The organism is Sphaerisporangium sp. NPDC005288, assembly GCF_040607475.1.
Taxonomy (GTDB): domain Bacteria; phylum Actinomycetota; class Actinomycetes; order Streptosporangiales; family Streptosporangiaceae; genus Sphaerisporangium; species Sphaerisporangium rhizosphaerae.
In genome coordinates, this window is record NZ_JBEXGT010000005.1 from 230,687 (window position 1) to 322,674 (window position 91,988).

General features: G+C 71.1%; 67 protein-coding genes and 2 pseudogenes (1 of these 69 cut by a window edge). 20 read left to right on the plus strand and 49 right to left on the minus strand.

The features are described 5' to 3' along the window. Positions 1-1,452: the 3' portion of an NYN domain-containing protein gene (locus ABZU32_RS07555; protein WP_354918523.1), read on the plus strand. 1,176 nt of this gene lie to the left of the window's left edge; the window shows 1,452 of its 2,628 coding nt (coding positions 1,177-2,628); its start codon lies beyond the left edge, outside the window; the stop codon is at positions 1,450-1,452. A gap of 163 nt (positions 1,453-1,615) precedes the next feature. Here the strand turns inward: ABZU32_RS07555 and ABZU32_RS07560 are convergent, their stop codons facing one another. Together ABZU32_RS07560 and ABZU32_RS07565 are read right to left on the minus strand one after the other, a co-directional pair. Further along, positions 1,616-2,242: a response regulator gene (locus tag ABZU32_RS07560; RefSeq protein WP_354842478.1), complete on the minus strand. Its 627-nt coding sequence runs from the start codon at positions 2,240-2,242 to the stop codon at positions 1,616-1,618. After that, a complete protein-coding gene (locus ABZU32_RS07565; protein ID WP_354918526.1) occupies positions 2,242-6,429 on the minus strand; it encodes a HAMP domain-containing protein in 4,188 nt (1,395 codons plus the stop codon). Before ABZU32_RS07565 ends, ABZU32_RS07560 begins: the two co-directional genes overlap by 1 nt. Before the next feature lie 121 nt (positions 6,430-6,550). Between ABZU32_RS07565 and ABZU32_RS07570 the strand changes: the two genes are divergently transcribed. Further along, positions 6,551-8,107, plus strand: coding sequence for a SpoIIE family protein phosphatase (locus ABZU32_RS07570; protein ID WP_354918528.1), 1,557 nt, complete (start codon positions 6,551-6,553; stop codon positions 8,105-8,107). Positions 8,108-8,302: 195 nt separating this feature from the next. Here ABZU32_RS07570 and ABZU32_RS07575 read toward each other — a convergent pair whose 3' ends face one another. The 3 genes from ABZU32_RS07575 to ABZU32_RS07585 form a co-directional block, all read right to left on the minus strand. Further along, complete coding sequence (locus ABZU32_RS07575; protein ID WP_354918531.1) at positions 8,303-10,099, minus strand: prolyl oligopeptidase family serine peptidase; 1,797 nt, start codon at positions 10,097-10,099, stop codon at positions 8,303-8,305. Between the two features lie 89 nt (positions 10,100-10,188). Next, complete coding sequence (locus ABZU32_RS07580) at positions 10,189-11,052, minus strand: putative RNA methyltransferase (protein WP_354918534.1); 864 nt, start codon at positions 11,050-11,052, stop codon at positions 10,189-10,191. A gap of 178 nt (positions 11,053-11,230) precedes the next feature. Beyond that, positions 11,231-12,190: a TetR/AcrR family transcriptional regulator C-terminal domain-containing protein gene (locus ABZU32_RS07585; RefSeq protein WP_354918537.1), complete on the minus strand. Its 960-nt coding sequence runs from the start codon at positions 12,188-12,190 to the stop codon at positions 11,231-11,233. Positions 12,191-12,457: 267 nt separating this feature from the next. Between ABZU32_RS07585 and ABZU32_RS07590 the strand changes: the two genes are divergently transcribed. Next, positions 12,458-13,654: an FAD-dependent monooxygenase gene (locus tag ABZU32_RS07590; RefSeq protein WP_354842461.1), complete on the plus strand. Its 1,197-nt coding sequence runs from the start codon at positions 12,458-12,460 to the stop codon at positions 13,652-13,654. A gap of 22 nt (positions 13,655-13,676) precedes the next feature. On the opposite strand, the gene ABZU32_RS07595 is transcribed toward ABZU32_RS07590, so the two are convergent. The 3 genes from ABZU32_RS07595 to ABZU32_RS07605 form a co-directional block, all read right to left on the minus strand. Further along, a complete protein-coding gene (locus tag ABZU32_RS07595) occupies positions 13,677-15,779 on the minus strand; it encodes a 3-hydroxyacyl-CoA dehydrogenase NAD-binding domain-containing protein (protein WP_354918540.1) in 2,103 nt (700 codons plus the stop codon). Continuing rightward, positions 15,776-16,975 carry a thiolase family protein gene (locus tag ABZU32_RS07600; protein WP_354918543.1) on the minus strand — a complete coding sequence of 400 codons (1,200 nt, stop codon included), beginning with the start codon at positions 16,973-16,975 and terminating at the stop codon, positions 15,776-15,778. The genes ABZU32_RS07595 and ABZU32_RS07600 overlap by 4 nt, the downstream gene beginning before the upstream one ends. A gap of 88 nt (positions 16,976-17,063) precedes the next feature. Then, positions 17,064-17,678, minus strand: coding sequence for a TetR/AcrR family transcriptional regulator (locus ABZU32_RS07605; RefSeq protein WP_354918546.1), 615 nt, complete (start codon positions 17,676-17,678; stop codon positions 17,064-17,066). A 103-nt stretch (positions 17,679-17,781) separates the two neighbouring features. On the opposite strand from ABZU32_RS07605, the gene ABZU32_RS07610 reads away from it, so the two are divergent. Beyond that, on the plus strand, positions 17,782-18,417 hold the full coding sequence (locus tag ABZU32_RS07610) for an SDR family oxidoreductase (protein ID WP_354918549.1): 636 nt from the start codon (positions 17,782-17,784) through the stop codon (positions 18,415-18,417). Positions 18,418-18,518: 101 nt separating this feature from the next. On the opposite strand, the gene rho is transcribed toward ABZU32_RS07610, so the two are convergent. Further along, positions 18,519-19,706 (minus strand): transcription termination factor Rho, encoded by a 1,188-nt coding sequence (gene rho, locus ABZU32_RS07615; RefSeq protein ID WP_354918552.1) that lies wholly within the window; start codon positions 19,704-19,706, stop codon positions 18,519-18,521. Between the two features lie 873 nt (positions 19,707-20,579). Between rho and ABZU32_RS07620 the strand changes: the two genes are divergently transcribed. Both ABZU32_RS07620 and ABZU32_RS07625 read left to right on the plus strand, forming a co-directional pair. Further along, on the plus strand, positions 20,580-21,425 hold the full coding sequence (locus ABZU32_RS07620) for an MBL fold metallo-hydrolase (protein WP_354918555.1): 846 nt from the start codon (positions 20,580-20,582) through the stop codon (positions 21,423-21,425). Between the two features lie 122 nt (positions 21,426-21,547). Next, a complete protein-coding gene (locus tag ABZU32_RS07625; RefSeq protein WP_354918558.1) occupies positions 21,548-22,036 on the plus strand; it encodes an NUDIX hydrolase in 489 nt (162 codons plus the stop codon). A gap of 54 nt (positions 22,037-22,090) precedes the next feature. Here ABZU32_RS07625 and ABZU32_RS07630 read toward each other — a convergent pair whose 3' ends face one another. The 14 genes and pseudogenes from ABZU32_RS07630 to ABZU32_RS07695 all read right to left on the minus strand — a co-directional run bounded on the left by ABZU32_RS07630 (position 22,091) and on the right by ABZU32_RS07695 (position 39,171). Next, positions 22,091-24,391, minus strand: a complete 2,301-nt coding sequence (locus tag ABZU32_RS07630) for a cellulose binding domain-containing protein (protein WP_354918561.1) — start codon at positions 24,389-24,391, stop codon at positions 22,091-22,093. Positions 24,392-24,741: 350 nt separating this feature from the next. After that, positions 24,742-25,707, minus strand: coding sequence for a UDP-glucuronic acid decarboxylase family protein (locus ABZU32_RS07635; protein ID WP_354918564.1), 966 nt, complete (start codon positions 25,705-25,707; stop codon positions 24,742-24,744). Then, entirely contained in the window at positions 25,704-26,837 is a 1,134-nt protein-coding gene (locus ABZU32_RS07640; protein ID WP_354918567.1) for a glycosyltransferase family 9 protein, read from the minus strand. Before ABZU32_RS07640 ends, ABZU32_RS07635 begins: the two co-directional genes overlap by 4 nt. A 314-nt stretch (positions 26,838-27,151) precedes the next feature. Then, positions 27,152-27,832, minus strand: a complete 681-nt coding sequence (locus ABZU32_RS07645) for an SDR family oxidoreductase (RefSeq protein WP_354918570.1) — start codon at positions 27,830-27,832, stop codon at positions 27,152-27,154. Between the two features lie 179 nt (positions 27,833-28,011). Further along, a complete protein-coding gene (gene rfaE2, locus ABZU32_RS07650; protein WP_354918573.1) occupies positions 28,012-29,385 on the minus strand; it encodes a D-glycero-beta-D-manno-heptose 1-phosphate adenylyltransferase in 1,374 nt (457 codons plus the stop codon). 461 nt (positions 29,386-29,846) lie between these two features. After that, a pseudogene (locus tag ABZU32_RS07655) lies at positions 29,847-30,392 on the minus strand (SIS domain-containing protein); the annotation flags it as partial. A 5-nt stretch (positions 30,393-30,397) separates the two neighbouring features. Then, positions 30,398-31,621: a glycosyltransferase gene (locus ABZU32_RS07660; protein ID WP_354918576.1), complete on the minus strand. Its 1,224-nt coding sequence runs from the start codon at positions 31,619-31,621 to the stop codon at positions 30,398-30,400. Then, on the minus strand, positions 31,618-32,886 hold the full coding sequence (locus tag ABZU32_RS07665; RefSeq protein WP_354918579.1) for a glycosyltransferase family 9 protein: 1,269 nt from the start codon (positions 32,884-32,886) through the stop codon (positions 31,618-31,620). Before ABZU32_RS07665 ends, ABZU32_RS07660 begins: the two co-directional genes overlap by 4 nt. Further along, a complete protein-coding gene (locus tag ABZU32_RS07670) occupies positions 32,883-33,998 on the minus strand; it encodes a glycosyltransferase (protein WP_354918582.1) in 1,116 nt (371 codons plus the stop codon). Before ABZU32_RS07670 ends, ABZU32_RS07665 begins: the two co-directional genes overlap by 4 nt. Next, positions 33,995-35,707, minus strand: a complete 1,713-nt coding sequence (locus ABZU32_RS07675) for a carbamoyltransferase C-terminal domain-containing protein (RefSeq protein ID WP_354918585.1) — start codon at positions 35,705-35,707, stop codon at positions 33,995-33,997. Before ABZU32_RS07675 ends, ABZU32_RS07670 begins: the two co-directional genes overlap by 4 nt. A 538-nt stretch (positions 35,708-36,245) precedes the next feature. After that, entirely contained in the window at positions 36,246-36,932 is a 687-nt protein-coding gene (locus ABZU32_RS07680) for a hemerythrin domain-containing protein (protein ID WP_354918587.1), read from the minus strand. A gap of 243 nt (positions 36,933-37,175) precedes the next feature. Continuing rightward, positions 37,176-38,270 carry a hypothetical protein gene (locus tag ABZU32_RS07685; protein ID WP_354918590.1) on the minus strand — a complete coding sequence of 365 codons (1,095 nt, stop codon included), beginning with the start codon at positions 38,268-38,270 and terminating at the stop codon, positions 37,176-37,178. A gap of 89 nt (positions 38,271-38,359) precedes the next feature. Then, complete coding sequence (locus ABZU32_RS07690; RefSeq protein WP_354918593.1) at positions 38,360-38,668, minus strand: helix-turn-helix transcriptional regulator; 309 nt, start codon at positions 38,666-38,668, stop codon at positions 38,360-38,362. A 107-nt stretch (positions 38,669-38,775) separates the two neighbouring features. Next, entirely contained in the window at positions 38,776-39,171 is a 396-nt protein-coding gene (locus ABZU32_RS07695; RefSeq protein ID WP_354918595.1) for a hypothetical protein, read from the minus strand. Between the two features lie 430 nt (positions 39,172-39,601). On the opposite strand from ABZU32_RS07695, the gene ABZU32_RS07700 reads away from it, so the two are divergent. After that, positions 39,602-40,378: a phage Gp37/Gp68 family protein gene (locus ABZU32_RS07700; RefSeq protein ID WP_354918598.1), complete on the plus strand. Its 777-nt coding sequence runs from the start codon at positions 39,602-39,604 to the stop codon at positions 40,376-40,378. Here ABZU32_RS07700 and tcmP read toward each other — a convergent pair. From tcmP to ABZU32_RS07725, 5 genes are all read right to left on the minus strand, one after another. Next, positions 40,365-41,576: a three-Cys-motif partner protein TcmP gene (gene tcmP, locus ABZU32_RS07705; protein WP_354918601.1), complete on the minus strand. Its 1,212-nt coding sequence runs from the start codon at positions 41,574-41,576 to the stop codon at positions 40,365-40,367. The two genes, ABZU32_RS07700 and tcmP, sit on opposite strands and share 14 nt — an antisense overlap. 485 nt (positions 41,577-42,061) lie before the next feature. After that, positions 42,062-44,194 carry a DEAD/DEAH box helicase gene (locus ABZU32_RS07710; RefSeq protein WP_354918714.1) on the minus strand — a complete coding sequence of 711 codons (2,133 nt, stop codon included), beginning with the start codon at positions 44,192-44,194 and terminating at the stop codon, positions 42,062-42,064. A gap of 5 nt (positions 44,195-44,199) precedes the next feature. Then, a complete protein-coding gene (gene brxD / locus ABZU32_RS07715; RefSeq protein ID WP_354918604.1) occupies positions 44,200-45,546 on the minus strand; it encodes a BREX system ATP-binding protein BrxD in 1,347 nt (448 codons plus the stop codon). Next, positions 45,543-48,452 (minus strand): BREX-2 system phosphatase PglZ, encoded by a 2,910-nt coding sequence (gene pglZ, locus ABZU32_RS07720; RefSeq protein ID WP_354918607.1) that lies wholly within the window; start codon positions 48,450-48,452, stop codon positions 45,543-45,545. The genes brxD and pglZ overlap by 4 nt, the downstream gene beginning before the upstream one ends. Beyond that, positions 48,449-52,348 (minus strand): hypothetical protein, encoded by a 3,900-nt coding sequence (locus ABZU32_RS07725; protein ID WP_354918610.1) that lies wholly within the window; start codon positions 52,346-52,348, stop codon positions 48,449-48,451. Before ABZU32_RS07725 ends, pglZ begins: the two co-directional genes overlap by 4 nt. Before the next feature lie 175 nt (positions 52,349-52,523). On the opposite strand from ABZU32_RS07725, the gene ABZU32_RS07730 reads away from it, so the two are divergent. Then, complete coding sequence (locus ABZU32_RS07730) at positions 52,524-53,177, plus strand: RloB domain-containing protein (RefSeq protein WP_354918613.1); 654 nt, start codon at positions 52,524-52,526, stop codon at positions 53,175-53,177. 66 nt (positions 53,178-53,243) lie between these two features. After that, on the plus strand, positions 53,244-53,570 hold the full coding sequence (locus tag ABZU32_RS07735; RefSeq protein WP_354918616.1) for a cold shock domain-containing protein: 327 nt from the start codon (positions 53,244-53,246) through the stop codon (positions 53,568-53,570). A 16-nt stretch (positions 53,571-53,586) separates the two neighbouring features. Here the strand turns inward: ABZU32_RS07735 and ABZU32_RS07740 are convergent, their stop codons facing one another. Next, entirely contained in the window at positions 53,587-54,408 is an 822-nt protein-coding gene (locus ABZU32_RS07740) for an ATP-binding protein (protein ID WP_354918619.1), read from the minus strand. A gap of 1,209 nt (positions 54,409-55,617) precedes the next feature. Here ABZU32_RS07740 and ABZU32_RS07745 point away from each other — a divergent pair. Both ABZU32_RS07745 and ABZU32_RS07750 read left to right on the plus strand, forming a co-directional pair. After that, positions 55,618-56,439, plus strand: coding sequence for a helix-turn-helix transcriptional regulator (locus tag ABZU32_RS07745; protein ID WP_354918622.1), 822 nt, complete (start codon positions 55,618-55,620; stop codon positions 56,437-56,439). Beyond that, positions 56,430-56,642, plus strand: coding sequence for a DUF397 domain-containing protein (locus tag ABZU32_RS07750; RefSeq protein WP_354918625.1), 213 nt, complete (start codon positions 56,430-56,432; stop codon positions 56,640-56,642). Before ABZU32_RS07745 ends, ABZU32_RS07750 begins: the two co-directional genes overlap by 10 nt. 89 nt (positions 56,643-56,731) lie before the next feature. Here the strand turns inward: ABZU32_RS07750 and ABZU32_RS07755 are convergent, their stop codons facing one another. The 9 genes from ABZU32_RS07755 to ABZU32_RS07795 form a co-directional block, all read right to left on the minus strand. Then, positions 56,732-58,135 (minus strand): serine/threonine-protein kinase, encoded by a 1,404-nt coding sequence (locus ABZU32_RS07755; protein ID WP_354918628.1) that lies wholly within the window; start codon positions 58,133-58,135, stop codon positions 56,732-56,734. A gap of 173 nt (positions 58,136-58,308) precedes the next feature. Next, a complete protein-coding gene (locus ABZU32_RS07760; RefSeq protein WP_354918631.1) occupies positions 58,309-58,743 on the minus strand; it encodes an NUDIX domain-containing protein in 435 nt (144 codons plus the stop codon). 35 nt (positions 58,744-58,778) lie between these two features. Continuing rightward, positions 58,779-59,609, minus strand: coding sequence for a protein phosphatase 2C domain-containing protein (locus tag ABZU32_RS07765; RefSeq protein ID WP_354918634.1), 831 nt, complete (start codon positions 59,607-59,609; stop codon positions 58,779-58,781). Between the two features lie 7 nt (positions 59,610-59,616). After that, positions 59,617-60,579 carry a hypothetical protein gene (locus ABZU32_RS07770; protein ID WP_354918637.1) on the minus strand — a complete coding sequence of 321 codons (963 nt, stop codon included), beginning with the start codon at positions 60,577-60,579 and terminating at the stop codon, positions 59,617-59,619. A gap of 29 nt (positions 60,580-60,608) precedes the next feature. Next, a complete protein-coding gene (locus ABZU32_RS07775; RefSeq protein ID WP_354918640.1) occupies positions 60,609-61,364 on the minus strand; it encodes a TauD/TfdA family dioxygenase in 756 nt (251 codons plus the stop codon). A 111-nt stretch (positions 61,365-61,475) separates the two neighbouring features. Further along, positions 61,476-65,216, minus strand: coding sequence for a BREX-2 system adenine-specific DNA-methyltransferase PglX (pglX, locus tag ABZU32_RS07780; protein WP_354918643.1), 3,741 nt, complete (start codon positions 65,214-65,216; stop codon positions 61,476-61,478). Then, entirely contained in the window at positions 65,213-69,556 is a 4,344-nt protein-coding gene (gene pglW / locus ABZU32_RS07785) for a BREX system serine/threonine kinase PglW (RefSeq protein WP_354918646.1), read from the minus strand. Before pglW ends, pglX begins: the two co-directional genes overlap by 4 nt. Before the next feature lie 247 nt (positions 69,557-69,803). After that, positions 69,804-70,850 carry a hypothetical protein gene (locus ABZU32_RS07790; RefSeq protein WP_354918648.1) on the minus strand — a complete coding sequence of 349 codons (1,047 nt, stop codon included), beginning with the start codon at positions 70,848-70,850 and terminating at the stop codon, positions 69,804-69,806. Beyond that, entirely contained in the window at positions 70,840-71,826 is a 987-nt protein-coding gene (locus ABZU32_RS07795) for a transporter substrate-binding domain-containing protein (RefSeq protein WP_354918651.1), read from the minus strand. Before ABZU32_RS07795 ends, ABZU32_RS07790 begins: the two co-directional genes overlap by 11 nt. An 88-nt stretch (positions 71,827-71,914) precedes the next feature. Here ABZU32_RS07795 and ABZU32_RS07800 point away from each other — a divergent pair. Continuing rightward, positions 71,915-72,115 (plus strand): annotated as a pseudogene (locus tag ABZU32_RS07800) (DUF4184 family protein); the annotation flags it as partial. 257 nt (positions 72,116-72,372) lie between these two features. Here ABZU32_RS07800 and ABZU32_RS07805 read toward each other — a convergent pair. From ABZU32_RS07805 to ABZU32_RS07820, 4 genes are all read right to left on the minus strand, one after another. Next, complete coding sequence (locus ABZU32_RS07805) at positions 72,373-73,458, minus strand: cobalamin-dependent protein (RefSeq protein ID WP_354918654.1); 1,086 nt, start codon at positions 73,456-73,458, stop codon at positions 72,373-72,375. Continuing rightward, the gene (locus ABZU32_RS07810; RefSeq protein WP_354918657.1) at positions 73,455-75,452 is read right to left on the minus strand and encodes a SpoIIE family protein phosphatase; all 1,998 of its coding nucleotides are present in this window, start codon (positions 75,450-75,452) and stop codon (positions 73,455-73,457) included. The genes ABZU32_RS07805 and ABZU32_RS07810 overlap by 4 nt, the downstream gene beginning before the upstream one ends. Before the next feature lie 133 nt (positions 75,453-75,585). After that, on the minus strand, positions 75,586-75,864 hold the full coding sequence (locus ABZU32_RS07815) for a hypothetical protein (RefSeq protein ID WP_354918660.1): 279 nt from the start codon (positions 75,862-75,864) through the stop codon (positions 75,586-75,588). Positions 75,865-76,162: 298 nt separating this feature from the next. After that, the gene (locus ABZU32_RS07820; RefSeq protein WP_354918663.1) at positions 76,163-76,939 is read right to left on the minus strand and encodes a TetR/AcrR family transcriptional regulator; all 777 of its coding nucleotides are present in this window, start codon (positions 76,937-76,939) and stop codon (positions 76,163-76,165) included. 138 nt (positions 76,940-77,077) lie between these two features. Here ABZU32_RS07820 and ABZU32_RS07825 point away from each other — a divergent pair, with 138 nt between their 5' ends. Next, entirely contained in the window at positions 77,078-77,854 is a 777-nt protein-coding gene (locus tag ABZU32_RS07825; protein WP_354918666.1) for a DUF2306 domain-containing protein, read from the plus strand. A gap of 32 nt (positions 77,855-77,886) precedes the next feature. Here the strand turns inward: ABZU32_RS07825 and ABZU32_RS07830 are convergent, their stop codons facing one another. Then, positions 77,887-78,678, minus strand: a complete 792-nt coding sequence (locus tag ABZU32_RS07830) for a glycosyltransferase family 2 protein (protein ID WP_354918669.1) — start codon at positions 78,676-78,678, stop codon at positions 77,887-77,889. A 297-nt stretch (positions 78,679-78,975) separates the two neighbouring features. Here ABZU32_RS07830 and ABZU32_RS07835 point away from each other — a divergent pair, with 297 nt between their 5' ends. From ABZU32_RS07835 to ABZU32_RS07845, 3 genes are all read left to right on the plus strand, one after another. Next, positions 78,976-79,752 carry a CPBP family intramembrane glutamic endopeptidase gene (locus ABZU32_RS07835; RefSeq protein WP_354918672.1) on the plus strand — a complete coding sequence of 259 codons (777 nt, stop codon included), beginning with the start codon at positions 78,976-78,978 and terminating at the stop codon, positions 79,750-79,752. Positions 79,753-79,859: 107 nt separating this feature from the next. After that, positions 79,860-80,669, plus strand: a complete 810-nt coding sequence (locus ABZU32_RS07840; RefSeq protein ID WP_354918675.1) for a polysaccharide deacetylase family protein — start codon at positions 79,860-79,862, stop codon at positions 80,667-80,669. A gap of 117 nt (positions 80,670-80,786) precedes the next feature. Then, positions 80,787-81,488, plus strand: coding sequence for an HNH endonuclease family protein (locus ABZU32_RS07845; protein ID WP_354918678.1), 702 nt, complete (start codon positions 80,787-80,789; stop codon positions 81,486-81,488). A 111-nt stretch (positions 81,489-81,599) separates the two neighbouring features. Here ABZU32_RS07845 and ABZU32_RS07850 read toward each other — a convergent pair whose 3' ends face one another. After that, complete coding sequence (locus tag ABZU32_RS07850) at positions 81,600-81,908, minus strand: hypothetical protein (RefSeq protein ID WP_354918681.1); 309 nt, start codon at positions 81,906-81,908, stop codon at positions 81,600-81,602. A 354-nt stretch (positions 81,909-82,262) separates the two neighbouring features. Between ABZU32_RS07850 and ABZU32_RS07855 the strand changes: the two genes are divergently transcribed. Then, positions 82,263-84,491 carry a molybdopterin-dependent oxidoreductase gene (locus tag ABZU32_RS07855; protein WP_354918684.1) on the plus strand — a complete coding sequence of 743 codons (2,229 nt, stop codon included), beginning with the start codon at positions 82,263-82,265 and terminating at the stop codon, positions 84,489-84,491. On the opposite strand, the gene ABZU32_RS07860 is transcribed toward ABZU32_RS07855, so the two are convergent. Both ABZU32_RS07860 and ABZU32_RS07865 read right to left on the minus strand, forming a co-directional pair. Next, positions 84,428-85,594: a sensor histidine kinase gene (locus ABZU32_RS07860; RefSeq protein WP_354918687.1), complete on the minus strand. Its 1,167-nt coding sequence runs from the start codon at positions 85,592-85,594 to the stop codon at positions 84,428-84,430. The genes ABZU32_RS07855 and ABZU32_RS07860 overlap by 64 nt on opposite strands. Then, complete coding sequence (locus tag ABZU32_RS07865) at positions 85,591-86,448, minus strand: MEDS domain-containing protein (protein WP_354918690.1); 858 nt, start codon at positions 86,446-86,448, stop codon at positions 85,591-85,593. Before ABZU32_RS07865 ends, ABZU32_RS07860 begins: the two co-directional genes overlap by 4 nt. A 300-nt stretch (positions 86,449-86,748) precedes the next feature. Between ABZU32_RS07865 and ABZU32_RS07870 the strand changes: the two genes are divergently transcribed. Next, the gene (locus ABZU32_RS07870; protein WP_354918693.1) at positions 86,749-87,852 is read left to right on the plus strand and encodes an acyltransferase; all 1,104 of its coding nucleotides are present in this window, start codon (positions 86,749-86,751) and stop codon (positions 87,850-87,852) included. Here the strand turns inward: ABZU32_RS07870 and ABZU32_RS07875 are convergent. Next, positions 87,831-88,511, minus strand: coding sequence for a polysaccharide deacetylase family protein (locus ABZU32_RS07875; RefSeq protein WP_354853473.1), 681 nt, complete (start codon positions 88,509-88,511; stop codon positions 87,831-87,833). The genes ABZU32_RS07870 and ABZU32_RS07875 overlap by 22 nt on opposite strands. Positions 88,512-88,829: 318 nt before the next feature. Between ABZU32_RS07875 and ABZU32_RS07880 the strand changes: the two genes are divergently transcribed. Beyond that, the gene (locus ABZU32_RS07880) at positions 88,830-89,192 is read left to right on the plus strand and encodes a YciI family protein (RefSeq protein ID WP_354918696.1); all 363 of its coding nucleotides are present in this window, start codon (positions 88,830-88,832) and stop codon (positions 89,190-89,192) included. Between the two features lie 113 nt (positions 89,193-89,305). On the opposite strand, the gene ABZU32_RS07885 is transcribed toward ABZU32_RS07880, so the two are convergent. Together ABZU32_RS07885 and ABZU32_RS07890 are read right to left on the minus strand one after the other, a co-directional pair. Further along, positions 89,306-90,511 (minus strand): cytochrome P450, encoded by a 1,206-nt coding sequence (locus ABZU32_RS07885; protein WP_354918699.1) that lies wholly within the window; start codon positions 90,509-90,511, stop codon positions 89,306-89,308. 38 nt (positions 90,512-90,549) lie between these two features. After that, positions 90,550-91,038 carry a hypothetical protein gene (locus ABZU32_RS07890; RefSeq protein WP_354918702.1) on the minus strand — a complete coding sequence of 163 codons (489 nt, stop codon included), beginning with the start codon at positions 91,036-91,038 and terminating at the stop codon, positions 90,550-90,552. Positions 91,039-91,386: 348 nt separating this feature from the next. On the opposite strand from ABZU32_RS07890, the gene ABZU32_RS07895 reads away from it, so the two are divergent. Then, positions 91,387-91,988, plus strand: a 602-nt coding sequence (locus ABZU32_RS07895) for an endo-1,4-beta-xylanase (protein ID WP_354918705.1), incomplete at its 3' end; no start/stop codon positions are given.

The window sequence follows — 91,988 nt, forward strand, 5'->3', positions numbered from 1 at the left end:
CAGTGTCTGTCGTCCGGGCAGGGGTCCGGTGGTGACCATCCGCGCTCGTCGGTGGGGCCGGCGTCCCGTGGCGGCGACTACCAGGGCTCCTCGCCGGTGCCCGGGGCGCGCGGTGACTACCACCTGGCTTCGGGCGGGCAGGGTTCCGGCGACGACTACGCGAGCGCCGCCGGCGGGCAGGTCCCGTCCGGCCATCATCGCGGCTCCGCCGGGCACGGCTCCCTCGCTCCGGACTACCAGAGCACGCAGGGGTCCGGCGGCGACTACTCGTCCTCGCCGGCCGGGCAGGGGCGGCTCGGCTCCGACCACCACGCCTCCACCACCGAGCGGGGCCCGCGCGCCGCCGACCCCCAGGGGCCGCCCGCCGGTGCAGGCACGCTCGGCGCGAGGTCCGCCGGCTCCGGCTCGCTCGGCTCCGGCTCGCTCGGCCGGGAGGGCACCACGGCGGGCCAGGCGGGCGACTCCCACGGCCAGGGCTCGCGCCTGTCCGGTGGCCTGTCGTCCGGCGGCCTGACCTCGAGCGGTCCGGCGTCCGGCACGATGCCCTCCACTCCCGCGTCCGGCGACCTGTCGGCGGGCGGCGGGCTCACCATGGGCTTTCCCGCGATCACCGACCTGACACCCGCCCCCTCCGCCGGTTCCGGCGGCCCGGCCTCCGGTGGTGCGTCGCAGGGGCGGGCCGGCGTCGACTCCGGCCCGTGGTCCGGCTCAGGGCGTCCCGGAGAGCTCTCGTCCGGCGGGGGCGGCCTCGCCTCCGGCGGCTCCCGGTCCGGCGGTGCGGCCCAGGGGGGCCCGTCCGCCGCCGGCCTGGGCGGGACCACCTCCAGCGGTCTCCCGGTGCGCTCACCGGGCGCCGGTCCCCGCGCCGGCGGCGCTCACTCGACCGGTGCGCACGGCGGCGGCTCCCACGCCTCGGGCTCGCAGGGGCCGGCCTCGGCGCAGGCCGGCGCACAGCGCTCCTCGCAGCCCGCGCTCCCCGCCGCCTACTCCGGGTACGCCTCCGAGTCGCGCCCGTCATCCCACTCCGCGCCGTCCTCGGGCCCGCCGACCGGGCCGATGGCCGCGCCCGTCCCGCCGCAGCCCCCGGCCGTGCCGGGCCAGTACAGCATCGGCGGCTCCGGCGGCCCGGCCTACCCGGGGCCCCAGCTCGGCCCCTACACCGGCCCCCAGCCCGCTCCGGTGCCCGTCCAGAGCACGCCCGGCACCACCACGCTGGCCGACGCGGTGAAGGCCGCGCACAAGGAGGGCCACGACTTCGGCGAGTCCGTCGCCCGCGACGCCCCCGCCCTGTGGCTGGAGGCCGTGCTGGCCCGCAAGCCGCGCATGCCCTCCGACCTTGAGGCGCGGCTGCTCCAGGGGTCCTCGCTGCCCATCGACTTCCTGCTCCACGACGAGGTGCGCCACGCCCTGCGCCGGGGGTTCTGGGACGCGCTCGAACGCGCCCGCCGCTGACCCGGGCACGCTTCCTGCGACCAGAAGGGCCGCGCGGGCTCCTGGCCGGCGCGGCGGGCCGTGCCGGGGTCCCGATCCGGCGCCGTGGCTCCGCGGCCATGGCTCCGCGGCCTGCGACCGGCTCCGCGGCCTGCGACCGGCTCCGCGGCCGTGGCTCCGCGGCCTATGACAGGGCGTCGAAGCCCGCCCGCAGGTGCAGGATGCGCTCAGAGAGGTCCTTGACCGGGCCGGCCAGCGAGGTACTGCCGTTGGCCTGCGACACCTGCTCCTCGACCCGCGCCAGCTCGTCCTCCACGGCCGACAGCCGCCGCGACAGCTCGGGCAGCACCTCGGCGCCCACCCCGTCGGGCAGCTCGACGGTCAGCCGCTCGCGCAGCAGGGCCGCCTGCTCGGTGAGCCGGCGGTTCATGTTGTACAGCTCGACGAACACCGACACCTTGGCCCGCAGCACCCACGGGTCGAAGGGCTTGGTGAGGTAGTCGACGGCGCCCGCGGCGTACCCGCGGAAGGCGTAGTCGGGGGCGCTGTCGACCACGGTCAGGAAGATGATCGGGATGTTGCGGGTGCGCTCGCGCCGCTTGATGTGCGCGGCCGTCTCGAAGCCGTCCATGCCGGGCATGCGCACGTCGAGCAGGATGAGCGCGAACTCGATGCTGAGCAGGGCCTTCAGCGCCTCCTCGCCCGAGCGTGCGCGCACGGCGACCACGTCCAGGGAGCTGAGGATGGCCTCGAGCGCGATGAGGTTCTCCTCGCGGTCGTCGACCAGCAGGATCTTGGCTCTGTCCGGCATCAACCGCGACCTTCCCTGTTGTCACCCGAGGGCACCCGGCCGCCGCGCGTCAGCCAGCCCCGCAGGCGCTCGAGCAGCCGGTCGACGTCCACCGGCTTGGGCACGTAGTCGGACGCGCCCGAGGAGATGCTCTTCTCCCGGTCACCCTGCATCACCTTGGCGGTGAGCGCGATGATCGGCAGGTCGGAGAACTGCGGCATGCGGCGGATGGCGGAGGTGGTCGCCCAGCCGTCCATCTCGGGCATCATGATGTCCATCAGCACCAGGGCGACGTCCTCGTTGCGTTCGAGCTGTTCGATGCCCTCGCGGCCGTTCTCGGCGTACACGACGGTGGAGCCGTGCCGTTCGAGCACGCTCGTCAGTGCGAAGACGTTCCTGATGTCGTCGTCCACGATGAGGATCTTGGCGCCGTTCAGCGGGTCGTCGCCCTGCCAGACGCGGGCCTCGACGCTCTCGTTGAGCTGCGGGAGCCGCGTGTCCTCCTCGATCTCGGGCATGCGCGGCAGCTCGGAGGCCATGTCGATGCCGGGGCGGTCCTGCTGCTGGTGCTGGGACGGCGATATCGCCGCGCCTCCGTTACTGCCGTCGAGCGGACCGGCGTACCGGATGGGAAGGTGCAGCGTGAAGGTGCTGCCGTGCCCCGCCTCGCTCCTGGCGTGGATCTCGCCGCCGAGCAGGCGGGCGATCTCGCGGCAGATGGACAGGCCGAGGCCGGTGCCGCCGTACTTGCGGCTGGTGGTGCCGTCGGCCTGGCGGAACGCCTCGAAGATCATTTCGAGCTTCTCCGGCGCGATGCCGATGCCGGTGTCCACCACCGAGAACGACAGGATCTCGTCGTTGTCGCGCAGAGTGCGGTCGATGTACGGCACGCCGTCGTCCGCGCGGCTGATGTTCAGCCGCACCTCGCCCTTCGGGGTGAACTTGACGGCGTTGGACAGCAGGTTGCGCAGCACCTGCTGCAGGCGCTGCTCGTCGGTGTGCAGGTTCTCGGGCACCGCGGGGTCGACCTCGACGGTGAACGACAGACCCTTGTCCTGCGCGAGCGGCGCGAACGTCGCCTCGACGTACTCCACCAGCTTGGGCAGCGAGAGCTGCTGCGGGTGGATGTCCATGCGGCCCGCCTCGACCTTGGACAGGTCCAGGATGTCGTTGATGAGCTGGAGCAGCGCCGACCCGGCGCCGTGGATGGTGCGGGCGAACTCCACCTGCTTGGCGGTGAGGTTGCCCTCGGCGTTCTCCGACAGCAGCTTGGCCAGCACCAGAAGGCTGTTCAGCGGGGTGCGCAGCTCGTGGGACATGTTCGCGAGGAACTCGGTCTTGTAGCGGGAGGACACCGCGAGCTGCTCGGCGCGCTCCTCCAGGGTGCGGCGGGCCTGCTCGATCTGGAAGTTCTGGATCTCGATGGCGCGGTTCTGCTTGGCCAGCAGCGCCGCCTTGTCCTCCAGTTCGGCGTTGGACCGGCGCAGCTCCTCCTGCTGGCGCTGCAGCTCGTCGGAGCGCTCGCGCAGCTCGGTGGTGAGCCGCTGGGACTCGGTGAGCAGGCCCTCGGTGCGGGAGTTGGCGATGATGGTGTTCATCGTCACGCCGATGGTCTCGACGAGCTGGTTGAGGAAGGCCAGGTGGGCCTCTCCGAACTGGCCGAAGGAGGCCAGCTCGAGCACGCCGAGCACCTGCTTCTCGAACAGGACCGGCAGCACGACGATCTGCGCGGGCGTCGACCGGCTCAGCCCGGACTCGATGGTGAGGTAGGCGGCGGGCACGTCGTCCAGCACGATCGGCCGGCCCTCGGAGGCCGCCTGGCCCACGATGCCCTGCCCGAACTTGAAGCTCTGCCGGGCGCTGCGCCCAGGTCGCACGCCGTACCCGGCGATCAGCGTGAGCTCGTCGTCGGCCGGGCTCTCGACCATGTAGAAGGCGCCGTAGCGGGCCGAGACCAGCGGGGTGAGCTCGGTCATGATGAGCTTGGCGACCTCCATGAGGTCGCGGTGCCCCTGCATCAGGCGCGAGACGCGGGCCAGGTTGCTCTTGAGCCAGTCTTGCTCCTGGTTGGCCTTGGTGGTGGCGACCAGGTTGGACACCATCGTGTTGATGTTGTCCTTCAGGTCGGCCAGCTCGCCCTGCGCCTCGACGGTGATCGAGCGGGTCAGGTCGCCGCGGGCGACCGCGCTGGTGACCTCGGCGATGGCCCGCACCTGCGTGCTGAGGCTGCTGGCCAGCTCGTTCACGCTCTCGGTGAGCTGCTTCCAGGTGCCCTGGACGCCCTCGACGCGGGCCTGGCCGCCGAGCTGGCCCTCCGAGGCCACCTCGCGGGCCACGCGGGTGACCTCGGAGGCGAACGACGAGAGCTGGTCGACCATGCGGTTGATGGTCGTCTTCAGGACGAGGATCTCGCCCTGGGCGTCCACGTCGATCTTCCTGGACAGGTCGCCCCTGGCGACCGCCGTGGTGACCTCGCCGATGTTGCGCACCTGGTAGGTCAGGTTGGTGGCCATGGAGTTGACGTTGTCGGTGAGGTCCTTCCAGACGCCCGACACCCCGCGCACGCGGGCCTGGCCGCCGAGCTGGCCCATGGTGCCGACCTCGCGGGCCACCCGGGTCACCTCGTCGGCGAACAGCGAAAGCTGGTCCACCATTGTGTTGACGGTGTCCTTGAGCTGCAGGATCTCGCCCTGCGCGTCCACCGTGATCTTCTTGGACAGGTTGCCCTGGACCACGGCGGTGGAGACCGCGGCGATCTGCCGCACCTGGGAGGTCAGGTTGTTGGCCATGAAGTTGACGTTGTCGGTGAGGTCCTTCCAGACCCCGGACACGCCGTGCACCTGCGCCTGGCCACCGAGCTGGCCCTCCGAGCCCACCTCGCGGGCCACACGGCTCACCTCGGAGGCGACCGAGGAGAGCTGGTCGACCATGGTGTTGATCGTGGACTTGAGCTCGAGGATCTCGCCCTGGGCGTCCACGTCGATCTTCTTGGACAGGTCGCCGCCGGCCACGGCCTTGGTGACCTGGGCGATGTTGCGCACCTGGTAGGTGAGGTTGTTGGCCATGGAGTTGACGTTGTCGGTGAGGTCCTTCCAGACCCCCGAGACGCCCTTGACCTCGGCGCGCCCGCCGAGCTGGCCCTCGGTGCCGACCGCACGGGCAACCCGGGTGACTTCATCGGCGAACAGCGAAAGCTGGTCGACCATCGTGTTCAGGGTCGTCTTCAGCTCGAGGATCTCGCCGCGCGCGTCGGCGGTGAACTTCTTGGACAGGTCGCCCTGGGCGACCGCCGTGGCCACGGTGGCGATGCCGCGCACCTGGCTGGTCAGGTTGCTCGCCATGACGTTGACGTTGTCGGTGAGGTCCTTCCAGACGCCCGACACGCCGCGCACCCGCGCCTGGCCGCCCAGCTCGCCCTCGGTGCCGACCTCGCGGGCGACCCGGGTGACCTCCTCGGCGAAGGCCGAGAGCTGGTCGACCATGGTGTTGACGGTGTTCTTCAGCTCCAGCATCTCGCCGACGGCGTCGACGGTGACCTTGCGGCTCAGGTCGCCCCGGGCGACGGCGGTGGTCACCACGGCGATGTCGCGCACCTGGGCGGAGACCCTGCTGGACATGGTGTTCACGGCCTCGGTGAGGTCGCGCCAGCTTCCGGACATGCCGCGAAGGTTCGCCCGGCCGCCGAGCTGGCCCTCCGAGCCGACCTCGCGCGCGACGCGGGTCACCTCGGAGCTGAACAGGGAGAGCTGGTCGACCATGCCGTTGATCGCCTTGCCGAGGCGCCGCACCTCGCCCTTCGCCGTGCGCCCGATCTCCAGGCGCTGGGACAGGTCACCCTGGGCGACGGCGTCCAGCACGTCGGCGGCGCTGCTCACCGGGCCCACGAGCGCGTCGATCAGGTCGTTGACCGAATGGACGCTCTCGGCCCACAGTCCGACGCCGGGGCCGGGGACCAGGCGGACGGTGGAACGCCCTTCCTTGACGACCTCGCGGCTCACGCGGATCAGCTCGTTGGCCAGATGCTCGCGGCGATCGGCCACCTCGTTCAGCAACAGCCTGGTCTCGCTGAGGATGCCGGGGGCTGCGAAGGGGACCCGTTTCCTGAAGTCACCGTCGCGCCAGGACATCAGCGTTTCCAGGAACGGCCGGAGATCGGACTCGGTGTACGACCGCTCCGAACCGGCTCCCACGGTCGGGGTACCCTTCATGAAGCCTCCTTCACGCTGTTCGGGCGGGATGCGGAGTAGTGCCAGTCTGGCATGAAGGACGCTGTGCGGTCGCCCTGTCGATCGACCGCGTGTGACAGCCGACTGTGGTAAGCACGGTGTAATGACAAGTTCTTCCCGGGGTGTGCTGGCCGCGTCTTTCGCGCCCGGCAGGACGGCCCTACCCTCAGCCGCGCGGTTCACCCGCGAGGTCATGACCGCCTGGGCGGCCGCGCCCATCAGCATGGAGGCCGAGCGGCTGACCGGAGAGCTCGTCTCCGAAATCGGCGATGTCCCTTTTGAGATTGTATGGGTCCATCAGGGAGATTCACTCCAGATAGAGGTACGAGAGAAGGAGGCCGGAGAGGTTCCGGTGGTCCCTCCGTCCAGCTCCGTCGCTGTCTGGGGGGTCAGCTTCTCCGGCGCGCACCGCACCCGCTGGGCCCGCATAGCCCTGCCCGGCGCCGGCGACGCCTCGCGCCCGGTGGCCGACTGGACCGGCAAGCGCACCTCGCAGGGGCCCGGCTGGCTGGGCTTCCTCGCCGACGCCAGCGACCTGCTCGCCGGGACGCTCGACCCCGACATGGTCCCCGCCCTGATCGCCCAGATCGTGGTGCCGCGGCTGGCCACCTGGTGCGCCGTGTACACCACCGGCTCCGACGGGGGGCCGCTCGACCTGGCCTACCTGTGGCACGCCGACGAGGCCCGCATCGACGGCCTGCGCGAGGAGCTCGACGAGGTCACCGTCCCCTCGGTGGACAACCTCACCCCGGTGCCGATCCAGCTCGGTGACTGGCAGTCACTGGCCTTCCCGCTGGTCGCGCGCGGGCGCAGCCTCGGCATGATGTGCCTGGGCCGCGGGGGCCGCTTCCCCGACGACGTCGCCCAGCTCGCCGAGGACCTCGGCCGGCGCGCCGCGCTCGCGATGGACAACGCGCGCCTTTACGCCCAGCAGGCCGATGCCAACCGGGCCCTGCAGCGCAGCCTCCTGCCGCCCGGCACCCCCGCCGAGACCCCCGGCCTGGACTACTCGGTGGTGTACGAGCCGGCGGGCGAGAACAACGAGGTCGGCGGCGACTTCTACGACCTGTACGCCGTCGGCGAGGGCACCTGGCGGTTCGCCATCGGCGACGTCTGCGGCACCGGCCCGCAGGCCGCGGCCGTCACCGGGCTGGCCCGCCACACGCTGCGCCTGCTGGCCCGCGAGGGGTACGACGTGGCCTCGGTGGTCTCGCGGCTCAACCGGGCCATCCTGGAGGAGGGCGAGCGGGCCAGGTTCCTGACCCTGCTGCACGGCGAGATCCGCCGCACCCCCGACGGCCTGGACCTCTCGCTCATCTCCGCAGGGCACCCCGAGGCGCTGCGGCTGCGTCCGAGCGGCGTCGTGGAGAGCGTGGTCACCTCCCAGTCGCTGCTCGGCGTCTTCCCCGAGGCCGAGTTCGTCGCCGACCAGGTGCATCTCGGGCCCGGCGACGTCCTCCTCGGCGTCACCGACGGCGTCACCGAACGCCGCTCGGGCGGCCGGCTGCTGGACGACGACGGCGGGCTGTCCAAGCTGCTGGCCGAATGCGCCGAGCTGTCCGCCCGCGCCGTCGCCGAGCGCATCCGCCGCGCCGTCCAGGATTTCGCCATCGAACCCAGCGCCGACGACCTCGCCATCCTGGTTCTCAGAGCTGTGTGATCGGCCTCGCTCCGCTCGGCGGCTCGGGGCGCCTTTGAGGCGGCGCCCTTCGTCGTCGTTCACGAGCGCTCGTTCCTCGCACTCGCTCTCTCCTCCTCAGGACACCGCCGCGCCCCGAGCGGTGTGATTCGGCCTCGCTCCGCTCGGCGGCTCGGGGCGCCTTTGAGGCGGCGCCCTTCGTCGTCGTCCGGGCGGTCAGGAGGAGGGGGCGGGGGCGGGCTGGGGGATGCCGAGGTGCTTGCAGGCGAAGTCGATCTGGGCGGCCATCTGGCGGATGCGCTCCTCGATGACCAGGCTGGCGTGGCCGGCCGGGTAGCGGTAGACCTCGTGCTCGTGGCCCCGCTCATCCAGCTTGTCCAGGTACTTCTCGATCTGCCCGATCGGTGAGCGCGGGTCGTTCTCGCCCGCGAGCACCAGCAGCGGCGCCTGGAGCGCGTCCAGGTAGGTGATCGGGGACGACGCCGCGTACAGCTCGGGCACCTCCTGCGGTGAGCCGCCGAACAGCGCCCGGTGGTAGGCCCGCAGGCCCTCGGTCTCGTCGCTGTAGGCCGCCGCGTGGTCGGTGATCGGCACGGCGGCGATGCCGGCCGCCCACCACTTGGGCTGGGTGGCCAGGCCGAGCAGCGTGAGGTAGCCGCCCCAGGAGGCGCCGGCGAGTACCATGCGGTCCGGGTCGGCCACGCCGTGGCTCACGGCCCACTCGCGGACGGCCGCCACGTCGGCCAGTTCGATGTGGCCCACGTCGCCGCGCAGCGCGTCCCGCCACGCCGAGCCGTAGCCGGTGGAGCCGCGGTAGTTGACCCGCACGACGGCGAAGCCGACGTCGACCCAGGCGGCGACGTTCGGCATGAAGGAGTCGTCGTCCTGCGCCGCCGGGCCGCCGTGCAGCAGGAACACCGTGGGGTAGGGCGGGGTGCCGATGGTCGGGCGCGAGACCAGGGCGTGGATGCGCCCGCCCGGCCCGTCCACGTGGACGTCCTCCAGCGGCACGGACGGCGGGGCCGAGGGCCCCGACTGGTTCATGACGACGTGGCCGTCGCTGGCCCTGATGATCGGGGGCCGCGCCGCGCTCGACCAGGAGTATTCGACCGTGCCGTCGGGCCGGGGCATCGCGTCGTGGATCACGCCGTGCGGGGTCTTGATCTCCGTCAGGTGGCCGCCGCCGAGGTCGTAGCGGTACAGCTCGGTCCGGGCGCGGTCGTTGTGGCCGATCAGCACCGCCCGCCCGTCGTGGTACCAGTCGGCGGTGATCTCGCCGGGCACGCGCAGCCAGATCTCGCGCTGCTCGCCGGTCACCGGGTCCCACACCAGCGGCTCGCGGCGTCCGCGCCGCTCGTGCAGGGCGAGGATGCGCCGGTCGGCCATGGTGGGGGCGAACCGCACGCCGGAGAAGCCCTTGCCCGGCCCGTCGTGCAGGTCGCCGGCGACATGCCCGTTCGGCCGCAGCACGCGCAGGGCGGGGTGGCGGGAGTCACCGTGCTCGCTGTGGCTCACGGCGATGAGCGAGCCGTCGAGCGAGATCCCGGCGACCTGCGCGAACTCGCGGGACTCGTAGATCATCCTCGGCTTCTCGTCGCTGCCGACGCGGACGTGGAACACCTGGAAGCCGTGGCGGCTGCTGCGGCCGACGGCGGCGGTGCCGACGGCCGACAGGGCGAGGCCGGTCGGGTGCCCGGGGGCGAGGTCGGGGTGCGCGGGCATCTCAGGGCCGCCGGTGAACGGCTGGCGCATCCAGATGCCGAACTCGTCGCCGTAGGTGTCGGAGAACCACCAGATCCACTGGCCGGTCGGGTCGATGGCGGCGTGCGAGGTGCCGCGCGGGCGGCTGGTGACCTGGCGCGTGGTCCCGTTCGAGCGGTCCCAGGCGTGGATCTCCCACACGCCGGAGATGTTGCAGCGGTACACGGCGCGGGCCGGGGCCAGCCGTGCCCAGGTGGGCAGGGTCATACGTGCCGCGCGGAACCTGGCCTGCCAGCGTTCCTCGGCCTTCATGGGCGTGCCCCTCCCTCACGCTCTCCCGGACCGGGATCGGCGGGTTGCCGTTAAGTATGTCGCTTCTGTACGGAAGATGGCCTACAAAGTTAGGGAAATTCGTAATTCGAATGTGCCGAGGCGATCTTACGGAACAGAGAGATCCGGCACGACATCTGCACGGTCACCGGGTCCGGCAGGCGAAGGATTTCTCGTCGGAGCGCCTGCGCGTCGGTGTGCCAGGCGCTCGGGCCCATGCCGGCCACGGTCTCGACGGCCTGGTGGTCCAGCCGCATCCCGGCCTCCTCGACGAACGTCCCCGCCTCGGCGAAGCGGCCCGCGAGCGCCTCCCCGACGCGCCGCTCCTTGTCGTCGTCCACCGACAGCAGGCCGAGTTCCTCCACCAGCGGCGCCAGGTGCCGCGAGGTCGGGGTGACCACGGCCAGCGTGCCGCCGGGGCGCAGCACGCGGGCGAACTCCGGGCCGTTGCGCGGCGCGAACACGTTCAGCAGCACGTCCGCGCACGCGTCCCTGACCGGCAGTGGGCGCCACACGTCCGCCACCACCGCGCCGATGCGGGGGTGGGCCCGGGCGGCGCGCTTCAGCGCGTGCTTGGAGACGTCCAGCGCGATGCCCGTGTCCGCGGGGCTCATCACCTCGGCCAGGTAGTGGCCGGTGCCCGCCCCGGCGTCCAGGATCACCGCGGGCCCGCCGCCCGGGACGGGGCGCACGAGCTCGCGCAGGCGGCGGGCCAGCGGGGCGAAGTGACCCGCGCCGAGGAACGCCGCCCGCGCCGCGACCATGGGCGGCGTGTCGGCCGTACCCGGCGCCGCCGAGCCGGTGAGCAGGCTCACATACCCCTGCTTGGCGACGTCGTAGGCGTGCCCCTGCCCGCACCGCACCACACCGCCGGCCAGGGCGAGATCGCCCCGGCAGACCGGGCACAGCAGGTACGGGATGACGTCGGCGAGCATTCCCCCATCATCCCCGAATGCCGGAACCGCCCCGTTCGCTCATTCCCGAATGCCCGAACCGGCCCGTCCGCTCATCCCGGAATGCCCGAACCGCCCCGTCCGCCCGGCTCGTCCTTCACCGATGGCCCGAGAACGCGGCCCGCCTCCCACCGGCCGCCGGTGAGGCCCGGCTCGCCCGTCACTGGCGGCCGGTCCGCCCGCGGGCCGCCTGTACGCGCACCGCGATGCCGTCGAGCAAGCTGAGCAGCCCGAACTCGAAGAGGCTGTCCAGGTCCAGCTCGACCCCCGGGGACCGCAGAATCCGCGAGAAGGCCGGGAACTCCCCGGAGGAGAGGAGCCCGGCGAAGGCGGGGGCCTGCGCCGCCATCCACTCGTCGTCGGTGACCCCGCTCTCCTGCCGCGCCTGCGCCTCCCCTTCGAGGTTGACGGCCACGCCGTGCACGTAGCTGTACACGGTGACCACCAGGTGCAGGAGCTCGTTCGGCCGCAACCCCAGACCGGTGAGGCCCTGCATCACCCACTCGGTGCCCGCGAGCGCGTTGTGCGACATCAGGGGACGGGTGAACGACTGCACCTGGGCGAGCCAGCAATGCCGGCGGTACATCGCCCAGTGCTGCCGGGCGACCAGCTCCAGCCGCTCGCGCCAGGTGCGGGCGGAGGGGACGGGCGTGAACTCCGCGCCGAACACGGTGTCGGCCATCAGCAGGACGAGCTCGTCCTTGCCCTGGACGTGCCGGTACAGCGACATGGTGGGCACGCCGAGGGCGGCGGCGGCCCTGCGCATCGACAGGGCGGCGATGCCCTCGGCGTCGGCGATCTCGATGGCGGTGCGGACCAGGCGCGCGCGGGCCGGGTCCCGGCCGTCGTCCGCCGTCGCGGGCTCACGGTGGCGCACGGGAACAGGCTCGGGGACGCGCACCACGGTGCCGATGCCCGGCATCGGCTGCACGAGCCCCTCCTGGCGGAGCGTCGCGAGGACCTTGGTGGCGGTCGCCATGGCCACGCCCCACTCGCCGGTGATCTGCCGGGTCGAGGGCACCCGGTCTCCGGCGCGCAACTCGCCGGAGGTGATGCGGCGCCGGAGCTCGCGGACGATCCGGGCGTACGGCGGCTCCGGTCGTGTCCCGGGACGGTCCACGGGGGCTCCTTCCGCTGGGCGCGGCGCGCGGGGGGCGTCGCCGAGCGTACTAGTGCACCAGGAACACCCGCCGTCCGCCGACCGGCGGGCGCCGCCGGTGGTGGACAGGCGATTCCCGGTGTGTCCGAGGTGTGCCGGCCTCCTGACGCACTAGTGCTCATGAGGACATCGTCGCAGTTCATTGCGTCAGTACACCGTACAAACTACCTTGCTCGCATCGGTCCGTACACCGTACATACATCCCCCGACATGGCCGAGGAGGCTGTGATGAACCGAAGTGTCCTGATCAACGGTGCGAGCATCGCCGGGCCGGCGCTGGCCTTCTGGCTGCGCCGCCACGGGTTCGACCCGGTCGTCGTGGAGCGGGCTCCGGCGTTCAGGGAGGGCGGTCACGCGATCGACCTGCGCGGGGTCGCCCACGAGGTGGTCAGGCGGATGGATCTGTCGGCCGAGGTCCGGCGGGCGAGCATCGGCACGCGCGGCATGTCGTTCGTCGATGCCTCGGGCAGGCCACGGGCGAGCATGCCCGTGGAGCTCCTCGGCGGCGAGGGCGCGGTCGGCGAGATCGAGATCCTGCGCGGCGACCTGTCGCGGGTGCTGTACGACGCCACCCGCGGCGACACCGAGTACATCTTCGGTGACCACGTCACCGCGCTCGCCGACGACGGAGACGGAGTCGAGGTGAGGTTCGCCGGCGGCGGCAGGCGCCGGTTCGGCCTGGTGGTCGGCGCGGACGGCATCCACTCGGCGATCCGTGCGCTCGTCTTCGGGCAGGAGGCCGGATTCGCCCGCCATCTCGGCTCCTACACCTCCTACTTCACCATCCCCTACCCGGTGGCCCACGACCGGTGGGACCGCTACCACACCCCGCTCGGCGGCCGCGCGGTGGCCATCCGGCCCACTGCCCGGCCGGACGAGGCCAAGGCGCTGTTCGGCTTCACCTCGCCGCCGCTGTCCTACGACCGGTACGACGCCGACCGACAGAAGAAGATCATCGCCGACCGGTTCGCGGACGTCGGCTGGGAGGTCCCCCGGCTGCTGGAGGCCATGTGGGAGGCCCAGGACTTCTACTTCGACACCATCGGCCAGATCCACATGGACCGCTGGTCCAGCGGCCGGACCGTCCTGCTGGGCGACGCGGCGTACTGCCCCTCGGCCCTCAGCGGCCTCGGCACCAGCCTGGCCCTGGTGGGCGCGTACGTGCTCGCCGGCGAGCTGGCCGCCGCCGGCGGCGACCACCGCGCCGGGTTCGCCGGGTACGAGCGCGAGATGCGCGGGTACGTCACGGCGTCCCAGGCGCGGGCCGGCGGCGGCGAGACGGGCTTTCTGTTCCCCAAGACGAAGGCGCACGTTCTGATGCGCGACATGATGATCAGATCGCTGCCTTACGTGCCGTGGCGAGGCATGATCGTCAAGCGGCTCCAGCAGGCCGACGCCATCACGCTCAAGGACTATTCGAGCTGACGGCGCCGGCCGTGGCCGGGGCTCAGGCGGGGACGGAGGCCACGCCGGGGGCGAGGAACGGGCGGCCGTTGACCGCGGCGGAGACGCCGGTCCTGTCCAGGTACGCCGTGATGCCGCCGGTGTGGAACGGCCACCCGGCCCCGAGGATCATGCACAGGTCGATGTCCTCGGCCGCCGCGACGACCCCCTCGTCCAGCATCAGGCGGATCTCCTCGGCCAGCGCCCGCAGCGCCCGGTCGCGCACCTGCTCCGCGTCCGGTCCGGACGCCCCCGACGCCTCGAAGATCTGCCGCGCCTCCGGGTCGATCGAGAAGTCCGGGGCGTAGACGCCCGGCTTGCCGGCCTTGACGAGCGTCGCCAGGTTGGCCGAGACCCCGTACCGGCCGGGGAACGCCTCGTGCAGCGTCTCGGCGACGTGCAGGGCGACCGCCGGCCCCACGAGCTGGAGCAGCGTGAACGGCGTCATCGGCAGCCCGAGCCCGTCCAGCGCGTGGTCGGCGACCTCGATCGGGGTGCCCTCGTCCACGGCGCCGATGACCTCGCCCATGAAGCGGGTGAGCAGCCGGTTCACCACGAACGCCGGGGCGTCCTTGACCAGGACGCTGGACTTGCGCAGCGCCTTGCCGACCGCGAAGGCCGTGGCCAGCGAGGCGTCGTCGGTCCTGTCCGCCCGGACGATCTCCAGCAGCGGCAGCACGGCGACGGGGTTGAAGAAGTGGAAGCCGACCACCCGCTCGGGGTGGCGCAGCCCGGCCGCCATCGCCGAGATCGACAGCGAGGAGGTGTTGGTGGCCAGCACACATTCAGGGGAGACCACGGCCTCCACCTCGGCGAAGACCTGCTTCTTCACCGCCAGGTCCTCGAAGACGGCCTCGATGACGAAGTCGGCGTCGGCGAAGCCGTCCTTGGTCAGCGAGCCGGTGACCAGCCCCTTCAGCCGGTTGGCCTGGTCGCCGGTGATCCGCCGCTTGCCGAGCAGCTTGTCCACCTCGGCGTGGACGTAGCCGACGCCCTTGTCCAGGCGGGCCTGGTCGAGGTCGGTGAGGACGACCGGCACCTCGAGGCGGCGGGCGAACAGCAGGGCGAGCTGCGAGGCCATCAGGCCCGCGCCGACCACGCCCACCTTGGTGACCTTGCGGGCCAGCGCCTTGTCCGGGGCGCCCGCGGGCCGCTTGGCCCGCCGCTGTACCAGGTCGAAGGAGTACAGCCCGGCGCGCAGCTCGTCGCCCATCAGCAGGTCGGCCAGCGCGTCGGTCTCGGCCTGGAAGCCGGTGTCGCGGCCGGCCGTGCGCGCCTGCTCCACCAGGTCCAGCGCCCGGTACGGGGCGGGCGAGGCGCCGCGCAGCTTGAGGTCCACGAGCGTCCTGGCGCCTGCGACCGCGGCCTTCCACCCCTCGGCGTCCTCGGTGAACGGGTGGCGCGAAACGGCGGCCTCGCCGGTGAGCACGTGCGCGGCCCAGCGCAGCGACTCCTCCAGGAAGTCGGCCGGCTCGAAGACCGCGTCGGCGACGCCCAGCTTGAACGCCTCGGTCCCCTTGATCATCCGGTTCTGGGACAGCGGGTTCTCGATGATCAGCTTGAGCGCGTTCGCCGGGCCGATGAGGCGGGGGAGCAGCTGCGTGCCGCCCCAGCCCGGCACCAGGCCGAGGAAGCACTCGGGCAGCGCGACCGCGGGGACGCCGGAGGAGATCGTCCGGTAGGTGCAGTGCAGCGCCACCTCCAGGCCGCCGCCCATGGCCGCCCCGTTCACGAACGCGAACGAGGGCACCTCCATCTCGCCGAGCCGGCGGAACACCTCGTGCCCGAGCCGGCCGAGGGCCTCGGCCTGCTCCCGGCCGCGTACCAGGGCCGCGCCCTTGAGGTCGGCGCCGACGGCGAAGATGAACGGCTTGCCGGTGAGGCCGACCGCCGCGATGTCGGTGCGGTCGCAGATGGCGTCCAGGGCCTTGTCCAGCTCGGCCAGGCCGCGCGGGCCGAAGGTGTTCGGCTTGGTGTGGTCGAAGCCGTTGTCCAGGGTGATCAGGGCCATGGTGCCCGCGCCGTCCGGGAGCCGCACGTCGCGGACCAGGGCGTGGGTGACGACCTCGTCGTCGAAGATGCCGGTGATATCGGTGACGCCGCTCACTTGCCGCCCTCCCAGGCGAGGTTCTCCCAGACGACCGTTCCGCCCATGCCCATGCCGACGCACATCGTCGTCAGGCCGTAGCGCACCCCCGGGTTCTCGCCGAACTCGCGGGCGAGCTGCGTCATGAGCCGCACGCCGGAGGAGGCGAGGGGGTGGCCGAAGGCGATCGCGCCGCCGTAGGGGTTGACGCGTGGATCGTCGTCGGCGATGCCGAAGTGCGACAGGAAGGCCAGCACCTGCACGGCGAAGGCCTCGTTGATCTCGATGAGGCCGATGTCGCCGATGGACAGCCCGGCCAGGCGCAGCGCGCGCTCGGTGGAGGGGATGGGCCCGACGCCCATCACCTCGGGGTCGACCCCGGCGAAGGCGTAGGAGACCAGCCGCATCTTCGGGGTGAGACCGAGCTCGGCGGCGGTGTCCGCGGCGGCGATGATGCTGCCGGTGGCGCCGTCGTTCAGGCCCGCCGAGTTGCCGGCGGTCACGTGGCCGTGCGCGCGGAAGGGCGTCTTCAGCGCTGCCAGGCCCTGCATGGTGGTGCCGGGCCGCGGCGGCTCGTCCTCGGTGGCCAGGCCCCAGCCTTCCGCGGCCTTGCGGGTCGCCATCGGCACCAGGTCGGGCTGGATCTTGCCGTTGGCGTACGCCTTGGCCACCTTCTCCTGGGAGGCGACCGCGTAGGCGTCGGCGCGCCCCTTGTCGATCTCGGGGTAGCGGTCGTGCAGGTTCTCGGCGGTCATGCCCATGATCAGGGCGGAGCCGTCGACGAGCTTCTCGGACATGAAGCGCGGGTTGGGGTCGACGCCCTCGCCCATCGGGTGGCGTCCCATGTGCTCGACGCCGCCGGCGATGGCGACGTCGTAGGCGCCGAAGGCGATGCCGCCCGCGACGGTGGTGACGGCGGTCATCGCGCCGGCGCACATGCGGTCGATGGCGTATCCGGGCACCGACTTGGGCAGCCCGGCCAGGACGGCGGCCGAGCGGCCGATGGTCAGGCCCTGGTCGCCGATCTGGGTGGTGGCCGCGATGGCGACCTCGTCGACGCGCTCGGGCGGCAGTTGCGGGTTGCGCCGCATCAGTTCACGGATGACGCGGACGATCAGGTCGTCCGCCCGGGTCTCGGCGTACAGGCCCTTGGGGCCCGACCGGCCGAAAGGTGTGCGCACGCCGTCGACGAACACGACGTCACGGGACGAAGGCACGGCTGCTCCTCGCTGCTGGATGGCTTCCGCCTACATGCTACTCGCGAGTAACATGATGCCACGGCTCTTCATTCCCCTTACCCCGGGGTCAGGCGATGCCCGCGAGAATGGTGCGCACCAGCCCCGCGGTGAAGTCCTCCACGCTCTTCGGCGAGCCCTCCTCGCCCATGAACAGTCGCAGGAACGCCCGCTGGTAACAGGCGCCGAGCAACAGCGCCGCCGCCGAGCCGGTGTCGGCGTCGGCGCGCAGGCGGCCGTTCTCCCGCAGGACGCCCAGATACCCGGCCACCGCGGTCAGCGGCTTGTGCGGACCGGCGTTCAGCTTGCGCAGCTCTTCACGGTGCCGCTCCAGCAGGGCCGGCTCGGCGAACAGTGAGGAGCCGATCGGCATGCTCGCCTCGTAGAACAGCGTCGCCGCCCGGGCGATCTCGACGAGGCACTCCTCGGTCGTGCGCCCGCCGGGGTCGGCGGACAGCCGCTCGATCAGCGACCCGAGCGCGGGCAGCCGCTCGCTCAGGACGGCGATGAACATCTCCTCCTTGCCGGTGAAGTGCCGGTAGAGAGCCGCCTCGGAGATCCCGGCCTCACGGGCGATCTCCTTGGTGGTGACGTGGGCCAGACCCACCGTGCGCATGAGGTGCTCGGCGGAGTCGAGGATGCGCTCACGGGTGCGGGCGCCGGCGGCCGTGCGCGGCTGGGGCATCGGGATGGCGGGCCTCTCGGTCGGTGCGGCTTTTGGCTGCCTATGGAAGGGGTACTCATCCTATGATGTGAGTGAGTACTCACCAACCTTTGGGGGACGTCTCATGAAGCTCACCGTTTTCGGCGCCACCGGGCGCACCGGCCGGGAGGTCGTCAGGCAGGCGCTGGACGCCGGGCACCAGGTCACCGCCGTCGTCCGCGACCCCGCCCGCCTTCCCATCAGCCACGGCGCGCTCGAGGTGATCACAGCGGAGGTGACCTCGCCGGACGCGCTGCGCCCCGTCCTGGCGGGCCGCGACGCCGCGATCTCCGCGCTCGGCCCGAACGGCAGGAAGGACGTGGGCATCGCCTCCAGGGCGCTGACCTCCATCGTCCGCGCCATGGAAGGCGGCGACGCCCGCAGGCTCGTCACCCTCAGCGCCGTCCCGGTCGGCCCGATCCCCGACGGCGAGCCGCTCATCTACCGCGCCGTGGTCCTGCCCCTCATCCAGCGCATCTTCCGGGACGGGTACGCCGACCTGCGCGCGATGGAGGACGAGGTACGGCGCAGCTCGCTCGAATGGACGGTCGTCCGGCCGCCGAGGCTGACCGACAAACCGCCGACCGGCAAGTACCGTCGCGTCGTCGGCGGCAACGTGGCACGCGGCCACACCATCTCCCGGGCCGACCTCGCCCACGCGCTGCTGGACTGCCTGGACGACCCGGCCACCGTCAAGCAGGCCGTCGGCGTCGCCAACTGAGGTCCGGCCGGTGCGGGCACGCGCGACGACGGTCGAGGGATCCTGGCAAAAGTTCCAGTGATCGGCTGAGCCTCCGGCTTCCGCCGATTGGCTCCCTCGCGTCAGGAAGAGCTCACCTGGCGCAGGAAGGCGGCGTTGGAGGGCGTCTCGCGCAGGCGGCCGAGCAGTGCGCCCAGGGCCTGCTCGCGATCGAGGCCCGACAGCGCGCGCCGCAGCTTCCACACGACCTCGCGCTCCTCGGCCGTCAGGAGCAGCTCCTCGCGCCGGGTGCCGGAGGCGGCCACGTCGACGGCGGGGAACAGGCGCTGCTCGGCGAGCGCCCGGCTCAGCCGCAGCTCCATGTTGCCCGTTCCTTTGAACTCCTCGTAGAAGAAGTCGTCCATCCGCGAGCCGGTCTCGGCCAGCGCGGTGGCGAGGATGGTCAGCGATCCGCCCTCGCGGGTGGCCCTGGCGGCGCCGAACAGGCGTTTGGGCAGGTGGACGGCCTGCGCGTCCACCCCGCCCGTGAGCGTCTTGCCGCCGCTCGGCGCGATGACGTTGTAGGCGCGGCCGAGGCGGGTCAGCGAGTCGAGCAGGACCACGACGTCGGTCCCGCGCTCGACCAGCCGCTTGGCCCGCTCGACCGCCAACTCGGCGATCAGTGTGTGGTCGCGCTCCGGCCGGTCGAACGTCGAGGCGACCACCTCGCCGTGCACCGACTCGCGGAAGTCGGTGACCTCCTCGGGCCGCTCGCCGACCAGGACGACCATGAGGTGGGCGCCGGGATGGTTACGGGTGACGGCGTCCGCGATGGCCTTGAGCACCATCGTCTTGCCGGCCTTGGGCGGCGCGACGATCAGGCCGCGCTGCCCCTTGCCGACGGGCGTCAGCAGGTCGACCAGCCGGGTGACCGGCGAGCCGGTCTCCAGGGCCAGGCGCTCGTGCGGGTGGACGGGGGTCATGGCGGCGAAGTGCGGCCGGGCACGTCCGGGCTCCTCGTCGTCCACGGAGACGATCCGCACGTCCCGGTCACGCGGGCCGCGGGCGAGGGCCGTCACCAGGTCGCCGGGGCGCAGGCCGAGCTCCTTGACCCGGGCCGGGGACAGGTGGACGTCCTGGTCGCCGGGGAGGTGGCCGCCGACGCGGATGTACGCCGCCTTGTCGCGGACGTCGAGCAGGCCGCGGACCTCGGTGAGGGGCCCGGTCTCGTTCTGCGGGGCGGCGGCGGGGCCGGCGGGGTCGGCCTGGCGCCGGCGGGTCCTTCTGGGAGGCGCCTTCGCGGGCGCCGGGGCTTCGATGGTCGCTGTCATGGTGGTTCCTTGCTGGTGGGCCGGAATCCCGGCCGGCTGATGGGAGAGGCGCGGAGAAGATCGCGGAAGGCGGCGGCCGTGCGTCCTGACGTGCCCGGACATACGGCGGCACGCCGCGCCGGCAAGGCGACGGCCATGACGGCGGTATCGGGCCGTGACCGGCGGTGTCCGCCGCGACGACGGCGTCGGGCCGTCCCCGGCGGTGTCCGCCGCGACGATGGTGTCGGCCGTGACCGGCGGTGTCCGCCGCGCCGGCGGGGCCGGCCGTGACCGGCGGTGACCGGGGTGTCGGCCGGCGACCAGGTTGGAGGCCGAGCCGGGCCGGAAACGGTCGTGCCCGGCCCTCGTCGTGACTTGTCAGGACTTGGCGGATTACCGCGACCTGTCGGCTGTATCGGCCGGGCGGACGACCGCACGGTGACGCGCGTGCCCACAGCGGTCGCGGTGGTGGTGGCGAGATCCGCATGAGTTCGGCCGCGTGAGGCGACCGGCTGCGAGATGCCAGCCCCGAACGGGGCGGCGAGAAGGTGAACGGCTCATAACGGCGGGGAAGGAAGACATCCCACCTGGAGAGCCATCTTTACCATAACATCACCGCACCGCCTCCGCGCAAGCCCCGCCGTCCCATCATCTGCAGGCTGGTGCGCGCCATCATCGGCACCGCCTCCGCCCCTGCTGTCCCATTCCGTGTGGGCACCGCCGTCCCCTCCGCGCAAGCCCTGCTGTCCCGTTCAGCGTGGGCACCGCCGTCCTTGTGCCGGGATCACGCGATCGCCATCCCATGGGTCCCGAGACCATGCCAAGCTGGGGCCCGCGGCCGATCTGTCCCTGGCGGCCGAACGTGTCGAGGCGTCCAGTTCAGGAGAGCGCGCGATGGCGTACGAGCCGATGATGGTCTCCGGGGTGGAGGTCGTGCCGCTGCGGGACGCCGTGGGCCCCATGGGCGGCGACCTGCGCCATGCGCCCGGCGCGAACTTCGTCGGCGGCTCGCCCGAGCACCGCGCCGCGCTCACCGCGTGCGAGTGGATATTGCACTTCCGCTGCTACCTGCTGCGCCTTCGCGGCGACCGCACGATCCTGGTGGACGCGGGGCTGGGCGGGCGTGACTCGCCCGCGTCCGCCTGGGCGCCGGTGCCGGGGCGGCTGGTGGACGAGCTCGCCGCCGTGGGCGTGGCGCCGGCGGAGGTGGACACCGTCGTGCTCACCCACCTGCACAGCGACCACGCCTCAGGGGCGGTCACCGACGGCGTGGCGACCTTCCCCAACGCCCGGCACGTCGTCCAGCGCGCCGAGATCGACTGGATCGAGGGCGCGGGGCCGAACGCCATTCTTGAACGCGTGCTGCGCCCGCTGACCGGGCTGGTCGACGCGGTCGAAGGCGAGGCCGAGGTGGCCCCGGGCGTGCGGGTGCTCCTGGCCCCCGGCCACACGCCCGGCCACCAGATCGTCGAGGTCGGATCGCTCTTGCTGACGGGCGACGTGTTCCTGCACCCGACGCAGCTCGCCGACCCCGCGATCGTCTACCGGCACGACGACGACCCGGCGAAGGCCGTCGCGACGCGGCGGCAGGTGCTCGGCAGATCGCGCGCCCGCGGCGGCCTCATCGGCACCGCCCACTTCCCCGAGCCGTTCAGCCCCCTCCCCGACCCCCCGGCCGCCGCCGGCCCGCAGGCCCAGACGGATACCGCCGCCCAGGCCAGGCGTCACGTCGATCAGTGACATGGTCGCGGTGACGACCACCGTCCGCGACCGGTGACAGGGGAGGCCACGCGGCCGTCCCCCCTTCTGCTCGGGCGGGGTCCACGGGCAGCCGGTAGATCAGCGGAGATACGGTCGAGGTCATGGTCGCGCTTCCGCCCGAGGAGTTCTACGCCGGGCTCAACAAGACCCTGGCCGGCGCCGGGGCGTTCATCACCGACGCGCAGGACAGGGTGCTGCTGGTCAAGCCCAACTACCGCGACCACTGGCTCTGGCCCGGGGGGCACGTGGACGAGGGCGAGACCCCCGACCAGGCGTGCGCCCGCGAGCTGGCCGAGGAGCTCGGCCTCACCGTCCCGGTCGGCCGCCTGCTCGGCGTGCACTGGGTGCCCCCGTTCGGCGACCGGCCCCTCCCGCTGGTGCACTTCCTGTTCGACTGCGGCCACCTGCCGGACGCCGACCGCCTCGTCCTGCAGGAGGAGGAACTGGACGCCTGCGGCTTCTTCGACCCCACCGAGGCACGGGCCCTCATGCCCGCCTACCTCGTCCGCCGCCTCGAGGCCGCCCTGGAAGCCCGACACCGGTCCACCTCCTTCTACCTCACCGGCGGCTCCCCCGAGTACACCCCCTGACCGGCCGGCCGCATGGCGCGGCCGGCCGGGAGGATGATCGGCTAGGCCGAGCGGTCAGCGCAGGTAGAGGGCGGGTTGGGGTGGGGTGGACATGCCGTTGCCGATGAAGAAGCTCGGGTGCGGGGGCTGGTTGTAGGCGGTGTTCTGCCAGGCGACCGCTTCGCGGTACTGGATGTCGTGCATCAGGGTGAAGATGCGCCGGTCGGTCACCGTGGTGGTCGCGTAGATGCGCAGGGCGCGGTCGTCGCTGGTCGGCCAGACGATCTCCTCGCGCCAGTCGCCGAACAGGTCCGCCGACAGCGAGGGCGTCGCCTTGGTGCCGTTGTTGGAGTGCACGCCGGAGGCCGTGAGCAGCCGCGTCGAGCCGCTGGTGCCGTACTTGTCCACCTGGGTCTGGTCGAGCAGCTCGCGGATCGGGTCGGCGTCCCACCAGGCCAGGAAGTTCATCGAGGACGGTTTGGCGCCGATGTTGGCGCCCTTGGTGTTGCGCAGCCCGTCGGCCTTGGCCGACCAGGACTCCGCTCCGGCGCTGCCGGACCATATGTCGTCGGACACGCCGCGCCCGTTGTCGCCGTTCGCCGGAGTGGTCCACAGCACCTGGCCGGTGCGCGCGTCGGCCATCCACGAGCTCGGCTTGCTGGAATCCTCGTCCACCTTGAAGACCTCAAGGCCGGAACGCGAGGGGTCCAGGTCTCCGACGTGCAAGGCGTCGCCGTGGCCGTTGCCGGTGTTCCACAACGGGGAGCCGTTGTCGTTGATCGCCATCGCGCCGAACACGATCTCGTCCCTGCCGTCGCCGTCCACGTCGGCGATGGCGAGGTTGTGGTTGCCCTGGCCGGTGTACTGCGAACCCGCGGAGTTGGAGTCGAAGGTCCACCGCTTGGTCAGCGCGCCGCTGCGGAAGTCCCACGCCGCGATCACCGTGCGCGTGTAGTAGCCGCGCGACATGATCAGGCTGGGCCGGGTGCCGTCCAGGTAGGCCGTGGCGGCGAGGAACCGGTCGACCCGGTTGCCGTAGCTGTCGCCCCACGAGGACACGGTGCCGCGCGGCGGGTCGTAGTTCACCGTCGACATGGCCTTGCCGGTCTGCCCGTTGAACATCGTCAGGTATTCCGGCCCCGACAGCACGTAACCCGAGGAGTTGCGGTAGTCGGCGCCGGAGTTGCCGATGACGACGCCGGTGCCGTCCTTGGTCGCGTCGGCGGTCTTCATGGCCACCTCGGCCTTGCCGTCGCCGTCGTAGTCGTACACCTGGAACTGCGTGTAGTGCGCCCCGGCGCGGATGTTGCGGCCCAGGTCGATGCGCCACAGACGGGTGCCGTTGAGCTTGTAGGCATCGACGAACACGTTGCCGGTGTAGCCGGACTGGGAGTTGTCCTTGGCGTTGGAGGGGTCCCACTTCAGGACGAACTCGTACTGGCCGTCGCCGTCGAGGTCGCCCACGCTGGCGTCGTTGGCGCTGTAGGTGTAGGCGACCCCGTCAGGGGTGGTGCCCCCGGACGGCGGCGAGATCGGCACGTCGAGGTAGGCGCCGCCGGTGAAGCGCAGGGAGCTCTCCGAGGCGGCCTGCTCGGCGCCGTCGACCACCGGCCGCACGGTGTAACTCGCGTCGGCCGCCGCGCCGTTGTCCAGGTAGTTCGTGGACCCGGTGATCGGCGAGGAGTTCAGCTTGGTGGAGCCGCGGTAGAGGTTGAAGGCGACGCCTGAGGGGTCGGTGCCGAGCATCCGCCAGGAGACCAGGTTGCCGCTGCCGGACCGCACGCTGACCAGGCCCCGGTTCAGCCGCTCCGCCTGGCGCGCGTTCGCGGGCGTCGGGGTCGGTGTCGGGGTCGGGGTGGGCGTGGGGGTCGGGGTGACGGTCGGAGTCGGCGTGGGCGTGGGCGTCACGGTCGGCGTCACGGTCGGGGTGGGGGTCGGCGTCGGGCCGGTCGTTCCGGTGCAGGTCACCCCGTTGAGGGTGAACGACGCCGGAGCCGGGTTGCTGGAGTTGTTCCACGAGGCGTTGAAGCCGAAGGAGGCGCTCGCGCCGGTCGCCAGCGCGGCGTTGTAGCCGGCGTCCGCGGCGGTCACCTGCGCGCCGCTCTGGGTCACGGTGGCGTTCCACGCCTGGCTGACCTGCTGGCCGGCGGTGAATGCCCACACCAGCCGCCAGCCGTCGATCGCGTCGCCGAGGTTGGTCACGGTGACGTTGCCGGTGAAGCCGTCCGTCCACTGTGAGGCCACCGCGTAGTCGACCCGGCAGCCGGCGGCGGCCTGGGCCGCGACGGTCGTCGCCGTCCCGGTCGCCGCGACCGTGGCGGTCGCCGCCGCCAGGATCACCAGCCGGCGGACCGGCGATCTCGCGAAGTAGCGCATGACTCTCCTCTTCGTGCGGAGCGCCGGGCACCGAACCGTGCGTTGAAACGATTCGATGGCCGGCGCGTCGACATACCCGCGAGGCCTGACCTTCCGTCGCGACTGATTCGCTCGAAACTAAGCCGAGCCTGCCGCGCCGCGCCATGGCCGCTCGCCGGTCGCCGCCACGGTCGCGAGAGGGCCTGGCGCGGACGGCCGCGCTCACCTCAGCCGATCCGCTCCGGCGACACCGCCGCCCGGGCGGGGCGGGCTGAAACTTCCACAAGACGGCGGCGCCCGCCCTACGAAGGTCGACGGCCGCCCCACCGGCCGCCGGCTCGTCGTTCAGGACGTGGGCGCCAGGTCCGCGTTCAGGACGCCGGTCGGCTGGTGGCTTGCAACAGTTCGCGCTCGAACCAGGCGATGGTGCGGCGCAGGCCGGTGATCGCGTCCACCGTCGGGCGCCAGCCGAGCCTGGAGACGGCGAGGGAGGTGTCCGGGCGGCGCACGGCCGGGTCGTCCACGGGCCGGTCGACGAACGTGATCGGCGAGGAAGAGCCGGTCAGGTCCCTGATCGTCGTGGCGAGCCGGAGCATGGACATCTCGGAGGGGTTGCCGATGTTGACCGGTCCGGCGAAGTCGCTGTCGGCCAGGGTGAGGACGCCGTCCACGGTGTCGTCCACGTAGCAGATCGACCGCGTCTGGCTCCCGTCCCCGGTGACCGTGATCGGCTCGCCGTGGAGGGCCTGGCGGACGAACGTGGGGATGGCGCGGCCGTCGTGGGGCCGCATGCGGGGGCCGTAGGTGTTGAAGATGCGCACGATGGCGGTGTCCACGCCGTGGGACTGGCGGTAGGCCGTGGTCAAGGACTCGGAGAAGCGTTTGGCCTCGTCGTACACGCTGCGCGGGCCGACCGGGTTGACGTTGCCCCAGTACGTCTCGCGTTGCGGGTGTTCCAGAGGGTCGCCGTACACCTCGCTGGTGGAGGCCAGCACGAACCGGGCGCCCTTCTCCCGGGCCAGCCCGAGCGCGTGCAGGGTGCCGAGGCTGCCCACCTTGAGCGTGGCGATCGGGTGGCGCAGGTAGTCGGTCGGGGACGCCGCCGAGGCGAAGTGCAGCACCAGGTCCACCTCGCCCGGCACGTGGACGTAGCCGGTCAGGTCGCACTCGACCAGGCGGAACCTCGGCCGGCCGATCAGGTGCTCCACGTTGGCGGGAGACCCGGTGAGGAAGTTGTCCATGCAGATGACCGTTGCGCCCTCGGCCACCAGCCGCTCGCACAGGTGGGAGCCGAGGAACCCCGCGCCCCCGGTCACGACGACCCGGTGTGCTCTCATCGCACGCTCACCTCCAGCAGGTCCGCGACGGCGTCGAGCACGGCTCCGACGCCGATCTCCGTCAGGCCGGGATCGGGCCGGCTCCCGTGCGGGTCGCCGTGCCGTCCCGCCCACAGCGCGACATGACGGCCTGTCGGAGGCGGGCCCCACTGCGCGGGCGCCACCGGGCCGAAAAGCACGACCGACGGCGTCGCGAAGGCCGTCGCCAGGTGCGCGACGCCGGTGTCCCCGCACACGACCATCCGCGCTCCGGCGACCAGCCGCGCGAGGCCGCGCAGGTCCGTGCGGCCGGCCAGGACGCGTCCGGCGGGTAGGCCGGCCAGCGTGCCGACGCGGACGGCGAGGGGGTGTTCGGCGGCGGTCCCGGTGACGACCACGCGGTGCCCGGCGCGTTCGAGCGCCGCGGCGACCTCGGCGAACCGCTCCGCCGGCCAGCGCCGCGCCCCTGACGCCGCGCCCGGATGCACCACCACCCCGCCCCACGCCCCGGCCTCCGAGGCATCCGCCCCGAGTCCGTCGAGGTCCGCCCCTAGGCCATCGAAACCCGCCCCATGCCCGTCGGGGTGCGCTCCGGACCCCTCCAGGTCGGCTACGGGCCCGTCGAGGCCCTCAGCGGGGCGGTCCGGCCGACCCTGGAGGGCGTCCGGGTCGAGCAGGAGGTCGGCCGGGTCGGCGGCGATGCCGTACCAGCGCAGCAGCGCGCACCACCGGTCCACCTCGTGCATGCTCTGCCGCCACGGCGGGCCCTCCAAACAGGGAAACTCCAGGTGAGCGTGGGTGAGCAGCCGTCCGGGACGGGTGCGGGACAGCGCGGCGGTGCTCTCGGGCCCGCGCCCGTGCAGGTTCACCGCGACGTCCGGACGGCGCAGCGGCACCGGCCCCACTCCCGGGACGTCCAGCAGCTCGTCCACGGCGCCGATCAGCGGCACCAGGCCGGCCAGCGCGGCGGGCGCCGCCAGGACGAGGCGGTGCCCGGGGTAGGCCCGCCGCAGCCCGCGCAGCGCGGGAACCGCGGTGAGCAGGTCGCCGAGTCCCAGCGCGCGCACGACCAGCAGCACGGGCCGCTCGCCGGACGCGGGGTGGACGGGGTGCCCACCGAGCACCGACGGGACGGGGCGTTCGCCGGACACCCCGCAGACGAGCCGCTCGCTGGACGCCGTGTGGAGGGGGCGCTCGTTGGACGTCGGTCGGACGGGGCGTCCGCCGGACACCATATGGACGGGCCGCGCACTGGATGGCGCGCGAACAGGATGCTTGCCGGCAGCCGGGTGGACAGGCCGCTCGCTGGGCACCGCTCGGACGGACCGCCCGTTGGACGCGGGGTGGACAGTGTGCTTACCCTGCGCCGACGGGGCGGGGCGTTCGCCGGACACCCCGCAGGGGGGCCGCTCGCTGGACGCCGTGTGGGCGGGGCGCTCATCGGCGGCCGGGCGGGGCGTGCGGTTCATGGCCATGACGGCTCGGTCGACGGGCAGACCACCAGCTCGCGCAGCTCGCACCCGGGAGGCTGGCCGAGCGCGAACACCACGGCGGCGGCCACGTCCTCGGGCTGGTTGAGCCGGGCGTCCGGGCCAGGACGGTACCGCTCGTCCCTGCCGTCGAAGAAGCGCGTGCGCATGCCACCCGGCACCAGCAGCGTGACGCCGACCCGGCCGGCCAGCTCGGCGGCCAGCGCCCGGGTGAAGCCGACGACGCCGAACTTGGCCGCGCAGTACGCCGTCGCGTCCCCCACCGCCCGCAGGCCGAGCGTCGAGGCGCAGGTGACGACGCGGCCCGCCGAGCGCTCCAGGTACGGCAGGGCGGCGCGCACCACCGAGGCGGTGCCGAGCAGGTTGACGCCGATCACCCGCTCCCACTCGACAGAGGGGACCTGCGCCAGCGGGCCGCACCGGTCGATGCCGGCGGCCGTCACCACCCCGTCCAGGCCGCCCACCCGCTCGGCCAGCTCGGTCACGGCGGCCTGGACCCGGTCGCGGTCGGCGACGTCCGCCACGACGTGGTCGACGCCGTCCTCGGGCACGCCGACGTCGATCACCAGCGGCCGCCCGCCCGCCTTGGCGACCGCGTCGGCCGTGGCCTTCCCCAGGCCGGACGCTCCGCCGGTGATCAGGATGTTCCCCACCATGTTCGCTTCTCCTCGCTGCAGAACGGGGGGCCGGTCGTGCGCCGGGGGCGTCAGTGTGCCGGGTGCCGGGTGCCGGGTGCCGGGTGCTGGGTGCCGCTGGTGTGCGGGTGCCGGATGCCGGATGTCGGTATGTCCGTGCGCGGTGCCGGTGCCGGTGCCGGCGTGCCCGGGGGCGCCGCCTACACCACCTCCTGGGCGGCGGCGATGAGCCCGGTGGTGGAGTGGCCGGGCACCGTGGGCAGGACGACGACCTCGCCGCCGGCCTGCCGCACCGCCTGGGCCTCGGGGAGCTCCTGCCCGGTGTAGTCGCCGCCCTTGACCCACACCTCCGGCCGCAGCCGGTCGATGAGCAGGCACGGGGTGTCCTGCTCGAACACCACCACCGCGTCGACGCAGCCGAGGGCACGCAGGATCTCCACCCGGTCGCGCTCGGCGACGACAGGCCGGCCCGCCCCCTTGAGGCGGCGGACGGACTCGTCGGAGTTGACGCACACGATCAGCGCGTCGCCGAGCGCCCTGGCCTGCCGCAGCAGGCTGACGTGGCCCGCGTGCAGCAGGTCGAAGCAGCCGCCCGTGGCGATCAGCCGCCCGCCCGTCGCGCGCACCATGGCCGCCAGCTCGAACGCCGTACGGGGCCGGTCGTCCAGCGCCGCGCGCGTCCGGTCGGCCCGCGGCGGCGCCGGCAGGCGGATGGCCGCGGCGCCGCCGGCGGCGACGAACCGGGTCGCCTCCGTGACCGCCATCGTCACCGCCTCCTGCACCGACGCGCCGTCGCGCAGCGCCAGCGCCGCCGAGGCGGCGAACCGGTCGCCGGCGCCGCACGTGTCGCCCCCCGTGATCGGCATGGGCGGCGGCACCCGCAGCGTCCGGCCGGCGCGGGTGCACAGGACGGCTCCGTCGGCGCCGCGCGTGACGGCGACCGCCTCGGCGTGCAGCTCGCGGACCAGATGGCGGGCGGCCTGCTCGACGCCGGTGCACGGCCGGCCGTACAGCACCGCGGCCTCGGGCTCGCTCGGCGTGACCAGCGCGCAGCCGGGCACCGGCGGGAATCCCGCCGGGTGCGGGTCCCAGACGAGCGGCGCGGTGCGGCGGTTGAGCAGGTCGCGCACGGTGTCGGCGGCGCCGCGCCCGTAGTCGGACACCAGCACCGCGCCCGCGCCGCGCAGCGCCCGCGCCGCCCGGTCTCCCTCGGGGCCGCGCCAGGCCCGGCCGTCCCCGGTGTCGACCCGCAGCAGCGTCTGGCCGCGGGCGCGGATCCGCGTCTTGCGGGACGTCGTCCCGCGCAGCGGCAGACGCACGACCTCGGCGAATCCGGCGAGCAGGGCGCTCAGGCGCTCCCCGGAGGCGTCCTCGCCGAGCGCGGTGACCAGCACCACCTCCGCGCCCTCGCGGGCGGCGAGCAGCGCGGCGAGCCCGGCGCCTCCGGGACGGCGGTGCTCGGTGCGCCCGCGGACCACCGGGACCGGCGCGTCAGGGCAGAGCCGCTCGGCGTCGCCCTCGATGTCCACGTCGAGCAGCGAGTCGCCGACGACGACGATCGGGCCTCCCCTCATCCGCGTCCCCTCTCACCCGTCCCGCGAACCGTCCGTCCCCGACCGTCCCGCCGGTCCTGCCCGTTCCGCACGTTCTGCCGGTTCCGCTCATCCGGCGGGACCTTCCCGCCCCGCCGGTCGTGCCCCTTCCGCAGGTCCTGCCGGTTCTGCCGGTCCGGCTCGTTCTGCTGGTCCTGCGGGACCTTCTTGTCCCGCCGGTCCTGCTGGTTCTGCCGGTCTTGCTCGTTCCGGCGGACTTGTCCGTCCAGCAAGGTCTGCTCGTCTTGCGGGGCCTTCCCGTCCCGCTGGTCCTGCTCGTTCCGCTGGTCCTGCGGGACCTTCCCGTTCCGCCGGTCTTGCTCGTTCCGGTGGGCCTGTCCGTCCAGCACGGTCTGCTCGTCCGGTGGGACCTTCCTGTCTTGCCCGTTCTGTCTGTTGAGCGGTGTGGAGGAAGCCCGGTCGGCGGAGGTGTGCTCGTCGCGCAGCGAGGCGTCGAACGCGTCGCAGAGCAGGTGGATCACCGCGAGGTGGACCTCCTGGACGGTGGCGCAGTCCTGCGAGGGCACCGCCACCGCCCCGTCGCAGCGCGCGGCCAGGGGGTTCGGGGCGCGCCCGGTCAGGGCCCAGGTGATGAGCCCGCACTCCCGGGCGGCCTCGGCGGCGGCGAGCACGTTCTTGCTGGTCCCGCTGGTCGACAGGCACAGCAGGACGTCCCCGGCGCGGCCGTGCGCGCGCACCTGCCGGGCGTACACCTCCTCGGCGCCGAAGTCGTTGGCGATCGCCGTGGCGGAGGAGGTGTCGGCGTGCAGCGGGATCGCCGCGTACGGGCGCCGGTCGGTGCGGAAGCGGCCGACCAGCTCGGCCGTCAGGTGCTGCGCCTCGGCCGCCGATCCGCCGTTGCCGCAGGCCAGCAGCCTGCCGCCGCCGGCCAGCACCGCGGCCAGCGTGCGGCCCCAGGCGCGGACCCTCGGGGTATCGGCGTCCACCGCCGACAGCGCGGCGCTCAGCCGCGAGAAGTGCGGGTGCATGGCTGTCAACCTCCCGCCGCGGCGAGCCGGTCCAGGCGGTCGCCGATCAGGCTGCGGTACACCGACTCGGTCTGCGCCGCCACCCGCGGCCAGCCGTATCTGGACCGGGCGCGGCGCACGCCAGCGTCGGCCATCGAGGCCCGCACGTCGGGCCGGGCGAGCAGGTCGCGGAGCACTCCGGCCAGCGCGCGGGGCCGGCGCGGCGGCACGAGCGCGCCGCACCCGGACACCGTGTCCAGGTGGCCGCCGACCGCCGAGGCGACGACGGGAACCCCGCAGGCCATGGCCTCCACCGGCACCATGCCGAACGGCTCGTACCACGGCACGGTGACCACGGCGAGCGCCGATCTCATGAGGGCGGGGACGTCCGCGCGGGCGACGCTGCCGATCAGCCGGACCCGGCCGGACAGCCCGGACGCTGCGACCAGCCGGGACAGTCGCGTCGACTCCTCGTCGCCGGGGTCGCCGCCCGCGATGGTGAGATGCGCCCCGGGCACGTGCGCCAGCGCTTCGATGATCGTCTCGACCCCCTTGCGCGGGACCAGCCGGCCGATGCTGAGGATCCGCGCGACCCCGTCCAGTCGCGGACGGCGCCCGTCCGCGTCGGCCGGGTGCGGCAGCGGCGCGTCGGGGTGGAACAGCGCGAGGTCCACGCCGCAGGGGACGACCGTGACCCGCTCGACCGGCACGTCCATCGCCGCCAGCTCCCTGACCTCGTCGGTGCAGGTGGCGACGACGGCGGCGGCCCGCCGTCCGATGTCGCGCTCGACGGCGAGGCGGCCGGGAGGGCTGGTGTCGGCCGCGCCCTGCCAGCGCCGTTTGACCGTGCCGAGCGCGTGGAAGGTCTGGACGACCGGGACGCGGAGCTCCTCGGCCGCCGTCAGGGCCGCCAGCCCGCTCATCCAGAAGTGCGCGTGCGCGACGTCCGGCCGCGTGGCCCGCCAGCGCCGCGCGAGATGGGCGGCGAAGGCGGGCATGTGCGGCAGCAGCTCGTCCTTGGGGAGCGGCTCGGGCGGTCCGGCGGGCACGTGCTCGACCGTCACCCCCGGGGACATCGTCACCGTGAGCGGTTCGTGCCCGGCGACGCGCCGGGTGTACACGGTGACCTCGTGGCCGAGCCCGGCCAGGGCGGCGGCCAGGCCGGCGACGTGGACGTTCTGGCCGCCCGCGTCGACGCCTCCCACGGCGGCGAGCGGGTTGGCGTGCTCGGACACCAGGGCGATCCTCATCGCGCCCCCTCGGGGACGCCGCCCGGGCCCCCGTCGCCGAGACCGGGATCGTCCGCCCCGGGGACCTCCGGGCGGTGAGCTTCCGGGCGGTGAGCCTTCGGGCCGTGGGCCTCCGGGCGCTGGGCCTTCGAGCCGTGAGCCTCCGGGGCCTGAGGCCCCGAGCCGTGAGGCTCCGGCGGGACCGTCCGGAGCGGCAGGATGGCCCCGCCCTGCCCTGCGCCGTCTCGCCCCGCGCCGTCTCCCTGGGCGGCGACGAGCGCGAGCACCGTACCGACGACCTGCTCGCTGGTCACCGACGACAGACACGGGTGCCCGGCGACCGGGCACACGCGCGCCCGGCTGCCACGGCACGGCGCGTCCTGGTCGCCGAGCAGGACGACCGGCACGCGGTACGGCGCCCAGCGCGCGGCCGGCACGACCGGGGCGAACAGGCTGACCACCGGGGTGCCGACGGCCGCCGCCAGGTGGGCGGGCCCGGTGTTGGCCACTACGGCCGCCGAGGCGCCGGCGAGCACAGCCGCGAGCTCGGGGAAGGTCGTCACGCCGCCGAGGTCGCTGCCGTAGGCGCCGGCGACCTGTGCGGTGAGCGCCTGCTCGTCCGGGTCGCCGGTCACGACCACCCGCACTCCGGCGAGGACCAGGTCGCGCACCGTCCGGGCGTGGTGCTCGGCGGGCCAGGCCCGCGCGGGCGCCGAGGTCCCCGGGTGGACGACCACGTACCCGGGCGGTCCGGTGAACTGGTGCACCGAGGGCAGCGGCCGGCGTACCGCGAGCGCTCCGTCGTCGCCGGGGGGCAGCTCGAACCCCGCGGCCTGGACGAGGCCGAGCATGCGTTCGGCCTCGGGCACGTCCATGGTCTCGTCCACGATGTGCCGCACGTCGAGCAGCGACCCGGGGTAGTCCTCGCTGATCGCGGCGATGCGCGGCACACCGGCCAGGCGGAGCAGCAGCGCGAGCGGCAGCGACGACTGGTGGAAGGAGGTCAGCACGACGGCCATCTCCGGTGCGGCCTTCTCTACCAGGGAGGTCAGCCGGTCCACGTGCGAGCGGCTCAGCGGCAGCGGCTCGGGGTCGATCCACGGCGCCCGCCATTCCAGCACCCGGTGCACTCCCGGCAGGAGCTGGGCGGCGGCGCCGCCGTTCGGGCCGGTGAGCAGCACGACCTCGCGGGCCGAGGCGGCGATCGCACGGATGGCGGGGCCGGCCAGCAGCACGTCCCCGGCGTTGTCCAGCCGCGCCACGAGCACGGTTCCGGGCCCGTTCACCGGCGCGCCCGCAGTTCGCCGCGCAGGCGGTGCACGCAGGCGACCGGAGGGATGATCACGCTGGTCACGGCCATGCGCAGCACCTCCTCGGGGGTACGGGGGCCGGGCGCGAGCCGCGTCCAGGCGAACTCGGCGGTCAGCGCGAGCCAGGCCAGCCCGGCCGCGGAGCCGAGCGTGGCCAGGCGGCGAGAGCCGAACGCGGACGGGCCGTGGGCGCCTGAGCCGAGCGCAGACGGGGTGTGATGGGCGCCAGAGCCGGACGCGGACGGGCCGTGGTGGGCGCCTGAGCCGAGCGCGGACGGGCTGTGGTGGGCGCCGGAGCCGAGTGCGGGAAGGCTGTGGTGGGCGCGGGAGCCGCCGCGCGTCCCGCGGCCGCCGATCGCCATCAGGGCGCACCCGAGCAGGCCGAGAGCGGTGGTCAGCGCGTGAAGGGCGAGGCGGCCGGGGACGTCGTCGACGGCCGCCCGCCAGCCCGCCCCGTGCAACCGCCGCATCAGCGCGTCGTCGGCGTTGCCGCGCTGGGCGCGGACGCTGGCCCAGAACCCGTCGTCGCGCACGGGGTGCAGGGTGACGCGCCGGCCTTTGGCGAGCCCGTACCCGGCCTTGAGCAGCCGCAGCGCGATGTCGGCGTCCTCGCGGTAGGCGTGCGGGAAGCGTTCGTCGAAGCCGCCGACGCGGTCGAGCGCCGACCTGCGGTAGGCCATGTCGGCCGTCGCCCAGGCGGCTCCGGCGAGCGCGGCGGTGTTGCGCTCGGCGTCGGTGGCCCGCCGTCCGCTCGGCAGGTCGACGCGCAGGCGCCCCTGCGAGCCGGCGACGTCGCCTGGAAGGTCGGCCAGGTCGGTGACGAGCGCGTCGCGCCAGCCGGGGCGCGGCACGACGTCGTCGTCCAGGAAGGCGACCCACGGCGTGGTGGCCGCCCGCCAGCCCGCGTTCCTCGCGGCGGCGGGCCCGTGCCCGCCGGTGCGCAGCACCTGGACGTGGCCGGGCACCTTCAGTGCCGGGGAGAAGCGCGGCCGGTCGTCCACCACGATGGTCGGCAGGTCCGCGTCCAGCGCGTCGAGGACCCGCCGCAGGCTCCGCCGGCCGATGGTGGGGATCACGACAGTGATCATGAGCGGAGCACCTCCCCACGGCGCACCAGGTAGGGGCCGATGGCGAGTACGTCGACCGGGGCGGAGCCGAAGCACTCCAGCGCGTCGCGCGGGTCGTCCACGATGGGACGGCCGGCGGTGTTCAGGCTGGTGTTGACCACGACGGGCAGTCCGGTGCGGGCCTGGAACGCCTCCAGCAGGCGCGCGAGCAACGGCTCGGCGCCGTGGTCCACGGTCTGCACCCGTGCCGTGCCGTCCACATGGACGACGGCGGGGATGCGGTCGCGCCATTCGGGGCGCACGTCGTGGACGAACAGCATGTAGGGGCTGGGCAGCGGTCCGCGCTCGAAGATCTCGTGGGCGCGGTCGGCGAGGACCATGGGGGCGATTGGGCGGAACTGTTCGCGGCCTTTGACGACGTTGAGGCGTTCGGTGTTGCCGGGTCGTCCGGGGTGGGCGAGCAGCGAGCGGCGGCCGAGGGCGCGCGGGCCGTACTCCGAGCGGCCCTGGAACCAGGCCACGATGCGGTCGGCGGCCAGCTCGGCGGCCACCGCGTCGCCGAGGTCCCCCGGCCGCGTATAGGGCACTCCCGCGGAGGTCAGCCAGGCCGCGAGCTCCTCGTCGGTCCATCCGCGGCCGAGGTCGGCGCCCGTCATCGGGACGACGGCGTCGCCGTGCAGGTGTGCCAGGTGCAGCGCGCCGCCGAGCGCGGTGCCGGAGTCCCCGGCGGCCGGTTGGACCCAGATGTCCTGGAACGGGCCCTCGGTCAGCAGGCGGGTGTTGGCGACGCAGTTCAGCGCCACCCCGCCGGCCATGGTCAGGTACCGCTCACCGGTCCGCTCGTGCAGCCACCGGGCCAGCTCCAGCAGCACCTCCTCCAGCCGCGCCTGCACACTGGCCGCCAGATCGGCGTGGTCGGCGGTCCACGACTCGCCCCGGCGCAGCGCTTTGGCGTACTGCCCCCAGTCCACCGCCTCCACCCGGAACCCGCCATCGCCGGTGGTGTAGACGCGCTCGCGCAGCTCACCCAGATGACGCGGCTCGCCGTAGGAGGCCAGCGCCATCACCTTGTACTCATCACTGGAGCGCAGGAACCCCAGATGCTCGGTGACCTCCTCGTACATCAGCCCGAGCGAGTGGGGGAGCTGCTGGGCGGCCAGGACGGCCAGGTCGCCGCCGCGGTAATGGCCGGCCAGGTGCGACACCGCCTCACCCCGCCCGTCGCACACCAGCACCGCCGAATCACGATAGGGCGCGGCCAATCCGGCCGAGGCGGCGTGCGCGACGTGATGCGGGACGAACCGCACCTGCGCGGTGTCCAGGCCGGGCAGCGCGGTGGCCAGGAACGCCGGAGCGCGGCGCGCGTAGGTGGTGCGCAGGCCCTCCCAGCAGACCTCGGCCGTCGGGTCGGGCGGCATCGCCGCGTCCCAGGCGAGCCCGGGAGCCGCGGCCGGCGGGCCGAATCCGGCGGGCGACTGCTGGTCCAGGCGCACGAGCTCGGGATCGTAGGAGTAGGCGACGCCGTCCAGGTCCTCGGGGCGCAGCCCCGCCTGGCTCAGGCACCACGCGGCGGCCTGCTCGGGGAGCTCCCAGGCCGAGAAGGGCACGGGACGCTTGCCATGTTTGCGGCGGCTGAACCGTTCTTCCTCCGCCGCCGCGACGACCTCTCCGTCCACGACCAAGGCCGCTGCCGGATCATGAAATATGGCGTTGATCCCCAGAAACCGCATCGGCATACCTCCGTAGGGCCGCGAGTGGTCTGGTTACCGAGCGAAGCGGCTCTCAAACGCGCCTTTGCGCATACGTCGAGGTAGAAAGGTGTGAATCTTGAGCTTTGTCACTATGTGTAGCGAGAATCGGGCTTTTGTCGCTACGGACGGGCGACGTCGCGACCGGCCTCGGAGGGCGTCACCCAGCCGCTCGGGGAAACGTTTCCACCACCCTGTCGATCACCCTCGACGCGCATGTGGCTACGGCATTTCTCCGCGGCAGTTGCCGACGCCGCAGCATGGGTCAGCGTGCTGTTCCGACCGGCGACCGCGACCACAATGGCCGCCGGGCAGCACGCAGTGACGGCCGGACAGAGAGAGGGCCGGACAGGGACAGGGCTGATGCGGCCCCCACACCAAGCCGCCCGTCACATGGCCCCGCCTGGACGGTCCTGCTCTGGACGGCCCAGCTTTGGACGGCCCTGCTGTGGATGGCCCAGTGCCCTCCGGGGCGCTCACGCAGCCGGTCGCCGGCCGGCCCCGCCGCGTCCCGTGCCGGTCAGCCCTGGCTGCGGGCGGGCGTGGCGGTGCCGTACACCCGCTTCGCGTGCGACGCGTACGCCCGCGGAGCCATGATCGGCATCAGCAGTCGCGCCACCAGGGGAGCCTCGGCGAGAATGTTCTTGATGACCTGCGGGTCCCCCTCGTACATGGCCATGCCGAAGGCCAGCGGGAGCCGCTTCTTCGGCAGTTCCTCCATGCTGTGCTTGCCGAGCTCCTGCCACTCGGAGGCCGTGACGTACTTCTCGGCCAGGGGGAGGATGTGCTTCTCCTCCAGCGCCATGTGCTCGACCAGCGCGGCGTCGAGCCGGTCGAGGGCGCTTGCCAGCACCTCGCGGTCGTGCGCGGAAGCCTCGCGGCGCCAGGCGGTCAGCCCCGCCATGACCTCTTCGTTCGTCCGGTCGATCACCTCGTGCTGGCTTTCCATCCGGAGCACGACCGGAGCTACCTCCGTGCTCCCGCGCTCCAGCAGCTTTGGCCACAGGAGTGCGTCCTCTCCACCGTGGTGCGCGTGAAGAATGGTGCAGAGAAGGCCGAGATGGTCGCTGACCGTCTCGCATCTGGCCTTGTCGCCTGCCGTGACGCCCCGCACGAGGGTGGGCGCGAGACCGAACTCCCGGCGCAGCGAGATGTGCGCCATGTACATGTCACGGACGTCGGCCATCGGGCCTTCGACGGATGTCACCTGTTCCCCCGGACTTCCCCGTAGCCGGTAGGCCACGCGTACCGGGGTGGTCCACAGGTGCGCAGGCTACGGCGTGATTGAAATTTCAATCGACATTAACAGGGGGATATGACGAAAAAGTTACCCACAAGTGCGGTGACCGCATACGTTCACCGGGCGCCGCTCTCCACCCGGGCCATGCCGGCGCCGTCCTACGGCGGGGACCCGGTGACCCGCTCGCCATACAAGGCGGATGCGCTTGCTTCACGTCTCGACGTCCCCGCGGAGCCCGGACCGCTGCCACGACGGCCGGGTTCCCTCCCGCCTCGGTGCGGTGGTCAAGGTGAGGATCCCCAGGACGATGGCCGCCAGGGCGCTGAGGACGGCGCCCGTCTGCTCGCCGGCGGTCGCGGCGAGGCTGGTGAGCGCGGCGCCGGCGAAGGTCAGCGTCCGCAGCACCGCCGTCCGTCTCCGTACCACCGGGCGGATCATCGTCGCCAGCACCCCGGCGAGCAGGCTGCCCCACACGATGGCCGCGACGTATTCGTCGCCCGCCTCCATGCGGCTCAGCGCCTGCCGCACCTGCGGCGAGCCTGCGTTGAGCGGGACGATGCTCGGCATCCGCTCAGGGAACAGCAGCCACGCCGCGTCGCCGAGGACGGACACGACCGCGCACCCGACGGCGCCGGCGCAGAGCACGGCCACGAACACCTGCGCGGTGTCACCGGTGCGCCGGGCGACCGCGAACATCGCCGCCGCCAGGGCGCCCACGAGCGCCAACGCCGGCCAGAGATCCCGCCCCGGCAGGGCGTCGGCCAGCGGCGGCATGACGCGCTCGAAAGGGATGAGCGCGAAGCCCGCCGCCCCGGCGACCACACCCGCCGCCGTCCCGTACGCGAGCGCCGCCGGCCGCGCGGCCGACCCGCGGGCGGTGGCCGCCAGCATCACGGTGGTATAGAGAACGAGCATGATCATGCTGAGCGGGATGTGCAGCTCAGGTCGCAGGTACTGCGGGCCGCGAAGGTCCCTGACGGCGACCAGCAGGTACGTCACCGCCACGGCGTAGCCGGCGGTCCGGATCACCCGCGCCGCCGGCGAGCCCGCCACCGGCCCGAACAGGCCCGGCCTGCCGCCCAGCCAGGCCAGTGCGGCCAGAACCAGCGTCAGCGCGACGACGAGCACCCGGGCGCCGGGGTAGACGATGCCGGCCGCCAGCACCGCGGCCACCGCGGCCGCCGTGCCTCCCAGGTGGCCGAGAGCGCGCTGCGCCGAGGGCTGGACCAGGGCGGCCCGGACGCAGCCGAGCGCGAAGCGCAGGCGCGCCCCACCGCCGTCGACCTGCTCCAGTTCGCTCCGCATTGCGGCACCCCACTCGCGCCGCGCGGCGGGTAGCAGCCACACCGCGAGCCCGAGCAGGCGGCCCGCCGCGTCCCGGGACGGCCGCCGGTTCACCACGCGCTCCGCAGCTCGCCGCTGACCCGGCCCGCCGGCGCCTCGGCCGCGGCCCTGGCCATCTCCAGCCCGGCGCCGGTCAGGCGGTACAGATGCCTGGGCGGACGGCCCGCTGGAGGGTCGGACTCCCATGCCGTCTCCAGCATCCCCCGGTCGGACAGCCGCATGAGGATGGGGTAGAGGGAACCGGCCTTGAGGCCGACCTGCCGTCCCAGCTCATAGCCGTACCGCCACTCGGACGGGTCGGCGGCGAGGGCGGACAGCACGGCGACGGTCTGCGGGGAAGGACGTCGGGCTCTGATCACCCGGGTAACTCTATCTATATAGACTTATCCGGCAAGGGCGTGACCGAATGTGGACACCTGGCACTGCCTTCGTGGCGTCCGGCGCGGCGTCGCCGCCGTGGTGGTGGTCATCCGGTCCGGCGTCGCCGTCGCCGCAGGACGGTGACGACGACGGGCCACGGCAGGGCGCAGGCGGCGGTGACCGCCGCGCACATCGCGAGCGACAGCGGGGTCAGGTACGCCAGCGCCAGAAAGATCAGCGGGACCAGCACCAGGCCGTCGAGCACCGGATGGGCCTTCGACCACGCGGTGACCTCCTCGAAGAACAGCGGGACGAACGTCAGCGCCCCGTACACCACCGCCGCGAGGACGCCGACCGCCAGGCCGTGCTTCTCGCCCAGGCTGATGGCCAGGTAGACGTCCACCGGGACCAGCAGCAGTCCCAGCCACCAGGGCGGCACCCGCCGGCCGATGGCGCGCCGGACGGACGACGCGGGCAGTACGGGATGTTCTGACGTGGTCATAGGTGCCTCCTCTGGCGTCCACGGCGAACGGACGGCGCGCGCTCCCCCCACACCGCCCCCGCCTGCCACCAAGTGAACGACGCCTCGCTTGCAGGCCGCTTACACAACGATCAGCGCCTCACCGCAGCCGAAATAGAGAGGCCGGCACATTTCCCGCTCGGGGGTACGCCATCTCCGGGAATTCGGCGGAGAATGGGCGTTTTGTCGGGGTTCGCCGGCGTCGTGAGCGAGTGCCTCCGCGATGGAGAAGCCATCACCGTGCACGGTCTCGGCTGAGTGTCCATGACGTCGCCTGCGGTCGACCGAGACGTGCCGGTGGGGCGAAATTGTGTTCCATCGGAGATCGGGAGAAATGTATCGCCGCTGTGGTGTATTAATAATGAGGGATGTCAGGTGCTTAGCACGAGCAGCCAAGCGGACGGAGCGGGCAATGGCTGGCCGAAGCCGGATCGAATGGACTGAAGTGACATGGAACCCCACAACAGGGTGTGATCGTGTTTCAGCCGGCTGCGATAACTGTTACGCGCTTACGCTGGCTAATCGGCTGAAAGCGATGGGCGCTGCAAAGTACCAGCGTGACGGCGACCCTCGCACCAGCGGCCCGGGATTCAGGGTCACCCTGCACGAGGACACCCTGAGCGCGCCGCAGCGGTGGCGCGAACCGCGACTGGTTTTCGTGAACTCCATGAGCGACCTGTTCCACGCTCGAGTTCCCTTCGACTTCGTGCGCCGCGTCTTCGACGTGATGGCGGCGACGCCTCAGCACACCTATCAGGTGCTGACGAAGCGGGCCACGAGGCTCGCACGCGTCGCGCACCGCCTCTCGTGGCCGGAGAACGTCTGGATGGGGGTGAGTGTCGAGAACGAAGAGGCGATGACCAGAGTCGCCGCTCTGCGGCGCGTTCCGGCGGCTGTGCGGTTCATCTCCGCAGAACCCTTGCTGGGCTCACTCAGTGGCCTTGATCTGACCGATGTCCATTGGCTGATAGCCGGCGGCGAGAGCGGGCCTGGCGCCCGACCGGTGAACCCCGACTGGGTGCGTCAGCTCCGAGATCAGTGTCTTCGTGCTGATGTCGCCTTTTTCTTCAAGCAGTGGGGAGGCAGAACTCCCAAGGCCGGTGGTCGGCTGCTGGACGGCCGCACATGGGATCAGATGCCATCGCGCGGTCCAGGCGCCATGCCCTCATATCGCACTATGACGGCCTGACCGGCACTATCGGGTCCAGATGTAGTCGCTTGTCTTTCCCGATGGCGCCGATAATTCCTCTTTCGTGCAGGCTCTGTGCGGCCCTCCGTACATGTGGTATCCAGGCCGACCCCAGCGTTTGCCCGTAGACCTCGGCCACGTGGTCGGCAAGGCGGAACGTTCCATAAGTTGCCAGTAGCTGGATGATGTTCTCTTCGACGGCCGCGATCCACTTCGGTTCTTCGGTCTTCCGGTATTTTTCGCGGTCAAAGATCGGCAGATCGGTGTGCATGTCGAATAGGGTGGCCTGACCGGAAGATTCGCGCTTACGGCGGTCTCTGGCCACGAGATCATTGCGCCATGCCTCGTGCCAGTCCATGCCTGCCTTACCCAGAGTGTCGGCGAAATGCCACTTCCCTTCCACGTGGCCGGTGAACAGTACGAGGACATACCTCGGCTGGTTGTCCGGGTGAGGCCGCACAGGCATACTCACTGAATCGTAAGCCGTCTCGCCTTTGATGATCTCGCGATATCTGTCACAGACGTCAAGGGCGGCGGACGTAGCCGTGCCAAGATCATCATCTCCGGCCACCTGCGTGAAGTACGCCTGCCACCAATCGCCGCCGAGGAAGCGATTGAGCCGGTCAACCTTTTTCTGATCCTCTGGGGCAAGGATTTCGCGGGTGTGCGTCTGCTTGACGGCGGATCCCAGTCGGGCCACCGCGCTCACGCTGAAGTGCAGAAGCACCTCTGTCGGTGGTCCATCCCGTTCCAGGATCGTGATGAGTTCCTGGTGGGCGAGTGCTGTTCCAAACGGATCGAGGAACACGAAGAGCGCCGCGTCCTGCGCCCTGGACAGCACCTCCGGCAGTCGCTCCCCAAGGTCACCTTGCATGGTCTCGTACCTGAGTCCGTCCGCCTCTTCGGCGAGCACCCGCACGAGGCGCGTGTAGTGCTGCGGGTTCTTCTCTACGAAAATGCCGGCGACATTGCGGAAGTTGGTGACGAACTCAGCGGCCTGTACCAGAAGGAGGGGAGAGCCAGGCGATCCGTCGTCGTATCGACCCCGGCCCGCGTAGCCGTCCACGAAGACGACCCGACGACCTTGAACCCGGAAGCCGGCCTTCGAGGCGAAGATCGCCGGGTAGCGCTTCAAAATTCCATGCTTGAACACCGCCGCAGCGCGCTTCTCGCGGAAAAAATCCTCATTCGCGGTCACTTGTCATGTCCTGTCGGTGCAGGGGAGAGGCTTCGTGCACCATGACACATACATCGAGTCGTCAAGATGCGACAAGAGGAAGTCGAAAAATGGGGCCCGTAGATTGATTCGGCATACAAGTGGACGTCCGATATGCGGTTAAAGTACTGCCACTATCGCCGAGCCCATGCTTTCCGCCGGGCTTGCACTCGCTGCCATGGATGGCGCCGCGTGCCAAGCCTTCGGAACAACAAATCGGCAGTTTCGCGAAATATGATGATTCGTCGGAATCGAAGACCATGACGAGCCTCTGAGACTTGATCTAGAAGTCATGATTCCTGGACATGCCTGAATGGATTTCACCGGTGGGCGACGAGAGGCATGCGGACTGGCCACCTCATTCCACGGTCGTCTCACGACCGTTCGTCAATGACGGTCTCTTCGCTGCGACTCTGGCGGTGAATGGGGGAAAGGGCGATGGTTTCCGGGAGCGGTCGGTGGGTGGTTCACCGGTCGGTTGCCGTCGTCAGGAAGCGTTGCGGCCGGGCCAGTACGGCCGCGGCTCCGTCGAAGTCCGCCAGCCGGGTGGCCAGGGTGCGCTCGGCGAGCCGTGGGGGGAGCGCGGCGTTGAACTTGAGCCCCGCCACCGCTTTGGCGTCCGGCTCGGGAAGGCAGAGCCCATTGGCGGCGTCGCCTGCCGCCGCCGCCCACAGCCGCGGGGTCACATCGGCGCGCAGGCGCAGCCAGGTGTCGGTGACCTGCTGTTTCGGATCGGCGACCGACGCGAGGGTGCTCCGGAGCGTCATGTTGGCGCGGTATCCGGCCCAGGTCCACCAACGGACGTCGTCGCCCTCGCGGACGATCACCGTACCGCCCGGGTGGACGACGTCGATGTGCGCGTCCCGGGCGAGGGACAGGTTCTCGCGGGCGCGCCGCGTGAGCCGTACCGGTGGATCGGCGCCCAGGAGCACCTCACGCATGGCCTGGGTGAGCTGGAACGACCCGGGCTGAGAGCGGATGCCGGACTGCCAGCGGGCCCGCCCTCCGTGTTCGGCCTCTTCGACGTGGCACCGGCGGCGTTTCCAGTCGACCCAGGTGACCCGCCAGCTCCGGCCCGCCAGCAGGAGCAGGCGGGGACCATCCTGGCGATCGGTGAGCAGCGACGGGTCGGTGCGGCCGATCTCCGCGCGGCCGTGCAGGACGGTGAACTGCGGCGCGGCTGTGAAGACCGTGGTGAGTTCCATGAAGTGGCGCCGCCCGAAAGCCGCCTCGGCGGCAGGGCCGATGAACAGCATCCCGTCTTCCGCGTCGAGATATCCGGCGGAGAGGAGATGCTTCACGATCGGCGTCGCCGCGGGACCGAACGGGGCGAGGCCGGGCCACCATTCCGGCCACACGTGGTCGCCGACCCGGCGTTCCTGCAGGCACAGCGCGAGAAGCTGCTGCGCGACGATGTGCCGCGGTTCGGGCGGAGGCGTGACCGGTTCGACCCAGTGCCGGCCCCACAGGAGCAGGAGCCCGGCGGCCTGGACGAGCCCTCCAGGGTCGAGGGCGAGGAACAGGCAGTTGCGGGTGGAGCCGGGCCGCCGTCCGGTGCGGCCGACGCGCTGAAGGAACGAGGCCACCGTACCGGGCGCGTTGATCTGGATCACGCGGTCGAGGTCTCCGACGTCGATGCCCAGTTCCAGGGTCGAGGTGGCGACGATCACGCAGTCTCGCTCTTCGCTGAAGGCACGCTCGGCCCGTCGTCGTTCCTCGGCCGACAGCGAGGCGTGCGAGAGGAAGGTGGTCACGCCCAGGGCACGCAGGCGGGCGCCCAATTCCTCGACCAGCCGGCGTGAGTCGCAGAAGACCAGCCGTTTCTCGCCGCGGTGCAGGCCGGCGACGACTTTGGCCGCGTTGGCGGTCGATCCCACGTAGTCCAGTTCGATGTCACCCGGGGGTGGCTGGTCCGGTGTCCGGTCCAGTGGTCGTTCCGGTGGTGGGGACGGTTCGGGGGCGATGATCCGCGCCGCCCGTGCGCCCCGGCTCGACCCCTGCAGCCAGGTGAGGAGATCGGCGGGGTTGCCGACGGTCGCGGACAGGCCCACCCGCTGGATCGGATGCCCTCCCACCCGGGTCAGTCGTTCGAGCACGCAGAGGAGGTGCCAGCCGCGGTCGTCTCCGGCGAAAGCGTGGATCTCGTCCACGACGACGACCCTGATCCCGGCGAAGAAGACATCGTGCTCCACCTTCGTGCTGACCAGCATCGACTCCAGGGATTCCGGCGTCGTGAGCAGGATGTCGGGCGGATCGCGCAGGATCGCGGCCCGCGCGGCGGAGCCGACGTCGCCGTGCCAGAGGGCGACGCGACGCCCCAGCCATCCGGCGTACCGTTCGAGCCGGGGGAGCAGGTTGTTCAGCAGCGCCTTGATCGGGCACACGTAGATGATCGAGACGCCGGTCCAGCGGCGATGCGCCATGGCCGACAGCAGGGGAAACATCGCGGCCTCTGTCTTACCGCCGGCGGTCGGCGCGAGGAGAACGGCGTCTTCTCCCGAGGTGAGTGGGCGCAGGGCCTGCCGCTGCAGAGGGCGCAGGGACGGCCAGCCCAGCGTGTTGACGATGTGGTGGGCCAGCGTCGGGTGCAGAAGCTCCAGATCGCTCACAGTTCGAGTTCCACGGCGTCCGCCGAGTTCAGCGGTGCCTCTGCGGCGCCACCCCGTCGCGGAGTCGTGGCGTTGCGCTCCACCGCCGTCAGCTCGGCGGGGGCGAAGGTGAGCCGGTAGTGCTCGCGGGGGACGAAGTCCTGGAATTGGTCGACCCGGTCCATGACGTCGACCAGCTTGCGGAGGAACAGCCGTGGCGCGACCCCGACCAGGTCGCCCAGCTCTCCGCTCACCTCCCGAGCGAGGTCGGTGACGTAGGCGTCATCGACCATCGAGGTGACCCGCTGGGACGCCGCCGACCCGTTCGCGTAGAGGTCTCTGACCTTGCCGCCCAGTTCGGTCAGTGAGGCGAGGGTGAAGCCCGGCAAGCGGATCTGAACGGCCCTGGGGTTGTCGAACCGCGGGTCGGGAAGAAAGTCGGTGGCCAGCCGTTGCGCGAGCGGCGCGAGACGCTGCACACCCTGCGGCCCCTCGAAGAAGGCCGGTGTCCCGGTGATCAGCAGGTACAGCCCGGGAAAGCGGCCTGAGTGGATTTCGTCGATGAGCTGGCGAAGCGAGTTGAGCGCCTTGTCTCGCGCGTCCGAGCGCACCCGTTGCAGGGTTTCCACCTCGTCCAGGACGAGCACCAGGCCGGGATGGCCGGAGTCGCGTAACACGGTCAGCAGCCCTTGGAGGAACCCGAGGGCGCCGAAGTGGTCGAGGTCACCCCGCACGCCGGCGGCGCGCCGGGCGGCGGCGGCGACGTTCGGCTGTCCGCCGAGCCAGGCCATGATGGCCTCCGCGGTCGTCGGGTCTCCGTTGGTGGAGGCCTCACGGTAGCCGCGCAGCGCCGCCGCGAAGGTCGGCGCGGATCGGCTCACCTCGCTCAGGCGCTCTTCCAGCAACGTGGCGACGGCCTGGCCGAGTGCCGCGGGCTCGGCTCCCGCGGCGAGCGCGTCCTCCTCCAGCACGTAGAACCAGGCGTCGGCGATGGGCCGCAGGGCGCTCGGCGGGTAACTGGCCGTGCAGAGACGCTCGGTGAGCCGCCGGTACACGGTCTCCAGACGATGCAGGGGCGTCTCGTTCTCCGATACCTGGATCTCCGCCACCGCCATGCCTCTGCGCTTGGCCGTTTCGGCCAGCCAGCGGGTGAAGAAGGTCTTACCTGAGCCGTATTCGCCTCTGACCGCCTTGAACACCGACCCGCCGGACGCGAGCGCGTCCAGTTCCTCGCCGATGGTCTGCTCGAACCGGTCGAGGCCGACGGCCAGCAGATCGAGACCCGCCTGCGGCACCGCGCCCTGTCGGAGCGCGTCGAGGACCTCACGTCGCCGGGCCGCGCTCGCGGGCACGCCGGAGGTCATCGACTCTGCCCTTCAGTCTTGTCCGCCCTGTCCGAGCCGGACGGCCGGGCACCCGGGGGACCGGCCGCCGGACCAGGTCGCCGTGGGGCCGGCCGTAGCCCGAACTGCTCCCGCAACAGGTGCGGGTCCAGGCGTACGCTCCGGCCGTTGTCGGTGATCGAGAGCACGGGATAGTTGTCGATGTTGAGCATGCGCTGGAGCGTGGCCACGAAGCCCGCGGCCCGCACGGCGTGCTCTCCGGCGCTGTCGGCGACGACGGGCAGCGGCAGCGGGCCGCCCGCGTCCAGCAGCGCCAGCAGCACCGACTGGATCTTCGACTTCGCGATCTTGCGCGGCGTCATCTGATGCTGGGCGGCGAAGAGTTCACTGGTGAGCAGATCGGTGACCAGGACCTCGTTCGGGTTCGTGACGGTCGGCGCCGCCGGCGCCGCGTCGAACAGCGCTGGCGCGGTCTCTCCGTCGAACAACGTCGGTGGGGGAACGGCTTCGACCGGTCTTTTCCCTCTCGCCCGAGCCTTGGCCGGTGCCGGTGACGGCCCTTCGGCGCCGGGCGGGTGGGCGTCGAGCGACCACCATTCCGGACGCTGGTCGGGGAGCGCCCGCCACCCCTCGGGCACTGAGGAGCCCAGCGGCAGGAAGGCCAGCAGCGGGATGGTCACCTCGGCGAGGGAGGCCCCGCCGTGGTACCCGGCCTTGCTGGGCAGGTAGCGGAGCGAGGGGTCCCACAGGGCGACGACCCGGCCGCCCGCGACCCGGGGGCCGGACAGCTCCACCTCTCCCTCGCCGGGTGGGCGTCCGGCTTCGCGGTGACGGGCGGAGCCGGCGTCGGCGTCGGCGCGAAGCGTGCCGTCGCGTTCCAGCACGTGCCCGTGGTCGCTGGTCAGGATGACCGCCCTGCCTTGGAGACGGGCATAGTGCAGCAGGGTGCGCAGGATGCCGATGTCGGCGACGGCCCACACGTCGTCCACCCGTCCCCTGCCTTTGTCGAGGCTGTCGTCGATGGCGTTCAGCACCACGCCCACGTGCACCGACGCGTCCTCCAGCGCCGTGGTCAGCCCGTCGCCCAGTGAACGGCCGGCGTCACCCGCCAGGCTGTCCTTGTGGAAGAGCCTCACCGTGCGCCCCCGCCAGAACGAGTGGTTCTCGAACGCCTTGCGCTCCTCGGCGGCGCCGCCCGTGGTGAGGCGCGCGGCGAACAGGCTGGCCCGGGACACCCGGGTGACCGTGGGGATGGCGGCGACCACCGCCCGCCGCCGTGGCCGGCCGGCGTCGGGCAGCGGGTCGTATTCCTCCCAGTGCTGCCGGCGGAGCTCCTCGGCCAGTTCGGCGGCGACCGCGGTGCTCATCCCGTCGAGGACGACGAACAGCACCGGCCGCAGTCCTTCGAGGTCGCCCCCGCCGGCGATGAGGGGGGAGACGACCCGGGGCAGCACGGCGTCCACGGTGAGCAGATCGCCGGGACCGGTGGCGGTCCACGCGGCGAGCTTGGCGGCGAACGCCCGGTTCAGATCGCGCCCTCGGTCCCGGACGAGATCGTGCAGCTTCTCGTACGCCTCCTTGAGCGTTTCGTTGTGCGGTTCGCCGACCCAGACGTCGTCGCGGGCGCGGTCCACCCATCCCCACTCGTCCACCTGCGCCTGCACGGCCGTGCCCACGCCGCTGACCAGCGCCACGGCGTCGAACGGGCGCACCAGCCACTGGAGGAGTCGCCGAGCCATCTCGGCTCGGCGCACTCGATGGGCCTGCGCCGGGGCAAGCATGTGGGCACGTAGCCGGGCGACGGCGCCGGCCAGATCGGTCAGGCTCTCCGGTGACCGCTGCCTGATCGCGGTCTTGAGCGTGGCCGCGACCTCGTCGATGCGGTCCTCGAACCCGGAGGGCAGCAGATCGCTGTGACGGGCCGCCGGTCGTGCGCCGAACTGCACGACGAGTTCCTCCGCGCGGTCGAGGACGGCCTGGGCCAGGCGGCTCTCGTCGACCGAAGCGCCCTCGCGCAACAGGCGGGTCAGGGTGTGCTCGGCGTCGGCGGCGAAGGCGCGGATGGTCGCGTCCGTGACCGTGGCCTGGGACCCTGCCTGCCTGGATGTGAGGGCGGAGATGTAGGCGAGCACGCCTCCCTGCGAGCGCTGTGCGACCTGCTCCGCCGCCGGTGCCCACAGCGCGCCGCACAGGACGCCGAGCGCCAGGGCGTCCTCCGCCCGGCCGCCGTCGGCCAGACGGAACACGACGTCCGGCGTGCTGCCGGCGATCTCCGCCAGCCATCGGCGCAGGCCCGACCGTTCGCCGTCACGCAAAGCACCGAACGCTTCCACCGCGGCAGGGTCGGTGCTCCAGACCAGCAGAGCGCCGGCGTTCAGTTCGTCGGCCCCGATGCCGAGCCGCTCCAGCCACAGGCGACGCGCGGCGAGCTGCCTGAGCGCGGTCTCCCGGGTCAGCATCGCTCCCGCCAGCCGCGGCCATCCGCCGGGCGGCATCGCGTCGATCAGCGCCTCGGCCGCCCAGCCCTCGGCAAGGAGCCGCGGGTCGGTCTGCTGGGCGCCGAAGCTCTCCTCGACGAGCAGCCACGGTTCGACCACGAAGACCCGTTGCCGGATCACCCTGCTCAGCAGCCCGACCCCGAGCGCGCTCTCTTCGGCGTCGGTGAGCACGACGAGCACGGCGTCGTCATCGCGCTCCAGGTGGACGGTGACCTGTTCGATCACCGCCAGCGGCGACACGGCCGCCACGATGCGGACCGGCCGCCCGTGCAGCACGGTCTCCTCAGGACCGGCCCACACCGGCTCGGCTCGGATGAGCAACGCCCGCTGGTCGCTCTTGGCGTACTTGCGCAGCAGCCGGGCGACCTCCTGTTCCAGGGCGGCGGTCGCGACGGGCAGGGGCCGGGGCGGGGCGGGGGTCGTGCTCACGAACGGGGGACCGATCGCATGGAGATCTCGACGGCGGCCTGGGGGTCGGCCTTGGCCAGCTCACGCGCGTGGGCCAGCAGATCGGACAATCTACGCTCCAGGTCGGAGTCCGGCGTCGGAAGGGCCCGCGCCTCGGCGAGCAGCCGCGCCAGACCGTCCTCCAGCAGGGACACCGGCCCCTGGTACACGACCTTCGCCGTCACCGGTGGCGGTGGCGGTGGCGGTGGCGGTGGTGTAACCGCGTCGCGCAGCAGCTTGGACGCGGCCGTGGCGGCCTTCGCCAGCGCCGGTGCCAGGGGGAGGGTCAACTCGTCGGCCAGGGCCACCTGGCGCAGCTCGCCGAGGATGAGCCCGGCCCGCGTGCGGTGCGGCTCGGGCAGGTCGGCGATCAGCGCGAAGCTGTCCCAGCGCGCGGCCCGTAACGCGGCCACGACCGTCGCCGCGCTCTTGATGCTCGTGCCCGCCCGCTCGGGCGCCTCGCCGACGTCGGCGGTGGCGAGCCGCTCGATGATCTCCAGCTTGGCGTGCTGTGAGGTGAGGCCGTCGAGCAGGTCGGCGGCCAGGCGCGCGGTCCGCAGCCGGCCGTCCTTCGCGTCCAGGTGCAGGCCCAGCATGTCATGGTGGTTCTCCAGCTCGGCGACGAGCTGGTGGGCGGCGTCGCGGAAGCGGCGCGCGTCGTCGGAGAGCGCCCGGGCGAACAGGCCGGCCAGCCGTGCCCGGCGTGCGGCGGGCGGGTTCTGGCCGAACAGGGCCATCGCCCGCCGGCGTGCGGCCTCCCACACCTCCTCGCTCGGCGGCCTCTGCTCGCGCAGGGCCATGTCGTCCCGGATCTGCGTGAGCTCGGGGTTGACCGGGCCGCCGTGCTGGACCCACGCCCGGTCGGTCTGCTCGGCGAAGCAGGTGATCACCAGGTGGACGACCAGCCGGTCCATCCCGCGCGCGTCGGGCCGGCCGTCGGCGCCGTTGATCCAGCCGGTCAGCGCGGGAACCTTCAGGTCGCCGTCGACGCCGTCCTGCGCCACGCACTGGTGGATGTGGCGCCGCCAGTGGGTGCCGAGGACGAAGGCGGCCTCGTGCATCTCGCCGAGCAGCAGAGGGTTGGCGATGCGGCGCATGGCGGCCCGGTGCGGCCGGTCGACCTCCACCCGGCCGTCGGGTGACTCGACGGCCTTGCGCACGTAGTCGAGCACCAGCCGGGCATCACCGGGCTTGACGACGGCGGCGGCGCCCGCACCGTCCGGGTCGAAGTCGGGATGTGCGGGGAACTGGCTGGTCATCATCTGGCCGGCCAGCCGGTGCATGGCCTCCGCCAGAGAGGCGCCCGAAGGCAGGCGCGGGTGCAGTTCCTCCGACAGCGACAGCAGATGATCGTCGAAGCCGGTGACGACGTCGGCCTGCTGCTTGATGGTCAGCCCGTACGCCTGGCGCAGGGTGTCGGTCAGTCTGCCCTGCAGGACGTCCCGCTGGCCGCTGAGCGTCTGGCGCGCGCGGTGCCGGTCGGTCGGGCCGAGGTCTTTGGCGAGTTCTTCGAACCGCTGGCCGTGCAGCGCGTATTCGATGGTCACGAGCTTGCGCAGGTCCTGGGTGCGCTCGGTGGACAGCGAGGCGGGCACCCAGCAGAGCGTGCGGTCACGAAAGCCCTTCGCGTACATCATCTGGACGCGGTTGCGGTCGTCGGCAGGGGTGTAGTCACCCTCGTCGAAGGGATAGTCGACGATGAGCCGCCAGCTCGCGGGGCCGGCCGGATGGAAGACGTCGTCGCGCAGGTCGTCGTGGTCGCGGATGTTGCCGAAGACGACCTCCACCGAGCGTCTGCTGCCGCGCCAGGCGAAGTCGTACCGGTCGCCGCCGTACTCACCGGTCTCGGTGACGCCCAGTTCCTTGTAGAGCAGCTTCCTGACCAGGTTCTTACGGGTGCCGGCGGTGTCGGCCCCCGCGTTGCGGGCGTTCTCCAGGATGGAGTCGACGTCGATGCCGACGAGTTCGAGGCCGACGCCCGGGTCGTCGCCCTTGGTGAACTTGATCTCGTTGAACTGGCCGGCCCACTCTTCGACCTTGCGGGCGACCTGTCCGACCTCCCCTCCGGGGATGGGGCTGGTGACGCTGCCGTGGTTGAGCGCGGCCAGGCGGCCGGCGGTGAGGTTGTGCAGCGCCGGGACGGTGGGCGCGAGCGCCGACAGCAGCAGCGTCTTGATCAGCCGGTCGTCGCCGGTGAAGGCCCGGACCCGGGCAACCAACCGTGCGTCCGACATCTCACCGCGCCGCACCCGGCTGATCTCCTCTTCGGTGAGGTCTCCGTACCGGGACAACAGGTGCGGGCGGAGCTTGGTGTCGTAGAGCTTCTGCGCGGCCTCGAACTCGACCTTGAGCTTCTGCGTGAACGGCTCGTCACCGCCCTCGGCGATCACGTCGTACAGGTCGCCGAGGGGGATCAGCTCGCCCAGGCGCAGGTCGTCGCGGCGGCGGATCAGGATGCGCCGCATGAGCTTCAGCGCGGTGCGGGAGCGCTGGAGGGCGCTGGAGATGTGGACCAGCGTGTCCATGAAGGCCGGGCTGAACGGATAGGTCTTGCGGAACGCCTCGATGTCGGCGCCGGTCGCGTCGCCGGTGCCGAGCAGGGTGTCCCACACCTCGCGCCGCACTTTCCCGGTCTGGTCGAAGGCACGGGCGATCGCGGCCTCGGCCGTGGAGTCCTTGGGGGTGAGCAGCCGTTGCCGGGTGATCTCTGGAAGGTTGCGGTCTTCCAGGGTGATCGTGTCGAAACGTCCCTTGGCGAGGTCCAGCGTGTCCTGGAACCCCAGCTCGACGGCGCCGATCACTTCCTGGCCGACCAGCTCGCGCAGGTCGCGCTGGCGGGCGATGAGGCTGATCACCGGTACGGGCCGTGTCGCGTCGCCCGATTCGACGAAGTTGGTGATCTTCTGGACCTCGCGGGCCACGAACTTGGAGTCGCCCACCGAGTTGGCGAGCCAGAGGATGAGCTCGTCGAGGAAGAGGATGAGGGCGTCGTAGCCGAGGTCCTTGGCGTGCCGGCTGAGCTCCCACAGGCCGCGATCGAGGGAGACGTACCCTTCGGCGTCCTCTTTGGCGTTGGTGAAGAAGCCTCGGTTCCAGGTCTGCAGCAGGTCGTTCACCAGGCGGCGCCGGAGCGTGTCCCCGGGAGTGAGGACGACGGGGTGGTCGGTGTCGCCGTCGGAGGCGTCCGCGTGGGACCCGGCGAACGCGGCGTCGAGCTTCTCGGGCGTCCAGAACGCCGAGGTGTCGCCCCACTCATCGGGCTCCCCGGGCCCGTCGCCGCCGGGGAGCCCGCGGATGAACGCCTGGTCGCCGATCTGGGTACGGAGATGGCGCGCCTGTTCGAGCAGGGCGTCGGTGCGGTGGACGGCCGGGATGGGCGAGCCTGGTTCGAGGGCGCGGACGTAGTCGACGTACCGGCCGAGGACGCGGTGCTCCAGGGACTTGGCGTCCAGCAGATGGAACGGTACAAGCAGGAAGCGCCTGCCGACCAGCCAGTCGTGCCTGGCCAGCAGGCCGGCGAACTCCTTGCGCTCGCGCGCCGCCTTCTCGCCGCGCAGCAGGGCGTGCAACACTGCCATGAAGTGCGACTTTCCTGCGCCGAACGACCCGTGCAGGTAAGCGGCCTTGGAGCCGTTCCCGGTCACCGCCGCCTTGATCAGCCCGAGCGCCCGGTCGTAGTTCGCGACGAGGTCGTCGGTGATGACGTAGTCGCGAAGCGTCGACTCGGCGTCCGTCACCCCCTCGGCGAGCTTGAGCACGAAATCGCTGTCGCTCATCTCCTCGGGAATGTCGATGAACTCCCGGAGTAACGGCTGCTGGCCCGGCGTCGTCATGACCCTCACTTGTTTGACCTGCGGCAGGAACATTGTTGAGCTCATCAAGGTAGTCGTGCGGCCACGTCATATGGAAGTGGGGCCGGAATGCTACACCGGGAGATGCAGTGGCGAATGGGCGTTTTGTCGGCTTCATTGACGTGAGAGCGAGCCTGGTGCCGGGATCCAACGTCACCCTTTTGGCCTGGCGCACGCCGCGCCTGAGATCCCATCCACCTACGTGATCGATCTCCTGGACTCGAGTCCGCATCCTTATCTGTCGGCGCACTTCATCCGTCTGTTCAGTCACCGGTCCACCCATCCCCGCGATGCTCAACTGATCTTCACCGGCCATGACGCGACGTTGCTCGGCCGTATTCAGGGTGAGGAGGTACTCAAGCGGGACCATGTTCGGTTCACCGAAAGGAACGAATATGGCGAGCCCGAATTATTCACTGTCAGAGTTCGAGTCCCGCCGGGACGGGAACCGGGCGCGATGGTGCTGTCCCGATCGTCGATGATGATCTCTTTGCCGCGGCTCTGGCAACGCGTGGGGAAGGGGGCATCGCTCACGAGAGAGATGGTGCGGGCGGCGGAGAACTGCGAGGTCCGCCTCGCCCTGTCGACTCCGCGCTTCGAGTTATGGCTGCTCCTGCACCATGTCGGCCACGGGAAACCGTTCCAGTCCGCCGAGAGTGCCAAGAAGCCGCTCAAAGACGTCGTGCCCACCTGGAGCGAAGGTGCGACGAAGTACGCCGACTTCGCGCATGGGGTGGAGACCGTCTGTCGGCGGGCGCGTAAGCTCCACCCCGATGACGACGATCCGCTGAAGAACCCCTCGACCGGCGTCTGGCGACTCGTCGAAAGCCTGCGATACGGAAGCGCCTCCAACTGATGAGCCGGTCATCGGCATGGTGGCGGGTCCGGAGATCCGTCGAGCATGGCGGTGAGGAGAAGTCGGATGGGCGTGGAGCCGGGTTCGATCGCCACCGGAGTGGTGGTCGAGTGGAGTGACGAAGAGGGCTGGGGCTACCTCCGGTCCGCCGATCTTCCTGGCGACGTCTTCGCCCACTTTTCCATGATCGTGGGAGAGGGATACCGATCACTCCGTCCCGGACAGCCGGTCCGGTTCACCTGGGAGCGGGCCCAGCAGGACGGCTTCGACTTCCGCACGATCGAGGTCTTCACGGGAGACGACGTCACGCCACGCCCGCCTGGCGCGGTCGGCGGGCGTCGTAACGACGGAGGCGCGTACACCAGCGATCTGCGGATCGACTTCGACCAGTAGCCGCGGGGGTCGCGCGTCAGCCGGCGTGGGAGGTGTCCGCGGCCGGGGTGGTCAGATGCCAGCGGCACCAGACGGTCTTGCCCTTGCCCTCGCCGTCGGGGAACGGAGTGACGCCGGTGTCGTCGGCGAGCGCGTCAACGATGGTCAGACCGCGGCCATGGACGGCCTCGACGTCGAGGTCCAGGTGGCGGGGCAGTTCGGGGCCGTGGTCGGTCACGCGGACGCACAGGGCGCGGGTGCCGAGCCACAGGGACAGCCGGACCGGAGGCTCGCCGTAGGAGACGGCGTTCGCGAGCAATTCCCCGACGGCGAGGACGACATCATCGGTGAGTTCGGGCAGCGCCCAGGAGATGAGGGTCTCCTTGACCGCGCGACGCGCCTCGCCGATCATCGACAGGTCGTCGGTCAGGTCCCAGCAGGCGGTGCGCAGACCGCCGTCCCGCGTTGGTGGCATCGGTGCTCCGTCAGGTGTCGGACGGCTCGGGAGAGCCGGGTGGAAGGGGCGGCGGCCCAGACGATCTGCCGCCGCTGGAGGGGTGGGGTGGTCGGGGACGAGGGGGAACAGGACCACCCGTTCGGCCTCGCGCATCAGGTTGCGCAACTCGTCGGCGGTGCCCGCCTGTAAGGCCAGGGGAGCGGGCAACGGCCAGGTGGCGACGGCGTAGAACCGCCGGGAGCCGACGCCGTACCAGATCGCCCAGACCGGCTCCATCTGGTCCAACTGCTGAGCGGCCGCCCGCTCGGCCGCGTCCCAGCGCCGCGAAGGGACGAGCGTGGGCGCCACGCCCGGCCGGTGCCGGCCGCGCGCCGGCGCCGGGGGGGCCGCGTCCCTGCTCACGCCTCCACCCCCCTGCGCCGCCCATGCCGCCCATCTCGTGCGCCTGGCACAGTCGGAGGCTGCGGCCTGATCGGCGTGCCGCCGCCCGCCGTTCGTGACGGCTCCGGCCGCCGGTGCCGCCCAGACCCACCGGCGACGGTGCCGTGCGGGAGGGAGGACGGTCGAAGGTCCGGCGGCATGAGCGGGCGCACGGGCCGCCGGGGGACGGGCGGGCCCGTCAGGCCGAGACGCCGCCGTGTCGCCATGCGAGCCTGGATCTGCGCGGAGGTGGGCTGTGCCCACTCATGGCCCGGACGGTGGGGAAGGCTCGCGGCCTCGTGGGCGTACGGCGGGTGCCCGCACCAGCGGCAGCCGAGAGGCATCGGCGGCTCGTCAGCGTGCCAGCGGACGCGGATCACGCGGATCCCCCTGCTGGGAGGGCATCCTCGACTAGGGTTCTGCATCGGATCGGACCTCCATCGTCCGGTCAAGGGGCATGCCCGGCCTCCACTGCCGAGGCGTGACCCGCTTCGTGTACGGGGCTGGGGTCGGCCACGGGCTGGTTTCGGCCCACCGGGGTCGGCTCCCTCTGGGGCGAGCCCCGCTTCGTGTACGGGCTGGGTTCGGCCACGGGCTGGTTTCGGTCCACCGGGGTTCGGCTCCCTTCGGGGCGAGCCGTGCTTTGTGTACGGGGTGGGTTCGGCCACCGGCTGGTTTCGGTCCACCGGGGTTCCGCTCCCTCCACGCCGGTTACTGAACCGGAGCGAGGCACGAACGCCCCCTCTTCCGCGCTCAGGGGTTGCTTGATCGGCGCCGGTACGGCGGGACGTGGGTCGGCGAATCCGGCGCCGTCCTACGGCGGGCAACGGGCCCCGAGCCCCGTGCAATGGCTTACTGAGTACGGCTTGCCAAACAGTGACAAGTCTGTGTCCCGCTGGCGGGCTTCCTATATGCGAGCAGTAGCGCCGCATTGAGATTGCGAGTTCCAATTTCTACCGCCATATCCCGACATGTCTGTCGATTCGCTTTGCTTGCGATCACGTCCCTGTGTATGTGTGTGAGCGCCATGCTGTGATGGCGTACCGGTTTCACCGAAGCGCTTCATAGCTTGCTCCTAAGCGGCTACTTTTTGCAGTCGAGTGGTTGGTACAACCTGGAGACACTTTCCGTGTTAGCCAGAGTCCAAGCGCTGTACGACCGGTGTATGACCGCTGCCGAATGGAGGAGGGAATGCCCGCGCCCGCCGAGCTTCACCCCAACGCCAGTCCTCTCGCCTTCTTTGGCTCTGAGCTGCGCAGATACCGGCAAAGAGTCGATATGTCTCAGGAGGATCTAGCGGACAAAATCAACTTCAGCGCCAGCTTGGTCGGCTTCGTTGAGCGGGCCAAGCGCTTCCCGAGTCGTGATTTCGTAGAGCGCTGCGATGAAGCCCTACTTGTGAACGGTGACCTGATCCGTCTGTGGCCGCTCATCACGCGGGAAGCCAGTCCACCGTGGTTCCACGGCTGGCTGGACGTCGAGCAGCAAGCGCACACGATTCGCACATGGCAACCTCTGGTCGTCCCAGGATTGCTACAGATCGAGGAGTATGCTCGCGCCGTCATTCGCGGCGAACCGCATATATCCGAGGATGAGGTGACCAAGAAGCTGCAAGCTCGCATGGAGCGTCAAGCGATCTTGGCGCGCCACACGCCGCCCGTACTGTGGGTGGTGATCGACGAATGCGTTCTACTGCGCCCGATCGGTGGTCGCACGGTTATGCAAGGGCAATTGGAGAGGCTGCTAGAGGCGGTGGAGTCCCCGCGGATCAGCATCCAGATGGTGCCGATGGTGCTGGGCGGCACCACCGGGATCGCTGGGGGCTTTGTCATCGCCCAACTTCCGGGACGCTCGGACACGGTGTATATCGAGTCCGCGACGCATGGGCACGTTACGAATCGCGCAGAAGAGGTCGAGGCCATCCACAACAGGTACGACACCATACGGATCGAAGCGCATCCCCAGCATGTCTCCATCGAACGGATCAGAGAGGCGATAAAGGCATGGAGCTAAGTGAAGAACTCCGGACGGCGGCATGGCGCAAAGCCACGAGGAGCGCTTCCAACGGTGGTGACTGCCTGGAGGTGGCGCCGTTGTCTGGAGGGCGGGTCGGGTTGCGGGACACCGAGGCTCCGGAGCGGGCGCCGTTCGTGGTGAGTGCGAGCGTGTGGGACGCCTTCATCAACGGCGCCAAGAAGGGCGAGTTCGACTTCTGACGCCGAGCGCTCGGTGACGGCCCCGCGCCGGGCCCTGCCGCCGTCAGGTCGTCGCCGAAGACGGATCGGCGGCGCGGACGATCGGGTGTCTACCGGCCGCCCGGCGTCCCCGCCGGGCGGCCGCCCAGCAGCGAGGCCAGCGCCAGGATCACCAGGGCGACGGACAGGCCGAGCGCGGCGTACCAGCCGTGCGACAGGGTGATGCGGAAGGTCATGCCCATGCTGCGTGCCTCGGAGACAGAGAGCAGCCCGAAGTTCGGATGCCTGCTGTGCAGGTCGTCCCGGCGCAGCAGGACGGCGACGACCGAGGCCACCGCCAAGACGCCCGGGATCGCGGCCCACACGGCGGCCCGGCCGCGGGTGAACCCGTCCACGATCGCGAGGGTCAGCGCGAGCACGGCCATGATCAGCGTGACGATGCCCCAGGTGGTGGCGAGTCCTGACACATCAGCGACGGACGTGGCGATGGTGAGGGGCTCCTGCAGCACGCCGACGCTCGCCCACGACAGGAACGTCACCCCGCCGAGACCCGCTGCGGCGATCCCGGTCGCGGCGACGACCACACGACGCAGAACGGAGCCCCTCTGCGACGGCGTCAAGGTGGCGGTCACGGAGGAGTCGGCGGTCACGGAGGAGTCGGCGGTCGCCGCCCGGGCCCCCTCGGCGAGCAGGGTTCGGGACGCCACCGGCGCGCCCTGGCCTCCGAGCAGGGCCAGCAGCACGTCACGCGCGGTGGGCCGACGATCAGGGTCCTTGGCCAGGCACGCGGCCACGAGACCGCGCAGCGGCCCGCTCAGGTCTCGAAGGTCCGGCTCCTCGTGCAGAATCCGGTGCATCACCGCGGGGATGGAATCGTTGCCGAACGGCAGTACGCCGGTCGCGGTGTACGCGATGGTGCACGCCCAGGCCCAGACGTCGGCCGGCGGCCCCGCCACGGCGCCGCCGAGCTGCTCGGGCGCCATGGACACCGGGGTGCCGACGACCGCGCTGGTCAGCGTGCCGGTGGCCTCCAGCGCGCGGGCGATGCCGAAGTCGATGACGCGCGGCCCGTCGGCGCCCATGATGACGTTGGCCGCCTTGAAGTCGCGGTGGACGACGCCCGCCTCGTGGACGGCGGCCAGAGCGGTCACCGTCGCGATGGCGAGCCTGTCCAGCGCGGGTCCCGCGGGGGCGTTCCCCGCCGCGATCACCTGGGCGAGGGAGGGACCCTCGACGAACTCGCTGACGATGTACGGCCGGTCGCCCTGCACCTCGGCGTCCAGCACCCGGGCCGTGCAGAAGGCCGCGACCCGTCCGGCGTGCGCCAGTTCGGCGGCGAACCGCGCCCGCGCGGCGGCGTCGTCGCTGAAGCGGGCATGCAGCACCTTGACGGCCACGGGCCGGCCGTCCGGAGCCTCGCCGCGGTAGACGGCTCCCTGGCCGCCCTCGCCCAGCAAGCCGAGTATCCGGTACACGCCCACCCGTGGTGGGTCCCCAGGTCTGAGCGGTCGCATGTCGGTGACGCACCTCCCCGGCTTGAGCGGAGGAGAGTTTACCGCTCCTTGATCCAGGAGCGCGTCACAGCCGGTCCGCGCCGAAGGCGCGGCCACTGAACAACTGCTCCGGAGGTCGGGCCGCACCCGTGGGCGGGCGAGCCGTGTGATCAGGGCACCTGGGAGATCACGGCTCAGCGCTGCTTGACGATCTTCCGCCAGGTGTGGATGGTGCGCTTGTAGGGCTCGGGCATGCGAAGGGCGGGCACGTCGTCGTAGGCGAACAGTCCGAGCTTCTTGTGCTCGTTCGAACTGCGCACCTCTTCGTATCCGTTGTAGGTGGTTCCGTAGCTCACGATGAAGCTGTGCCGCAGTTTGGTGATCTCGTACACCCAGGTGTCGATGATCTCTTCGACGCTGACCGTGAGGTGCAGCTCCTCGAAGACCTCACGACAGACGCACACCTCTGGCGTCTCACCGACTTCGAGTTTCCCGCCCGGCAGTTCCCACTCATTCCGTTCATTCATGAGTAGCGGGATCTGCCCGCCCATGTCGATCACCAATTTAACCGATATCGGCAGCTGGTACTCGTAGTACCCGGGGTTCCGCTCGACAAGGTACTCGGGCATGCCATCACTACGGAGGCGGTCAGGGCCGTCCATGTTCATCTCCTGCTTCCACTGTCCAATAGAATGGCCGCCACATCGTCAGCGCCCTTGAATTTCTCACCTGGCGTGCCGGCCGAAGATGTCTCGTGCTGCCTGATCAGTCGAGTGACGCCGTCCAGGCCGGCATGGCGCGCATAGCGGCCGAGCTCTTGCCAGTCGGGGAACAGCCGATAGTCGTCAACGGCTCGGGCGAATCCGTCCGTGCAGATCAGAACCGTCTCGGCGAGCTTCAGCGGCATGGTGTGCCGATGCACGTGGAAAACTCCCGCCGGATGCCCTGAGAAGACCGATTCCGGATGAACGCCCTTGATGTACTCCAGGCGCCGGGAGAACATGGCGGCCACGATCTCTTCCCTTGTCTGGTGGGCGGATCTCGACTGCCGCACGGCTCGCGCTTCACGTCGATTGAAGAAATCGGTGCTGACCTCTTGTCCGACGAGGTCTCCCGCGTAGGCCACCAGCACGGCGTCACCGATGCGGCCCAACTCCACAGAGCCGTCGTCGAAGACCGCCAGCCCGATCGAGCAGCAGGGATGATGACGCAGGCCGGCGGGAGCGACAGAGGCCAGCTCGGCGCGAACCGTCTCACCCAGCCGGTCGAGGACATCGGCGACCTTCGTGAACTTGTTCAGTGCGCCGAGCTCACGCAGACCGCAGTTCACCAGGTCCACCAGCCACTGGACATTCGAGCTGCCTGGGAGGGTTCGTTCGTTGCTGAAGTCGGTCGCGCCGTCGATGACCCACCCCAGATTCCCCGACGAGCCGGCTCTGTCCTCGGTCGGCTTCGCGCGCGAGCCGGGGCTCTCGGTGATGTCGAGGACCTTCACTGTGGTGTCACCGTCCGAAGATGTGCGGGATCAAGATGAGAGCGAGACCCGCTGCGAAGCCGACCAGAACGCGCCAGAGTGACCGCGCCGCCATCAGGGAGAACGCCGAGAACACGATGACGACCGCTCCGGCCATCACCTCGATGAGCAGAACTCCGTCCGAGGGCTTGCTCTGGCTCGCGATGTTCGCCCCGGCCGCGATCAGAGCGACCACAGCCGCGAGCAGGCCCAGAAGCTGTAGTTGCTGATTCTTGAACTCGGTCAGCTCTCGCTTGTTGCCCTCTTGCATCTCGTGCCACCGCGCCTGCTGCTCCATCATGTCGATGCGCATGCGTGTGGTCTGATATTGCATCAGCCGCCGGTGGTAATCGCGGGCCTGGCGAGGCTCCAGCTCTATCGCCCGGGTCACGGATATGCGAGCCGAGTCGAATTCGCGGCGAAGTGCGAGAATGCGCGCCTTTGTCTCGTGATAATGTGCGATCCTCCCGTTGGTGGATGTTATGGCCGAGTCTGCACAATGCTCGGCCTCTTCAAGGTCTTTTACCGTCGGAGATTCCTCTCTCCGCTCAAGGTACTCTGCCATGAAGGCGGCCAGCTGATGTACGACCCCGGCGACATCCGGCATGTCCCGTGCCGCACGGCGAGAATATTCGACGGCCTTCCGGAGGCTGGCCACATCGCCCCGATTGCGCTCGATTATGGCCAGGAAAGTGGGAAAATAGGGCTCTTTGCCGAAAAGCTTGGTATGAGCCACGACTGTGTGCTCGTACTCGCTGTGACGTTCCTCTCTGCGTAGGCGGAGCAGTACGCCGTACAGTGCGCAGAAGCGGATGGAGTGCTCGATCTGGGGCAGTCGCAGGATGCCTCGCAGTGCTTCTTCCGGTTCGGAGATCTGCTCGACGACCTGGCGGATGGCCTGCGGAAATTCTGCGGAAGTCTGTTCGGGAAGGGCCTTCAGGTGCTGGATCACCTGGCTGTACTGTCGCGAATTGCGCACCCTCAACCCCTGGTCTCGCCGGAGCGATGCTCTGCCGGTAATCGGAAGCCTTCGTTCAAGTAGGCGTATTCGGACGACCGGGTCACGGTGGCCAGGATCCTGACCGCCCTTCGATCTCCACTGAACGCTCTGCGGCCATGCAGCATCCGCAGGTTGTGGATCAGATAGCCCTGGCCGTGGGCGAAGGCATGGTCGGCGGGTGCGGGCAACGTGCGAAGCAGGTGCAGCAGAGGCTTGGCAGCGAGCGTCGCGGCATGAGGATGGGCCATTGCGTCGCTCCGGTATCTGATACGCCAGAGATCGGAGTCGCCGGAGAACTTGATGACGGGAAGCCACGGATGTCCCGGAGCCAGGAGCACGACGTTGCCGGCATCGGCGAGCAGCCTGTTCTCCCTGGCCTCGCCGATGACGCGGGCGCCGTCCAGGAGGAGAGACTGGCCTCCCTGACAGGCGTGTTCGATATAGAGGCAACCCACTATGGTCGGCTGCGCTCTGGTGTGAGCCCGATCGGTGTGCAGTGGCAGAGACTCTCTTGTGAAACCTCTGCCGTTCTTTTCGCCGTTGGCATCGGTGGGCTCGATGATGGTGATGCCAGGGCTGTTCTCGTGGGGGTGCCGATACGGTTCGGTCCAATCACATAAAAAGGACCTGACCTCTTCTGCGGAGGCTTGATCGAGTAATAGGACGCCGGTTGCGGCGAGTCTCTCTCTGGCCTCCGCGCCGCTGAGTTGCCTCCCACCGGGCGTCAACAGTCTCATGCCGCAACCTTCGCCGTGGAAGAGAGCCGGATTAGCAGGGTCCACGTCAAGTAGACCCCATATTCCGCTTCTCTCTCTAGAGCGGCGAGGTAATAAGGGATGCATTGTCAGTTATGCGCTCCGGCGGGTCCGGGCGGTTTTCGGAGGACGCCACGCGGTGAGGTCGTCGTCGCTGAGATTGAGCCGGTCACGAGTCTGGTTCAAAAAGCCTTCGTAGATGTCGGCCGGGGTGCCGCTGTAGAGCGGGTCGAAGTCGTCGTGCCACTGACGGACCCACGGCAGCACCTCGCGGAGGCCGGTCAGCAGGGGGGTCAGCCGGTCCGCCGGCCAGCCGTGGTTCTGCTCCCGATCGACGATGGCCGTAGCGAGGGCCTGCGCCTGCTCGCGGTGGTCCCAGCCCGCCCAGCCGAGTAGCAGCGTGGGGTCACCGTCGCGGCTCGCATGGGGGTAGGAGATGAACCGCTCCTTGGCGACGTCGAGCTTGCCGCGGTTACGCCAGTACGAGTTCTTCAGGAAGTCGCTGGAGGCGTACTTCGGCGGCACGGGGATCGCGTTGCGGATCCTCTCGACCTCCGCCTCCAACGCACGGTATTTGGCGTCCAGCTCGGCCCACTCGTCGAAAGCTTGCTTGGCCGACGCCTCGTCCCCCGACTTCTGCGCGGCCTCGGCGATCTTCCGCTGCTGGTCGGCCGCCTCCTTGGCGGTGTCCGCGACGGCCTGGGCGGCGTCCTCCTGGCGCTGCCGGTCCCAGACGTCCTCCCAGTCGGCGCGCTTGTCCAGGCCGGAGTCCTTGTAACGGAGCTGGGCCAGGTAGGGCACGTGGTCGTCCGCCACCAGCTCGGCCACGACCTTGTCCAGCTCCTTGCCGGGGGCGTACAGATCGGCGACCGAGACGAAGTCGGCGTCCGGCCGCAGCAGGTCCGCGAGCTGCGCCGTGCTGAGCATCCGCGGCTGGTCCGGAATCCCGTCCACATCGTGGAACCACAACTCCCGCGCCTCACACCGATCCAGCAACCATCCCCGCAGGGCCTTCGCCTGGAGCGCGTCCCAGCCCTCCGTGTTCCAGCGCCGCTTGTACTCCGGCCGCTCGATGAGGCCGATGTTCCGGTCGGTCTCGATGAGGGCGATTCGCTTCTCGACCACGGCCTTGTACTCGGGCGCCCAGTGCTCCGGCAGCTCAGTGATCGGCGTGGACCCATGCCGGGCGAACCACTGCGTCTCGACCTCACCCCGCGCCATCCTCCGCGCCAACACAATCTCGAACGCCCGCTCCCCCAGCCTCAACTCCGGCACAACCTCTCCCGGCGCCGTCAACTCCTCATCCAACAACCCATAGAGCGAATAAACCTCCCAGTCCAACTCCTCCTGCAGCGCGATCATTCTTGACCTGATCATATGCCAACTGCGATATGCCTCATTTCTCTCTTCAGCTGTAGGTGCTGTCGTTGATGCCGATTTTGTTGGATCTAATTCGGTGAGTTGTTGGGCGAGTAGATGTATCTGTTTGCCTGTCGATCCTGGCATCTTCCCTGGAATTGGAAGCTCTTCAACGCGCGCGCCAATGAACTCGTATCGAGGTTCCCATTCCTCGTCTCCGATTCCGCCACCCACACCTCCTACGCCCTTGTTCTTACACACTTGCTTCAGCCAGAAGCCTGCTGTCGAACTATTGAGCACTGCCAGAAGTTCGAGATGTTCTTCCTCGGATGCATCAGCGGGAAGCTTGATGGCCGGCGAGTGACGATTGAATATCTTCCCGCCGAAGTCAAGGGAGAAATGGTTGTGTGTTTGAACAAATGCGAATACGATTGATAGGGGTGATGTGTAGGCGGACGAAGTGAACTGCATATATTGCCACCACGTCAAACCGGCGTCCGCCATATTTCCCTGAAAGGTTCGCCGCTCTTCGAGATATCGCCGCCACGGCCACAGTTCGTCCCTCAACTGATGGGAGACTTGTGGGTCGTATGGATACCAGATTGCTTCTTTTGGCGTTGCAGCCCAGTCTCGGATTGCGCCGCCGCTTAATAGTGGCTTCAATAAGGTGGGAGTTGCTCTAGTGTGTAAGGTTGCACGAAATGGCCGAGTGAACGCGTCGTCCGCTCCAACGCGCACCGCTCGGCCGATAGGCTTCTCGATGCGTGCGGAAAGTTGTCCGGCACTAGCACCTTCGATAAGTTGGACGAGGTTGGATGTGCCGCTGGCTCCTAGGATCCAAGGGTATTTGCTTAGACGTGATCGGGGAAGGTCTGTGACTTCAATCCAATCATTACGGCTACCCGAGTCGCCGATAAGGGCCAGTATCGCTTGCCAGACGTTGCCCCGGGACGGATCCCCAGATGCATTAGGTTCGCCCCGTACGCCGGACACGACTCTTATTTCCAGTGCCCGATTACGATCTTTGGGGTGCCCGATAAGGATTACGGTCGGTGTGCCGTGCCCGGAAATTGGTATTCCTGAGAGATCTATGATATGCGTCAGTTCGACCTTATGTGCAAGGAAGGTCTCAATCAGCCTCTTGCCGAACTCTGCATTCATGAATGCGTTATCTTTGATGAGGCCAACGTATCCAGAACCGCGTCCGTCGTCACGCTGGTTCTTGGCTAGCCGGAAGAATCTTTCGGTAAAAGGGGCCGATAAATGGTATGATCGATATGTGCTTACGTAGTTTCGTCGGTACAGGCTGTTCAATCCCGCATCCCTGACTTTGATGTAAGGGGGATTGCCGACGACGACATGGTAGTTGTGGTAAGTGAGTATTCCTTCGAAATTCAAGATGTCCTCGGTGGAGTAAGAGAATTCCTCCGCCGAGGTCTCTAGCCCTGGAATAACGTCTTGGCGATAGTCGAGAAGCGAGTCGCCTACCGCGAGGTTGAGGGGAAACTCGTAGGGCTTGCCCTCGTCCAACGTGGTGAAGCCGGAGGCTTTCAGGGCCGCGATGAACAGGCGGAAGCGGGCGATCGCGATGGCGAACGGGTTCAGGTCGACGCCGTGGACGGATTTGAGGGCCAGCCTGACCAGCTCGCGGGAGTCGCGGGTGGGAGCGTGCCGTACCCACTCGGCCAGCAGCCGGTGGAAGGCGCCGAGTACGAAGTGGCCGGAGCCGCACGTCGGGTCGATCATGCGGAGCTCTTCTTGGCCGAACTCGGCGATGGCCGGGGTGAGGGTGTAGTCCAGGATGAACTCCTCGACGAACTCCGGCGTCTGCAGCAGCGCGTACGTCTTGCGGGCCGCCTCGGAGAGGTCCTGGTACAGGTCGCCGAGGAAACGGGTGTCCCAGTCGTCGGAGACGAAGTCGTGGACGAGCCGCCCGTCCTCGCCGCGCCGCCGCCAGAAAGCGATCAGTTCCTTTGCGGCGTCGTGCGAGACGGGTATCTGGTACAGCGGGTTGTGCTTGCGGTCGAACAGCAGCGCGCCTGCCTGGGAGCCGCCGATCTCGCCGAACGCCGCGAGCAGCCACCCCCGGTCCGTCTCGGCCGGATTGACCCGGAAGAACTCCTCCTGCGCCTCCTCGGCGAGCACCATGCGCTCGGTGGAGGGGCCGGCGAGGTAGGGCGAGGTCAGCAGCCCGTTGTCCTCGCAGAAACGGACGAACACCGTGCCGAGCACCCACGCCGCCGCGGCCTGGGTGACCCGCTCGTCGCGCCAGGCGGCCCAGGTGGCGGCCGTGCGTCCCAGCTTGAACGCCAGGTCGTACTCGGCGTGCAGCCGCTCGCGGACCCGCCGGGCCGGGGCGCCGGCCCCGTTCGACGCGGTGATCTCGGTGGCCGTCTCCGCCTGGCCCCGAAGGTCCTTCTCCAGCGCCTTGACCTGCTTCTGGAGGTCGGCCAGCAGGGCCTTGCGGTCGATCACGACGCTCGCGCTCCACTTCGGTGCTCGTTGGCCACCCAGGCGTCGGGCAGCTTGATCCACTCGTTGGGCAACTGGGCGGGGGTCAGCGCCCCGTCCAGGCTCGGCGAGCGGCCGGGATCGGTCATCGGACACAGCAGCCAGACCGGCGCGCCGCCGCCCCTCGCCTGCTCGGCGAGGCGGCGCAGGAGGTTCAGCCCGTCGTAGCGGGCGAGTGGAGCGGCGTCGTGCAGCAGCAGCAGGCCGCCGGAGCGTTCCGCCTCGACGCGGGGGCCGATGAGCGTCCACGCCTCCCGGACGTACTCGGCGAGCTTCAGCGCGCCGCGGCTGCCTGGTTCGGCGAGGTCGGCCCCGAGGATCGTCTCCCACTTCGGCAGCGGCCGGGGGTCGATAAGCTCGTGCAGCGCCGCGACGAACAGCGCCGACACGTTGACCGGGCGGACGCTGAAGCGCGTGGCCAGCTCGCGCCGTGCCCGTTCGTAGCGGGCCATGCCGACGGTCAGCGCGCGGAAGCCGCCCTGCCGGGCCGACACCAGCCGCTCTTCGGCGCGCAGCGCCTCGGCCAGCTCAGGAGTGGCGGCCGTCCACCGCGAGGCGCTGCTGCGGGTCGACCGGCGGCGGACGACCGTGTCGGACACCGAGTCAGGGGACTGCGGTCGGACGTACCGGCCGTCCCGCCATCTGACGTCGAAGCCGGCGTCCCGCAGCAGCGTGTCCAGCCGGGGATGGCCGGGCAGAGGTGCCAGAGCGGGGAAGCGGGCCCGTACCCGCTCGTGAACCTGCTCGGGACGCAGGCCGCCCGGCCCTCCGCCGGGCGCGAACGGGACCACGCCCGCCTGGGTGAGCCGCAGCGCACGCACCGGGTCCAGGTCGCGCGGGTAGATCTCCAGCCGGGAGGTGGCCGCCGCCCGCTGCGAGGCGGCAGCGGCGAGCTGGACCAGGCGCCGGTCCTCCAGCGCCGGCGCCTGCTCGGGGACGGCCACCGCGCGCAGTTCGCGCAGCACGGTGGCCGCGGTGGGCAGCACCTCCTGGGCGGCGAGCCGATCGGCGGCCTTGCCCAGGGCGTCGGCGTGGTCGAGCAGCGCCGGGGCGGCCGGGGTGTCGGGGGAGTCGTCCGCTCCGACCTCCAGCGCGACCATGAGCAGGTCGCCATGGCGGCGCAGCAGGAGCCGCGGCTCCTCCGGCTCCTGCACGATCGGGTCGATCTCCGCCGCCGCCCGTACGGCCGCCAGGGCCAGGGCCCGGCGCAGCCGCGGGTCGGTGCGGCGGGAGCCACGCGCGGCGAGCACCGCGTCGGCCAGCTCGCCCACCGCCATGACCCTGCCGCTCTCGGCGAGAAGGCGGAGGATCTCGGCGCGGACGCTGTGCACCACCCGCTCGGCGTGCCATCGAGCGCGCTGCCGGCGCAGCACCTGGGCGACCCGGCCGGGTGTGACGCCGACGGTCGCGGCGACGACGGGTTGCTGGGGCCAGGGCGGCAGGCCGGGCAGCGCACCGCTCGCGTCGGGAAGCCCCAGCAGCAGCCGCGTCGCCTCGACCTCGTTGGCGTTGCGGCCGTTGCCGTGCCGGTCGGGCACCAGCAGGGCGGCGATGGTGTCCAGTCCGATGCGCGCGTGGGCGGCCGCGTCGTCTCCGCGGGTCGCCGACGCGGCCTCCTCGCGGGCGTCGGCCTTCTCCCCTGAGGTGATCGGCTCGCTCTCGTCGAGCCGGAGCCTCCAGTCGCGGATGCGGCGCTGCAGTTCCTGCCGCGTCTTGGCGCCGAGCCCGGGAAGGCTCATGAGGGTCTTGGAGGGCAGGGCGAGCAGGTCGCCGACGGTCGTCGCGCCCAGCCGGTGCGCGGTCGAGACCGCCCGCGGGCTCAGGCCGGCCGTCTCCAGGACGGTGGTGCGGGTGGCGGACAGGGCGGCGGCGTCGCGCGCCTCCTCGGCGGTGACGTCCTCGGCGGGCAGGTCGCCCGGATGTCCGGAAGGCGCCGGGGGCGAGGCGTCCGAGCGGCGGAACACCTGGAGCCAGGCGTTGCGCATGTCCTTCAACGCCTCGAACCGCCGGCGCGCGTCGCGGTGCAGCGCGCGGAGGAAGAACTCGACCAGCCCGTCTCGTACGGCCGGGTCGAACGCTTCGGCGGCCAGCGTCGGCGGCCCTTCCGTGTACCGGGGCTCGGTCGCGCCGTCCCCCCACACCGGAAGCTCTCCGGAGGCCATCTCGTGCAGGGTCACCGCCAGGGCGTACCGCTCGGCGTGCGCGTCGTACACGGTGCGCCTCGCCGTGCCGAGGAACGGGTCCAGGTAGTGGGGCGTGCCCGCCTCGATCTCTTTGACCGAGATGCCGGCCAGCGAGAAATCGAACAAGACGAGCTGGCGCGTACGGTTGGGCCGGACCCTGATCGCGATGTTGTCGGGTTTGATGTCGCGGTGGGTGACGCCCTCGCCCTCCAGGAAGTCCACCGCGCCGAACAGGTAGTCGCTGTAGGTCTCCAGCTCATCCGGAGTCAGTGCGCCCTGCTCGCGGATCTTCCGGGCGACGGTGTGCTCCCCGGCGTGCTCCAGCACGATGCAGGTGCGCCCGCCCACGCGGATCGGTTCCGGGCGGATCAACTTGATGACCCGCGAGTCGTCACGCAGATCGCGAAGGACCGACGCCTCGTGGTCCAGCCGCGCGGCCTTCTCGTCCGACAGGGCGACCTTGAGCACCTCGAACCTGCCGGTCTGCAGGTTCTCCACCAGCAGGGCACGGGAGGTGGAGCCGGTGCCGAGGCGCTTCTCGACCCGCCACTCGTCGTCGAGCGTGTCACCCGGACGGGAGTCCAGCGGGTCGAGCTCGTCGTCGCGGTCGCCGGCCGGGTGGACCGTCTCGGGGGCGGTCGCCTCCTCCTCGACGAGTTCCAGCATCTCCAGGAACTCCGCCACGCTGGTCAGCCGCTGCGTGGGCACCGGAGCGGTGGCCGCCTGGACCAGCTCGTCCATGAACTCGGTCACCGAGTCGGCGACCGTGGAGGGGCGCAGGCCGTTCTCCTTGGACAGACGGGCGAGCAGCTCGGCGCGCCGGTCCCCGGGGGGTTGTCCCGTGAGGAGCAGATAGGACAGGGTGCCGAGGCCGAACACGTCGAGCGCCACGGGGTCGGGGCTCGGCGCGTTGAGCTCGGGGGCGAGGTACGCCTGCGCGGAGGCCTCCATGTGGTGGCCGGCGTGGCTGCTGGAGCTCATCCGCAGGGCGGTGCCGTCGGTGTCCTCGCCGCGCGTGGCGGCCTGCCAGTCACTGATCTGGAGCTGGGGGTTGAGCCAGCCCTGCTCGGGAGCTCCCTTCGGTGCCCGGCTCGGGGTGACGAGCACGCTGCGCGCGGACAGAGCGCGGTGGTGCAGGTGCCTGCGGTGCGCGTAGGACACCGCCTCGGCGAGCTGGCGGATCAGCCCCAGCCGGGTCAGCAGGTCGAGCCGGCCGCCGTACTCGCCGACGTAGTGGTCCAGGCGCATGGCGCGCGGGTCGTGCCGGAAGATCAGCGCGGGGCCCGCCTCGTGCTGCTCCATGGTGTCCACGCGCACGATGCCGGGGTGGCTGATGCCGTGCAGGGCCAGCACCTCGCGGCGGGCGGCGCGGCCGATGCTGGCCCGCATGTCCTCATCGGCGTTCCGCTCGACCAGGTAGATGCGGATGCGGCGCTTCTCGGCCTGGATCTGGTTGTGCGCGGCCAGATGGTCTTCCCAGGTGGGGCCGACGTCGAAGGGCCGCGGTTCGAGCTCCCAGGCGCCCACCTGCAGATGGGAGCGACTCTTGGCGATGCCCACCGTGCGCAGCCATCCGTCGAGCCGGCGGGAGAACTCGGGCGTGATGCGGTTGCGCTGGTCCTGGGGGGCGGGTAGGAGGAGGTCGGACAGCACGCGCGGCAACCGGCCGTTCTCCGGGCCGTACACGCCGTTGCGGTGATGGTCGGGCAGGTCGACGTCGAGCGAGGGCACCGACAGGAAGACGGCGGCGTGGATGTAGGGAATGCGCCCGCGATGCCCCGCCGCCCGCTGTAAGAGCGATTTGAGCTGCTTTGCCTTGGAATCAGCGAGATGTAGTGGATTGTCGAAATAGCGAGTATTGCTGCCGGTGGTCTGCACCCAGTTGGCGCCGCTGGCGCTCAGCCGGCCGTGCAGACTCTTGATCTCTATCAGGAAAAGGCCGCTGGGTGCGGCCACGAACAGATCGACCTCCCGGACATGGCCGGTGTTCGCGGTGAAGGTGAAATTCGACCAGGCGCGATAAGGCTCGGCATCGGGGAGGGCCGTGCGCACGTGCTCCAGGGCTTCGCGCTCATGCTGGTACTGGGAAGGCGTGATCGTGGTCCAACGGCCTTCGCGCACGTCCGGATCTCCAGTGCGGTGGGGGGCGGCTACGGGGTTCCGGGCCAGAATAGGTCGCAGGCCAGGCGAATCGCGGACGCTCCGATAACGGCCCGCTCACAATGAAGCATGCTGCCGGAAATGTCATTATTTGCTGCCGAAGGCGATTTATTTCGGACGACCGTATTCGGATATGTGGCAACCTGTGCGCTGGCCTTCCGGCCGCCGGTCGCCTGTCGAGATGGGGCCGTCTTCGTCCGGCGGAGAGCTAGGCGTGGGTGGTTTCGCCGGGGGTCAGGTCGGCGGGGGTGGCGGGGCGGCCTTCGCAGCGGGAGTCGGGTGGGGAGGGCATGGGCTCGGGGGCCACCCAGGACAGCACGCTGCGCTCGACGTTCCACTCGTACAGGTGCACGGTGGTGCGCGGGACGGCGCCCGGCTCGGGGCAGAGCACCCGGGAGACCAGCAGGTCGTTGCGGACGAACCGGACCGCGCCGGAGCGTTCGAGTATGGTGACGAGCTTGTCGTCGGTGGTAATCAAATAGCCGATGACGACCCGCTCCGCCTTGCCGTCCGGTTTCGCGGCCAGTTCCACGGCCGTGAGGGGCAGGATCGGTGAGCGCAGGACGACCACCCCGGCGACCAGGGGGAACAGTACGGCGAGTGCCCAGGCGAGGCTCTGTACCACGAGCGGCGCGGCGCGCGCGGGCACCGGTCCGGTGAGCAGCGGGGCCAGCGCGCAAGGCGCGGCGAGCAGGACGAGCGTGGAGAGGTCGTCCTGGTGCAGCGCCTGGACGATGGCCGTGCGCAGCACGAACAGGCCGAGTGCTCCGGCGGCCACCGGTAGCGCCAGGCAGATCGCCCTGATCGTCGTCCGGTCCTGTGGGCGGCGTTCCCGGAGGGCGAGTCCGCTCGCCGCGAGCGTGAGCATCAGCAGGGTCGGCAGGAAGCGGAGCTGCCAGCCGAGCAGTCCGACGCCGACGACGACCGCCACGACCCAGTCGGGCATCCGGTCGGCGGCCAGGGTCACCCAGGTGGGCCGCCCGGTGCTGAGCCGGTACAGCGGACCGAGCACCCGTGCGGCCAGCACCACCGCGGGCAGCACCCACACGAGGGTGAGGAGCACGGTGCTGAGCAGCCCGAGCGGGCTGACGTACTGGACGAGCAGCAGCAGAGTCTGGGTGTCCTGGCGGCTGGCGTACCAGAGCCGCATGACCAGCAGCACCAGGGGGAAGGCGGGCAGCAGTGTGAGCAGCCACTCCTGGTTGCGCTGCGGCGCGCGTACCCGGAGGGGCCGGCGTTCCTCCTCAGCAGCCATCGGAGGAAAGGGCCCGCTCCCACGGCCACCGGCGGATCCGTGGCGGCTTCACGCACGGCTGGAGGCTCTGGGCCACGTTCACTCCGGGGTTGGCCGCGAGCAGCGGCCGGATGTGCCGGTCGTAGGCGTCCTCCCACGCGGTGTTCTGCGGGTCGGCGTAGGAGCGGAACAGAGCTAGCTCGACCAGGGTGCGCAGAGCGGTGTTGGTGCCGGTGTTCACCGCCCACATCTCGGTCTTCTCCAGCGCGATGTCATGGTGCACGAACGTCCCGTGCGACCGGGCGACGAAGCCGGCCATGATCGCCGCGTCGGTGCTCACCGCGTCGTACTTCTTGTTCGCCAGCCCTTTGAAGCAGTCGCTGACCTGCATCTCCGCGAGGGGTTTCACGCCTGCCTTGTCCAGCGGGGTCTCGGAGGTCGAGGTGCCGAGCGTGCAGACCCTCTCGCCGGCGAGTTGCCCCAGCGAGGCGACCGGGGGGTGCTCTTTCCGGGTGACCACGGACTGCTCGGTGTACAGGTAGGGGGTGGAGAAACCGACCGAGGGATCGGCGACCCGGTCGGGGGTGATGCTGAACGTCGCCACCACCAGGTCCACGGCGACGTAGTGTCCCTTGTCGTCGGTGGCCTGACGGCGGGCCCGGTCCTCGGTCTTGATGGACAGGAACACGACCTGGTCGCGGCGGAAGCCGAGGTCGGCGGCGATCATGTACGCGATGTCGATGTCGAACCCGGAGAAGGCGCCGGTGCGCGGGTCCTTCTCGGCGATGCCGGGAGTGTCGTTCTTCACTCCGATATAGAGCTTGTCGCGGGCGTGCTCTCCGGTCAGCCGGGCCTGCTCACGTAACTCGGCCTCGGTCGGCGGCCCGGTCTCGAAGACGATCAGCCCGCCGACCAGCACCGCGGCCAAAATCGCGGCCAGCCAGCCGTACAGCCGCAGCCAGTCACCTCTGCGGCGGGGCGGTTCGGACGGCGCCACCGCCGCGGGGGGTTCCGGCGGGGGTGTCCCGGTCTTCCCGAGCCTCGAGAGGGGCCCGAAACGCCGCGAACTCCCGATATCCACGCGCATGGCCTCCATAGCCCCGACTCGACCACCCATTCTGCCGACAAGTGGGGCGCAGGTCATCCTCGAAATCGATGCTCTGGTCGGCTGTGCGGACGGCCTGGCGGTCCGGGTTCAATGGGGCGTGCCTTTCACGTTGAGCCATGTCGCCGCGGTGGTGCCGTTGCGGAGGTGGTTGCCCCCGGCGGGGCTGGTGGTCGGGGCGGTGGTTCCTCGGCCGCCGGTGTGGGCGCGGCCGTGCTCGGGACGGGTGACGGCGCCGCGGCAAGCCTCTATGACCAGGTTCGCGCGGTGTTGCTGGGCGCGACGGCCGGGTTCACCGCCGTTCTGGTGGCGTACGCGGCGATGTGGCACATCGGTCGCCTGTGGACGGCGCGGCGGCGAGTCCGCCACTAGAGCCCGGGCGGGCGCGGTCGAAAGCCGGCTTGGGCTGTCGAACAGTCGGCTTGGGCTGTCGGGAGGTCAGCTTGGGTTGGCGGGAGGTCGGCTTGGGTTGGCGGGAGGTCGGCTTGGGCTTTGGGCGGTGTGGATGCCGGCGGTGAGGAGGGGGTGCGTCTGGGGGAGGTCGTGGAGTTGGTCGCGCATCAGGCGCAGGCCGAGGGCGAGTGCCGCCGGGGGCACGCCGCGCGCTTTGAGGATGTCCCGGGTCCAGGCGACGAAGTCGGTGAACAGCGGGACGTCGTCCACGTACAGCGCGGCGGCGAGGAAGTCGGTGAGGTGACCGAGATCGTCGGCGGTGGCCTCCCGCTGCCGCTCGTCGTAGGAGGCCATCGGCGGATGGGCCTCGGTGAGCGCGCGCATCGTGCGGGCGATCAGGTCGGCCCGGCCCGCCACGAGCCGGGCGTAGTCCGGGGAGGGCGGTTGTGGCGGGCCGCCGGGCGACGCGGCGGGGAAGGACGGCAGCAGCCCGGCCTCCAGCAGGTCGGCGGCGGCGTCCGCCGTCGGGGCCCAGCCGTCCGCGCCGAGCGTACCGGCGAAACGTCCGTCCGCCCCGAAACCCGCTCCGCCCGCGAGGACGGGGACGCCGGCCGCCTGGCAGGCGGTGATGGTCGCGTGCGCCCGGGGCAGCCGCGTGGTCAGGGTGCAGCTCACGGCCACCGCGTCCGGGCCGGTCTGGTGCAGGTGGGTGACCAGGTGGGGAGCGGGGACGCTCGCGCCGAGGAAGTCCACCCGCCAGCCGCGCAGCCGCAGCACCTCGGCCAGCAGCCGGGTGGCGAGCTGGTGGTACTCGCCGTCGGCGCAGGCGACGGTGACCCGGCCGAACCGGGGCGTGGGGCGCACGCGGGTGGCGATGGCGGCGACGGCCCGCTCGGTGACGGCCGTGGCCGCGTGCTCGCGGGCCACCGACCACGCGTCCGCCGCCCACAGCTCCCCCACCCGGCGCTGCGCGGGGGCGATGAGCTCCAGGAGCACCCGCTCGGCGGGCACGCCGTCGTCCAGCAGCGCCAGCACCAGGTCGACGGCGCCGTACTCGTCCGCCTCGCCGATGTGCTGCAGATAACGCTCGACGGCCGTGCTGAGGTCGGTGACCAGGGCGAGGTCGGTCATCTGTGCCTTTCGGGGAGGGGGCGGGCGCGGATGGCGAGCAGGGCGCGGTCGTCCTTGTCGCCGTGGGACGTCCAGGCGGTGGTGACCTCCTCGAGTCGTTGCACGACGGCCGAGATGGGCATGCCGACGCACGTGGCGAGGGCCTCCTTCAGCCGGTTCGTCCCGTACAGCTCGGTGCCGACGGGGCCGCCGGACGCCTCGGTGATGCCGTCGGTGTAGAGCAGGCACAGCTCGCCCGGGGCCAGCTCGACGGTCACCGGGCGGAGGTCGAGGTGGTCGTCGATGCCGAGCATGGAGCCCGAGGCGCTGACCTCCTCCACGCTGCCGTCGGCCCGCAGGATCAGCGGTTCCGGGTGTCCGGCCACGGCGACGTCGATCAGCAGGCGTCCCGCGCGGCCGGGGCGCAGCCGGGCCAGCACGAGCGTGGCGTAGGCGTCGGACGCCGGAGTGGCCAGCAGGGTCTGGTTGATCAGCGCGATCAGCCGTTCCGGCCGGTTCTCCACCAGCAGGAGCGTGCGCAGGCAGTGACGGATCCGCCCGGCCAGTACGGCGGCGCGGGCGCCCTTCCCGCAGACGTCTCCCAGGACGACCAGCGGCGCGTCCTTTCCCATACCCGCGCGAGCTGGGACATCCAGCCGGACGGCGGCGTAGGGGGCGTCCTGCCGGTCCACGCCCTGGGGCATGCCGGACCTGTCCAGGCCGTATGGGGCGCCTGGGGGGAGCTCGTCGCGGGGGACGCCGGGTCGGCTGGGGCTTGGGCGGCATACGTCGTAGAAGTCGCCGCCGATCAGGTCCGTCTGCTGCGAGGGGCGCAGCGATCCGGCGAGTTCGGCCTCGTCGAGGACCGGCAGCTCCGGCGGTAGCAGATCTTCGGTGAGGATCGCGTTGGTGGCGCTCTGCTCCTGGTACAGCAGGGCGGAGGCGATGGCGGCGCCGGCGCGGACGGCGAACGCGCGCACCAGGCTCTCGGCCGCCGCGTCGAAGGGCGGAGCGCCCTCGCGGCGGGCGAGCACGAGGACGCCGGCCGGTGTCCCGTTGCCGGGCAGCGGCGTCATCAGCAGGTGCGCGGCCTGGCCGAAGCCCTCGGGCAGCAGCCACCCGGGCGCCCGGGCTGCGTCGATCCGGAGGTGGGGCATGGCCGCGTACCCGTACAGCGCGTCGGTCAGCTCGGGCAACTCGGCGACGGACCGCGCCTCGCCCTCCCGCACGGTGGATCCCCACGCCGTGGCGCGCAGCCAGGAGTGGGACCGGCGATGGTCGGGGAGAAGCAGCACCGTGGCGGCGTCGGCGAGGAACGACGCGGCGAGCTCGGCCGTGGCGCGGGCGCAGCGGCGCGTGTTGAGCGAGCCGGACAGCCGGTGGCCCGCCTCGACGAGGAACTCCGCGCGCTCGTGCGCGGGCGAGACCGGACGGAACTCCGCGCGCTCGTGCGCGGGTGAGAGCGGACGGGCGCCGGCCGGGACCTCTCCTGCGACCTCCGACAGGAACCACGCCTGGTGGGCCGGGCCGACCATCTCTCGACGCACCCGGACCGTGCGCCCGCCGTGGACGGTGAGACGGCTCACGCCGATGGGCGTGGCCGGGTCGAAGAGAGCGGCGGCGGCATCCAGGGAGGCCGGGTCGAGGGGAAAGGGGTCGGTGTCGAGGGAGGCCGGGTCGAGGGGAACGGGGCCGGCGTCGAGGGAGGCCGGGTCGAAGAGCGCCGCGGCGGCGCCGAGGATGCCCGGGGCGAAGGGGCCGGCGGCGGTGGCGGCGGAGGATGTGGGGAGGCCGGGTATCGCGTCCGGGGCGATGCGGACGGCGGCGGCGTTGGCCAGCAGAACGCGCCCGTCCGCGTCGCAGAGCACGACGCCCTCGCCCGAGGCCTCCAGGAGGGCACGCATCAGCGTGGCGTCCGGAGTCATGGCCGGTGCCGGCAGGAGGTCGGTGCGGTGATGGGCGGGAAGTTCGCTGGTGGCGCCGGAGATGTCACCGGTCGGTCGTTCTCGTGACATCACGAGGCCTTCCACATTGGGTGCAACCAGCCTACCTACCGACTTATCCGGTAAAGCCTGCCTGTGCCGATCGCGCATAGCGGTCCGGCGATCACAGGTGCCGTCGTAGCCCTCGGGAATACCTGGAATGGGGCTAGGGGCGCCGCGATTTCCACCACCGTGGAGGAATTCTGACCAGCCCTTGGACGACCGCCGCCGCGCCGGCGCCGGGGGTCAGGAAGTGTTCGGGCGCGAGCGACGACGGCGGGCGCAGCAGCAGCCGGACGGAGCCCACGAGCAGCACCAGCCAACCGACGATCATCACAAGCTGCCGCAGCAGGCAGGCCATGTGCCCGAGCAGGCTCGACGTCTGCCCGAGCAGGCCGCTGGCGGCGCTGACCACCGTGGAGGCGTCCTCCAGCCTCCGTGCCACTCTGGGTCGTCTCGATCTGACCACGTGGCCCACCTCCCACCAAAGGATCTTTGAATCCCTTCAGAGGGGCTCGCTAGCGCAAGCAATATCAACCGGCTCGCCCGCCCGCAACGCCAGCCGCGCACAGTGGGCAACTCTTCGAAATCGTGTTCGATTGCATCCGGCCTCTTTGCCGGGCCCAGCGACATTCCTGCCCTCGCGGCAGGTGTGGCGCACCGCTCCCCCCGAGATGCCGCCGCGGTGCGGTTCAGGCCTTGGAAGCCTTCGCGGTCAGTGAGAACGGTGAGATCGGGGGCCGCTAACTTGCCGCCGGGTGGGGGCCGCGTTCGCGGACCAGTTTCTCGACGCCGTCGAGGATGCGGTCGAGCCCGAACCCGAAGTGGGAGGCAGGGTCCTCCACGGGCCCCTCGGTGTCGTACTCGTCGAAGACGCCGTCGTTGAGGGCTTCGGCCAGGGCGGGGAAGCGTTCGTCGATGAGGCGGGCGAGCAGCTCGCCGTACGACGGCGCCGCGGGGTCGTCCTGGCCGGGCGCGGCGCCGGGGTCGCTCGTGGACAGCTGCGTGTCTCCGCGCACGTAGTGCAGGACCAGCAGCAGCACCGACATCTTCTCGCGCGGCCGCAGCGCGGTGCCGCCGAGGGCGCGCAGCCCGGCGTCCAGCCAGGCCAGCTGCCCCGGGTCGAGCGGCGGTGTCCCCGCGGTCGTCACCTGCAGGATCCACGGGTGCCTGCGGTAGACGCCGGTCAGCTCCACCGCCCATCGGCGCAGCTCGGCGCGCCAGTCGGCCGGCGTGGGCGAGATCTCGGGCGCCGGCCCGGGCGCGGCGTCCAGCATGAACGTCCACAGCTCGTGCTTGTTGGCGACGTGCCGGTACAGCGACATGGTGGCGCACCCGAGCCGCTCCGCCAGGCGGGCCATGGACAGCGCCGCCAGGCCCTCGGTGTCGGCGATGGCGATCGCGGTGGTGACGATGCGGTCGAGGCTCAGCGCCTGCGCCGGGCCCCGCGCGCGGCGTTCGGAACGACCCCACAGGACTTCCAGCGTGCGGGGCAGCTCTCCGCCGGTCTTCTCGCTCATCGGCGCCATCCTACCGTTCTGCGTAGGGCATACGCCATGTGTATGGCATACGCTCAGCGTATTCCCTACGCCCTGCGTATCAGATACGCTCAGCGTATGTCATACGCAGCCAGCCACCCTTCCCGATGAGGAGCCGTCATGGTCATGACCACCGAGAGCCCGTCCTCCCCGCCCCCCGGTCCCTCGGCCGGCTCCGTTCCGCCCCGCCGATGGTGGCAGCGGCCGTGGATGGCTCCGCTCGGCTTCATCGCCGTGGTGTTCCTGGTCTACTCACTGCCGCCGTACCTCACCGGTGACCCGGCGCTGTCCCGGGTGCCGCGACCGGCGGGCTTCTCGGCGCACTATCCCCTGCTGGTAGCGCACGTCATGTTCGCCTCGGTCGCGATGCTGACCTGCTTCCTGCAGGTGTGGCCGTGGTTTCGGCAGCGGTACCCGGTGGCGCACCGGTACGTCGGCCGGGTCTACGTCTTCGGCGGCGTGCTCCCGGCCGGCCTGGCCGGCCTGGTCATCGGGGCGGGCACCCCGTTCGGGCCGGTCATCGCGGTCAGCAACGTGATGCTGGCGCTGCTGTGGCTGTCGTTCACCGCCGCGGGCTACCGGATGGCGCGGCAGCGGCGGTTCGTCGACCACCGGCGCTGGATGCTGCGCAGCTTCGCGCTGACCTACTCGATCATCACCAACCGCGTGTGGGGCGTCGTCGTCGCCATCGTGCTGACGCCGCAGTTCGAGACCACCTTCAAGGGGGACGTCACCATGTTCACCTGGACGCTGGCCGGCCTCGGCGGCTGGCTCGGGTGGACGGTGCCGCTGCTGGTCGTCGAGTGGTGGCTGGAGCGCGGCGAGGCGGCCAAGCGCCGCGCGCGGGCGCGCTCCCGCGCCGCCCGCCCGGCCACCGTGCACGGCGCGTACGAGTGACCGCCTCAGGGCAGTGCGTACCAGTGACCGCCTCAGGCGGCGACGTGCTCCGAGACCGGGGTGACGGCGGCGCGGCGTCGTGCGGGCAGGGGACGGCCGCGCTCGCGCAGGATGGTCTTGAGCACCCGCCAGCCGTCGCGCACGGCGTGCAGGTTGCTCGTGCCGTGGATGCGGCAGCGCTCGTGGCTCGGGATCTCCTGCACGGCGAGCCCGGACTTGGCCGCCCGGACGTTCATCAGCGTCTCGATCTCGAAGCCGTCGCAGTCGAGGGCGAGAGCGTCCAGGTGGCGCGACCAGAAGGCGTTGTAGCCGTAGCACAGGTCGGTGTAGCGGGTGCCGTACAGCCAGTTGGTCAGCGTGGTCAGCACCGTGTTGCCGAGCGAGCGGGTGACGCTGATGTCGTCGGACCCCGCGCCCGAGGTGAAGCGCGACCCCTTGGCGAAGTCCGCCCCCGCGACCAGGGCGGAGACGAAGCGGATGATCTCGCGTCCGTCCGTCGAGCCGTCGGCGTCGATCATGACGATGATGTCGCCGCTCGCCGCCGCGAAGCCCTCGATGAGGGCGTTGCCCTTGCCGCGCCCGGTCTGCGGGACGACGCGCAGTTCGGGGCGCAGGGCACGGGCGACGGCCACGGTGTCGTCGGTCGACCTGCCGTCCACGAGGATGACCTCGTCGATCCAGCGTGGCAGGGTGGCGAACACGTGCGGCAGGTTCTCCGCCTCGTTCATGGCCGGAACCACCACGCTGACCGTCGCTCCGATGGCCAGGTCGTCGCTGACGGCGGTGTACTTGCCCTGGGGCGCGATGATCCCGTACGTCGTCATGGGCACATATTGGACCAGCCCGCCTGCAGGTGACTTGACAACCCCTTGCAAACCCATGGTCATCGACGCTTCCGGCCTGGTCAGAGGCGGTACGTCCGGCAGAGGGGCTTGACTGCCGCGCCGGGTTTCGGTCGGGGGATTAGGGCGGCTATATCGGACATGCGCCTTGATCCGTAGCCGCCGGTTCAGGTCGGCCACGTCCCGGGATACCTGGTTCACGGTGCCTTCTCCCGGGCGCCGGTAAGGACGGCCGAACCGCTCACGCTCGCCTGACGCCACGCGTGGGAGGCTACGCGCGTGCAGGATGTCAGTACGGGGAAGACCGGCCTCACTCCGCGGCTGGTCCGGGCCGAGCTCATCGTCGTCTTCGCCGTCTCGCTCGGCGCGAGCGCCCTGCGCTCCCTGATCTCGCTGATCGGCTCGCTCACCGCCCCCGCGGAGCTGAAGGCGCAGCACGCGGTGCTCGTCGGCACGAGGGCGCCCGGCCGTCCCTGGCTCGATCTGTCGCTGCAACTGGCCGACATCGCGATCGCCCTGGCCCCCGCCGCCCTGGTCGCCTACCTGCTGGTGCGGTCCGGGGAGTCGGCGCGCACCATCGGCGCCGACCTGCGCGAGCCGGGACGCGACCTGCTGCGCGGCGCGCTGCTCGCGGCCGTCGTGGGCGGCACCGGGCTGGCGTTCTACCTGATGGCGCTGCGGTCGGGCATCAACCTGGACGTCGTGCCCGACCGGCTCCCCGACGTCTGGTGGCGGGTGCCGATCCTGCTGCTCGCCGCCGCGCAGAACGGCGTGCTCGAAGAGGTCATCGTCAGCGGCTACCTGCTGCACCGCCTGGACGCGCTGGGCTGGCGGCCCTGGCGCGCGGTCCGCCTGTCGGCGACGCTGCGGGGCTCCTACCACCTGTACCAGGGGTTCGGCGGCTTCGTGGGCAACGTCGCCATGGGCCTGCTGTTCGGCCGTCTCTACCAGCGGTGGGGCCGGGCCATGCCGCTGGTCGTCGCGCACACGCTCATCGACGCGGTGGCCTTCGTCGGGTACGGCCTGCTCCGCGGCCGGGTGAGCTGGCTGCCGTGACACCACGGGCACGGGCGACCGTCTGATGGGAGGTGACTTTCACAAGTCGCCGGAGTTCATTCCTGTCGGTCCGACGCCTTTCGCACCGGAGTGGGTACCGTGACCTCGTGGATCAAAGCGAGGCCGGCCGTCGCCGCGCGCTGTGGGCCCTCGGAGCCCTTGCACTGGCGGGTTCGCTGGGTTCGCTGGCCGGCGACGCCGTGCGGTCGTCCTCACGCGCGCCGGGGGCCGCTCCGGCCCGGCACGGGCGGCGCAAGGCGCACCCGCGGGTCGCGCCACCGCCCGCAGGGTGGACGGCGCACGCGCTGAAGGCCCGCCACCAGCCCGTGCGCAGCCTGCACGACTTGGCGCCGGCCGCGCCGCGCAACGCCATCGCGCTCACCATCGACGACGGTCCGCACCCCGAGTGGACGCCCCGCATGCTCGACCTGCTCGCCGAGCACGAGGTCAGCGCGACGTTCTCGCTCATCGGCCTGCAGGTTCAGCGCTACCCGCGGCTGGCCGAGCGCATCGTCGAGGCCGGGCACCAGCTCTGCAACCACACGATGCACCATCCCATCCCGTTCAACCGCCTGTCCGCCGGGCGCGTCAAGGCCGAGATCACCGAGGCGCAGCGGCGCATCTCCGACGCCACCGGCGTCCACGCGAGGTTCTTCCGCTCGCCGGGCGGATCGTGGTCGCGGCAGGTGGTGCGCGCCGCCGGCGACCACGGCATGATCCCGATCGACTGGGACGTCGACCCGCGCGACTGGTCCAGGCCGGGCACCCGGCGCATCGCCCAGAGCATGCTCGCCTGCCGGCCGGGCGCCATCCTGCTGTGCCACGACGGGGGCGGCGACCGTTCCGAGACGCTCAGGGCACTGCGCACGGTCATCCCCCGCCTCAAGCACCGCGGCATGGCGTTCGTGGCCCTCTGACCCTGTCCGGCCGGGACTTGGCGGTGTCGATCACCGGATTTATGGGGATAGACGGCTCGACGAGTCTTCACCCGTCCGGCCCGGGAGGCGGCACTGAGCACGCGCGGGGTGGTCGCGGTGGCCGGAGTCGCCATCGTGCTCGTCTCTCTCGCCGGTCACGCCGCGACGAAGGACACGACGCGCGTCACCGAGCGCGCCGGCCCGCTGGAGAACCCGGACGGCACCAGGCCGGGCCTGGTCGCCATCACCTCGCGCATGGACCGGGCGGAGGCCGTCGACCTGATCCGGCGGGTGCGGGTCGGCAGTCAGGGGTCCAAGCGCGGGTACACGCGCACCCGGTTCGGTGAGAACTGGGCGGACACCGCGCGGGGCGTGCCGTACGCGCGCAACGGCTGCCGCACCCGCGACGACCTGCTCGCCCGGGACGGCGAGGAGGTGGCCTACCGCCGCGGGTCCCACTGCGTGGTGGTGGCGATGAAGCTGCGCGACCCCTACACCGGCAGGACGATCCGGTGGCGCAAGCACGATGCCGACCGCGTGCAGGTCGACCACGTGGTGCCGCTGTCGTACGAGTGGCGCATGGGCGCCTCCCGATGGAGCATGGCCAAGCGGGTGCGCATCGCCAACGACCCGCTCAACCTGATCCCGGTCTACGGCCCGGCCAACGAGGACAAGGGCGGCGCGGGGCCGGCGTCCTGGCTACCCCCCGTGCGGAAGGTGCGCTGCGCGTACGTGACCCGTTTCGCGCAGGTCGCGGTGAAGTACGACCTGCCGGTCACCAGGTCCGACAAGTCCGCCATGCTCGCCCAGTGCCGCTGACCCGCGGCCGGTCGGTTTCCCTCGCCCGGCCTGCGACCCCGGCCCGTTCCCCCCTCGGCCCGCAGCCGCGGCCGGTGGCCGGTCGGTCGCCTCCGCCGGTCGACGGCCCGGTCAGTGCCTCGCGCCGACCGGGTGGCGGTACTGCTCGGGCGCCATCGGCGCCTGGTTCACGTGCTGGTTCACGTGCGGCTCCTGCGGCGCGGGCGCGACCGGAGCCTGAGGGCCGGCGACGAGCCCGCGCACGGCGGCCTCGAGCTCCTCGGGGGTCTCGCCCTCGGCGAGCCGCGGGTCCGCCTTAGCGGCGCCCTTGGGCGTGGCCCAGAAGCGCCCGGTGTGCTCCCCGTACCACACCGTCCATCCGGGCAGCCGTGCCGCCAGTTCGCGTGCGACGGCCTTGCCGTCGGTGACCTCGTTCGCCATCACGACCCTCTTCCGTGGTTTCACCCGTCATCGACAGCCGGGACGGTCACCATCTGACGGAGCACACTGCCCGCGAGCTTCCTCGACGGGTGAGGCTCTCCCTTTACGGACGGTCGATCGGCCGGCTCGAACCAGACCGGACTGCCCGCTATGTCGCCGTGAAAACCCCCGGGACCCACCGTACGTGAGAAAAGCCGTTTATGGCCGTGAACCCGCTCGTAAAGGTGTGTGTGCTCCGGAGTCAGGCCCGTGACTACCCACCCGTATCGACCCCTATCCCACCGTTTGCTGGGGTTCCCCCCATCTCCCGCGCCTGCTCATCATGGGTCCAATCGACGATCTCAGGGAGTGCCGATGAGAACCGCGCACCGGACCTGTCCCCTATGCGACGCCGTCTGCGGCCTGCGGCTCACGCTCGACGACACCGGACGCGTCACGTCGGTCAAGGGCGACCCGGACGACCCGTTCTCCAAGGGCTTCATCTGCCCGAAGGGCGCGAGCCTCGGCCACCTCGACCAGGACCCCGACCGCCTGCGCGTCCCCCTCGTGCGCAAGCAGGACGACGAATGGCACGAGGTCAGCTGGCAGGAGGCCTTCGAGACCGTCGAGCAGGGGCTCAAGGGCGTCATCGACCGGCACGGCCGCGACGCCGTGGCCCTCTACCTCGGCAACCCGACCTTCCACACCATGGGCGGCATCCTGTACCGGGGGGCGCTGGGCCAGGCCCTCGGCACGCGCAACGTCTACTCCGCCAGCACGATCGACCAGATGCCCAAGCACGTCGCCTGCGGCTACCTGTTCGGCGACCCGCTCGCCATCTCGGTGCCCGACGTCGACCGCACCGACTACTTCCTCGTGCTCGGCGCCAACCCGGTGGAGTCCAACGGGTCGCTGTGCAGCGCCCCCGACTTCCCGAGCCGCCTCAAGGCGCTGCGCGGGCGCGGCGGGCGGCTCGTGGTCGTCGACCCGCGCCGCACCCGCACCGCCGCCGTCGCCGACGAGCACCTGTTCATCCGCCCGGGCACCGACGCGTTCCTGCTGTTCGGCATCGTCCACACCCTGCTCGCCGAGGATCTCACGACGATCGGCCTCGACGTCGCGGGGCTGGACGACCTGCGGCGGCTGTCGGAGGACTTCACCCCCGACATCGTCTCGCCGGTGTGCGGCGTGGCCGCCGCGGACATCGTCCGCATCGCCCGCGAGCTGGCGGCGGCGCCCACGGCCGCCGTCTACTCGCGCATCGGCGGCTCCACGGTCGAGTTCGGCACCGCGACGCAGTGGCTCGTCGATGTGATCAACATCCTGACCGGCAACTTCGACCGGCCCGGCGGCGTCATGTTCACCCGCACCGCCACCATGGACCTCGGCCGCACCGGCGAGCCGTACACCACCGGGCGCTGGCACAGCCGCGTGCGCGGGCTGCCGGAGTCGCTCGGCGAGCTGCCGGTGGCCACCCTCGCCGACGAGATCGAGACCCCGGGCGAGGGGCAGGTCAGGGCTCTGGTGTCCGTGGCCGGCAACCTGGTGCTCTCGGCGCCGGGCGGCCCTCGCCTGGACCGCGCGCTGGCCGGCCTCGACTTCGTGGTCTGCGTCGATCCCTACCTGAACGAGACCACCAAGCACGCGAACGTCATCCTGCCGCCGCCGCGCATCCTGCAGATGCCGCACTACGACTTCCTGCTGCTGTCGGTCACCGTGCGCAACTACACGCGGTTCTCCCCGGCCATCCTGCCGCTTTCCCCTGAGCAGATGTCCGAGGCCGACATCCTGTCGAAGCTCACGCTCATCGCCTCCGGCCAGGGCGCCGACGCCGACCCCGCAGCGCTCACCGAGATGATGCTGGACCAGATCCTCGGCGGGGCCACGCAGGCGCCGGGCTCTCCCTTCGAGGGCAGGGACGTCGCCGAGGTGCGGGCCTCGCTGATCGGCGACAGCGGGCCCGAGCTGCTGCTGGACGCCTTCCTGCGGCTCGGCACGCACGGACTGTCGCTCGCCGACCTGCTGGACAACCCGCACGGCATCGACCTCGGGCCGCTCACGCCCCGGCTGGCGGAGCTGCTGTGCACCGAGTCGGGCCGGGTGGAGCTGGCCGCGCCGCGGCTGGCCGAGGAGGCCGGACGGCTGCGCGAGCGGCTCGCCGCGCCGGCCCCCGAACTGCTGCTCATCGGACGCCGGCAGCTGCGCTCCAACAACAGCTGGCTGCACAACGTGCCCACGCTGGTCGGCGGGAGCAACCAGTGCACCCTGCACGTCAATCCGGCCGACATCGCCCGGTACGGCATCGGCGGGCAGGCGGTGATCCGGTCGGCGAACGGCGAGCTGGTCGTGCCGGTCGAGCCGAACGACGCCATCATGCCGGGCGTGGTCAGCCTGCCGCACGGATGGGGCCACGCGGGCAGCACCCAGCGCGTCGCGGCCGAGCACGCCGGGGTCAACGCCAACGCCCTCACGGACGAGTCGGTGGTCGACGTGCCGTCGGGCAACGCCGTGTTCAACGGCGTCCCGGTGACCCTCGCGCCCTACGAGCCCGAGGAGCCGGCGCTGACCGGGTCGTTCCCGCTTTCCTCCACCGCCGCCGTCTGAACGAGGTCCCCACCGGCTCCACCCGCGGCCGTCTGAGCGAGGTTCCCACCGGCTCCGGCCGCGGCCGTCCGGGCGAGGCTTCCGCCGGCTTCCGCTACGGCCGTCTCAGCGAGGCCTCCGCCGGCTCCGGCCGCGGCAGGGTCGCCGGGCGGGGACAGCAGGAAGTGCAACCGCACGGAGGTGCCCGCGGGCCGGTGGTGGATGCGCACCAGGTCGGCCAGCTCGTTGGCGATGAGCACGCCGCGCCCGCGGGTCGCGCCGTCCGCCGGCGGGACGCGCCCGGTCATCGGGTCGGCGATGTGCCCGGTGTCGTCGAGCTGGCAGGCGAGCACGCCGTCCTCGGCCCACACCGTCAGCGTGGCGGGCCCGGTCGTGTACTCGGTGGTGTTGGTGGCCAGCTCGTTCATCGCCAGCAGCAGCTCGACGACGCGCTCCCCGGCCAGGCCCTCCGCCATCGCCCGCACGGTGAGGAAGTCACGCACGCCCGGCAGCGCGCCGACGCCGGTGAAGGTGTACCGCTCGGCGTCGTCCGGCGGCGCGGGCAGTGGCCAGTCGAACGCCGCGGCCGTCTCGAGCGGGTCGCCGTAGGCGGCGCTCGCCCGGCTCCCGTCGGCGTCCTGAAGGATGGGGTGGGTGCGCTCGGCGTCGGCCAGTGCCGAGGGGTCGAGCGCCGAGGCGTCGTACGGGCACAGGATGGCGGCGTCCCGGCCGGCGAACGCGGCGTTGATCAGCGCCTCGTGCGCGACGCAGGCCGGGTACTCGACGGCGCTGCGGCCCTTCCAGACGGGCTCCCCGATGATCCACACGCGGCGGCCGGGGTGGGCGCCGGCGAAGGCCAGCAGGACCGAGGGGATGATGCGCCCCGGATTGCGGCCCGCGTGGGCCATGTCGGCGAAGGTCACGGCGTCGCCGTCGGCGCCGAGCCGCGCGCGGACCAGCTCGCCGTTGCCGCCGGGGACGGCGACCAGGGCGGGGTCTCCGGAGGCCAGCGCGCGCCGGACGAAGGCCGCGCAGCCCGACGCGTACTGGTCCGGGTCCCGGTAGAAAAGGCCGATGTGCTCGAACGGGCCGGCCGCCCGCGTGGACGGTGCGTACTGGTTCATGCGACGGCACCGGCGCAGGGATCGCCGCCCAGCAACCGCATCAGCTTCATCAGCGACACCGAGCAGCCGGTGATGCGCACTTCGGGCGGGGCGGTGGCGGCCGCGCCCATGAGCAGCCTGGCGGCGCCGGCGTCGGCGAACCGCAGCCCGGCCACGTCGAGGGTCACCGTGGCGTCCGGGCGGGACATGTCGTCGATGACGTCGGCCAGGGTGGCGGCCAGCGCGTCACGGTTGGAGGCGTCGGCTTCGCCGATCAGCCGCAGCCCCGGCGGCTCACCGGTGCGTTCCATGCGCAGCAGGGGCCGCCAGTTCCAGTCGGTGCCGGGTTCCATGCGGGACGGGTGCGCGGCCGAGACGCGCAGGAGGCTGACCTGGTCGAACAGCCGCCGGTCGTACAGGCAGAGGGCCATGGCGTAGCCGTCGGCGAAGACGCGGTTGACCTGGGCCTCGTACCAGTGGAGAGGGTCGGCGCCCACCACGCCGGCTCTCGCCCACGACATGTCGCCGATCAGACGCAGGGCCGTGTATCCGCCGCCGCGCGCCACGGCGATCTCGCGCTGCCAGTCGTCGAGCACCACCATGGGGTCGAACAGGCCGTTGGTGAGGTAGCCGTCCCGCGGGCGGCCCATCTGCAGTTGCCCGGTGCGTACCAGACGCCAGGCGTCCACGCCGTTGTCCGTCAGCTCGCGCAGCAGGAGGTCCGGGGACGCGTCGGAGAGGTAGATGATCTTCTGGTTGGCGCCGGCGCCGGCCTTCACGTAGCCCGTTATGGCGGCCAGCCGCTGGTGTTCGTCGTCGAAGGTCCAGCACACGTGGTCACCTGGACGTATTCGATCCACAACCGATGGATCCATCGGCCTCCTCATTCCTGGCGGACGCCTTCCCGTTCCGGTTCTGCTGTCCACCGGACCGGGCCGCCGTCCGCCGTGCTGCCGGGTCAACCCGACTGCACCGGGCCGCGATTCAGGCTACCAGCCGCATATCGACCGCCGTAGGTGAAAACCCCGCACCTGGTGGCCCGGTGGCCTCAGCCGCTCCCGGCGTCCCCGGCGGCGGGCGGCGGCGGGCGGAGGCGGGTCGCCGCTGCCGGAAAGCGGCCGCCTACCTGGAGGAGGACGGCTGATTCGACGATCTATATCGCTATATTCATGGCCATGCTGCTCCCGGCCCCCGAGGTCGCAGATTTACCGGTCGTGCATTCCGTCCGGCCACGGCTGCGCGTTCTCGATCTGCTGCGCTTCTGCGCGGCGTTCGCGGTGGTGCTCTTCCACTACGGGCACACGCGGGCGTGGGGGACGCCGAACGCCTTCCCCACCCTGAGCGCGGTGACCATGTTCGGGGTCTACGGGGTCCGCATGTTCTTCGTGATCAGCGGGTTCGTGATCCTGATGAGCGCGTGGGGACGCACCCCCGGCGAGTTCGCCTCCTCGCGGATCGCCCGGCTCTACCCGGCCTACTGGGCCAGCGTGATCATCCTCGGCGCGCTCGCGGTCGTGGGACTCACCACCGACCACCGGCCGACCCTGAGCGAGCTGATCGCCAACCTCACCATGCTCCAGCACGGGCTGCGGATCCGCGATCTGGAGCTGGTGTACTGGACGCTCTGGCAGGAGCTGGTCTTCTACGTGCTCATCGCGGTGTTCGCCGCGATCGGCTTCACCTACCGGCGCTGCCTGGCCTTCCTCGGCGGCTGGCTGGTGCTCCTGGCCATCGCCGAGCGGGTGGACGCCGACCTCCTCCAGGCCGTCCTCGTCCCCTTCAGCGCCCCGTACTTCATCGCGGGGATGGCCCTGTACCTCGTCCACCGCTTCGGCGGGTCACTGTTCCCCTGGCTGTTCGTGGGCGCCGGCTGGGCGGTCGCGCTCGTGCAGGTGCTGGGGGAGAACCCGCCGGCCGTCCAGCGGTTCGGGCAGAACCTGGGGTCCGCCCTGGTGGTCGGCGTGATCTCCCTGATCTTCCTGGTGATGGTCCTGGTCGCGCTCGGCACCTTCGACGGGGTCGACTGGCGCTGGCTCACCGTGCTGGGCGCGCTCACCTACCCGCTGTACCTGTTCCACCACCACGTCGGGTATCTCCTCATCGGGTGGCTGCACGCGCCGCTGGGCAGGTGGCTCACCCTGCCCGTCGTGCTGGCCGCCGCGCTCGTCCTCGCGTACGGCGTGCACCGGCTGGTCGAGGTGCCCCTGCAGGACCGGCTGAGGTCCGCGCTCAACCGGTCCCTCCGCGCCGACGACGGCTACTCGGACCGCGCCGGGTAGACCTCGCCGCCCTTGAGCTCGCGTCCCTGCAGCAGCGCCGTCACCGTCACGAAGTGGTAGCCCTGCTTCTCCAGCGTGGTCAGCACGGCCGGCATCGCCTTGACGGTCTGGGGGACGATGTCGTGCAGCAGGATGACGCCGTTGCGCTTGGCCAGCTTCAGCGTCCGCGCGGTGATGACCTTGGTGTCGCGCGCCTGCCAGTCGAGCGTGGAGCCCGTCCACAGGATCTGCGGCAGTTCCAGCTCGGCCATCAGGCGGCCGACCCGGGAGTCGGTGGCGCCGTTCGGCGGGCGCATCATCGTCGGCCGCTCGCCGATCGTCTGCTCGATCACCTCGGAGGTCGAGTTGACCTCCTGCATGATCTCGTCATCGGTCAGCTTGGTGAGATCGGGGTGGGTCCAGGTGTGGTTTCCCACCTCGTGGCCCTCCGCCACGATGCGCCTGGCCAGCTCGGCCCGGCCTTCGACCTTGCGGCCGAGCAGGAAGAAGGTGGCCTTGGCCTTGTGCTTCTTCAGCGTGTCGAGCAGTTCGGGGGTGTAGGGCCACGGCCCGTCGTCGAAGGTCAGCGCGATGCACTTGTACCGGGCGCAGTACGGCTTGGCCGGCTCGTCCGCCTTCTTCCCCGTCTCGGCCGCCGCCGGAACGGTCAGCAGGCCCATCGCACACACTGTTGCCACAAGTACTCGGACTTTCCGCCACATGGCCCCGAATCTTAGTGAAACGGCGCACTAGTAGCGATCTCTACGCACGGTTCCGTGCGATCCGTCCCTGGCGGGCTCGTGCGCCCGTACCGCGCCGAAGGGCGACCCACCGGCGGTCGCGACCCTCTGACCTGGTGTTCCGGGGCAGAACGACGCCGACGAAAATCGTCCCGAAGAGAGTGTCGAAACGGCGTGCCGGCGTTCGACGCGTGTGTGACGGCTGGTCGACGCGTCCGGGATCCGCCGGACCCAGCCCGAGACGACAAGGGAGCGACAATGCGATTTCTCATGATGCACCGGCTCGACGAGCGTGCCCCCGAGGCCTGGAACCCCAGCCAGGAGTTCATGGAGAAGCTGGGCGCGTTCATCCAGGACTCGATGGAGAAGGGCATCCTGATCACGGCCGAGGGCGTTCACCCGTCCGAGCGGGGCGCGCTGGTCCGCAAGGCCCGCGGCGGGGGGATCACCGCGATCGACGGCCCGTTCACCGAGGTCAAGGAGGTCATCGGCGGCTTCGCGCTGCTCAACTTCGACGACCGCGCGCAGGCCGTCGAGTACGCCAAGCAGTACGCCGACCTCTTCGACGACGTCGAGGTGGAGGTGCGCCAGGTCGCGGAGGCCGACGACTTCCCGGCCTGACGACACCGGTGGGGGGCCGGCCCCATCGGGACCGGCCCCCGCGGGCGTCTCCGCGCCCATCAGGCGCGACGGGGGAAGAACGGTCGCGCCCGCCACGCGTCGGTCACGCGTTCTCACCCCAGGCCGAGCGGGAGACGGCGCACTCCTGTCAGAGACGGCGTGGGGATGAACTGCACGGGGTCCTGCGGGTCGGTGCGAAGGACGTCGAACCGGTCGAGCAGGATGTTCAGCGCGACCTGTCCCTCCAGCCGGGCCAGGGGCGCGCCCAGGCAGAAGTGGATGCCGCGGCCGAAGCCGAGGTGCGGGTTGGGCTCGCGACCGGGGGCGAAGACGCCGGGGTCGCGGAACTGGCGCGGATCCCGGTTGGCCGCCGCGAGCCAGACCATGACCATCTGGTCGGCCGGTATCGTCGCATCGCCGAGCCGCGCCTCCCGGGTGGTGGTGCGGCCGAGGAGGGGGAACGGCGTCAGGAACCGGATGGACTCCTCGATGACGGCCGGGATCGCCGAACGGTCGGCGCGTACCGCCTCCTGTTCGCCGGGGAAGGCGTCCAGGCACAGCACCGTGTTCCCGAGCAGCATCGTCGTGGTGATGTGACCGGCGAGCAGCAGCACGATGGCGAAGTTCACCACCTCCTCGTCGGGCAGGCGTTCGCCGTCCACCTCCGCCTCCACCAGCCTGGTGAGCAGGTCGGCGCGCGGCTGCCGCCGGCGTTCCGCGGCGTGCGCGGCGAGGTAGGCCGACATCTCCTTCCACGGTCCCATCGTGGCCGCGAGGTCCGCGCTGCGCTCCTCGGCGGACCGGTTGAGCGAGATCTCGGCGTCCCGCTGGAACAGCGCGTCGGCCCACTGTTTGAACAGGGCGCGATCGCTGCTCGGCACCCCGAGCAGCTCGGCGATGACGATGACCGGCAGCGGGTAGGCCAGGTCGGTCACGAGCTCGAACCGCTCGCGCTCGCGCGCCGCGTCGATCAGCTCGCCGGTTAGCGCGGCGATCCGCGGTTCGAGGTCGGCCACGACCTTGCGGGTGAAGGCGCTGCTGACCAGCTTGCGCAGTTTGCCGTGCTCCGGCGGGTCGATCTGGGTGATGAAGCCGTTCAGCGAGAAGTCGTCATCGCTGGGCAGCAGTTCCTTGGGAACGACGCGCATGGTGTTGGAGGAGAACGTCGCCGGGTCGCCGAGGACCTCGTGGGCCTCCGGGTATCCGTAGACGTTCCACAGCCCGGTGCCGGCGTCGAACTCGACCGCCGGGCCCGAACGGGGCCCGTGCAGCCAGAAGTGCCGTTCGGGGATGTCGTACCGTTCGACGATGTCGGACATCGCCTCTCCTTGGTTGAGGATCCCTCTGCCGATGTGGGTCAGGACGACCTCTCGCGGTACTCCTTCCAGCGCTCGAACATCCCGTCCGAGTCCTGCAGGATGAAGGCGAAGAACTCCCGGGTGTCCTCCAGCCGGCCGCGCTGGCCGGGCCGGTCGTCGCCGATGAGGGACAGCCCGAAGTCGAGCGTGTCGAGGCTCTGCCTGACGATGGCCAGCTGAACCCGCATGACCTGGTCCCATCCGCCGCCGACCATCCGGTAGCGGTGCTCGCGGGCGGAGGTGGGGACGCGTTCCACCATCCCGCTCAGCTCGAGCTGCCTGGCGACCGTGCTGACCGCGGTCTTGCTCACCCCGAGCGTCGCCGCCAGGCCGGTGAGCGACTGGTCGGGCGGGTCGCAGATCATGAGCCACCCGTACAGGCGGCCCATCGTGCGCGTCCCGCCCAGCCGCTCCATGATCAGTCCCATGCGATCGACGAACTCGGCCTCCGAAACTTTCACCCGCGCCAACTCCGCAATGATCGTCAACTACGTACTTTACGAAGTGTACGTTCGTCGATGCCGGACGTGAAGAGCGGCACGGACAGGACGGACCTCGCGGGCGTAGAGGGATGGCCGGGCTCATCGAGCGCTTTCCGGGGTCTCCCTCGGTGACGTCGCACCTCTGAAAGTTTCTCGCTGACTTGACACATTTCGGCAGGGTTTCCAGACTGTGTTTCCGAGGCGGCTCCTCCTGCCATGTGGTGGTGTGCGGTGAGGACCGTCATTCGTGACGCCCTAGTGGTGTGCGTTCCCTGATCACGGGACGCGGCGTCGATCGCGCGGGGTGACCCCAGCGTGTCCGCATTTCCGTGATTCAGTCTGGAGCACTCAGTCATGGGCATTAGAGAGATGCTTCCGCCGCTGCCTTTCAGGCGGCCGCGGGTTCTGATCGCCGCCGCCGCCGGCCTGCTCGGCGTGGTCGCCGCGGTGACGGTACCGACCATGCCGGCCGGTGCGGCGGCGAGCACGCTCGGCGCGGCCGCCGCGCAGAGCGGGCGGTACTTCGGTACGGCCATCGCTTCGGGGCGGCTTGGTGATTCGGCGTACACGACCATCGCGAACCGTGAGTTCAACATGGTGACGGCCGAGAACGAGATGAAGATCGATGCGACCGAGCCCAATCAGGGGCAGTTCAATTTCACTGCCGGTGACCGGGTCTACAACTGGGCGGTGCAGAACGGCAAGCGGGTGCGTGGGCACACGCTGGCGTGGCATGGTCAGCAGCCGGGGTGGATGCAGTCGATGTCGGGCAGTGCGCTGCGGCAGGCGATGATCAATCACATCAACGGGGTGGTGGGCCACTACAAGGGCAAGATCTACGCCTGGGACGTGGTCAACGAGGCCTATGCCGACGGCAACTCCGGTGGGCGGCGCAGCAGCAACCTGCAGTCGACCGGCAACGACTGGATCGAGGTGGCGTTCCGCACCGCGCGGGC

Bases quoted from the DNA above. Each gene is read 5' to 3' on its own strand.
- ABZU32_RS07630 (WP_354918561.1), bottom strand. From the start codon at position 24,391: ATGCGCTACTTCGCGAGATCGCCGGTCCGCCGGCTGGTGATCCTGGCG.
- ABZU32_RS07725 (WP_354918610.1), bottom strand. From the start codon at position 52,348: ATGAGCTCAACAATGTTCCTGCCGCAGGTCAAACAAGTGAGGGTCATG.
- rfaE2 (WP_354918573.1), bottom strand. From the start codon at position 29,385: ATGAGGGGAGGCCCGATCGTCGTCGTCGGCGACTCGCTGCTCGACGTG.
- ABZU32_RS07590 (WP_354842461.1), top strand. From the start codon at position 12,458: ATGAACCGAAGTGTCCTGATCAACGGTGCGAGCATCGCCGGGCCGGCG.
- ABZU32_RS07625 (WP_354918558.1), top strand. From the start codon at position 21,548: ATGGTCGCGCTTCCGCCCGAGGAGTTCTACGCCGGGCTCAACAAGACC.
- ABZU32_RS07620 (WP_354918555.1), top strand. From the start codon at position 20,580: ATGGCGTACGAGCCGATGATGGTCTCCGGGGTGGAGGTCGTGCCGCTG.
- ABZU32_RS07790 (WP_354918648.1), bottom strand. From the start codon at position 70,850: ATGGCTGCTGAGGAGGAACGCCGGCCCCTCCGGGTACGCGCGCCGCAG.
- ABZU32_RS07850 (WP_354918681.1), bottom strand. From the start codon at position 81,908: ATGGCGAACGAGGTCACCGACGGCAAGGCCGTCGCACGCGAACTGGCG.
- ABZU32_RS07735 (WP_354918616.1), top strand. From the start codon at position 53,244: ATGGGCGTGGAGCCGGGTTCGATCGCCACCGGAGTGGTGGTCGAGTGG.
- ABZU32_RS07685 (WP_354918590.1), bottom strand. From the start codon at position 38,270: ATGCGGAGCGAACTGGAGCAGGTCGACGGCGGTGGGGCGCGCCTGCGC.
- ABZU32_RS07635 (WP_354918564.1), bottom strand. From the start codon at position 25,707: ATGAGAGCACACCGGGTCGTCGTGACCGGGGGCGCGGGGTTCCTCGGC.
- ABZU32_RS07810 (WP_354918657.1), bottom strand. From the start codon at position 75,452: ATGTCACGAGAACGACCGACCGGTGACATCTCCGGCGCCACCAGCGAA.
- ABZU32_RS07580 (WP_354918534.1), bottom strand. From the start codon at position 11,052: ATGCTCGCCGACGTCATCCCGTACCTGCTGTGCCCGGTCTGCCGGGGC.
- ABZU32_RS07565 (WP_354918526.1), bottom strand. From the start codon at position 6,429: ATGAAGGGTACCCCGACCGTGGGAGCCGGTTCGGAGCGGTCGTACACC.
- ABZU32_RS07695 (WP_354918595.1), bottom strand. From the start codon at position 39,171: ATGACCACGTCAGAACATCCCGTACTGCCCGCGTCGTCCGTCCGGCGC.
- ABZU32_RS07670 (WP_354918582.1), bottom strand. From the start codon at position 33,998: ATGATCACTGTCGTGATCCCCACCATCGGCCGGCGGAGCCTGCGGCGG.
- ABZU32_RS07570 (WP_354918528.1), top strand. From the start codon at position 6,551: ATGACAAGTTCTTCCCGGGGTGTGCTGGCCGCGTCTTTCGCGCCCGGC.
- ABZU32_RS07575 (WP_354918531.1), bottom strand. From the start codon at position 10,099: ATGAAGGCCGAGGAACGCTGGCAGGCCAGGTTCCGCGCGGCACGTATG.
- ABZU32_RS07830 (WP_354918669.1), bottom strand. From the start codon at position 78,678: ATGACGACGTACGGGATCATCGCGCCCCAGGGCAAGTACACCGCCGTC.
- ABZU32_RS07855 (WP_354918684.1), top strand. From the start codon at position 82,263: ATGAGAACCGCGCACCGGACCTGTCCCCTATGCGACGCCGTCTGCGGC.
- ABZU32_RS07700 (WP_354918598.1), top strand. From the start codon at position 39,602: ATGGCTGGCCGAAGCCGGATCGAATGGACTGAAGTGACATGGAACCCC.
- ABZU32_RS07775 (WP_354918640.1), bottom strand. From the start codon at position 61,364: ATGAGACTGTTGACGCCCGGTGGGAGGCAACTCAGCGGCGCGGAGGCC.
- ABZU32_RS07885 (WP_354918699.1), bottom strand. From the start codon at position 90,511: ATGTCCGACATCGTCGAACGGTACGACATCCCCGAACGGCACTTCTGG.
- ABZU32_RS07865 (WP_354918690.1), bottom strand. From the start codon at position 86,448: ATGGATCCATCGGTTGTGGATCGAATACGTCCAGGTGACCACGTGTGC.
- ABZU32_RS07660 (WP_354918576.1), bottom strand. From the start codon at position 31,621: ATGAGGATCGCCCTGGTGTCCGAGCACGCCAACCCGCTCGCCGCCGTG.
- ABZU32_RS07870 (WP_354918693.1), top strand. From the start codon at position 86,749: ATGCTGCTCCCGGCCCCCGAGGTCGCAGATTTACCGGTCGTGCATTCC.
- ABZU32_RS07560 (WP_354842478.1), bottom strand. From the start codon at position 2,242: ATGCCGGACAGAGCCAAGATCCTGCTGGTCGACGACCGCGAGGAGAAC.
- brxD (WP_354918604.1), bottom strand. From the start codon at position 45,546: ATGACCTCCGGCGTGCCCGCGAGCGCGGCCCGGCGACGTGAGGTCCTC.
- ABZU32_RS07860 (WP_354918687.1), bottom strand. From the start codon at position 85,594: ATGAACCAGTACGCACCGTCCACGCGGGCGGCCGGCCCGTTCGAGCAC.
- ABZU32_RS07745 (WP_354918622.1), top strand. From the start codon at position 55,618: ATGCCCGCGCCCGCCGAGCTTCACCCCAACGCCAGTCCTCTCGCCTTC.
- ABZU32_RS07645 (WP_354918570.1), bottom strand. From the start codon at position 27,832: ATGGTGGGGAACATCCTGATCACCGGCGGAGCGTCCGGCCTGGGGAAG.
- ABZU32_RS07750 (WP_354918625.1), top strand. From the start codon at position 56,430: ATGGAGCTAAGTGAAGAACTCCGGACGGCGGCATGGCGCAAAGCCACG.
- rho (WP_354918552.1), bottom strand. From the start codon at position 19,706: ATGACAGCGACCATCGAAGCCCCGGCGCCCGCGAAGGCGCCTCCCAGA.
- ABZU32_RS07605 (WP_354918546.1), bottom strand. From the start codon at position 17,678: ATGCCCCAGCCGCGCACGGCCGCCGGCGCCCGCACCCGTGAGCGCATC.
- ABZU32_RS07610 (WP_354918549.1), top strand. From the start codon at position 17,782: ATGAAGCTCACCGTTTTCGGCGCCACCGGGCGCACCGGCCGGGAGGTC.
- ABZU32_RS07825 (WP_354918666.1), top strand. From the start codon at position 77,078: ATGGTCATGACCACCGAGAGCCCGTCCTCCCCGCCCCCCGGTCCCTCG.
- ABZU32_RS07875 (WP_354853473.1), bottom strand. From the start codon at position 88,511: ATGGGCCTGCTGACCGTTCCGGCGGCGGCCGAGACGGGGAAGAAGGCG.
- ABZU32_RS07880 (WP_354918696.1), top strand. From the start codon at position 88,830: ATGCGATTTCTCATGATGCACCGGCTCGACGAGCGTGCCCCCGAGGCC.
- ABZU32_RS07760 (WP_354918631.1), bottom strand. From the start codon at position 58,743: ATGCCCGAGTACCTTGTCGAGCGGAACCCCGGGTACTACGAGTACCAG.
- ABZU32_RS07820 (WP_354918663.1), bottom strand. From the start codon at position 76,939: ATGAGCGAGAAGACCGGCGGAGAGCTGCCCCGCACGCTGGAAGTCCTG.
- ABZU32_RS07675 (WP_354918585.1), bottom strand. From the start codon at position 35,707: ATGCGGTTTCTGGGGATCAACGCCATATTTCATGATCCGGCAGCGGCC.
- ABZU32_RS07755 (WP_354918628.1), bottom strand. From the start codon at position 58,135: ATGCGACCGCTCAGACCTGGGGACCCACCACGGGTGGGCGTGTACCGG.
- ABZU32_RS07805 (WP_354918654.1), bottom strand. From the start codon at position 73,458: ATGACCGACCTCGCCCTGGTCACCGACCTCAGCACGGCCGTCGAGCGT.